Source organism: Myxococcus sp. CA051A (assembly GCF_013336705.1).
Lineage (GTDB): Bacteria > Myxococcota > Myxococcia > Myxococcales > Myxococcaceae > Myxococcus > Myxococcus llanfairpwllgwyngyllgogerychwyrndrobwllllantysiliogogogochensis.
Genome location: NZ_JABUMS010000008.1, coordinates 183,786 through 299,128, shown reverse-complemented (window position 1 = coordinate 299,128; position 115,343 = coordinate 183,786). Strand labels below are relative to the sequence as shown.

92 protein-coding genes and 1 pseudogene (2 of these 93 cut by a window edge) are annotated in these 115,343 nt (G+C 68.5%); 50 read left to right on the top strand and 43 right to left on the bottom strand.

The features are described 5' to 3' along the window. Window positions 1-125: the 5' portion of a redox-sensitive transcriptional activator SoxR gene (soxR, locus tag HUA74_RS24140; protein ID WP_141643923.1), read on the bottom strand. The gene continues 343 nt to the left of window position 1, outside the view; the window shows 125 of its 468 coding nt (coding positions 1-125); it begins with the start codon at window positions 123-125; the stop codon falls past the left edge of the window. A 157-nt stretch (window positions 126-282) separates the two neighbouring features. Here soxR and HUA74_RS24135 point away from each other — a divergent pair, with 157 nt between their 5' ends. The 5 genes from HUA74_RS24135 to HUA74_RS24115 all read left to right on the top strand — a co-directional run bounded on the left by HUA74_RS24135 (window position 283) and on the right by HUA74_RS24115 (window position 6,444). Beyond that, complete coding sequence (locus tag HUA74_RS24135; protein ID WP_174456434.1) at window positions 283-1,254, top strand: zinc-binding dehydrogenase; 972 nt, start codon at window positions 283-285, stop codon at window positions 1,252-1,254. A gap of 584 nt (window positions 1,255-1,838) precedes the next feature. Continuing rightward, window positions 1,839-3,269: a PLP-dependent aminotransferase family protein gene (locus tag HUA74_RS24130; RefSeq protein ID WP_174456433.1), complete on the top strand. Its 1,431-nt coding sequence runs from the start codon at window positions 1,839-1,841 to the stop codon at window positions 3,267-3,269. A gap of 194 nt (window positions 3,270-3,463) precedes the next feature. After that, window positions 3,464-3,883 (top strand): type II secretion system major pseudopilin GspG, encoded by a 420-nt coding sequence (gene gspG / locus HUA74_RS24125; RefSeq protein WP_174456432.1) that lies wholly within the window; start codon window positions 3,464-3,466, stop codon window positions 3,881-3,883. Window positions 3,884-4,189: 306 nt separating this feature from the next. Further along, the gene (locus HUA74_RS24120) at window positions 4,190-4,519 is read left to right on the top strand and encodes a hypothetical protein (protein ID WP_141643927.1); all 330 of its coding nucleotides are present in this window, start codon (window positions 4,190-4,192) and stop codon (window positions 4,517-4,519) included. Window positions 4,520-4,791: 272 nt separating this feature from the next. Then, window positions 4,792-6,444, top strand: coding sequence for an alpha/beta hydrolase-fold protein (locus tag HUA74_RS24115; RefSeq protein WP_174456431.1), 1,653 nt, complete (start codon window positions 4,792-4,794; stop codon window positions 6,442-6,444). Between the two features lie 118 nt (window positions 6,445-6,562). On the opposite strand, the gene HUA74_RS24110 is transcribed toward HUA74_RS24115, so the two are convergent. Next, window positions 6,563-7,420: a hypothetical protein gene (locus tag HUA74_RS24110; RefSeq protein WP_141643929.1), complete on the bottom strand. Its 858-nt coding sequence runs from the start codon at window positions 7,418-7,420 to the stop codon at window positions 6,563-6,565. Window positions 7,421-7,559: 139 nt separating this feature from the next. After that, the gene (locus HUA74_RS24105; protein WP_174456430.1) at window positions 7,560-8,336 is read right to left on the bottom strand and encodes a class I SAM-dependent methyltransferase; all 777 of its coding nucleotides are present in this window, start codon (window positions 8,334-8,336) and stop codon (window positions 7,560-7,562) included. A 207-nt stretch (window positions 8,337-8,543) separates the two neighbouring features. Here HUA74_RS24105 and HUA74_RS24100 point away from each other — a divergent pair, with 207 nt between their 5' ends. After that, window positions 8,544-9,740, top strand: coding sequence for a serine hydrolase (locus tag HUA74_RS24100; RefSeq protein ID WP_174456429.1), 1,197 nt, complete (start codon window positions 8,544-8,546; stop codon window positions 9,738-9,740). A 36-nt stretch (window positions 9,741-9,776) separates the two neighbouring features. Here the strand turns inward: HUA74_RS24100 and HUA74_RS24095 are convergent, their stop codons facing one another. Continuing rightward, window positions 9,777-11,480 (bottom strand): serine hydrolase, encoded by a 1,704-nt coding sequence (locus tag HUA74_RS24095; protein ID WP_174456428.1) that lies wholly within the window; start codon window positions 11,478-11,480, stop codon window positions 9,777-9,779. A gap of 321 nt (window positions 11,481-11,801) precedes the next feature. On the opposite strand from HUA74_RS24095, the gene HUA74_RS24090 reads away from it, so the two are divergent. Next, entirely contained in the window at window positions 11,802-12,338 is a 537-nt protein-coding gene (locus HUA74_RS24090) for a GNAT family N-acetyltransferase (protein WP_174456427.1), read from the top strand. A 65-nt stretch (window positions 12,339-12,403) separates the two neighbouring features. Here the strand turns inward: HUA74_RS24090 and HUA74_RS24085 are convergent, their stop codons facing one another. Genes HUA74_RS24085 through HUA74_RS24075 form a run of 3 tightly spaced genes read right to left on the bottom strand, consistent with a single transcriptional unit; the run spans window position 12,404 to window position 14,985 of the window. Beyond that, the gene (locus tag HUA74_RS24085; RefSeq protein ID WP_174456426.1) at window positions 12,404-13,957 is read right to left on the bottom strand and encodes a hypothetical protein; all 1,554 of its coding nucleotides are present in this window, start codon (window positions 13,955-13,957) and stop codon (window positions 12,404-12,406) included. Window positions 13,958-13,967: 10 nt separating this feature from the next. Next, a complete protein-coding gene (locus HUA74_RS24080; RefSeq protein WP_174456425.1) occupies window positions 13,968-14,300 on the bottom strand; it encodes a hypothetical protein in 333 nt (110 codons plus the stop codon). Then, window positions 14,290-14,985 (bottom strand): thioredoxin family protein, encoded by a 696-nt coding sequence (locus HUA74_RS24075; RefSeq protein ID WP_174456424.1) that lies wholly within the window; start codon window positions 14,983-14,985, stop codon window positions 14,290-14,292. The genes HUA74_RS24080 and HUA74_RS24075 overlap by 11 nt, the downstream gene beginning before the upstream one ends. Before the next feature lie 126 nt (window positions 14,986-15,111). Between HUA74_RS24075 and HUA74_RS24070 the strand changes: the two genes are divergently transcribed. Both HUA74_RS24070 and HUA74_RS24065 read left to right on the top strand, forming a co-directional pair. Continuing rightward, a complete protein-coding gene (locus tag HUA74_RS24070; protein WP_174456423.1) occupies window positions 15,112-16,332 on the top strand; it encodes an HTH domain-containing protein in 1,221 nt (406 codons plus the stop codon). 33 nt (window positions 16,333-16,365) lie between these two features. Next, a complete protein-coding gene (locus tag HUA74_RS24065; RefSeq protein WP_174456422.1) occupies window positions 16,366-17,034 on the top strand; it encodes a PQQ-binding-like beta-propeller repeat protein in 669 nt (222 codons plus the stop codon). Between the two features lie 182 nt (window positions 17,035-17,216). On the opposite strand, the gene HUA74_RS24060 is transcribed toward HUA74_RS24065, so the two are convergent. Together HUA74_RS24060 and HUA74_RS24055 are read right to left on the bottom strand one after the other, a co-directional pair. Further along, window positions 17,217-18,824, bottom strand: a complete 1,608-nt coding sequence (locus HUA74_RS24060) for a hypothetical protein (protein ID WP_174456421.1) — start codon at window positions 18,822-18,824, stop codon at window positions 17,217-17,219. 243 nt (window positions 18,825-19,067) lie between these two features. Further along, window positions 19,068-20,648, bottom strand: coding sequence for a fibronectin type III domain-containing protein (locus HUA74_RS24055; protein ID WP_174456420.1), 1,581 nt, complete (start codon window positions 20,646-20,648; stop codon window positions 19,068-19,070). A gap of 233 nt (window positions 20,649-20,881) precedes the next feature. Between HUA74_RS24055 and HUA74_RS24050 the strand changes: the two genes are divergently transcribed. Further along, on the top strand, window positions 20,882-21,802 hold the full coding sequence (locus tag HUA74_RS24050) for an FAM151A/B family protein (RefSeq protein WP_174456419.1): 921 nt from the start codon (window positions 20,882-20,884) through the stop codon (window positions 21,800-21,802). A 313-nt stretch (window positions 21,803-22,115) separates the two neighbouring features. Here HUA74_RS24050 and HUA74_RS24045 read toward each other — a convergent pair whose 3' ends face one another. Together HUA74_RS24045 and HUA74_RS24040 are read right to left on the bottom strand one after the other, a co-directional pair. Beyond that, window positions 22,116-23,198 carry a hypothetical protein gene (locus tag HUA74_RS24045; protein ID WP_174456418.1) on the bottom strand — a complete coding sequence of 361 codons (1,083 nt, stop codon included), beginning with the start codon at window positions 23,196-23,198 and terminating at the stop codon, window positions 22,116-22,118. Beyond that, a complete protein-coding gene (locus tag HUA74_RS24040; RefSeq protein ID WP_246137415.1) occupies window positions 23,170-23,802 on the bottom strand; it encodes a hypothetical protein in 633 nt (210 codons plus the stop codon). Before HUA74_RS24040 ends, HUA74_RS24045 begins: the two co-directional genes overlap by 29 nt. Window positions 23,803-24,076: 274 nt before the next feature. Between HUA74_RS24040 and HUA74_RS24035 the strand changes: the two genes are divergently transcribed. Continuing rightward, window positions 24,077-24,829: a hypothetical protein gene (locus HUA74_RS24035; RefSeq protein WP_141645258.1), complete on the top strand. Its 753-nt coding sequence runs from the start codon at window positions 24,077-24,079 to the stop codon at window positions 24,827-24,829. 2 nt (window positions 24,830-24,831) lie between these two features. Beyond that, complete coding sequence (locus tag HUA74_RS24030; protein WP_174456417.1) at window positions 24,832-25,203, top strand: hypothetical protein; 372 nt, start codon at window positions 24,832-24,834, stop codon at window positions 25,201-25,203. Between the two features lie 64 nt (window positions 25,204-25,267). Here HUA74_RS24030 and HUA74_RS24025 read toward each other — a convergent pair whose 3' ends face one another. Next, a complete protein-coding gene (locus HUA74_RS24025) occupies window positions 25,268-26,380 on the bottom strand; it encodes a DNA gyrase subunit B (RefSeq protein WP_174456416.1) in 1,113 nt (370 codons plus the stop codon). A gap of 215 nt (window positions 26,381-26,595) precedes the next feature. Here HUA74_RS24025 and HUA74_RS24020 point away from each other — a divergent pair, with 215 nt between their 5' ends. From HUA74_RS24020 to HUA74_RS24010, 3 genes are all read left to right on the top strand, one after another. Further along, entirely contained in the window at window positions 26,596-27,987 is a 1,392-nt protein-coding gene (locus HUA74_RS24020; protein ID WP_174456415.1) for a glutamate decarboxylase, read from the top strand. Between the two features lie 120 nt (window positions 27,988-28,107). Then, a complete protein-coding gene (locus tag HUA74_RS24015; protein ID WP_141645254.1) occupies window positions 28,108-28,626 on the top strand; it encodes a MarR family winged helix-turn-helix transcriptional regulator in 519 nt (172 codons plus the stop codon). After that, complete coding sequence (locus HUA74_RS24010) at window positions 28,613-29,953, top strand: S41 family peptidase (protein WP_174456414.1); 1,341 nt, start codon at window positions 28,613-28,615, stop codon at window positions 29,951-29,953. Before HUA74_RS24015 ends, HUA74_RS24010 begins: the two co-directional genes overlap by 14 nt. Window positions 29,954-29,969: 16 nt before the next feature. Here the strand turns inward: HUA74_RS24010 and HUA74_RS24005 are convergent, their stop codons facing one another. Beyond that, window positions 29,970-31,442 carry an MDR family MFS transporter gene (locus tag HUA74_RS24005; RefSeq protein WP_174456413.1) on the bottom strand — a complete coding sequence of 491 codons (1,473 nt, stop codon included), beginning with the start codon at window positions 31,440-31,442 and terminating at the stop codon, window positions 29,970-29,972. A gap of 219 nt (window positions 31,443-31,661) precedes the next feature. Between HUA74_RS24005 and HUA74_RS24000 the strand changes: the two genes are divergently transcribed. The 8 genes from HUA74_RS24000 to HUA74_RS23965 all read left to right on the top strand — a co-directional run bounded on the left by HUA74_RS24000 (window position 31,662) and on the right by HUA74_RS23965 (window position 44,912). Next, entirely contained in the window at window positions 31,662-32,300 is a 639-nt protein-coding gene (locus tag HUA74_RS24000) for an SRPBCC family protein (RefSeq protein WP_174456412.1), read from the top strand. Between the two features lie 231 nt (window positions 32,301-32,531). After that, complete coding sequence (locus HUA74_RS23995; protein WP_174456411.1) at window positions 32,532-34,580, top strand: alpha-amylase family glycosyl hydrolase; 2,049 nt, start codon at window positions 32,532-32,534, stop codon at window positions 34,578-34,580. Window positions 34,581-34,758: 178 nt separating this feature from the next. Continuing rightward, window positions 34,759-37,227, top strand: coding sequence for a hypothetical protein (locus HUA74_RS23990; protein WP_174456410.1), 2,469 nt, complete (start codon window positions 34,759-34,761; stop codon window positions 37,225-37,227). A 140-nt stretch (window positions 37,228-37,367) separates the two neighbouring features. Beyond that, on the top strand, window positions 37,368-39,029 hold the full coding sequence (locus HUA74_RS23985) for a fibronectin type III domain-containing protein (protein WP_174456409.1): 1,662 nt from the start codon (window positions 37,368-37,370) through the stop codon (window positions 39,027-39,029). Between the two features lie 62 nt (window positions 39,030-39,091). Then, complete coding sequence (locus HUA74_RS23980) at window positions 39,092-39,481, top strand: BlaI/MecI/CopY family transcriptional regulator (RefSeq protein WP_141645248.1); 390 nt, start codon at window positions 39,092-39,094, stop codon at window positions 39,479-39,481. After that, window positions 39,481-41,082, top strand: coding sequence for a M56 family metallopeptidase (locus HUA74_RS23975; RefSeq protein WP_174456408.1), 1,602 nt, complete (start codon window positions 39,481-39,483; stop codon window positions 41,080-41,082). Before HUA74_RS23980 ends, HUA74_RS23975 begins: the two co-directional genes overlap by 1 nt. Before the next feature lie 306 nt (window positions 41,083-41,388). Continuing rightward, a complete protein-coding gene (locus HUA74_RS23970) occupies window positions 41,389-43,335 on the top strand; it encodes an erythromycin esterase family protein (RefSeq protein ID WP_174456407.1) in 1,947 nt (648 codons plus the stop codon). Between the two features lie 164 nt (window positions 43,336-43,499). Beyond that, window positions 43,500-44,912, top strand: a complete 1,413-nt coding sequence (locus HUA74_RS23965) for a hypothetical protein (protein ID WP_174456406.1) — start codon at window positions 43,500-43,502, stop codon at window positions 44,910-44,912. Window positions 44,913-45,004: 92 nt separating this feature from the next. Here the strand turns inward: HUA74_RS23965 and HUA74_RS23960 are convergent, their stop codons facing one another. The 7 genes from HUA74_RS23960 to HUA74_RS23930 all read right to left on the bottom strand — a co-directional run bounded on the left by HUA74_RS23960 (window position 45,005) and on the right by HUA74_RS23930 (window position 54,533). After that, window positions 45,005-46,219, bottom strand: a complete 1,215-nt coding sequence (locus tag HUA74_RS23960; RefSeq protein WP_254625214.1) for a PAS domain-containing sensor histidine kinase — start codon at window positions 46,217-46,219, stop codon at window positions 45,005-45,007. A gap of 207 nt (window positions 46,220-46,426) precedes the next feature. Continuing rightward, window positions 46,427-48,103, bottom strand: coding sequence for an isovaleryl-CoA dehydrogenase (locus HUA74_RS23955; RefSeq protein WP_174456404.1), 1,677 nt, complete (start codon window positions 48,101-48,103; stop codon window positions 46,427-46,429). 146 nt (window positions 48,104-48,249) lie between these two features. Further along, complete coding sequence (locus HUA74_RS23950) at window positions 48,250-48,714, bottom strand: spore coat U domain-containing protein (RefSeq protein ID WP_174456403.1); 465 nt, start codon at window positions 48,712-48,714, stop codon at window positions 48,250-48,252. Next, window positions 48,698-51,031: a fimbria/pilus outer membrane usher protein gene (locus HUA74_RS23945; RefSeq protein ID WP_174456402.1), complete on the bottom strand. Its 2,334-nt coding sequence runs from the start codon at window positions 51,029-51,031 to the stop codon at window positions 48,698-48,700. Before HUA74_RS23945 ends, HUA74_RS23950 begins: the two co-directional genes overlap by 17 nt. Then, window positions 51,028-51,807 carry a molecular chaperone gene (locus HUA74_RS23940; protein ID WP_174456401.1) on the bottom strand — a complete coding sequence of 260 codons (780 nt, stop codon included), beginning with the start codon at window positions 51,805-51,807 and terminating at the stop codon, window positions 51,028-51,030. Before HUA74_RS23940 ends, HUA74_RS23945 begins: the two co-directional genes overlap by 4 nt. An 18-nt stretch (window positions 51,808-51,825) precedes the next feature. Continuing rightward, the gene (gene pru / locus HUA74_RS23935; protein ID WP_174456400.1) at window positions 51,826-52,353 is read right to left on the bottom strand and encodes a fruiting body spore coat protein U; all 528 of its coding nucleotides are present in this window, start codon (window positions 52,351-52,353) and stop codon (window positions 51,826-51,828) included. Window positions 52,354-52,661: 308 nt separating this feature from the next. Further along, window positions 52,662-54,533, bottom strand: a complete 1,872-nt coding sequence (locus tag HUA74_RS23930; RefSeq protein ID WP_174456399.1) for a glycoside hydrolase family 18 protein — start codon at window positions 54,531-54,533, stop codon at window positions 52,662-52,664. 627 nt (window positions 54,534-55,160) lie between these two features. On the opposite strand from HUA74_RS23930, the gene HUA74_RS46660 reads away from it, so the two are divergent. Next, window positions 55,161-58,451: a bifunctional serine/threonine-protein kinase/formylglycine-generating enzyme family protein gene (locus tag HUA74_RS46660; protein ID WP_174456398.1), complete on the top strand. Its 3,291-nt coding sequence runs from the start codon at window positions 55,161-55,163 to the stop codon at window positions 58,449-58,451. 6 nt (window positions 58,452-58,457) lie between these two features. On the opposite strand, the gene HUA74_RS23920 is transcribed toward HUA74_RS46660, so the two are convergent. Next, the gene (locus HUA74_RS23920; RefSeq protein WP_217443553.1) at window positions 58,458-59,924 is read right to left on the bottom strand and encodes a hypothetical protein; all 1,467 of its coding nucleotides are present in this window, start codon (window positions 59,922-59,924) and stop codon (window positions 58,458-58,460) included. 303 nt (window positions 59,925-60,227) lie between these two features. Here HUA74_RS23920 and HUA74_RS23915 point away from each other — a divergent pair, with 303 nt between their 5' ends. From HUA74_RS23915 to HUA74_RS23900, 4 genes are all read left to right on the top strand, one after another. Further along, window positions 60,228-61,748, top strand: a complete 1,521-nt coding sequence (locus HUA74_RS23915; protein WP_174456397.1) for a sigma-54-dependent Fis family transcriptional regulator — start codon at window positions 60,228-60,230, stop codon at window positions 61,746-61,748. Window positions 61,749-61,779: 31 nt separating this feature from the next. After that, on the top strand, window positions 61,780-62,262 hold the full coding sequence (locus tag HUA74_RS23910) for a hypothetical protein (protein WP_174456396.1): 483 nt from the start codon (window positions 61,780-61,782) through the stop codon (window positions 62,260-62,262). 10 nt (window positions 62,263-62,272) lie between these two features. Then, window positions 62,273-63,085: a DUF4347 domain-containing protein gene (locus HUA74_RS23905; protein ID WP_174456395.1), complete on the top strand. Its 813-nt coding sequence runs from the start codon at window positions 62,273-62,275 to the stop codon at window positions 63,083-63,085. A gap of 194 nt (window positions 63,086-63,279) precedes the next feature. After that, the gene (locus tag HUA74_RS23900; protein WP_174456394.1) at window positions 63,280-64,128 is read left to right on the top strand and encodes a hypothetical protein; all 849 of its coding nucleotides are present in this window, start codon (window positions 63,280-63,282) and stop codon (window positions 64,126-64,128) included. A 35-nt stretch (window positions 64,129-64,163) separates the two neighbouring features. On the opposite strand, the gene HUA74_RS23895 is transcribed toward HUA74_RS23900, so the two are convergent. Together HUA74_RS23895 and HUA74_RS23890 are read right to left on the bottom strand one after the other, a co-directional pair. Then, the gene (locus HUA74_RS23895) at window positions 64,164-64,907 is read right to left on the bottom strand and encodes an NIPSNAP family protein (RefSeq protein WP_371817301.1); all 744 of its coding nucleotides are present in this window, start codon (window positions 64,905-64,907) and stop codon (window positions 64,164-64,166) included. A 176-nt stretch (window positions 64,908-65,083) separates the two neighbouring features. After that, on the bottom strand, window positions 65,084-65,476 hold the full coding sequence (locus HUA74_RS23890) for a RidA family protein (protein WP_174456392.1): 393 nt from the start codon (window positions 65,474-65,476) through the stop codon (window positions 65,084-65,086). 293 nt (window positions 65,477-65,769) lie between these two features. Between HUA74_RS23890 and HUA74_RS23885 the strand changes: the two genes are divergently transcribed. The 3 genes from HUA74_RS23885 to HUA74_RS23880 all read left to right on the top strand — a co-directional run bounded on the left by HUA74_RS23885 (window position 65,770) and on the right by HUA74_RS23880 (window position 74,009). Continuing rightward, window positions 65,770-71,094, top strand: a complete 5,325-nt coding sequence (locus HUA74_RS23885; protein WP_254625213.1) for an HYR domain-containing protein — start codon at window positions 65,770-65,772, stop codon at window positions 71,092-71,094. Window positions 71,095-71,141: 47 nt separating this feature from the next. Next, window positions 71,142-72,998: an OmpA family protein gene (locus tag HUA74_RS45835; protein ID WP_254625212.1), complete on the top strand. Its 1,857-nt coding sequence runs from the start codon at window positions 71,142-71,144 to the stop codon at window positions 72,996-72,998. A 99-nt stretch (window positions 72,999-73,097) separates the two neighbouring features. Then, the gene (locus HUA74_RS23880; protein ID WP_174456391.1) at window positions 73,098-74,009 is read left to right on the top strand and encodes a LysR family transcriptional regulator; all 912 of its coding nucleotides are present in this window, start codon (window positions 73,098-73,100) and stop codon (window positions 74,007-74,009) included. Between the two features lie 7 nt (window positions 74,010-74,016). Here the strand turns inward: HUA74_RS23880 and HUA74_RS23875 are convergent, their stop codons facing one another. Further along, window positions 74,017-74,604: an NADPH-dependent FMN reductase gene (locus HUA74_RS23875; protein WP_174456390.1), complete on the bottom strand. Its 588-nt coding sequence runs from the start codon at window positions 74,602-74,604 to the stop codon at window positions 74,017-74,019. Window positions 74,605-74,703: 99 nt separating this feature from the next. Between HUA74_RS23875 and HUA74_RS23870 the strand changes: the two genes are divergently transcribed. Beyond that, complete coding sequence (locus HUA74_RS23870) at window positions 74,704-75,336, top strand: TetR/AcrR family transcriptional regulator (protein ID WP_174456389.1); 633 nt, start codon at window positions 74,704-74,706, stop codon at window positions 75,334-75,336. On the opposite strand, the gene HUA74_RS23865 is transcribed toward HUA74_RS23870, so the two are convergent. Next, window positions 75,324-77,453 carry a M3 family metallopeptidase gene (locus HUA74_RS23865; RefSeq protein WP_174456388.1) on the bottom strand — a complete coding sequence of 710 codons (2,130 nt, stop codon included), beginning with the start codon at window positions 77,451-77,453 and terminating at the stop codon, window positions 75,324-75,326. The genes HUA74_RS23870 and HUA74_RS23865 overlap by 13 nt on opposite strands. Before the next feature lie 64 nt (window positions 77,454-77,517). Here HUA74_RS23865 and HUA74_RS23860 point away from each other — a divergent pair, with 64 nt between their 5' ends. After that, on the top strand, window positions 77,518-77,985 hold the full coding sequence (locus HUA74_RS23860) for an Lrp/AsnC family transcriptional regulator (protein WP_174456387.1): 468 nt from the start codon (window positions 77,518-77,520) through the stop codon (window positions 77,983-77,985). Window positions 77,986-77,995: 10 nt separating this feature from the next. Here the strand turns inward: HUA74_RS23860 and HUA74_RS23855 are convergent, their stop codons facing one another. The 3 genes from HUA74_RS23855 to HUA74_RS23845 form a co-directional block, all read right to left on the bottom strand. Next, a complete protein-coding gene (locus HUA74_RS23855) occupies window positions 77,996-79,117 on the bottom strand; it encodes a serine hydrolase (protein ID WP_174456386.1) in 1,122 nt (373 codons plus the stop codon). Between the two features lie 14 nt (window positions 79,118-79,131). Then, window positions 79,132-79,704 (bottom strand): nuclear transport factor 2 family protein, encoded by a 573-nt coding sequence (locus tag HUA74_RS23850; protein WP_254625211.1) that lies wholly within the window; start codon window positions 79,702-79,704, stop codon window positions 79,132-79,134. Between the two features lie 77 nt (window positions 79,705-79,781). Beyond that, a complete protein-coding gene (locus tag HUA74_RS23845; protein WP_174456385.1) occupies window positions 79,782-82,298 on the bottom strand; it encodes a cellulose binding domain-containing protein in 2,517 nt (838 codons plus the stop codon). 135 nt (window positions 82,299-82,433) lie between these two features. Here HUA74_RS23845 and HUA74_RS23840 point away from each other — a divergent pair, with 135 nt between their 5' ends. After that, window positions 82,434-83,210 (top strand): hypothetical protein, encoded by a 777-nt coding sequence (locus HUA74_RS23840; RefSeq protein ID WP_174456384.1) that lies wholly within the window; start codon window positions 82,434-82,436, stop codon window positions 83,208-83,210. Between the two features lie 4 nt (window positions 83,211-83,214). Here the strand turns inward: HUA74_RS23840 and HUA74_RS23835 are convergent, their stop codons facing one another. Then, entirely contained in the window at window positions 83,215-83,820 is a 606-nt protein-coding gene (locus HUA74_RS23835; protein ID WP_174456383.1) for a LysE family translocator, read from the bottom strand. Window positions 83,821-83,941: 121 nt separating this feature from the next. On the opposite strand from HUA74_RS23835, the gene gcvA reads away from it, so the two are divergent. Next, window positions 83,942-84,859, top strand: a complete 918-nt coding sequence (gene gcvA, locus HUA74_RS23830) for a transcriptional regulator GcvA (RefSeq protein ID WP_174456382.1) — start codon at window positions 83,942-83,944, stop codon at window positions 84,857-84,859. A 166-nt stretch (window positions 84,860-85,025) separates the two neighbouring features. On the opposite strand, the gene HUA74_RS23825 is transcribed toward gcvA, so the two are convergent. Next, the gene (locus tag HUA74_RS23825) at window positions 85,026-85,952 is read right to left on the bottom strand and encodes a LysR family transcriptional regulator (RefSeq protein WP_174456381.1); all 927 of its coding nucleotides are present in this window, start codon (window positions 85,950-85,952) and stop codon (window positions 85,026-85,028) included. 89 nt (window positions 85,953-86,041) lie between these two features. On the opposite strand from HUA74_RS23825, the gene HUA74_RS23820 reads away from it, so the two are divergent. Then, the gene (locus HUA74_RS23820; RefSeq protein ID WP_174456380.1) at window positions 86,042-87,097 is read left to right on the top strand and encodes an alkene reductase; all 1,056 of its coding nucleotides are present in this window, start codon (window positions 86,042-86,044) and stop codon (window positions 87,095-87,097) included. A gap of 147 nt (window positions 87,098-87,244) precedes the next feature. Continuing rightward, window positions 87,245-87,961 (top strand): hypothetical protein, encoded by a 717-nt coding sequence (locus HUA74_RS23815; RefSeq protein WP_174456379.1) that lies wholly within the window; start codon window positions 87,245-87,247, stop codon window positions 87,959-87,961. Between the two features lie 65 nt (window positions 87,962-88,026). On the opposite strand, the gene HUA74_RS23810 is transcribed toward HUA74_RS23815, so the two are convergent. Beyond that, on the bottom strand, window positions 88,027-88,488 hold the full coding sequence (locus tag HUA74_RS23810) for a carboxymuconolactone decarboxylase family protein (RefSeq protein WP_141641480.1): 462 nt from the start codon (window positions 88,486-88,488) through the stop codon (window positions 88,027-88,029). 126 nt (window positions 88,489-88,614) lie between these two features. On the opposite strand from HUA74_RS23810, the gene HUA74_RS23805 reads away from it, so the two are divergent. Further along, window positions 88,615-89,499, top strand: coding sequence for a sigma-70 family RNA polymerase sigma factor (locus HUA74_RS23805; RefSeq protein WP_174456378.1), 885 nt, complete (start codon window positions 88,615-88,617; stop codon window positions 89,497-89,499). Window positions 89,500-89,526: 27 nt separating this feature from the next. Here the strand turns inward: HUA74_RS23805 and HUA74_RS23800 are convergent, their stop codons facing one another. The 3 genes from HUA74_RS23800 to HUA74_RS23790 form a co-directional block, all read right to left on the bottom strand. Next, complete coding sequence (locus HUA74_RS23800; RefSeq protein WP_174456377.1) at window positions 89,527-90,825, bottom strand: WD40 repeat domain-containing protein; 1,299 nt, start codon at window positions 90,823-90,825, stop codon at window positions 89,527-89,529. 223 nt (window positions 90,826-91,048) lie between these two features. Continuing rightward, a complete protein-coding gene (locus tag HUA74_RS23795; protein WP_174456376.1) occupies window positions 91,049-92,461 on the bottom strand; it encodes an alpha/beta fold hydrolase in 1,413 nt (470 codons plus the stop codon). A gap of 83 nt (window positions 92,462-92,544) precedes the next feature. After that, window positions 92,545-93,390 (bottom strand): SDR family oxidoreductase, encoded by an 846-nt coding sequence (locus HUA74_RS23790; RefSeq protein ID WP_174456375.1) that lies wholly within the window; start codon window positions 93,388-93,390, stop codon window positions 92,545-92,547. Here HUA74_RS23790 and HUA74_RS23785 point away from each other — a divergent pair. After that, window positions 93,308-94,447, top strand: coding sequence for an AraC family transcriptional regulator (locus HUA74_RS23785; protein ID WP_371817300.1), 1,140 nt, complete (start codon window positions 93,308-93,310; stop codon window positions 94,445-94,447). The two genes, HUA74_RS23790 and HUA74_RS23785, sit on opposite strands and share 83 nt — an antisense overlap. Window positions 94,448-94,459: 12 nt before the next feature. Here HUA74_RS23785 and HUA74_RS23780 read toward each other — a convergent pair whose 3' ends face one another. The 5 genes and pseudogenes from HUA74_RS23780 to HUA74_RS46445 all read right to left on the bottom strand — a co-directional run. Next, complete coding sequence (locus HUA74_RS23780; RefSeq protein WP_174456373.1) at window positions 94,460-95,212, bottom strand: DUF2652 domain-containing protein; 753 nt, start codon at window positions 95,210-95,212, stop codon at window positions 94,460-94,462. Between the two features lie 65 nt (window positions 95,213-95,277). Continuing rightward, a complete protein-coding gene (locus HUA74_RS23775; RefSeq protein WP_174456372.1) occupies window positions 95,278-96,330 on the bottom strand; it encodes a fatty acid desaturase in 1,053 nt (350 codons plus the stop codon). Window positions 96,331-96,582: 252 nt separating this feature from the next. Continuing rightward, window positions 96,583-97,020 (bottom strand): hypothetical protein, encoded by a 438-nt coding sequence (locus tag HUA74_RS23770; protein WP_174456371.1) that lies wholly within the window; start codon window positions 97,018-97,020, stop codon window positions 96,583-96,585. A gap of 65 nt (window positions 97,021-97,085) precedes the next feature. Continuing rightward, the gene (locus HUA74_RS46450; RefSeq protein WP_256434703.1) at window positions 97,086-97,370 is read right to left on the bottom strand and encodes a helix-turn-helix transcriptional regulator; all 285 of its coding nucleotides are present in this window, start codon (window positions 97,368-97,370) and stop codon (window positions 97,086-97,088) included. Between the two features lie 93 nt (window positions 97,371-97,463). Continuing rightward, window positions 97,464-97,952 (bottom strand): annotated as a pseudogene (locus HUA74_RS46445) (cupin domain-containing protein); the annotation flags it as partial. A gap of 187 nt (window positions 97,953-98,139) precedes the next feature. Between HUA74_RS46445 and HUA74_RS23760 the strand changes: the two are divergent. The 5 genes from HUA74_RS23760 (at window position 98,140) to HUA74_RS23740 (ending at window position 103,391) form a co-directional block, all read left to right on the top strand. Further along, a complete protein-coding gene (locus HUA74_RS23760) occupies window positions 98,140-98,559 on the top strand; it encodes a putative quinol monooxygenase (protein WP_371817299.1) in 420 nt (139 codons plus the stop codon). Continuing rightward, window positions 98,556-99,044, top strand: coding sequence for a group II truncated hemoglobin (locus HUA74_RS23755; protein WP_174456369.1), 489 nt, complete (start codon window positions 98,556-98,558; stop codon window positions 99,042-99,044). The genes HUA74_RS23760 and HUA74_RS23755 overlap by 4 nt, the downstream gene beginning before the upstream one ends. Before the next feature lie 34 nt (window positions 99,045-99,078). Then, on the top strand, window positions 99,079-99,711 hold the full coding sequence (locus HUA74_RS23750; RefSeq protein ID WP_174456368.1) for a TetR/AcrR family transcriptional regulator: 633 nt from the start codon (window positions 99,079-99,081) through the stop codon (window positions 99,709-99,711). A 93-nt stretch (window positions 99,712-99,804) separates the two neighbouring features. Beyond that, entirely contained in the window at window positions 99,805-101,616 is a 1,812-nt protein-coding gene (locus tag HUA74_RS23745; protein WP_174456367.1) for an ABC transporter ATP-binding protein, read from the top strand. Continuing rightward, window positions 101,613-103,391, top strand: a complete 1,779-nt coding sequence (locus HUA74_RS23740; RefSeq protein ID WP_174456366.1) for an ABC transporter ATP-binding protein — start codon at window positions 101,613-101,615, stop codon at window positions 103,389-103,391. Before HUA74_RS23745 ends, HUA74_RS23740 begins: the two co-directional genes overlap by 4 nt. A 9-nt stretch (window positions 103,392-103,400) precedes the next feature. On the opposite strand, the gene HUA74_RS23735 is transcribed toward HUA74_RS23740, so the two are convergent. Beyond that, a complete protein-coding gene (locus HUA74_RS23735; RefSeq protein ID WP_174456365.1) occupies window positions 103,401-105,443 on the bottom strand; it encodes a radical SAM protein in 2,043 nt (680 codons plus the stop codon). A gap of 146 nt (window positions 105,444-105,589) precedes the next feature. Here HUA74_RS23735 and HUA74_RS23730 point away from each other — a divergent pair, with 146 nt between their 5' ends. The 3 genes from HUA74_RS23730 (at window position 105,590) to HUA74_RS23720 (ending at window position 108,985) form a co-directional block, all read left to right on the top strand. After that, window positions 105,590-106,633, top strand: coding sequence for a hypothetical protein (locus HUA74_RS23730; RefSeq protein WP_141641465.1), 1,044 nt, complete (start codon window positions 105,590-105,592; stop codon window positions 106,631-106,633). A gap of 242 nt (window positions 106,634-106,875) precedes the next feature. Continuing rightward, window positions 106,876-108,183, top strand: coding sequence for an alpha/beta hydrolase (locus HUA74_RS23725; protein WP_174456364.1), 1,308 nt, complete (start codon window positions 106,876-106,878; stop codon window positions 108,181-108,183). Window positions 108,184-108,301: 118 nt separating this feature from the next. Further along, the gene (locus tag HUA74_RS23720) at window positions 108,302-108,985 is read left to right on the top strand and encodes a macro domain-containing protein (protein WP_174456363.1); all 684 of its coding nucleotides are present in this window, start codon (window positions 108,302-108,304) and stop codon (window positions 108,983-108,985) included. A 27-nt stretch (window positions 108,986-109,012) separates the two neighbouring features. Here the strand turns inward: HUA74_RS23720 and HUA74_RS23715 are convergent, their stop codons facing one another. The 3 genes from HUA74_RS23715 to HUA74_RS23705 all read right to left on the bottom strand — a co-directional run bounded on the left by HUA74_RS23715 (window position 109,013) and on the right by HUA74_RS23705 (window position 112,061). Continuing rightward, on the bottom strand, window positions 109,013-109,756 hold the full coding sequence (locus HUA74_RS23715) for a LytTR family DNA-binding domain-containing protein (protein ID WP_141641462.1): 744 nt from the start codon (window positions 109,754-109,756) through the stop codon (window positions 109,013-109,015). Beyond that, window positions 109,722-110,840: a sensor histidine kinase gene (locus HUA74_RS23710; protein ID WP_141641461.1), complete on the bottom strand. Its 1,119-nt coding sequence runs from the start codon at window positions 110,838-110,840 to the stop codon at window positions 109,722-109,724. The genes HUA74_RS23715 and HUA74_RS23710 overlap by 35 nt, the downstream gene beginning before the upstream one ends. An 87-nt stretch (window positions 110,841-110,927) precedes the next feature. Next, window positions 110,928-112,061 (bottom strand): histidinol-phosphate transaminase, encoded by a 1,134-nt coding sequence (locus tag HUA74_RS23705; RefSeq protein ID WP_174456362.1) that lies wholly within the window; start codon window positions 112,059-112,061, stop codon window positions 110,928-110,930. Window positions 112,062-112,264: 203 nt separating this feature from the next. On the opposite strand from HUA74_RS23705, the gene HUA74_RS23700 reads away from it, so the two are divergent. The 3 genes from HUA74_RS23700 to HUA74_RS23690 all read left to right on the top strand — a co-directional run. Then, entirely contained in the window at window positions 112,265-113,179 is a 915-nt protein-coding gene (locus tag HUA74_RS23700) for an FAM151A/B family protein (RefSeq protein WP_174456361.1), read from the top strand. A gap of 202 nt (window positions 113,180-113,381) precedes the next feature. Then, the gene (locus HUA74_RS23695; RefSeq protein ID WP_174456360.1) at window positions 113,382-114,029 is read left to right on the top strand and encodes a hypothetical protein; all 648 of its coding nucleotides are present in this window, start codon (window positions 113,382-113,384) and stop codon (window positions 114,027-114,029) included. 74 nt (window positions 114,030-114,103) lie between these two features. Continuing rightward, a protein-coding gene (locus tag HUA74_RS23690) for a hypothetical protein (RefSeq protein ID WP_174456260.1) crosses the window boundary here: on the top strand, window positions 114,104-115,343 show its 5' portion. Its footprint extends 779 nt past the window's final position; the window shows 1,240 of its 2,019 coding nt (coding positions 1-1,240); the start codon lies at window positions 114,104-114,106; the stop codon falls past the right edge of the window.

Here is a 115,343-nt window from a genome sequence, read left to right as displayed (position 1 = left end):
AAGCGTCGGTGGCGCGCGGAGGTCCGCTCGGAGTGGATGAGGCCCCGCTCCTCGTAGAAGCGCAGCGCGGAGGTCGCGACGCCGGTGCGTCGGGACAGCTGTCCAATCGTGAGCGACTCGTCCATGCCTCGATATGCGCGCACTTCGCCTTGACTTCAAGTGCACTTGAAGTCGCAGATTTCCTGGCGTGCGGCGTTCGAGTCACGAGCGGGCAGGCGGGCGGGACATGGTGTCTCGCCGCCTGGCTCCGCCGTGTCCGCGCGGCCATGGAGGGTGAAACGCATGCGCGCAATCCAGGTGTCGAGGTTCGGTGGGCCGGAGGTGTTGGAACCCCATGAGGTGCCCGAGCCCAGGCCCGGGGCAGGTGAGGTCCTCGTGGAGGTCTCCTTCGCGGACATCATCTTCGTCGAGACGCAGATTCGGACTGGCTGGGGACGAGAGTTCTTCAAGATTGACCCGCCCTACGTGCCGGGCTTCGGCGTGGGTGGGACGGTGAGCGCGGTGGGCGAGGGCGTGGACCCGGGCTGGGTGGGTCGGCGGGTCATCGCCAACACGGAGGAGCGCGGGGGGTATGCGGAGCGTGCTGTCGTCTCGGTGCGGAAGATGGTCCCTGTGCCGGACGGGCTGGAGTTGCGCGACGCGACGGCGCTCCGGTCCGATGGTCCCACCGCGCTGGGACTGATGGAGAAGGCGGCGATTCGTCCGGGACAGTGGGTGCTCGTCACCGCGGCGGGGGGAGGGATGGGTGTCCTGCTGGTGCAGCTCGCGCACGCGGCAGGAGCGCGGGTCATCGGCGCGGCGCGGGGGCAGCGGAAGCTGGAACTCCTCCGTGAGCTCGGCGCCGACGTCGTGGTGGACTACTCCCGGCCGGACTGGGGCCAGCAGGTCTTGGACGCCACGGACGGGCGGGGCGCGGACGTGGTGTTCGACGGCGCTGGCAGCGAGCTGGGCCAGACGGCCTTCGGGGTGACGGCGCAAGGAGGACAGTTCTCCGCGCACGGGGCACCTGGTGGTGGGTTCGCCGAAATCGACACGGCCGAGGCGGAGCGGCGGCACATCTCGGTGCGCGGCATTCAGCAGGTCCAGTTCCCCCTGCCGGAGCGCCAGCGGTTGACGGAGCAGACATTGGCGCTGGCCGTGGCGGGACGGCTGCGGCCGGTCATCGGGCAGGCCTTCCCCCTGGAGCGGGCAGGGGACGCCCATGCGGCGCTCACGGCCCGAAGCATCACCGGCAAGGCGCTGTTGCTGATTTGAGCGGCGGGCCCTGTGGGCCGGAGCTGGCGAACGGCTGTCAATTGGCTCCTTCATTCTTCTCCGGATTGGCCCTTGAGTAGAGCCAATCCGCCCTCCACCCTGGAACACCATCAGGAGGAGTGACTCATGAGGAGAAGTCGGTGGAAGGCCGGGGGTGCGCAGGTAGCGCCGGGCCCGGTACTCATCAGCGTGACCGAATTCACCGCCGCATACATCCGAGACATACCGGCGATCTGGTGGGAGGGCTCGAAGCTGAGACAAGCCTGGCCACAGCTCGAGGGCGCGGTGGGAACGTGGTTGTGGTTTGAGGTCCTGGGCCGAAGGTCCGGGTCGGTTTCCGTATGGAAGAGCGAAGAGGACCTTCGACGCTTCGTGCGCTGGGCCCCCCACGTGCGAGTGGTTCGACGGTTCCAGGGCCGAGGGACGATGGTCTCCACCCAGTGGCGGGCGGAGGAGTTCGACCGCCGGGCAACCTGGGCACGGGCCGCACGCTGGATTCAACGGAGGACCCACGCTCCCGACGCAGTGGACCCATAGGTGTCCGCACATTGACACTTTCCAAGGGTCCAATGAGGATGGCCACGATGGACCTCCACTTGACGGTCTCCGGACGACACGGGCTTGCCACGCAGCTCTACCGCCAGTTGAGGGATGCCATTCTCGAGGGTCGCATTCGAAGTGGCGACAACCTTCCTCCCACGCGAGAGCTGGCTGACCGACTGAAGGTCTCGCGCAATACCGTCACCGCCGCCTATGAACGACTGACCTCGGAGGGCTTCCTCTCCGCTCGCGTGGGTTCGGGCACCTTCGTTCGGTCGCCGATAGCGCCAGCCGAACAGCGACGCAACGCCCTGTCCGGAACGGGGCTCCGCCCTCTGCCCGTTTGGGACCGAGTCACCGTGGGACCGGAGCGCCCGGCGCGAAAACCCGCCTTCGACTTTCGCGCCGGGATTCCGGATGCGCGACTCTTCCCGTTCGCCGCCTGGCGCAGGCTGGTGACTCGGGAGTTGCATTCAGCGGAGAACCGCAAGGCGCTCTACCAGGAGCCCTCCGGGCTGCTCCGACTGAGGCAGGCCATCGCGCGGCATGTAGGAGTCGCCCGGTCGATTCAGGCGACAGCCGAGGACATCCTCATCACCAACGGAACCCAGCAGGCGCTGGACCTCATCGGCCGCGTCCTGTGGGAGCCGGGCGCCGTGGTGGCCATGGAAGACCCTGGCTACCCCATGGCGCGACTGCTGTTTCAGTCACAGGGGGCGCGGGTTCATCCGGTGCCGCTGGATGCGGAAGGGCTGGAGGTGGACGCATTGCCGGAGAACGCGGCGGTGGTCTACACCACGCCGTCCCATCAGTTTCCACTCGGCATGCCCATGTCCCTGGCGCGGCGGATGGCGCTGCTCGCCTGGGCGGAACGTCGTCGGGCAGCCATTATCGAGGATGACTACGACAGCGAGTTCCGGTTCGACGACCGACCGTTGGAGCCACTCCAGAGCCTGGACCGAGGCGGGCGAGTCATCTACGTGGGGTCGTTCTCCAAGACCCTGCTGCCGGAACTTCGGGTGGGGTACCTGATAGCCCCGCCCTCGATTCGTCCCGCGCTGCGAGCCGCCAAGGCCCTGACGGACTGGCACAGTCCCCTCACGACTCAAGCCGCTCTGGCGCGGTTCATGGAAGAAGGGCTGCTGGCGCGGCATGTCCGCCGGGCCCGGAAGGAGTACCAGTCCCGCCGTGATCGACTGGTGAGCGCCATCGAGCGCCACCTGGGGACCTGGGCGGAGCCCGCTCCATCGGTGGCTGGGCTCCACCTGTGTGCCCTGTTCCGGGACGAGCGATTGCACGCCGACGAAGTCGCTCGCGCCGCGAACGCGGAGGGCATCGCGGTGTATCCGTTGTCTCGCTTCTCCACCGCCCCCACACCTCCCCAAGGGCTCGTCCTCGGGTACGGGAGCATTCCCGTGAACCGGATCGACGAAGGCGTACGGCGGCTGGCCGCGGTCCTCGCGGCGACGCGGTAACCACCGGGCTCGCGGCCCTGACGAACTTCATGGCGGCACGTGGCCTGCACTGGAGGTCCCCGGGCCCGACGCCGGAGGTCGGAAGAGGGCCCTTCAGGGCAGCGCCATGCGCGAAGCCAGGGTGCCGAAGGACAGGGCGACACGCGTGGCGAGGTGGGGGCCTGCCATTCCGTCACATGAGGTGAAGAACAGACATGAACCAGAACAAGTCCAGGCAGCAGCGCCGTCGCAATCGCGGCATGACGCTCATTGAAATCATGGTGGTCATCACCATCCTTGGCCTCATCGCCGCGGCCGTCGGGGTGGCTGTCATTCCGACGTTGGGCGAGGCGAGGGGAGACCGGGCCTCGTTGGATATCAAGACCATCGAAACCGCGCTCAAGCTCCACTACTCGAAGAAGGGCCGCTTCCCAGACACGCAATCCGGGCTCGGCGCGTTGGTGGAGAGTCGGACCCTGGAGCAGCTCCCCAAGGACCCGTGGCAGAACGACTACGTGTATCTCAACGAGGGAGGCCGGCCCGTCGTCATCTCCTACGGAGCGGACGGCACCGTGGGTGGCGAGGGAGAGGACGCGGACATCTCCTCCGCGCCCGCGAACTCCCAGAAGGGCTGAGTCCGCCCATCCGACGGGTGCGGGGAACATGGCGGGCCCGCTTGTTCCCTCCGGCACCGCCCGCATCGCGGTGCCGAGTCGTTGGGGCCAGACCCCGCATGCTCTCCCCGCAGCGAGCGGGGTACCTGTCTGGGTTCTCCTGGCTCATACCGCCAGAATGCTACATCCTGAATGTCTCATGTCTGTCGATTGGGTCATGGTGTTTGTGTTTTATTGTTTCGCGGTTTAGGCATCGAAGGCCGGATTTCATCCGAACCTCCGGTGGCGCCCGTGGGGCGTCCTCTCGTCCAAGAGAAAGGCCTGACCATGAAGAAGCTGTTCCTGGGAATGTTCCTGGCAATGATGCCGCTCGTCGGCTGTGGCACTGATGAGGCGAGCCCGCCGGAGACCGGCCAGGTGATGACCACCGAGGATGGCCGCGAGCTGGTCATCGAACAGCGGACGGCTGAGCCGGGCGAGCAGGCACCGGACGCCGAAGTCGCCAATATGAGCGTGGACGAGGACAATCTCGCCTGCTGGGTGGTGCTCAATTACTGCAGACATCCGAACACGGGGCGGCCGCATTGCACGGCCACCGGCTGTACCATCGCCCAGGCCATCAAGCACTGTCAGGCGCTCATCAGAAAGACCTGCTGAGCTGTCACTGCGGGCATCCCAAGGGACCTCTCGGCCGCGGCCGGGAGGTCCCGGGAGGTCGGAGCGCCATCTCGTCAAGAGAATATGTTATACCACAGCAATATGGTTGCGAAATGACCACGAATTGCCGGGGCAGACGGTGCCTTCCAGGGAACAAGAACATCAGAAATTGATTAATCTGGACAATCGAGATTAGTCAGGATTGCTTGGCCCTCCTCACCATCTCTGAATGAGGAGGCTTTGTGATTCGTTCGCGGCTTCGTGACGTATGGATGCGTGGTTTCGCCTCGCTGGGCGTGTTGCTGGTCGGATGTGGAGTTCCCGAGGACGGTGGAGCCGAGCAGGCCCTCTCCTCCACGGCCTCGCCGCTCGTGGGACAGAAGCTGGTCATCGCTCCGGCGATGGTTCAACCGGACGGTGTCCGCCCGACGCTGGGCGTCTATCAAAACCTCTACGACGAGCAGGCGCTGATAGGTGACCCGCGCGCGGGCTCGACCTTCAAGCCCGCGACGACCTGGGGCAACGTCGTCTACAACGAGACCCAGTACCCCATGGGTTTCATCATCGACCTGGGCCAGCTCCACGACGTGACGGAAGTCGGCGTGTTCGACACGTACGACCACAACGGCTCGGTCTCCTTCCGTGTGGGGGCGCCGGGTGCATGGACCTCCACCTTCACCATCAACACCACCCTGTGGGAGACGTGGCAACTGGTGTCCGTGGGCCAGCGCACGCGCTACATCCACTTCGCGCGCACCCTGTACGGAGCGTCGAACGAAATCGTCATCTATGGCGCGCCGGTGGGCCCGCCCGCCAATGTGCCTCCCACGGCCTCGGCGGGCCTGGACCAGACGGTGGTGCTGCCCACGTCGTCCGCGCAGCTCACTGGCACGGCGAGCGATTCGGACGGAACGGTGGTCTCCCGGCAGTGGACCCAGTTCTCCGGGCCGAACACCGCCACGCTGACGGGCGCGAGCACGCTGACCGCCACGGCCTCGGGCCTGGTGGCGGGGCTCTACGAGTTCGACCTGCTCGTGACGGATGACCAGGGAGCCACGGCAACCTCACGTACGAAGGTGCGGGTGGAGCCCGCCAGCACCGGGCGAGGCACGACCACCGAAATCTACAGGGACACCACGAGCACGCTTCCGGGGAACTATGGCTACGTCGTGTACCTGCCGCCGGGCTACAACGCGGCCACGAACTGGCCCATCGTCATCTTCCTGCACGGCGCGGGTGAGCGAGGCGACGGCGGCACCAACCAGCTCAAGCGCGTCCGGAACATGGGGCTCCAGTCGTACATCGACAAGAACGGGAAGGACTATCCCTTCATCCTCGTGTCGCCCCAGACGAGCACCAGCAGCTACTGGAACGACCAGGAGGCCCTGGACAGTCTGAACCCCTTCATCGAGCGAATCCTGTCGACGTACAAGGTGGACAGGAAGCGCGTGTACCTGACGGGCCTCAGCATGGGCGGCGCGGGCACGTTCTCCTATGCGCAGAGCTTCCCCGCGAAGCTGGCGGCCGCGGTTCCCGTGTGCAACGGAGGCTACGGCGCCTCCGCCGCTCGCGCGCAGGCCATGGTGGACGCCAACCTCCCGGTCTGGGGCTCACACGCCATCAACGACCCCGTCTCGTATTCGGGGACACGCGAATGGTTCACCCGGCTGGGACAGGCCATGGGGGCCACGGGAACCGTCATGGACACGTACACCTATCCGCCTCGGGCGCAGACCGCGTTCTTCCGCCCGGCACTGGGGCGGTGGGACTGGGTCGACGGCCAGACGGCCCAGGATGCGAATGGGAATCCTCCCGAGCGCCCGGTGCTCTTCACCCTCTTTCATGACGGCGGCCATGAAATCTGGGACCGCGTCTACCAGGACCCGAAGGTGTTGAGCTGGATGCTCGCGCAGCAGCGCCCCTGAGGTTCATCTCTCTCCGGACGGAGATGAGGTCCGAAGCCGCGGTGCAGGTCACACCGGCGGCCCGGCGTGGGGGTTGGATATCCTCCGCGCCGGTGCCGCCGGATGTTCTCGTTAATGACTAGCGGATGATTCCCTGGGCGTCGTAGATGGTCTTGGTGGAGGAGCTGGTGCTGATCACGACTTCGTCCCCGGCCAGGCCGTCGATGTTGGCGATCATCTGCAGGGTCCAGAATCCGGCGATGGGATAGTCCCGCGTGGCGCGGCTGGCGTCCCGGATGATCCTCACGTACGAGACGTTGTTGATGATCAGCTCGGCGCCCGGCTGTCCATTCGTGTCGGCGACGCCCATCAGCGCCCAGGTGCCGCTGGAGATGGGGTAGTCACGAGTCCCTGACGCCTGGTGGTCGATGATTCGAATGGCGGCGCCCGTGTTGATGGGCAGTTCAGTCGCTCCGTCGCCGGTCAGGTCATGAAAGCCCAGCGGCGTCCACGCGCCCCCGGAGATGGCATAGTCGCGTGTCGCCGAGAGCCGGTGGGTGATGACCCGGACGAAGCTCCCCGCGTTGACGGCCAGCTCCTGGCCCGCGAGTCCATCCATGTTGCTGAAGCCAATCGGAGCCCAGGCCCCGCCGGAGATGGGATAGTCGCGTGTCGCCGCGGTCCGGTGGGTGATGACCCGGACCAGGTTTCCCGCGTTGAAGGCCAGCTCGGCGCCCGGCGAGCCATCCATGTCCGTCGCCTGAAGGAACGTCCAGGCGCCCGTCGAGATGGGATACGTGCGATTGCCGCCATTCGTTTGTTGGACCTCGATGTAGCTCAGGTTGTTGTAGACGGACTCCAGCGTGCCATCTCCATTCAGGTCCCACGCCCCCATGAATGTTCCCGCCGCATACACGGGGCTCGCGCTCAGGGTGAGCAGCAGGAGCGTTGTTTGGACGAAGGAACTGCCTGAAACCAATGCACTCTTCCGGGACATGTGCGCCTCGCGGTCTGAGTCCAGATAGACATGGCTATCAGGACTTCTCTGGAATATCGCCAATTCACACTGGGCGTGTAAATGACCTGCCCCGTTTCCCTATCGCCAGAGGTCCGTGGCGACGTCCGTCCCTGAATCCTTACCTGTTGGAGGATGTGCTGGGCTTGTGTGCCTCGATGAGGAAGCGTGTCGTGCGGGCGACGAAGGGGCCGTCGCGCTGGATGCGCTCGTGGAGGGCCCGGAGCTGGGGGCGGTAGCGCTCGACGGTGAAGTCCGGGACCATCCAGATGACCTTGCGCAGGAAGTAGATGACCGCGCCGATGTCGAAGAACTCGGTGCGCAGGGACTCCAGCCGCAGGTCGGTGACATGGAGTCCGGCGGACTCCGCCTGGGCACGTGCGTCGTCGGGGTGGCGCCTGCGGTGGATTTCGGCGGGCAGGGGGCCGAGGAAGAACTCCACGAGCTCGAAGACGCTGGCGGGGCCGACCTGCTGGGAGAAATAGGTTCCGCCGGGTTGGAGGACGCGGGCAATCTCCGTCCACCACGTCGTCACCGGGTGGCGGCTGACGACCAGGTCGAAGGCGCTGTCGGCGAAGGGGAGGGGCGGCTCGTCGGAGTCGGCGACGACGACCACGCCGAGCGGGTGCAGCCGCTTTGTTGCCTTCGCGACATTGGGTGGCCACGACTCGGTCGCCACGGTGAGGGGAGGCCGCTTCGGCACACCCGCGAGCACCTCGCCACCGCCGGTCTGGATATCGAGCGCGGCGGAGGCTCGGGCCATTCGCTCACCCAGTTGCCGCTGATAGCCCCAGGACGGGCGTTGCTCGGTGGCGCGACCGTTCAGCCAGGAGAAGTCCCAGCCTTCCACGGAGACACTCGCGGCCTCGGCTTCCAGTTCCTCATACGTTCGCGACATGCCCTGGCTTCTATCGCGAGGCTCCGTGCGTCGTGGTGGAGACCTGTCCTTTCTTCGCGCGGGCCAGCGTGCCGAGGACATTCAGGGCGTTCGTCGGTAGGTTCTACCCTGCGTGAGTCAGGATTCTCCCGGTCCATGATTGGGTTTGTCATGTTCGACCTCAGAGAGGGGGGTGACACCTCCGCAGCCGAGCGGTGTTCCCTGTGCATGAACATCCACACCCGGAGTCTCGAAGTCCGCCACGGTGATTCACTCGAACAGGGGCCCGCGCGACGGCCGAGCTTCACCTCGCTCTCCCTCGTCCTGTTCCTCGCCCTGGCCGGAGCCGTCAGTGGTTGCGGCGACGACGAAGAAGAACCCACGACGCTGCACGCGGACCTTCAAGCCATTCTCGAGGACGCCGTCGCCAAGGGCGTGACGCCTGGGGTCTCGCTGGCCGTTGCCTCGGACAAAGGCCCGATGTGGCTGGGTGTCGCTGGCGTCGCCGACGTCGAGCGGAATCAGCCCATGTCCGCGCAGCACCGCTTCCGCGCGGGCAGCATCCTCAAGAGCCTGGTCGCCACCGCGGTGCTCCAGTCCGTCGAGCGGCGCACGCTCGCGCTGGATGACACCCTGACGGAGCGACTGCCAGCGAGCGTGACGGACCGTATCGAGAATGCGGGGGCCATCACCGTGGCGATGCTGCTCGCTCACCGCTCGGGCATTCCGGAGTGGGTCACCGACGAGACGAACATGGCCATCATGGGGGACCCGGAGCACCGCTGGACGCTCGAGGAGATTCTCGGCATCTCCGGAGCGCGGCCCTCGGCGTTCCCTCCCGGTTCCCAGTATGGCTACTCGAACACCAACTACGTGCTCCTCGGCGAAATCCTCTCGGTCGCGGAAGGCCGGAGCTGGCGCGAGATTGTCCGAGAGCGGGTCATCGAGCGAGCGGGGCTTTCCCACACACGCGTGCCCGAGCCCGGAGACCTGGACTGCCCGGCACCCTGCGCGCGTGGCTACGTCCCCTTCGAGGGCGCGCTGGCGGACCTCACCGTCGTCGACCCGTCGATGGCAGGGGCTTCTGGCGGTCACGCCCTGGTGACCACCGTCTCCGACCTTCTCACCTTCTGGAAGAAGCTGCGCGCTGGTGCGCTCTTCGAGCGCACGGAGACGCTGGAGGCCATGGTCGCGTTCCAATCGGCGCCCGACCCCGAGTCCCGACTGGTCGGCTACGGGCTCGGAGTGATGCGGCTCGAGTCCCAAGGCGTTGCCGCCGTCGGGCATCTGGGCGGCACGGCGGGCTACCAGAGCTTCATGCTCCATGTCCCCGCGACGGGCCGCTACGTCACGGGGAGCATCAATGTGATGGGAGACCTGGCCGCGGTGCTCGTGCCCATCCTGGACCGCGCGGGACGGCCCTGAGCCTCGAGCGAAGTGGGCCGGCCAGAGAGCCGCTGTTCAGGGGCCGGAAGCCTGGCGAGCCGCCCCCGTGGGTCGCGGTGCCTCCATGCGCTCCGCGCGAAACCGGCGCAGGCGTCGGCTGCTGACCAGCAATCCATCCACGCCTCCGGAGGCCGCCCGTGTGAAGGTCACCGCTCCGAGCGAGCCGATGAACCGGTCCCCACCCACGGGCTCCAGCACGACCTCGTCCCGACGGGGCCAGCGCACGGCCAGTTTTCCGTCCGCGATGCGCACCGTGTAGGTCATGGCGACCTCCTCGCCGCGATACTGGCCGACGAACGCCGCCAGGTCCGGGGGCGTGGGCATGGGCGCGCTCAGGCGGATGAAGTCCCTCGTCGTGGGCCAGGCATCCCGGATGCGCAGCTCGCGTGGGGCCTGGGGCTTTGGCGCCACGAAGCGCCAGACATGCGTCGACTCGCCCGGGCGGAACGCGCCATCGCCGATATGGACGAAGGCCTTGGGCATGCCGACCTCGCGCAGCGCTCCGTCCTTGACCTCCAGTCGCACGACTTCATCCGTCAGGGGACTCCAGTAGTTGCCGGCGAGCGCGGACAGCTCCGCCTCCGGAAATGCGACGGCGGGCGGCAGGGTGTCCTTCAGGAGGTCACCCAGATACACCTCGGCCACCTTCCACACGAGGTCCGTGACCGCAATCGAGCCGTTGTTGCACAACGCGACGATGGCCAGCCGTTGGTCGGGGAAGAGGACGGCCTCCGTGCGGAAGCCGGAACCCGTGCCGTCATGTCGCACCGTGCGCAGACCGCGATGCTCCGCCACATGCAAGCCACCGCCATAACGCGTCTCGGTGCCATTGTTCAGCTTGCCGGAGGTCTGCATCAGCGCCTTCAAGGCCGGCCCGCCGACGCGCCCATCGAGCAGGTTCTGCTCCCACTTCAGCAAATCACTGACAGTGGAGAGCAGATTGCTGGCGCCGTAGTGGTCGTTGTTGGGCATGCTGATTCCCCAGCCGCTCTCGCGGGGGAAGTAGCCCATGGCGCGCCTGGGAACGACCGCGTTGTGGTCTTCCTGGAACCCGGTGTCGGTCATTCCGAGCGGCTTGAAGAGCCGCTCGTCGGCGAATGCCCGCAGGGGCTTGCCGGAGACGCGGTGCACGATGACCGCCAGCAATGTGTACGCGGCATTGCCATACAGGATTTCCGTCCCCGGCTCGAAGTTCACACCGCGTTGCCGGGTCAGCACGTCGAGGATGTCCGCCTCGGTGTTCAGGTCGTCGCCGCGCAAGCCGGCAAGGCTCAGCAACTGACCCTGCTCGCGCAACCCGTTGGTGTGGTGCATCAGGTGCGCGATGGTGATGGTCTTGCCGTAGTCGGGTATCTCCGGCAGGTATTTGCGGATGTCGTCGTCCAGCGACAACTTGCCGTCTTGTGAGAGCAGCCCGATGGAGTACGCGGTGAACTGCTTGGTGACAGAGGCCAGATTGAAGACGGAGCGCGGCGTGATGGGGACGTCGTATTCCAGATTCGCCATGCCGTGGCCCCGCGCGTAGTCCACCACGCCGTCGCGAGAGACACCCACCGCGCAGCCGGGCGTGGCCTTGCCACTCCCTGGCGAGAAGATGGCGTCGACGCGTGAATGACGCTGGGCCCGCGAGCCCCGTGGCGTCTGGGCACTGGCGATGCTTCCAGGAAGGACCCACTGAACGACGAGGGCCAGCAGAAGAAGAGAACGGGGAAGTCGCATGCGAAGGAGGCTCCTCGAGCGGGACGTCGAGCCGCCCCGCGACGAGAGGGAGGATTCCCGAGCCCTCCGCCCCGCGCGGGGCATATCTGCGAAGCCCCGCCAGGCGTCGGTGAACCGCGCGTTTCAGGCGGTGAGCCACCGGGCACGATTTCGTTGCAGTCGGGCTCGAACTCGGGTTCCTGCCACCGGGAGCAACCGTTGTCGGGGAGTGGGACTTGAATCGGACAGCGGCCGCGCGTCATGCCCGCTTGGCCGCTCCAGGGCGCGTGGCGCGTCTATTCCCTTGAGGCAACACCACGCTCTTGGAATCGTATTCCCCCCATGTCCCTGCCGCTTCGCATCGAGTGTGGTCCCTGTGTCCTGCGCCCCTGGCGACGCGGTGACGAGGCGTCCCTGGTTCAGCACGCCAACAACCGCGAGGTGTGGCGCAACCTCCGTGACCGGTTTCCCCACCCCTACACGGCCGAGGATGCCGCGGGGTGGGTGAGCTACGCGGGAGCCGTGCTGCCGCCCACGGACTTCGCCATCGAGGTGGACGGCGCCGCGGTGGGCTCCATGGGGCTGATTCCCGGCAAGGACATCGAGTGCTATTCGGCGGAGGTGGGGTACTGGCTCGGGCAGTCGCTGTGGGGCCGGGGAATCGTCAGCAGCGCGCTCGACGCGTTCTCTTCCTGGACCTTCGCGAACAGCGACTTCCTCCGCCTGTTCGCGCTGCCCTTCGCCGACAACGTCGCGTCGTGTCGGGTGCTGGAGAAGGCGGGCTTCCAGCGCGAGGGCCTGTTGCGGCGCAGCGCCGTCAAGGACGGCACCGTGCATGACCAGGCGCTCTACGCGCGCCTGCGCCCGATGGGGCCCTGAGCCCGCCCGCGGCTCAGGGGCTTTCGCTGCTCGGCGCAGGGGGGATGGCTTGAAGGCCACGCCCCTCAATAGTTCCAGGCGGTGCAGTCGGTCGTCGTGCGGGTGACGAACTCGGCCAGCGTGCGCAGGTTCCGCACGAACGTGCTCGTGTCGAGATAGTCACCCGGCGTGGCGCCACTTCGCGGACCGCTCGGGCTGTAGGTCGTGAGCCACTTCTCGTTGTTCACCGTCGCATCCACGGCCTGGGCCGTGTCGGCGCGGAGCTGCTGGCACGAGCGCTTCATCACCGTCGTGTCGCTCGCCAGCCGGTTGTACTCCGCGCGGAGGGCGACGAGCTGGGACGGACCCTCCCACCCATAGTTCTGGTAGGTCGGCGGGGCCTGGGAGAACCGCACAGGGTAGCCGCCGGGCTTCACCGTGAAGAAGCCCGTGTTCGCCGGAGCGGTGTCATCCAGTTCGATGTAGCGGTGGATGAGTGTGTCGTTCGCATGGTCGACGGTCTCCAGGTACGCGAGCGCGGTGCCGACCGCGTCGCGGTTCGCCGGCACACTGGGGTCGAGCTGGTAGAGACGAAGCAGCGCCCACATGGCGTCCTGACTCTCCTGACCGGCGATGGCTGGAACCTCCCAGTTGCGCGCCCAGCGCGGCTGCATCTGGATGTCATATTGCTGCGCCCAGGCGGGCTGGGGCTGGGGCATCTGCGCCCGGCGAAGGAATCCCCCGAACGCGGTGCGCATGCCCTGATAGGTCGTGGCCTGCGCGGGATAGATTTCCTGGGCCCAGTTCAGCATCTCCACGAAGGCCGTCGCGAGGTTGTCGTTCAGGGTCGGGTCATCCCAGTACTCGTGGGTGTAGGTATTCGCATAACAGTTTGCGAGGCCACACGAGGTCCCGATGGAGGGCGGGTAGCTGGCCGTGAGCGCCGGCCGCGCGGCGACGGGACCGGTGAAGCCCTGGGGGAAGCCACCATTCGTCGGGAACTGCGAGGTCTCCACCCGCGTGCGGGCATAGGACGAGGCGTCGGAGATATCCGTGTGCGCGAACCCGAGGAGCTGGTCGGCGCGCATCATCGCGATGAGCGCGTTCTGGGTGGTCTGGTCGTCGTAGGTCGTCGTCGTACAGCCGCCGCAGCTACAGCTCGCCGTGGTGTGGCGGTAGCACGCCTTCAGCGTCGGCGTCGCCTTGAAGTCCGCGTAGAGCCGCCAGCCTCCCGACTTTACCTGCCCATGACGCAGCGCCATCGCCGCGTCCGTCGCGTACGTCTTGAGCGCGGGTGTGGCCGGGTCGGCGAGGGCCGCTTCGACGAACGCAATCACCACGTCCGACGTGCCGGGCGACTGAATCATGATCTGCTCTTCGTCGAGCTGGATGTCGCCCCAGCGCTCGCTCAGGTTGTTGGCATTGTGATGCCACGCATAGCCGCCCTGACGTGCCACCTGGTCATGGAAGTACTTCGCCGCGTTCCGCATCCGGCCGAGCGCCTTCGCGCGGAGCGGAGTCGTGGCCTCCCGCGCCGCCTCGCCAGTCCGAGTGCCCTCGTCATCGGGTTCGGAGGCCATGGGCGCGCAGGCGAACGTCGAGAGCAGCGGAAAGAGCACGAGCACAATGGGTCTTCGCATGCGCGCTACGCTAGCAAGCAGGTGGCGCGTGTGCAGCGTCGCCTCCAGACGCCGGGTCCTGAGTGGGGCGCGGCGGCCCGTCTCCAACAACCCCTGGAGGTGGTGGGGCACCGCGCAGGCGACGAACGAGGATGAACCCCAGCGAGAGGGCCGCCACGGTGAAGCCCACGAGTCGCAGGTGTGTCCCGATGACTCCAGCCACGCCGACCGTCACCCCGAGCAGCGACAGGTACGCGGCGATGCACAGGGGGCACTTCGGGATGAGCGCGGCCAGCAGCCCCAGGGCCAGCGACACGCCCGGCGCGCCCACCGCCGGGCGGCGTGTCAACGGGTCAGCGGCCATACTGGTCTCTCAGTCGCACCCACTGCATCGGCCAAGGCAGCCCGTCCTCGTCACGGCCCTTCGAGACGAGGTCGAGGACCTGGTAGGCGGTGTTGATGACCTCGATGCCTCGTCCGTAGGTCCCGTAGGTGTGGAAGACGTCGCCGCGTTCGTCCTTCGCGAAGGCGCTGATGCCCGGCATGTCTGAGTTGGACCCTTGCAGCAGTCCGTAGTTGTAGACGGCCTCGCCGCGCTCCAGTTCATCCGGGTGGAACGACACGTTGAAGTCGAAGTTGAAGGTGTTGGCCTGGGATGACAGCCACTTGAAGCGCCAGCCCATTCGCTGCTGGAACGCCTGCAGCTTGGGCAGCGCCGCGCGGGAGATGGCGACGAAGCTCACGTCCCTCTGGGCCAGGTGCTCGATGACTCCGTTGAAGGAGTCCGCCCAGAACGAACAGTTCTTGCAGCCCGCCTCCCACTCTGGCGCGAACATGAAGTGATAGACGACCAGCTGGCTTCGGCCCGTGAAGAGCTGCGCCAGCGTCTCCTGACCGTCGGGGCCGTCGAACACATAGGGCTCGGCCACGCGCAGCCAGGGGAGGGCGCGGCGTGTGGCGCTCAGCTCATCGTGCATGCGCATGAGGGCCTTCTCCCTCGCCAGCAGTTCCTTGCGTGCGGCGAGCCACTCGCTCTTCGATTCCGTCATGACGGGTGTCACGTGATTCCTCCACGGGGATTGGGGACTCCAGACGTAATGGGTGGCGGGCGTGGGGCGGGAGTAACAAAGGCGACGGGCTTCCCAACGCAGGTGGGGTGCTGGAGGATGCGCGGCATGGATGTGCTGGTCACCGTGGCGGCTCGGGCGCTTCGTGAGGGAGACCCACTCGGTGCGCTTCAACGCGTGGCGCTCCGAGAGGACGCTCCGGCGTTGGCCCTGAGAGGGGTCGCGATGGCGCAGCTGGGCGAGTTCCCCAGGGCCCTGCATCTGTTGAAGCGTGCCGCGCGCGCCTATGGCTCCGGGGACGTCCTTGCGCGGGCGCGCTGCGGCGTCGCGGAGGCGGAGGTGGCGCTCGCATCCCGCGACTTCGAAGGCGCGGAACTCGTGCTCGTCGAGGCGCTGCGAACCTTCGAACTCCATGGCGACTCCGAGAACGCGCGCTACACGCGCCTGTTGCAGGCACGGCATGCCCTGGTGCTGGGACGTGTCGATGCAGCCGAGCGGTTGCTGGCCGAACTCGACCCGCGCGATGCGCCCGCGATGCATTCGACGCTCGCGCGGCTGCTGTCGTTCGAGGTGGCGTTGCGCCGGGGGGAGATTCGCTCCGCCCGCACCGCTCTCGAACACGCACGCGTCGCCGCCCGGAACGCGCGCATCCCCGCGCTTGGCGCCGAGGTCGAGCATGCGGCCCGGGTCCTGAGCATCCCCGCCGCGCGAGTCGTCGTTCGGGGCGAGGCGCGGCCTGTCTTGCTCGACGAGGTCGAGTCCCTGCTCGGCTCGGAGCACCTCGTCGTTGACGCCTGTCGTCGCGCGTTCCGTTCGGGCTCGCGGGTCGTGTCGCTGTCCACGCGCCCCGTGCTGTTCGCGCTCCTGCGGGTGCTGGCCGAGGCCTGGCCGGGTGACGCCTCACGCGATGCGCTCGTCTGGCACGTGTTCGGAGCGCGGCGGGTGAATGCCTCGCATCGCGCGCGGCTGCGCGTGGAGCTGGGTCGTCTGCGCACGCAGTCGCGCGACCTGGTGGACATCCAGGCGACCCCGCGCGGCTTCGTCCTGGTTCCCCGTCGTCCGGTGGAGGTCCGGGTCCTCACGCCGCCCGTCGAGGGGGCGGACGGGGCCGTGTTGGCGCTGCTCGCGGACGGTGAGCACTGGTCGACCTCCGCGCTCGCGCTCGCGCTGGGGGCAAGTCAGCGCACGGTGCAGCGCGCGCTCGCCACGCTGGAAGAGGCCGGACAGGTCCAGGTGCTGGGGCGTGGCCGCGCGAGACGCTGGGTGGCTCCCCCGGTCAGCGGCTTCACGACGACCTTGTTACTCCCCACCTCGGGTTTCCCTGGGTAGAGCGGACCACGGGACATCGGAAGGAGCGCGGACATGGACAAGACTCGGAGCGAGGTGGAGGAGACACAGCCAGCGGAGGTCGTCCGTGAGTACGGCCCGTTCGAGGGCGCCTCGCGCGTCCACGGCGTGACGTTCGACGGCGCACAGGTCTGGTTCGCTGGCGGCGAAACGCTTCACGCGTTCGACCCGGCGAGTGGTGAACCCGTGCGCACCCTGGCCGTCGCGTGTGACGCGGGGACCGCCTTCGATGGGCGGTATCTGTTTCAGCTCGGCGGAGGGCTCATCCGGAAGATCGACCCCGAGACGGGACAGGTGTTGAAGACGCTCCCGGCTCCGGGCAATGGCAGTGACTCGGGGCTCACCTGGGCCGAGGGCTCGCTGTGGGTGGGCGAGTACCGCGGCCGGAGAATCCATCGAATCGACCCCGAGACGGGCGCCATCCTGCGCACCATTGAGTCCAACCGCTTTGTCACGGGCGTGACGTGGGCGGAAGGCGAGCTGTGGCACGGCACCCTGGAAGACGGCGCGAGTGACATCCGGCGACTCGACCCGGCTGACGGCCGCGTGCTCGTCAGGCTCACGTTGCCCGAGGGGATGAGCGTCACGGGGCTCGAGGCCGACAAGGGCGACCTCTTCTACGCGGGCGGCGGCGCGAGCGGGAAGGTGCGCGCCGTGAGGCGGCCCCGACGCTCCCGCCGCTGATGAGAGGACCCGCCGCCGCGGCGCGACGGCGGCGGGGTCCTCCATCGCAGGCAGCAGACATCAACTCCGCCGCGAACGGGGCCCTTGGGCCTCGGGGAGCTGGTAGCCCACTAGCGCATGGCCTGAACCCTCTCACGCGACAGCGACCTTGACGCTCACCGTCGCAGCCCTCTTCCCTCGCGTCAGTCCCTGCGGTCCAGGCGGCGGTACTCGACGATGCTCGGTGGGTACTCGGTCCAGAAGCGCAGCATCCCGTCGTGCCCCATCACCGTCTCCTGCTTGCCTCGTGCATCCGCGTCCGAGACCGCGAGCGAGAAGCTGGCGGCCACGAGGGGTTCGCTGACGCCGAGCTCCGCCAACGGCAGTGTGAGCGTCACCTCGTAGCCACGGGGACGCTTGCGCCAGGCGCCCTGGATGGACGGAAGCCCCGGGTGCGCATCTCTCGTCCAGTCACGCGCCTCGACCTTTCCTCCGGCCCCGAGCAGGACCCCCAGCTTGAAATCTTCAGAGCGCGGGCCAGAAGATCGCACCTGCCACACGGTGAGCTCGAGGTGGTCTGAATGCAGCCCCTCGCCACTCCCCAAGGGGGCCACCTTGTCATCATGTACCTCGACGTGGAGGGAGAGCGCTCCGCCCACGCGCGCCAGGCGCCACGCGAACGCCAGGTCCGCCGCGTCCTTCCAGCCCTCGAGCCCCCAGGAGATATGCGCCTGCGTGTAGGCCTGGACCGTGGGAGCCAATGCCAGCGCGTCCTTGGCGGACCGTGCGAACCTCACGGGGTAGGGATGGCTCCCATTGACGACCGCTCCCGCGGTGCTGGCGAACGCCATGTATCCCGGCCGTTCCCGGGAGAACGTCTCTAGCTCCACCGTCGAGCCGCGCACGCCCATGGGGCCCCAGAACAGATAGAACGTCGGCTCCACCAGGACGGAGGTCGCCCAGTCTTCGGACGCCACCAGGTGGAGCTCCTTCCCCTTGACGACGAGGACACAGAACGGCCCCTTGAGGCGGCCGTCCGACATCAAGGACGCATCCTCGGGCACGGCATCGGGAGCGGGATCGGGCTTGAACCCCGTGAGCAGCAGCAGGCACGTCCCATCCCGACAGACGTACTCCAGCGGATTGAAACGCACGCCCATGGGACACAGGGCGCGGGCCCGAGAGAGGAGTTCGTCACTCACTGCCCGAGGCTTGGGGGGCTTCGGGCTCACTGGCGCGTTCACGACCCGAGCGCTGGACTTCGTCCACTTCGGCTCCTGGCTGGGCACAGCGATGAAGCGCGCCCCATCCCGTGACACCTTCATGACCCGCCGGTACACCTGTTTCTGGGCCAGGCCGTAGTCGACGAAGGTGTAGGGCAGCCGGTTCTTGCTCGAGGTCACGACCTCGACATGCTCCGGGTCGAGGAACCTCACGGTGTTCGCTGGGGCGTGTTCGAGGCGATAGGTTGCCCCCAGGACCTCCCCCTGGAGGTCCGACAGCATCAGTGTCTCGAGCGCGCAGTACCCGCTGGAGCAGGAACCCAAGTCATCGATGAGGTGCCACAAACAAAAGGGACCTTCGCAGGCGAGGCGCTTCAGCGTGCTCCCCCTACCCCAATCCTTCAGGAGCTTCTCGTCCAGGACCGTGCCTTTCGGGAAGGGGGCCTTGTCTGGAGACGCCAGGGCCGCGGTGCTCCCGAGCCCCAGACAGAGCGCCAGGGCGAGGACGCCGCGACGACCGGCCGCGCCCTCGCCCATCGGGAAGGTTCGTGGGCCCGAAAAGAGGGGCGCGCGGCGTGGGTCATTCATCGGTTGACCTTCATGCACCGCGAGTTTGCAGACGGCATGCCATGGTTTGCCCCCATGCCGGCCCCATTCACACGGCCCCACTGCGGCGAGAACGCGGCTCCGGAACCGCGCGACGAGGGCCTCCAGCCCCACCCGGGATAAAAAGCCACATGGGTTTCGATACGGTGCCTCGCGCCGCTCGGGTCGCGCGGGGGCGCGAGCATGAACGGGTTGATGGGGATGGCCGCGCGGAGCTGTCGGGCTCTACAGCCGCGTGACGCGCTTGAGCGCCTTGGTGTTGCCCTCGCCGAGCGAGAAGAAGGCGCTGCCATCTGGAGCGAAGGTGAGTGCCTCCGAATAGCCGGGGTTCGTCACCTCGCACCGGGTCCCCAGCAGCGCCGCCGGGACGCTTTGCCCCGCCTGTCGCTTCCATAGGAAGGTGTGCGTATAGGTCTTGATGAGAATCTCCCCGCCGTCGGGGGAGATGGCGCCCCCTGTCACCACGCGGTCCTCCTCCGCCGTCGAGCCCGGCAGGAAGTCGAGCTCCGCCACCAGCTCCAGCGTCCGGGACACGCCCGGCGCGTTCAGCGGCACGGCATAGCGGTACACCTGCGAGTGTCCCGACGGCGCCTTGGTCACGATGTAGATGTCGCCCTGGGTGTCCACGAACATCGCCTCCGCGTTGGGCGCCACGCCGCCTGGATAGGTGAACGGGAAGCGCTCCACGCCACTCACGGGCACCGTCACGGGCGCCTGGGCCACGCTGACGGTCGGCTCGGGGAATCGCACGACTTCCCGCACGCTCGGCAGGCCATTGTTGTCACCGATGCGCCCCACGTAGACGTAGTCCACGCCGCTCACGGGGCCGGGGCCCATGGCCATGTCCTCCCAATCCAGGTTCGGGTTGCTCGACAGGGTGTAGGTGCCCAGGAAATGGCCGTCCACGGCGCTCAGCGCGTAGACATGCTCGACGCAGTTGCCGCCGCTGGCGCCACACCGGTCATTGTGCGTCCAGACGACCTGGGCGTTGGCCCTGCTGGCCGCGAGCCCCGAGGCATCGGTGAGGATGGCGATGTTGTGGGGCGTCAGATTGACCGGCGCGCCGAAGGTCGGGCACTGCGGCGTGCTCGCCGCTGGCGTGGCAGTGATGGGCGTCGCATAGCCCGAGGCATTGCCGGAGAGGTCCTCGGCCTTCACCATCAGCTCGTAGGTCGTGCCATTCACCAGCCCCGTGAGCGTCACCAGGGGCTGGGTGAGGCTGTAGCGGTAGCTGTAGGTCGCTGCCCCCGCGGCGCGGTACTTCACCGTGTACCGCCGGAAGTCCGGCTCGGTGTTGGCGCTCCAGGTCAGTCCGAGCACGGTGTCGCCTGGAGTCGCCACGAGTTGTCCTGGCACCACGGGAGGTGTCACGTCCGGCCCGGTGGGCGTAGGCGTGGCGTTCACCGCCGCGCAGTACGCCGAGGCATTGCCCGAGGTGTCCTGGGCCTTCACCTCGAAGGCATAGGTCACTCCATTCACCAGCCCCGGGAGCGTCAGGGGCGGCGCGCCCACTCCCCACTTGTAGGACGGCGTCGTCTGTCCCACGACGCGGTAGCGGACCGCATAGTCCTTGAGGTCCGCCGCGGGGCTCGGGTCCCACGACAGGATGACACCGCTGTTCGCCGCGAGGATGCTCAAGCCCGTGGGGACGGGCGGAGCTTCGGTGTCCGCCAGGGGACTCGACACACGGGCGGCTTCTGGCAGCGCTTCTTCCTCGCCAGGCACGGATGAGACGCCGCACCCCACGCAGAGGCTCAACAGAAGACTGCACAAGCCGGCGAAAGGCATGAGTACACGACGCGTCACGGTGACCTCCTGAAATGTCATTCCATGGATGGAAACACGCCGCAGCCTAAGGCCCCGCACCCGGGGCAACAATGAAGACAGGCTTCACGTATCCATCCAGGTCAAAGTTTGACCTTCGCAATGAAAGAGCCGCTTGAGAACAAGCGTTCTGAAGTCATCGCCCGGCTCAGTCCACGGGGCAGCTCCCGCACCCTCCTGAATCAACTCCCGAGAATTGGAATGGGAGGTCTCACATGTCATTCGGTTTCCTGAATCGCATTCGCCGCAAGGTTGTCGCACGGCCCAAGCCTCCACCGCCTCCGCCCCCACCGCCTCCCAAGACAAAGTCCGCGGGGGAGCCCACGGGATACTCCCAGGTGGACAGCTTCCATGCGCCTCGCGGCGCACGGACCGTCGAGCGGGCCTCCGCGCCGGGAAACACCTGGTCCGGGGACAGGCCACTCTCAGAGGCACGCAACGCGCATCGCACCAACACGAAGGAGGAGTTCCAGTCCGCGCTCCAGAGTGAGGCCAACTGGTTCGAGGGCGACGTCCGGAAGGAGCTCAACCACGACTCCCTGGAGATGCGTCACGACACGACGCACGAGAGCGGGGACAACCTTTCCCTCCATGAATGGCTGAGCATGGGGAAGGAGTCGGGACGTGGGCTCAAGCTCGACATCAAGGAAGGCGAGCACATGGGCGCCGTGCTCGACGAGATTGAGCGCGTGGGTGTTCCCCAGGAGCGACTGATGCTCAACCTGGGCTTCGGCGACGTGAAGACCTGGGGAGAAGAGATTCGCACGCGCTTTCCCAATGCCATCCTCGCCATCAATCCGCCGCCCGGCGACGGAACGGTGAGGGCCGCCGATGCCCGGCAGATGGTCGACGAGGCAAGAAGAGCGGGCGGAGGCCCCACCACCTTCGTGGTGCATCATGAAGCGCTGACCGACGAGGCCATCGAGGTCTTCAAGACCGCGGGGACTGTCTCGGTCTGGGGAAACGCCGAGGACCCGACGAAGGTCGCCGCGGAGATGCGGGCCCGAGGTGTCGACGGGATGGTCGACATCGGCTCCAACTACAATTGGGGCTCACTCTCGAGGGCGGACGGCGTGCGTGACGGCCTCGACGCGGGGAAGAACTGGGCCCGGACGCGATGGGACAGGCTCTTCTGAAGAGAAGAGCGGCGACAGTCGCGACCTGGCGAGCCCGGTGCATCTGGAGTCTGGTGCCGCTGGGGCGGGTTGGTGGTGGACCGCTTCCGCCTGGAGGTGGCGGCCCGTGCGCGTGGAGGCAAGTCCCAGGGAGAGGACAGTCCACCGCCTCAAGGAACGCCAGTGTTGACCGTTGGCCTTGACGCCCCGCATCCGGTGGGTGCCGCCGTTTCTCCCGCGCCACCTGGAACGAGAACGTGCCCGGGTCGAAGTCCAGCGTCACCGTGCCCGTGGGAAGCTCCTCCACCAGCGCCAGCCCGGTGGAGCGAGGTGCTCACACCTGCTTGCGCGCGACGGACCAGATGAAGCCGTCGTACCAGAAGTGCAGCAGGGACACGACGAGGGTGAGGGACCAGAGGCTCTCCAGGTCGGAGTCCATCAGCTCGGCCCACACGCCGTAGGTGAGCACCGTGCCCAGGAACAACGCGAGCGCGAGCCCGCGCCACTTCAGCCGCAGCCGCTCACGCAGCCGCTCGCCCTCCATGGCCCACACCAGCGCCAGGTACTGTATGGCGTGGAGCAGGTTCATGATGAAGAACGCTTCGCCCCAGGTGTTGAAGCCCCAGGAGTAGATGGAGCAGGCGCCTGTGGTGACCAACAGGAACACCTTGTGGAAGGAGAGATGGTGGCCCTTCCTCACCAGGTGTACCGAGGCCGCCACGTAGAAGACGAGGAACGTGCCCCCCACGGCCACGACGCCCATCGTCCAGGCGCGGTGGGTGGCCGTCATGCGCGCGGGCACGGAGGCGAGCCACGGCATTCCCACCGCTTCGAAGGACTCGAAGCTGCTGAAATGGTCCAGCATGGTGGCGCCAGCGAGGATGGGGCCGACGTACAGCAGGTGGTTCAGCCAGTAGTCGAGCCGGCGCCCCGCGGCGGGTGGGTTGCCTTGGTTGCGGTCATAGATGCGTGCCAGGCCGAACGTCTGCAGCCCCGAGTGCCACACGTCCCAGAACGTCGCGAGCACGGTGGTGGCGGCGGCCACCACCGCCGAGCCGCGAATGACCGCCCAGGCCAGCACGGGGACGAGGACGAAGCGCAGTGGATGGAGCCGGAAGATGGCGGGGTTGCCATGGCTGCGGAAGAACACCGCCACCAGGTGCGCATGGATGATGCTGCCCACCATCAGCCCGGCCCACGTCTTCTCCTGGCCGAAGAACTGGACGGGAGTGTCGCTGAAGTGCGTGCCTGAGATGGCGATGCCCAACCCGAGCGCCAGCAGCGGCGGCAGCAGGAAGAAGGCCCAGTCATAGGTGGGCCCTATGATGTACGAAGAGCGCGCCGATACAGGAGCGGCCTCTCGTACAGACTCCACCGGAGGTTGTGTCTCAGGAGGGCGCGGTTGGGCCAGGGCCATGGGCCGCCTCCTTTCGCACCGCGAACTCCACGCGCTCGCTGAGCTCCTCCACGAGCGCCGCGAGGAACAGGCTGGCCCCGACCAGCTCGAGTGCCTCCTCCACGTGGTCGATGAGCGCATACACGAGGTTGTCGTTGCCGTGTTGCTCCGTCCACCACCCCAGCGGCAGCTCCATGAGCAGCGCGCCACCCACGTACAGCACACCCGCCAGGATGAACTGTCCGCGCCGTCGCGGCGCGAGCCGCGCGAGGAAGGGCAGGAAGGCAAGTCCGCCGAGCACCACGAGGATTGCCGCGGGCACCACCCAGGTGAAGAACAGCACTCCACTCAGGGAGAGCAGGCTTCCGAGGTGCTCATGGAGACCCACGCTCTCGTCCAGGGAGATGTACGCGAACGCAAGCGCCAGGGCCCACCAGTGAATCCATCCTTGCTCCCGGGGGCGTCCCGCCACGCGGGCGATGCCCGCGAGCACGAGCGCGCAGCTCAGCAACAATGCCGAGGCGTACCAGGTGGGCAGGTTCCGCTCGTAGCTCAGGGAGAGAAATGCGACGAGGGGCTCCAGCTTCCGCGCGCCGAGCGCGGAGTAGGCGACCTCTACTCCCACTCCGATGGCAGTCAGCAGGCCCGCCAGTGAGAGGAGCCAACGGCGCAGAGAGCGGGGCGAGGGGAGGAGCATCGGAGGCGGAGGGAAAGGTTACTCGGCCGCGTGCATCCTGGAGCGGAGTGTCATGGTGCGGAAATGTTTCGTGTCCGCGGTACTGGGGTTGCTCGTGGAGCACGCGAGCAGGGACTGCAGGTGCGGGCTTCGGATGTGAGTGTGCTCGACCTCTCGGGAGAAGGGTCCGGTATAGAATGCGGCTCCGAGGGAGAACCCCACCATGTCACGGATGAATCTGGCCGGCCTGCTCGCGATGCTCCTGCTCGCTTCCGCCGGTGTGGTCGAGGCGAAGCAGTGGAGGTACGCGGGCATGCACCCCCGCACCGGGCAACCGGCGGATGGGCTGTGCCACATGGAGATGGTGCATGTGCACACCGCCGCCCCGCTGCACGCCGACACGCTCTATCGTACGCGTGAAAACGTCTATGTCTTCATTGGAGACCCGACGCCCTTTGGCTACGAGGGGCCGCGGCATGCCTATTACGGGCACCATCCCGTGGTGCTCAACGTCCTCGTCAACATCTCTGTCGACAGGGACGTGGTGGAGTACTGCTACCACGATGGGCCGCACTATCATTCCTACGAGCCTCCGCCGCGCCACGAGTTCGTGGAGAAGGAGGACGTCAGCTACTACGCGGGCGAGTATCCCCAGGAGTACAAGCAAGGGAGCCCGAGTCTGGTGCGCGTCAATACGGTGTATCGCTCCTGGAGCGCTCCGCGTCCGGTCATCACCGTGGGTCCTCCGCCCGAGTACCGCGGCCCCGTCATCCAGGTGGGCCTGAACATTCCGGTGCCCAGCGTCGAGATTCGGGTGGGAGGGCCGCCTCCGCCGCCTCCGCCACCTGAGTGGGAGGGGCGCGTCGTCCGGGAGGAGCGCGTGCATGTGCATCATGACCACTGCGACCACCACGAGCACAAGAAGCACAAGAAACACAAGAAGCACAAACACAAGAAGTACAAGGGACGGGATTGAGCGTGCCGAGAGTGGCTCTGGCGTTGATGCTGCTGTTGGTGGCGGGGTGCTCCAGCGGGGTGGATGATGTGCTTGATGCGTGGAGGGCGGCGGGAGAGTCGCCTTCGGCGTTCACCGACGTGGGCGAGAAGCTTCCAGGGGGCAAGTGCCGGGCTGGAAAGGTCAGTGGCCTGGACGCCACGGTGTGTGTGTTCGAAAGCACCGAGAAGGCACGGCAGGCCGAGGAGTCCGGCTGGACGCTCGTTGGCAATGCCGCCGGAGCCGCGACGGTCTCCGGCAAGATGGTGCTTGTCATCGCTGACCCGCGAAAGGAGGACCCGAGCGGACGGCGTATCAACGCCCTCGTGAAGGCGTTCCAGGGCGAGACTCGCTGAGAGAGCACCTGGGAGTCGCTGGAGTTGCCCTTGTCGACTCGATGGGGAAGTCAGGCCGGGTGCGTCATCGTCGTGACGCGCGCATCGAGGGCGCGCGCACGGCCGCCAGCGGCAGCAGCCGCGCCTCCAGCTCCGGACTTCGCGCGAGCGCCTCCTCCACCCATTTCGCGACGAGGCCGGCCACGGCGCGCTCGACCTCGGGGGTCTCCAACCTGTCGTGCGTGTGCCGGTGCCAGATGGGCACGGGGACGACGAGCTCCATCACCGCCGTGAGTCCCGTCGCCAGCGCGGACTTGCTGAACGGGAGCTTCACCTGTCGATAGCCGAGGGCCGCCCTCCTGGCGCTCGCGGCCTCATGCAGGCCCCGCCTCAGCCCCTCGCGGGGGATGTCGCGATGCGAGCACCGCTGGAGGTTGCCCCAACAGGCGAAGCCCTCACCGGGGCGCTCACACCACTGCATCGCGAGTCGGAACCGCGTCGTGCCCGACAAGCCCTCGAAGCTCCAGGGCTCGTGGAGCGGCCCCGAGGACGCCGTGGATTCGCGACACAGGTCCGCGAGCCCCTGCTCGCGGAGGATCCGCTCCTCGCGTCCCGATGGCGCGTCGTGGAACCGCCAGAGGACTCCCGGGACGAGCGCCGCCAGCTCCCGCATCCTCCGAATCACCTCCTCGGAGACCTCGCGCGGGGGCTCCGCGAAGAGGGACGCGTCCGGAGTGAAGACGAGGCGCAAACCCGAGTCGGAAGCGGGCACGTCGAGCACCTCGGGCCGGATGCCTCCCTGGGGAATCCCTTCACGGAAGCGCTGTCCCCAGGCCCGTCCCTGTCCCCACACGCGGACGTCGAGCGACGAGGAGAAGACGCTGACCATCGCGAGGTCGTCGTAGCACGTCGGAAGCACCAGTCCCCGTGCGACACCTTCGGGCCTGGTGCCCCTCGGGTCGTAGCTCGTGAGGGCGAGCCAGCCCTCGACCTCCTCCGGCATGGCCTCCACTCCCGCCGGGCAACTCCAGCCGTCGAAGACGGCCGTGCAGGAGCCGTCCGCCCCCATGCGCAGGGATACCTCGCGTGTCCCTCGCTCCCTGGCGGCCACGGCGCCCGACCGGAGCACCACCTCGGCGAGTGAGTGGAGGGCAAATCCGTTGGCGCCCCCGAGATACAGGCCAGGGCGACGGCGCATGAGCCCGCGCATTTCCTCCCCTGTCTCGAACATGTCCCAACCCTATCAAAAAGGGCCTCCCCGCTCGCGACGCGCCTGACAAGCCGCATCCTCCAGGTGGAGCGGGCGGTTGCCCGTCGGCCTGCCCCTCTCCCGGAGACGACGCCCTTCCGGGCGGGTGACTCCATCTCACGTCCGAGTGATGCCTTCACGGTGGACCGACGCGAGGAGAACACATGCCCCTGCATGGAAAAGATGAAGTCCGGGACCGCATCAACGATGACGTCTACGCCTCGCCGGACCTGTCCGTCCCGATGCCGAAGTATCGCATCCCCGACGAGGAGCACAGCGCCGAGCATGCCTACGCCGTCGTGCACGACGAGCTGCTGCTGGACGGCAACTCCCGGCAGAACCTGGCCACGTTCTGTCAGACGTGGTCGGAGCCGCAGGTGCACAAGCTGATGGACGAGTGCCTCGACAAGAACATGATTGATAAGGACGAGTACCCGCAGACCGCCGAAATCGAGACGCGCTGCGTGAACATGCTCGCCGACCTGTGGCACGCGCCGCACGCGGCCAACACCATGGGCTGCTCCACCACCGGCTCCAGCGAGGCGGCGATGCTGGGAGGACTCGCGCTCAAGTGGCGCTGGCGCAAGCGGCGCGAGGCGGCGGGCAAGCCCACCGACAAGCCCAACCTCATCTGCGGGCCGGTGCAGATTTGCTGGCACAAGTTCGCGCGCTACTTCGACGTGGAGCTGCGTCAGGTACCGCTGGCCGAGGGCCGCATGATGATGACGCCCGATGAGGTGCTCAAGCTGTGCGACGAGAACACCATCGGCGTCGTGCCCACGCTGGGCATCACCTTCAACCTCATCTATGAGCCGGTGCAGGAGATCGCCGCCGCGCTGGATGGGCTCCAGAAGCGCACCGGGCTGGACATCCCCATCCACGTGGACGCGGCCAGCGGCGGCTTCCTCGCGCCATTCATCCACCAGGACGTCGTCTGGGATTTCAAGCTGCCGCGCGTGAAGTCCATCAACGCCTCCGGCCACAAGTTCGGCCTCACGCCGCTGGGCTGCGGCTGGGTGGTGTGGCGCGACAAGGAGGACCTCCCCGAGGAGCTCATCTTCCGCGTGGACTACCTGGGCGGCGACATGCCGACCTTCGCGCTGAACTTCTCGCGGCCGGGCGGGCAGATTGTCATCCAGTATTACAACTTCCTCCGGCTGGGGAAGGAGGGCTACCGGCGACTGCAGCAGGCGTGTTCGGACACGGCGAATGTCATCGCGAAGGCCATCGAGCAGATTGGCCTGTTCGACATCGTCTACGACGGCCGGGGCGGCGTGCCCGGTGTGTGCTGGAAGATGAAGGACGGGGTGAATCCGGGCTTCACCCTCTACGACCTGGCGGACCGGCTGCGTGAGCGGGGCTGGCTGGTACCCGCGTACCCCATGCCCGCCAACCTCCAGGACCTGGTGGTGCAGCGCGTGCTGGTGCGCCACGGCGTCAGCCGGGATCTGGCCACGCTGCTGGTGACGGACCTCCTCGCCTGCATCGAGCACTTCAAGCGCCACCCGGTGAGCGCGCCCATGACCCGGGAAGAGGCGTCCGGCTACCACCACTGAGTGGCTGTTGCTTCACGAGACGGGGGCGTGTCCATGGGGGCGCGCCCCCGTTTCGTATTTCAGCGCCCGCCCCCCGCGACCTCCTTGCTTCGCGAAACTCCGTAAGCGATAACGGAGTTCATGGACTCCCTCAGGAAGCAGGGCACCCTGGCTTTTGGGACGCGCCTGCGGCGTCTCGTGGAGCGGATGGACCGGGACGTGCTCGCCCTCTACCGCGCCGCGGGCGAGCGGTTCGAGCCCCGCTGGTACGCGGTCTTCACGACCTTGAGGGACTCCGGTCCGCTGACGGTGGGCGAGCTGGCCGCGCGGCTCGGAATAACCCATGCGGCGGTCAGCCAGGTGCGCACCGCGCTGGAGCGGGAGGGACTCATCCTCTGCAAGCCGGACCCGGAGGATGGCCGTCGTCAGCGACTGCTGCTCAGCGCGAAGGGGCAGCGGACAGCCACGCGCCTCGCGCCGCTGTGGGCCGCCATCGCCCAGGGGGCGGACGAACTGCTGCGCGAAGGTGCTCCCTCGCTGATGGCGCAACTGGATGGACTGGACCAGGCCCTGGACCGGCGAGGGCTGCGCGCCCGGGCCGGAGAGCGGCTGGGAATCGACACCTCGAATGACACCGGAGACTCAGATGAAGACGTCTAGGCCGTGGCTCGCCGTCCTTGCCTCGCTGCTCCTTCTGGGCGGAGGCGCCCATGCCCAACCGAGGGTGGCGCCTCCCGTGACGCCCGCGCGCGGGCCGCTTACCCCGGCGGAGCTGGCCACCACCCTGGACACCATCGAGTCGGTCATCCAGCGCTCGTATGTCTTCCCGGAGAAGCGCGCGGTCATCCTCGAGCGATTGGCTCGCGGTCGGAAGTCCGGGCGGTATGCGGGCAACACGCCAGGGCAGCTCGCCGAGCACGTCACCGAGGACCTGAAGGCGGCCAGCGGAGACGGGCACCTGTACCTGATTCATGACCCCGCCTGGTTCGCCGCGCAGCAGGCGGGCCCGAAAGCCTCCGCGAGCGACAGCGCCGAGGCGTTCCACCGGAAGCAGGCCCTGCGTCAGCACCACGGCCTGACGGAGCTGAAGGTCCATCCGGGCAACGTGCGCTCGATGAAGGTCACCGGCTTCATGTGGGTCCGCGACGAGACGGGCGGCGTCTATGACGACGCGATGCGGTTCCTGCGCGACGGTGACGCCCTCATCATCGACCTGCGCGGCAACGGCGGTGGCTCGCACGCGGCGGTGCAGTACCTGGTCAGCCACTTCCTGGCGCCGGACACGCTCTTGATGACGTTCCAGAGTGGCACCCAGCCGCCGGTCCAGTCGCGCACGCTGGAGCACGTGCCCGCGGGACGGCTGATGGGCAAGCCGCTGTATGTCCTGATTGATGGCCGGGTGGGCTCCGCGGGCGAGGACTTCGCGTACGACGTGCAGCAGTTCAAGCTGGGCACCCTGGTGGGCACGCGGACGGCGGGCGCGGCGAACAACAACGCGATGCTGCCGGTGGCGCCGTGCTTCCAGTTGAGTGTGTCGGAGGGCCGCCCCGTCCACGCCGTCAGCCAGTCCAACTGGGAGGGCACGGGCGTGGCGCCGGACCGGGAGGTGCCCGCCACCGAGGCCCTGGAGGTCGCCCTGTCCATGGCGGTGGAGCGCCTGGCCCAGCGTCCGGGAGCCACGGCGCAGGAGCTGGCCGAGTATGCGTGGGCGCGCGCCGGCCTGGAGGCGAAGCGCCGGCCCGTGTCGCTCTCCTCGGCGCGACTCAAGTCGCTTGCGGGGCGCTATGGAGAAATCGACGTGAGCCTGCGTGACGGGAGCTTGTGGCTCGTGCGGCCGGGCCGTCCGCCTGGCCGGCTGATGCCCATGACGGAGGACGGCCTCTTCGCCGTCGAGGGCACGGACAGCTTGCGCGTGAGGCTGCCGGGCAAGGCCCTGGAGTTGTTCTGGGTGACGGAGCCCGCTCCCCGCGTCTTCTCGCGGGGGTGAGAGCGTCGCGCGCGCCTCAGTGCGGCGCGGCGGCGGCCTCGGTGGCGACGGGCGTGCCGGCGTTGCGCTGGACGCGGGGGAAGAACAGCCCCGCGATGAAGGCGCCCACCGCGAAGAGGCAGATGAGCCAGAAGTTGATGCTCAGCCCGGAGGTCAGCGCGCCGCTCAAGGTCCGCAGCGTCTCCTCGGGAATGGAGGCGTGGCCCCGCTCGGGACCGAGCAGCGCGTTGGCGGCCTCGACGGGAATCGTCGGGTCCGCCAAGAGCCGCGACACCATCACCCCGCCCATCAACCCCACGCCGAGCACTCCGCCGATGGTGCGGAAGAACATGTTGCTGGCGGTGGCCACGCCCCGCAGCTCCCAGCCCACGCTCGTCTGCACCGCGATGAGCAGCGCCGTGGACGCGAAGCCCAGGCCGACGCCGAACAGCGCCATCGCCACCTGGAGCGCGAAGAGGGGCGCGTCCTGCTTGAGCAGCAGGGCCATCAGCGTCGTGCCCACCACCGTCAGCCCCAGCCCTCCGACGATGAGCGGCCGGAAGCCCGTGCGCAGCAAGAGCTTCCCCGCGAACAGCGCCGCGAGCGGCCAGCCGACAATCATCGGCGTAATCATCCCGCCCGCCGTCGTGGGCGAGCCGCCCAGCACCGCCTGCACGTACAGCGGCACATAGGTGGTCGCTCCGAACATCGCCGCGGAGAAGAGCGCCCCGGCCACGGAGGAGATGGCGATGGCGGGGTGCTTGAAAATCGTCATCGGGATGACGGGCGCCGGGGCCCGGCGCTCCACCTGGACGAAGGCCACCAGCAACACCAGCGCGGCCGGCAGGGCCCACAGGTTCGTTCCCACGCCCTGCACACCGAAGAGCAGCGCCACCACGCCCGCGCACAACAACCCCGCGCCCGCGTAGTCCAGTTGCTGCGGCTTGTGCTGCACCTGCTCGTGGAAGAAGGCGACGATGAGCGCGAAGGTGAGCATCCCCACCGGCACGTTGATGAAGAAAATCCAGTGCCAGCTCAGGTACTTCACGATGAGCCCGCCCGTGACGGGGCCCACCAGTCCCGCCACGCCCCACACCGCGCTGAACGCGCCCTGCACCCGGGCCCGCTCCTCCATCGTGTACAGGTCACCAATCATGGTGAGCGCCACCGGCTGGATGGCCCCCGCGCCCAGGCCCTGAAGCGTCCGGAAGGCGATGAGCATCCCCATGGAGGACGCCAGGCCGCTGGCGATGGAGCCCGCGAGGAACAGCCCGATGCCGAACAGGATGATGGGCTTGCGACCGTACAGGTCCGCCAGCTTCCCGTAGATGGGGACGGTGATGGTGGAGGACAGCATGTACGCGGTGAAGACCCACGCGTAGCTCTGGATGCCACCCAGCTCGCCCACCACCGTGGGCATGGCGGTGGACACGACAGTCACTTCCAGGGCCGCCATGAAGAGACTCAGGGCCAGGGCCACGGTGGTGAGGGGACGGTGGGTCTTTCGCATGGTGTCGGGCGTCGAGGAGGGCGCCCACTTCTAATGGGTGCTCCCCGAGGTCGCCAGCCTCAATCTTTCCGGGCACTTGGAAAGACCGGGAAATTCGAAAACCACGTGTCGATTTGCGGGGTCCTCATTCGTCGCCGCTGAAGAGCGGCGATTGAGCGCTCGGTGCATGGCCCGGGGGGGCCCGACGTATCCATTCCTTTTGAACGCTCGGGAGTTTTCATGAAGAAGACATCAGGTGTCATCTCGACGGTCATCGTCGTGCTGCTGCTGTTCGCCATTGGCCAGCGACCCGGCACGTTCCGCGTCGAGCGGAGCGCGACCATCCACGCGCCCGCCGACGTCGTCTTCGCGCTGGTGAACGACTTCCGGTACTGGGAGCAGTGGTCGCCCTGGTGGAAGCTGGAGCCCACCCAGCAGGTTTCCCTGGCCGGAGCGGCCTCGGGCGTGGGCGCCATCTATGAGTGGCGGGGGGAGCGGACGGGCTCCGGGCGGATGGAAATCATGGAGAGCCGCCCGCCCGCGTACGTGCGAATCCGGCTCGACTTCACCGCGCCGATGCGGGCCACCAACACCACCGAGTACCTGCTCACGCCCACCGCGGACGGCGTGAAGCTGACGTGGGTGATGTCCGGGGAGAACACCTTCGCCGGCAAGGCGCTCCAGCTCTTCGCCAGCATGGACGAGATGATGGGCCGGGACTTCGAGCGGGGCCTGGCCGACATCAAGAGCGTGGCGGAGGCCTCGCGCGGCTCCTCCGCGCCCTCCGTGGGCGAGGCCGGGTTTCATGGAGACGCCCTGACTCGCGATGCCGCTCACGACGTCGTCGTCACGCGGGAGCCTCGCTTCCCGCGCGAGTAGGACCGACGCCGGGAAGGTGCGTCCCTGTGTCGTCCATTCTCAGAGGGTGTGAGTCGACCCCCGGATTCGAGGCAGCGGGCTCGGATGGGGGTGCCAGCCGTGAATAACGTGTTTTTGTTTTCAGGTTGATGCGGTTTCAGGGGCGTCAGCGGCGCCTGAAACATGGCTCAAGCAACCTTGTAGGCGTGTGCTCGATACTGATTCTGGATTTCTCCAGACAACGGCCGAGCCATGCCCACCCGGATTCCCCCACCGAGCCGTCCCGCCACCTCTTCCACGTCCCGTTCCACCGAGGCCGAGGCGAAGTCGTCGCAGCCCGCGTCCAGTCCCAAGGGCGCTGGCGCGCGCGGGCCGGCGGTGAAGGACTTCTTCGACGATGTCCGGCGGACGCGCGGCGCGGAGGCTCGGCGTGCTCCGCCGGACCACGGCCCCACGGGGCGCGAGCTTGTCCGCAAGGACGGCAGCCTGGTGGCGGAGCTGCCCCGGGCCACCGCCGTGCCCATGCCCACCCAGCCCTCCAGTCGTCCGGGCATGGGCGCCATTCCCTACGACGGCGGGAGCACCTTCCGCGTGTGGGCGCCCAACGCCCAGCGCGTGCAGGTGGCCGGTGACTTCAGCAACTGGGAGTCGGTGGAGCTCCAGCGCGAGCCGAGCGGCAACTTCTCCCTGGACGTCCCCGGCGCCAAGGCCGGTGAGCAGTACCAGTACGTCATCCAGGGCAAGCACGGCGACTGGCGCTGGAAGGGAGACCCTCGCGCCAACGACGTGACGAACTCCACGGGCAACTCCGTCATCGTCGACCACAAGTCCTACGAGTGGAAGCACGACTGGGAGTTCAAGATGCCGGCCTGGAACGAGGCGGTCATCTACGAGATGCACGTGGGCACGTTCAACGACTCACCCGGCTGGGGCCCCGGCAACTGGGAAAGCGCCATCGACAAGCTGGACCACCTGAAGGACCTGGGCATCAACGTCGTGGAGTTGATGCCCTCGGCCGAGTTCGCCGCCGACTTCAGCTGGGGCTACAACCCCGCCTTCCCCAACGCGCCGGAGAGCGCCTACGGCAGCCCCGAGGACCTCAAGCGCTTCGTCGACGAGGCGCACAAGCGCGGCATCGGCGTGGTGATGGACGTCGTCTACAACCACCTGGGGCCCAGTGACTTGCCCCACTGGGACTTCGACGGCGAGACGTACGGCAAGGGCGGTAGCTACTTCTACACGGACTGGCGCGCGAAGACGCCGTGGGGCGACACCCGGCCGGACTACGGCCGCCCCGAGGTGCGCGACTACCTGCGTGACAACGCGATGATGTGGCTGCGCGACTACCACATGGACGGCCTGCGGCTGGATGCCACCAAGGAAATCCGTCAGGCCAGCGGCGCGGACAACCCGCAGGGCTGGCAGCTGCTCCGGGACATCAACGACGCCGTCAACCGCGAGTTCCCGCAGAAAATCATCATCGCCGAGGACCTGGGCAACGAGGGCGGCCTCACGCATCCGGACGGCGCCAACTTCGACAGCCAGTGGGACTCCAACTTCGTGCACCCCGTGCGCACGGCGCTGACGGCCTTCTCCGACGCGGAGCGCGACATGAACGCCGTCGCCCGCGCGATTGGCTTCAAATACAACGGCAACGCCACCCAGCGGGTCATCTACACGGAGAGCCACGACGAGGTGGCCAATGGCAAGCAGCGGCTGCCCAGCGAGGTGGGCGGCTGGGACTCCGGTGGCTATCACGCCAAGAAGCGCTCGCTCATCGGCGCCGCGCTGACGATGACCAGCCCTGGCATTCCCATGCTCTTCCAGGGCCAGGAGTTCCTCGAGGACGGCCACTTCCAGGACGGCGACCCGCTCGACTGGCAGAAGAAGGAGTCCTTCGCCGGCATCAACCAGGCGTACACGGACCTCATCAAGCTCCGGCGCAACTGGAACGACAACACCGCGGGCCTGCGTGGGGAGAACGTCAATGTCCACCACGTGAACAACGACGACAAGGTCATCGCCTTCCACCGTTGGGACAAGGGCGGGCCGGGCGACGACACCATCGTCGTGGTCAACTTCGGCGGCAAGCAGCTCTCCAACTACGAGCTGGGCCTGCCCTCCGACGGCACGTGGAAGGTGCGTTACAACAGCGACTGGCAGGGCTACTCCGGCGACTTCGGCAATGCCCAGAGCTTCGACGTAGGCGGCAAGTGGAACGGCAAGGACGGCCTGCCCGCCAGCGGCTCCCTCAACAACCTGGGCCCGTACAGCGTCGTCATCCTGTCGCGGGACAAGTAGCCCATCACCTCCCTCGAAGCACCTGGACCCCGTCGTCTCTCAGTAAGAGGGCGGCGGGGTTCTCACGTTTCAATACCGTGGCATGTGTAGCGGTGTCGCATGAGGCCGCATAGCTGTAAAACATGAAATACTAACTGTGTCCGGATAGCATGATGGTTCCCCCAGGAGGGTTTCCATCATGATTTTCTCCCGCCGGGCCGTGCCCGGGCTTCGTGGTCTCGCGGTCGCTCTCACGTTGTTTCAGGTGTTGTTCGCGGCGCAGGCGATGGCCGCCGAGCGACGGTTCCTGATTGATTTCGGCGCGGACATCTCCACGACGCCTGGTTGGAACAACGTCACGGTGGGCCATTCGGGGACGACGCTGAACAACCTGGTGGACTCGGCGGGTGTCTCGTCCGGGTTGACGCTCCAGATTACGGACTCCTTCTGGCAGGGCTGGACGGGGGCCAACAACGGCAACGGCACCACCAGCAGCGCGCTCTATCCGGCGACGGCGACGCAGGACTCGCAGTTCATCGGCAACCACATGGGCACGCTCGATGACCTGGCGAAGGTGCGCATCTCCGGGCTCGCGGTGAACGGGACCTACTCGGTGCGCTTGTTCGCCTCGCGTGTCACCGACGACCTCACGTCGGACCGGACGACGGTGTTCGCCATCGGCGCCCAGTCGGTGGAGCTGCAGGCGCGCAACAACGTGAACAGCATCGCCGAGCTCACGGGCCTGGCCCCGTCGGCTGGCGCGCTGGAGGTCACCGTGTCGCTCAAGCCGGGCGCCATCTATGGCTACCTGGGCGTGCTCGAACTCATCGAGCACGACGGCGTGGTGGTGAACCGTCCCCCTGTTCCCAACGCCGGCGCGGACCGCACGGTGCCGCTGCCCAGCAACACCGTCGCCATTGCTCCAGCGGGCACGGACCCGGAAGGGCAGGCCATCGCCTTCCAGTGGACGCAGGTCTCCGGCCCCAACACCGCGCGCATCTACCAGAGCCCGTGGAGCCCGCTGGTCGCGAGCAACCTGGTGCAGGGCACCTACGTCTTCCGCCTCACCGCGACCGACAGCGAGGGCGCCAGCGCCGCCGATGACGTGAGTGTGTCCGTGGTGCAGAGCACCGGCGCCGGCTCGCCCTTCCAGCGCACCATCACCCAGAAGGCCGTCACGGCCAACAGCAAGGTCATCCAGTATTACGAGTCGCTGCCCCGGGGCTACAACACGGACCCCACCCGCAAGTGGCCGCTCATCGTCTACCACCACGGCCTGGGCCAGCGCGGCAGCACGCCGGAGAGCCTGCCCATCATCCTGGGCACCAGCATCCCCGTGGAGACGGGCGCGCAACTGGAGTACGTGAACAACGGCGTCACGGAGTCCTTCATCGTCCTGCAGCCGCAGCTGCACGAGTCCTATGGCGAGTGGCAGGACTTCTTCACCCAGGCCATGCTCGACACGGCCCGGACGAACCTCCGCGTCGACCCGGACCGCGTCTATCTGGTGGGCTACTCGCTGGGCGCGTTCCAGACGTGGACCTTCCCGCAGCGCTCGGACGCGAACGCGCTCCAGGTCGCCGCGATTGCGCCGGTGGCCGGTGGGCGCGTGCACACCTCGGGCGGCGTGTCGCAGCTCTGCCGGCTGGCGAACCAGGACGTCGCGGTGTGGGCGTTCCACGCGGTGGATGACCAGACGGTCGGCGTGGGGACGACGGATGGCGCGGTGAACGGGCTCAATGCCTGCTCACCGGCTCCGGACCCCGCGCCGAAGTACACGCGCTACGCGGATGGTGACCACTGGGTCATCGGCCGTGCGACGAATCCGACGGCGCCCGAGGCCTCCAACCTCTACCAGTGGCTGCTGAGGCAGCGCCGCAACGCACCGCCCGTCATCTCCACCCCCCGGACACTCACCGCGCGGTCCACCACCGTGCCCAAGCTCTACAACACGACCATCGGCTACTACGAGTCCCTGCCGCCTGGCTACAACGTGGACCCCAACCGCCAGTGGCCGCTCATCGTCTTCCTCCACGGCCTGGGCCAGCGAGGCAACGGCACGACGGAGCTGACCAAGGTGCTGGAGACGGCGCTGCCCTTGAAAATCAAGGACGGCGCGCAGCTCGAGTACGTCGTCAACGGGGTGACGGAGTCGTTCGTGGTGTTGATGCCCCAGATTTCGGCGAGCACCTCCGGGTGGCACCCGTACCACGTGGAGCGGATGCTGGACCTCGCGCTGGCCAACCACCGCATCGACCCCAAGCGCATCTACCTGACGGGCCTGTCGCTCGGCGGCTTCGGCACCACGGCCTTCCCCGAGTTCTCCCTGGCGAATGCCCAGCGGCTCGCCGCGATTGCGCCCACGGATGGCGCCCACTACGGCGATGTCGTCTGGGCGCCGGACCTGGGCAACGTCCCCACGAACACCTGTTACATCGCCCAGGCCGGTGTGAAGACCTGGATGTTCTACGGCGCGGTGGACAACGACTGGGGCTGGTCGGCCTCGCAGTTCGTGGACCGGCTCAACGCCTGCGCGCCCACGCCTTCGCTCAAGGTCTCTGTCTATGCCGGTGTCGGCCACGGGGCCTGGGGGCGCGCGTATGACACGGGGGCCGCCTGGCAGACCCCGAACCTCTACGAGTGGCTGCTGGCCCAGCGTCGTCCGTAGGACGCTGGAGGCATGGAGGCGCCCCGCGGTGTCCGTGCGGGGCGCTTCGCGTCTTCCTCTGGACCCTGTCTCTTGAGAGACAAGGGGCAGGAACCCGTGGGCAATGTCGTGCCCGCCGCGCATCCGGCACAACCGTCGGCATGGTGGGAAACACGTTGGTGGTGGTGGCGCGTCCGGAGTGGGTGTCAGGCGGCGGTCCCTGGGGGTCGACCTTCAAGGTGACGTTGCTGAACCTGTCGGACGAGGTGGTGGTCAATCCCGTCATCACCTTCAAGGTGGGGGCGAAGCAGGTCATCCAGAACAACTACGGGCTGGTCTGGACGCGCAGCGGGGAGGTGGTGTCCGGTCGGCTCGTGGCCGAACGCAACGTCATCCCTCCACGCGCTTCGACGGAGTTCCGGCTGTCGGTGCGGGGGGAGGGGCAGGACCTGGGGCCGCTCCCCCGCGACTTCACCGTCAACGGGCGCCCCGCGGACCCTCCTCGAGACAGCGAGCCTCCGACGACGCCCAAGCGGGTGCGCGCAACCCTCGTGGGCTCCGCACTCGTCACCCTGGGTTGGGACGCGTCCACGGACAATGTCGCCGTCGCGGGCTACCGCGTGACGTACTCGAAGGTGGGCGGTGGTGTGGCCCAGACGCTTTCGTCGACGCGGCCGGCTATCACCCTGATGGGCCTGTCGGCGGGGAGCGAGTACCAGGTCTCCGTGGTGGCGCTGGATGTGTCCGACAACGTGTCGGCGTCCTCGGACACGGTGAAGATTCGCACGTCGGCCGCGCCGCCGGACGCGGGGGACTGGGACGTGCCCCGGGCCCCGTTCGTGGACTACACGTCGTGGCCCACGCCGCGCGTGTCCGAGTACGGAAGAGAGGCCGGCCTGGATGGCTTCTTCCTCGGCTTCCTCGTGGCGCGACCGGACGGGGGTGCCAGGGCGGTGTCCTGGGGTGGCAACACCACCCTGGTGGACTCGGAGGATGGCCAGTCGTATTCGGGGGACGCGACGGTCTCCGACTACGGCAAGAGAGACATCGAAGCCTTCCGTCGAAGCGGCGGCACGGTGGTGCTGTCTTTTGGTGGCGCGTCGAACATGCCCCTCGAGGCCGAGGAGACCGATGTGGCGACGCTTGTCGCGACCTACGCGGCTGTCCTTCGCAACTACGGAGTCCGCCATCTCGACTTCGACTTCGAGGGCGCGTTCCTCCATGACGAGGACGCACAGGTGCGCCACCTCGCGGCCCTCTCTCAGTTGCTCGCCGTCTACCCCACGCTGAAGCTCTCCTACACGCTGCCCGCGGACGGCGCGCCGGGCTCGCTGGTGGGCTTCAACGACGGTGGGGTGCGCTTCCTCCAGAAGCTGTCCTCCGCGGGCATCGAGCCGTCGCTCATCAATGGCCTGCTGATGGAGTTCGGGCAGTCGGCACCCGTTGACGCACTGGAGTGTTGTGTCCACGCGCTCCGGGGCATGCACGCGCATGTCTCCGCGGCCTTCCCTCGGTGGGACGCGGCGAAGGTGTGGCGGCGCCTGGGGGCGTGCCCCATGTTCGGGCGTCATCCCAATGGACGGGAGTTCACCCTGGAGCACCAGCGCGGCCTGGTGGAGTTCGCGCGAGAGCACCAGCTGGGCTGCCTGTCGGGCTGGGATGCCACCCGGGACGCGAACCAGGGACGGCTGCCCGAGTGCGAGCGAGACTCCGGAGGTGACCTGTCCCGGTGCACGCTCACCCCGCAGCAGCCGTTCGACTTCGGCAGATGCATCTCTGCCCATGGCGTGAAGGGCCCCTCGCAAGAAGTCGTCGCGGAGTAACGACTCGCGGAAGTACGACGTGCATCGTTGACAACATACGACTGGCGTCGTACTTAGGTGGCATGACGACGGATGCCATTCCCACGGACGTGGAGCTCGCCATCCTGGGCGTGCTGTGGAAGCGCGGTCCCAGCACCGTGCGCGATGTTCACGAGGCGCTCGGGCGGGAGGACGGCAAGAGCGCGGGCTACACCACCACGCTGAAGCAGCTCCAGGTGATGTCCGCCAAGGGGTTGGTGAGCCGTGACGAGAGCTCGCGCAGCCACGTGTACGCCGCGAGCGTCGCGGAGGGGCGCACCAAGCGTCAGCTGGTGAAGGACCTGCTCGACCGCGTCTTCGGGGGCTCCTCGGGTGCGCTCGCCGTGCAGGCGCTGTCGCTCAAGCCCGCATCGAAGGAGGAGCTCGAGGACCTGCGCCGGTTGTTGGACGCGGACAAGAAGGGGGAGAAGTGATGAGCCCCGCCTGGCTGATGGCGGAGTGGGGGCGAGGTGTGGCCCTATGGCTGGTCCATGGCGTGTGGCAGACGAGCGTCGTGGCCCTGGTCGCGGCCGCCTCGCTGTGGTTGCTGCGGCGCCGCTCCGCGCGGGCTCGTTATGCGGTGGGGTGTCTGGCCCTGGCCGCGCTCGTGCTCGCGCCCGTGGTCACGTTGCTGCTGTCGTCCCCGAACTCCGTTCCGGCGCCGCTGGACGTTGGAGCGAGCGGGCGCGTGACGTCCATCGTCGAGGACTCCCAGGCGCTCGCGGGAGCCTCCCTCCCGAGCCCGACGTTCCAGGCGGCGACGGAGCCCGTGGCCTTCGACATCTCGTGGCCCATCGTGCTGGGCGGTCTCTGGTTCAGCGGGGCGTGTGTGGCGCTCTTGCGCCTCGCCCTGGGCTGGTGGCGGATGACGCAGCGACTGGTTCGCCTCGCGAGGCCGGCCTCCTCGTCGGTGCGCCTGACGGTGTCGCACGTCGCGGAGCGGCTGGGCCTGCGCCGCGGGGTGGAGGTGCGGGAGTCCTTTGTCGCGCCCTCTCCGTTGGTGCTGGGGCTGGTGCGGCCGGTGCTCGTGCTCCCTCGCGGCGTGGATGAGCGACTCACCCGGGAGCAGTTGGAGGCGGTGGTGGCACACGAGCTGACGCACGTGCGGCGTCATGACACCGTCGTCAACTTCGTGCAGTGCCTGGTGGAGGCGTTGTTCTTCTTCCATCCGGCGGCGCGCTGGCTGTCCGGTCAGGTGCGACTGGAGCGAGAGCACTGCTGCGACGACGCGGCGGTGGGCTTCTGTGGCGATGTCCGCGTGTATTCCGGCGCGCTGCTGGGGCTCGAGGAACTGCGGCAGGAGGGCCCGATGCTGGCGCTGGGCGCGGGTGCACGGCCGCTCGCGGCGCGGGTGCGGCGGCTGCTGGGTCAGTCGCCCGTGTTGGAGGTGCCTCGGCAGGCCCGGCTCGTGGGTTTCGTCGGGGGCGTGCTCGCGACGTTGGGGGTCTCCGGCGCGGCCTGGGCGTGGGAGGTGCCGCTGGAGATGTCCCTGCCCCCGCGGTCCTCGCAAGGGCTCGCCACGGCGGTGTGCTCGCGCGTGGTCTATCCCAAGGACTTCACCGCCGTGGCCTCCTACCGGAGCGGCGGGCGCACCTTGCGCAGCCGCATCTTCGTCTCCCGCTGTGGGCGCATCCGACTGGAGTCCGAGAATGGGTCCTCGGTCCTGGTGCTCCTCTATGACGTCAACACCCATGAGCAGGTGAATTTGGATGTCAGGGCGCGCACCTACGACGTGTTTACCGACGATGGGGACCTGGGGCTTCCGCTGCACCTTCCTGGCGGGTGCACGGAGAATCAGGCGGGCTGCGTGCTCCAGGGGGAGGACATCGTCGAGGGACGCCTCACCCGACGCTGGCACCGGAGCCACGCTCCGCATGACACGTTGACCCAGTGGGTGGATGCCGAGCTGGGCTATGCCATCCGTGAGGAGTCCGACCTCTTCGGCTCGCTCACTCTTTCGGACATCCAAGTGGTCGAACCGGTCGTCACGCGCTTCGTCATCCCGAGCGATTTCCTGGCGGACGCTTCGCCGTAGCGGTCACCGTCGGCGGTCCGCTGCGAGCGGAGAGATGAGCGGGGGAGTCCTGTTCCCCGCACCCGACTTCATCCGCGCACTCGCGCGCCGTCGCCGTTTGTCACCGGTGAGAGCCTCCTCCCAAGGAGGCCCGCGCCCTGCTGCATCCTGATGTCCATTCGCGCCGGACGTGCTGGGCCTCCTGCGCCCTTCGCGTCCCGGCCGCACTCCCGTCATCCATCCCGAGGTCACTTCACGTTGGACGTGCTGGGGCTCGTGCGCCCTTCGCGTCCTGGCCGCACCCCCGTCGTTCGTCCCGAGGTCCGCATGAAAGTCCTTCGCCTGCTGTGCCTGATGCTTTCCCTCGCGTGCGCCGGCTCCGGCACGCCACGTGTTCCGGTCCCTTCGGTCGCTCCCGCCGAGAAGGCAGCCCCCGCTGTCGCCACCGTCACGGTGGACGGCCGGGTCCGGAGCGCCACGAACACGCCCGTGGAGGGCGCCGTGGTCGCGCTCGTTCCCGCCCGTGAGGACTGGAACCCGGACCTCGCACCCCCGGCGGCTCGCATGCGCACGGGACCGGATGGCCGCTTCCACTTCGCTGACCTGCCTTCCGGCCAGTATGGCCTCACCGTCAGCGCGACCGCTTACGAGGCGGGCTTCCTCATGGACGTGAAGCTCACGGCCAGCGAGGCCCCGCGCCAGCTCGACGTGGTGCTCGCTCCGCCAACGCAGGTCCTCCGAGGGAGCGTGAAGTCGGAGTCGGGCAAGCCGCTCGCGGGCGTGTGGCTGCTCCTGGGACGCTACAGCGATTTCCTGGGCGACATGCTCTACGTCCAGACGGATGCGAGCGGCGACTACGAGGTGGCCCTGCCCGTCGGTGGGTATGGCGCCGCCGTCCACGCCGAGGGCTTCATGCCCATGGGGCGCTCGCTGGAAATCGCGGTCAACAAGTCCGTGACGGTGGCGGACTTCACCGCGCTGGCGCTCCCGGAGACCACGCCGCCATCTCCGGAGGTCGTGTCGTGGGTGAAGCAGTCCCTGGTGCCGCTCACTTCAGTGGAGGCGGGACATGGGTTCGCCGACCTGCAATCGCTGAAGCCGTGGCTCACCGAGGCCCGCATCGTGGCACTGGGTGAAGCCACACACGGCACCCGCGAGTTCTTCCAGCTCAAACACCGGATGCTGGAGTTCCTCGCCACGGAGTTGGGCTTCACCGTCTTCGCGATTGAAGCCAGCTTCGGAGAGGCGCTCGCGCTCAACGAGTACGTCCTCACCGGCAAGGGCGACCCGGCGAAGGGCCTCGCGGGCCTCTACTTCTGGACCTGGGACACCGAGGAGGTGCTCGCCCTCATCCGGTGGATGCGCGCCTACAACGCCGACCCGCGCCACGCCAGGAAGCTCAAGTTCTACGGCGTGGACATGCAGGCCACCGCCGCCTCCTCGCGGGCCGTCCTCGACTTCTTCGCCCAGGTGGACCCCGCCTTCCACCAGCGACTGACCGGGCCGATGGCGCCGTTCCTCGACACGCGGCAGGGCCCCGCGCTTCGCAAGGTGGAGACCGGCCAGGTGCTCGCGGGGCTCGTCACGGACATCGAGGCCCGCCTGCGTCAGCTCCCCCCACGCAAGGCTTCCGCGAAGGCCCAAGCGCTGGTGGCTCGCCACGCGAGGGTGCTCGGTCAGTTCGCCGAAACCGTCGTGGGCCAGCTCTCCGATGACAACCTCCGGGACCGGGCGATGGCGGAGAACGCACGCTGGATTCTCGAGCACGAGGGCCCCGAGGCCCGGATGGTGCTCTGGGCGCACAACGGTCATGTCGCCGCCACGGGCCGCAACGCGGTGACGCCCATGGGGCAGCACCTGCGCGAGGCCCTCGGTCAGCAACTGTATGTCTTTGGCTTCGCCTTCAATCAGGGCGCGTTCCAGGCCGTGCACATGCCGAGCGAGCCGAACGAGCCGCGACGGGGTCTCATCGCCCACACCCTCCCTCCCGCGGAAATCGGCTGGCTCGATGGAACGCTCGCCCAGGCTCAGGTGTCCGCGTTCGCGCTCGACCTGCGGAGCCTGCCGCGCGGCGGCGGCGCGGCGGAGTTCTTCATGCAGCCCCGGTACACTCGCAATTATGGTGCCGTCTACAGCAAGGCCATCCAGCCCCGGTCCATCCGAGCCGTGTCCGCCTATGACGGGCTGCTCTTCGTGGACCACACCCACGCGGCGGTCTCCACTCCCACGGGCAGGCGTGAACCTCCAGGACAGCAGGCGCAGGGCGCGCAGTGAGGGCACGCCCTTGTAGCGAGCCCCCGCCATGACTTTCTTTCGGCATGTCTCGCTTTTCATAAGACTTCCGTGAGGCCGTCTCGTTGATGCGTTGCATGGAGCGAGTACGGCTCCGGTCCGACGGGCAGGGGTTCGTCGGACCTCATCGACGGGGAGTACGGGTCATGCTGAAGAAGCTGGTGGTTTCGTGGATTCTCCTGGTGGGCAGCACGACGCTGTTCGCCGCGTGTGACAGCGAGCAGAAGAAGGCGGAGGTCATCGACTCGCACGGCACCGGAACGGTGGTGCTGCTCATCGAGCGCGAGACGGGCGAGGGCCCCTATGTCGAGGGGACGCAGGAGCGCTTCAAGGTCACCGCCGCCGGTGAGGTCTTCAAGGCCGTGCGCTGGAGCGCCAACGCCGGCGTCGTCGCGGCCGAAGCCGAGCGCGTCACGTGGACGCTGCCGAAGGAGGGGACGGCGTCCCTGTCCGTCTCCGTGGAGACGGAGTCGGGGAAGACGGCCGAGGGCTCGTTCAACTTCAGCGTGGTGGCCTCCGCCGTCGTCGTCCCGGTGACGGGGGTGGACGCGGGTCCGGACGTGACGGGGGTGCTCTGCGAGCTGGCCTTCGACAACGCCGGCAAGGGGCACCTCGTCTACACGAACGAGACCCACCGGGGGCTGTGGTACGCGACCTGGGACGGTACGACGTGGACGACGGAGCAGATTGATGGCCCGGGCTTCAACAACGGCGGCACCTACGTGTTGAACTGGAACATCGCCCTGACGCTGGACGTGGCGAGCGGGACGCCGCACGTCGTCTATCTCAAGGGGCCGGGCCTGCCCGGCACGACGGCGGCCAACTGGCGGATGAACTATGCCACGCGCGTCAATGGCAGCTGGGTCCGCGAGGAAGTCGAGCCCACCAACCGCACGTCCTATACGCGGGTGAGTGTCGCGCTCAATCCCAACCAGGGCCTGCAGCCCACCGTCGTCTTCAGCGATGGCTCGGCCGGGACGGGAGTCCGCGTCGCCACCCGGACGGCGCCGGGCACCTGGGGCATCGCGCAGCACAACATGTCGATCCTCATGGGCGACGTCAACTTCGACGCCTCGGGCGCGCTGTACATCCCGTCCAATGCGAACTCCAGCTCGGATACCTACGTGAGCGTGAGGCCCGGCGCGGCCACCGACCGCACCCGTCTGGACGGTGTGACGCTGGAGAACACGTTGTGGCTCTCCGCGGTCTGGGGGCCGAGCCAGCACCTGCTGCTCCTGTCCAGCGGCGGCGTCGACGGCGCGAGGAGCGCTCTGCAGGACATCACGGTGAAGTCGCCCATCACGTCCAGCACCCTGGCCACCTCGCCGGTCGACTTCGAGAACGACTCGAACGACATGACCTACGGCGGAGGCAAGGTCTTCATCGCCCAGCGCCATGGGACGAAGCTGGAGCTCATCACCCCGGATGCGCGGGGCTTCTGGACCTATACCCAGCTGGGCACGGTGCAGGAGGGCTCACGTCCGAGCGTGGCGGTCCGCCCGACGGACAGCACGCCCCACGTCTGCTACCAGCGCGACGGCAAGGTGAGCTTCCAGTAGCAGGCCCCGCCTTCATGCCCGTCTCCGGCGCCAGCCTCGACCGAGGGCTGGCGCGTCGGGGCCTTGGTGTCGCGGGAAGACGCGCTCACCACTCAGGCGCGGGTGCTCATCCCCGGGCCGCCCGTCGTCGGCAGTCTCTTCATGGGAATCCGGAGGGTGAAGGTCGAGCCGCGCCCCAGCTGACTCTCTACCTGGATGCTCCCGCCATGGGCCTCGACAATCTGGTGGGTGATGAAGAGGCCCAGTCCCATGCCGCCGTAGTTGCGCTCGGAGACGGCGCGCACGAAGCGCTCGAAGATGCGGTGCTGCTGCGTGGGGGCGATGCCAATGCCCTCGTCCTGCACGGTGAGCACCACGGTGGTGTCGTCGGCGCTCAGGCTCAGACGGATGGGCTTGCCCGCGCCGTACTTGATGGCGTTGGTGACCAGGTTCGTCACGGCCTGGTCCATCCGCCGCCGGTCCCACATCCCCTCCAGGCTGGTGGGGACGTCGAGCTCCAGGCGACACCCCGCGGCGGCGGCCTGGGCCTCGTAGCGCGTGGTGACATCCCGCACCAGGGCGGACAGGTCCATGCGCGCCGGCTCCAGCGGGAGCCTGCCCACGTTGATGCGCGACACATCCAGCAGGTCATCGATGAGGTCGGCGAGCTTGCGCACCTGACCGCTCGCCGCGGCGAGCTCCCGGGCGAGTCGTCCGTCCGCCACGAGCGCCTCGGGGTTGCTCTCGGCGGTGCGGCGCATGGCGGACAGCTTCAGCTGGAGGGGCGTGAGCGGCGTCTTCAGCTCGTGTGAGGCCACGGACAGGAACTCGTCGCGGGCGTGCAGGGCCTCGCGCAGCCGCTCCATCTCTCGCGTCTCCTCGGCGTGCTTGCGCTGGGTGAAGTCCCGCGTCACCTTGCCGAAGCCGCGCAGCTCGCCCGTCTCGTCGAAGAGGGCGGTGATGACGACGTTGGCCCAGAACCGCGTCCCGTCCTTGCGGATGCGCCAGCCCTCGTCCTCGAACCGGCCCAGCCGGATGGCGGACTCCAGCTCCCACTCGGGCTTGCCCCAGGCGACGTCCTCGGGCGGGTAGAAGCGGCTGAAGTGCTGGCCCAGGATTTCCTCGGCCAGGTAGCCCTTGATGCGCTCCGCCCCCAGGTTCCAACTCGCGATGTGGCCGCGCACGTCCAGCGTCAGGATGGCGTAGTCCGTGACGCTGGAGATGAGCAGACGGAGCTGGTCCTCCGTGTCCCGACGGGAGTGTTCACCTCTCGAGTAGGTGATGGCTCCGTTACCGGAGTTCAGAAGGTGGTCGTGGTTGTCGCCCAAGGTGCCCCGCTTCCAGCCACCTAGGAGAACACGCAATTGTCGCCATGCAAGCGGCTGTCTCACCCTTTCGTCCAGTAGACGAAGGCGCCACCTTCCCCCAGTGGCGATGGGCGGGGCGGAAGCCTCCCTGCCCGGCGGTGTGGGCCGGGACAGGGCGTACGGGCAGGCAGGGGGCCTGACTTCCAGAGGGCGCGCGCGTCGCCCAGGTCAGCTCACGGCGCCTTCGCTGAAGGCTCGCTCGATGAGGGCCTTCATCGGGGCGTGGGCGGGCAGGGTCCCGAAGCAGTTGCCGTGCGCGCCTCCGAGCCGGGACTCGCAGAAGGCATCGGCGACCTGGCTGTTGCCGGCGCGCAGCAGCAGGGAGGCCTGGAGCGCCAGGGCGAGCCGCTCCACGACGAAGCGCGAGCGCGTCTCCAGCGTGGCGGTGTCCGAGAAGTCCTTGGCGATGCGCGCCAGCTCCGCGTCGAGCGCGGGGTGGCCGCCCTGGGCCGCCATCAGCTCCTGGAACAGGGCCTCGCGGCTGGCGGGCTCTCGGGTGGCCGCGCGCAGCACGTCCAGGCACTGGATGTTGCCGCTGCCCTCCCAGATGGAGTTCAGGGGCGCCTGCCGGTACAGCCGCGCCAGGTTGGACTCCTCGACGTAGCCGGCGCCGCCCAGGCACTCCTGCGCCTCGTTGACGAAGGAGGGGGCGCGCTTGCACACCCAGTACTTGCCCACGGCGGTGGCCATGCGCGCGAAGGCGGCCTCGCGCTCGTCGCGGTGGCTTGCGTCCACGGCGCGGGACACGCGCGCCGTCAGCACGGTGTGGGCCTCCGACTCGAGCGCCAGGTCCGCGAGCACGTTCATCATCAGCGGCTGTTCGATGAGCCGCCGGCCGAACGCCTTGCGGTGCCGCGCGTGGTGGATGGCCTGCACGAGCGCCTGACGCATCAGGCTGCTGGAGCCAATCATGCAGTCCTGCCGCGTGAGGGCCACCATCTCCAGGATGGTCGCCACGCCCCGGCCTTCCTCGCCGACCATGAAGGCCACCGCGCCCTGGAACTCCACCTCCGAGCTGGCGTTGCTCCAGTCGCCCAGCTTGTCCTTGAGCCGCTGGATGCGGATGGCGTTGCGCGTGCCCTCCGGCGTGAAGCGAGGCAGCAGGAAGCACGACAGGCCGCCCTCGGCCTGGGCCAGGACGAAGAAGGCGTCGCTCATGGGCGCGGAGAAGAAGAACTTGTGCCCCACGAGCGCGTAGGGATTGCCCGGCCCCTTCGCGCCCAGTTGGTGCGCGCGCGTGCTGTTGCTGCGCACGTCGGAGCCGCCCTGCTTCTCCGTCATGCCCATGCCGATGGTGACGCCCTTCTTCTGCTCGGAGGGCTGGAAGCGCGAGTCGTACGTGGTGGACGTGACGAGCGGCAGCCACTTCTCCGCGAGCCCCGCGTGTGCCCGGAACGTGGGCACGCACGCGTACGTCATCGTCAGCGGACAGCTGGTCCCCTGGTCGGCCTGGTTGTGCAGATAGGAGAGCGCCATCCGCGCGACGTGGGCACCGACCGTCTTCTCGTGTCGCCACGCGAAGTTGGGGATGCCGTGGGCGACGGCCGCCTCCATGATGCGGTGGTAGGCCGGATGGAACTCCACCTCGTCCAGCCGGTTGCCATAGCGGTCGAAGGGCTTGAACTTCGGCTTGTTCTCGTTGGCGGTGAAGCCCAGTTGCATCAATTCGCCGCCCGCGAGCGGGCCGTACTTCGCGATGTCCGCCTCCGCCCAGCCCCCGCCCTCGCGTGCCACGGCCTCGCGCAGCGGGAGGTCTGTCTTCCAGGCGTCGTACACCAGGGGGGGCGCCTGATTGGTGACTTCATGGGTGACGAAGGTCGTCGCGATGGGGTCGGAAGAACTCATGGTGCGAGGATAGGCGAGCGGCCCAGGCTCCGCGAGCGCAACGTCCGCGCCGGAGCGCCTCCCCGGGCGCATGCCCTGCGTCCCAGCCGTTCGGGGGGAACTCACGCGCCCGCGTGAGCACGGGGCCATGGAGCGCCGCTCGCGGGTCAGAAGGTCACTGTCACCACCAGCGTGTCGGAGTAGCTGCCCGCCGGCACGCTCTGCTGGGCGGGGACGCGGCCATGGATGGGGACGGTGATGTCCTGGCCCAGCAAGGGGAGGACCGGCCCATAGCGGGACGTGCCGGACAGTCCATTGCCCCAGATGCTCAGGCGGGTGGCGTCCAGGTAGAGGTTGTAGACGAGGGTTCTGGAGGACGGGCCCTGCATGCGCCGGAACGCGTAGTTGTTGGAGCCACCCTGGCTCAGGTCGATGGTGACAGGGGTGAGCTGGATGAGGCTGCACCGGAAGGTGATGCTCCCCGTGGTGTCGAGCGGCAGCGTGGAGGTGGGGGTGTAGTTGAGGAAGCGCAGGCCCACGACGTTGCGAATCTCACACGAAGCCCGGGCGCTCGCGGAGAGCAGCCCGCACAGGCCCGCAAGCATGAGCGCCAGGTCACCGCGCATCCTCATCCACGCACCTCACCGTTCCCAGGTCGATGACCTCGCCCGCCAGGGATGGGACGTCCAGCGTCGCGGCGCAACGTCCCCCGGGGTAGATGACGGTGGCCGTGTGTTTGCCGGCGGGGAGGTCCACCAGCTCGAACTCGCCATTCCTGCCCACCGGCGAGCTGACGCGCGCACCCGCGACGTCGACTTGAAGCTCGCCATGCGCGGGTGTCCTCCGGGCCGTGTCGTCGGCGAGCACCAGCCGGCCTCGGAACGCGCGCACCCTGTCCACCTGGAAGTCGAGCACCACGCCGCCGCGCCGCCACGGCGCCACCAGCTTCTGCGTCGTCCTGAGATAGACCTCCAGCGGCAGGTCCTCGTCCGTCAGCGACAGTCGGTTGGCCCCGTAGGACTGGAGCCGCGTCACCATCAGCTCACCGCGCGAGTCCGTCCGGCCGATGAGGTGGTTGTCGAGCCTCACGCCGATGCCCTCCACGCCCTCCACGCGCACCAGCGCATACCCCTGGTCCACCGCGCGGGTGGGGCGAACGCGGCCCCCGAGCGCTACGAGTCCACCGGAGACCTCGGCCGCGGCCACCAGCACGCCCTGGCGCCACTCCAGGCCACCCGAGGCGCGGCCCACGTTCGTCTCGTAGTCGACGCGGCCGAGGGCCTGGTGGTGAAGGCCCGTCTGTCCCTGGACCTGGAAGCCCAGTCCGCCTTCCACGGGGACACCGCGCGAGACATCCACCGAGGTGATGCCGCCTCCCCGGTTCTGGGTGTGGCCCAGCGAGCCCGTCGTCCTCGGGTCGAGGATGGCGTTCAGGGACACCATGCCTTCCAGCGTGGAGGGGCCCAGGAGCAACTGGCCTCGGCTGGCGGAGAACGAAATCAGGGTCCGCTCGGTCAATTGCGCGGAGGTGGACGCGCTCAACCAGGTGGACCAGCCGCGTGTCCTCCAGCGCGTCACCAGCGCCTGTCCGCCCACGCTCACCCGACGGCCCAGCGCGACGAAGAGGTTGCCCCCCGACTCCACCAACGGGTGCGCCGCGTCCGGGGCGAGGCTGCTGTGCGCATAACGCGCGCTCATCGCCCGGCCGAAGACGGAGCCTCCCAGCCACCGCCCCTGGACGGACCAGGCCGCGCCGGCCGCCACGCCGGTGTGTCGCTCGGAGCGACTCACGGCCTGGGACACCTCCAGCTCTCCGAGCGGCAGCTGGAACCACTGCACCGCTCCGGTGCTCAAGAGGTCCGGTGACAGCTCCAGCCGCACGCCCGGCGTCAGCCAGGGCGTCACGCCCATGCGGAAGGTGCCCAGCAGCAGCGGTCGTCCGTAGTCGAAGCTGCGCGTGCCGGGCGACTCCCGCTCGACGCCCAGCGACAGGTGGTAGTCCGCCACGCCGGGCGACAGCAATTGCGCGCCCAGCGAGTACGACGCATCCACCTCGCTGACGCGTCCGAAGGCGTCGCGCACCACGTAGCGCGCGGTGCCTTCGCCCCGGGGCACGGTGAGGTTCTCCAGCCGGTAGGGGCCTGGTGGCAGCTCGGTGCGGCGCACCAGCCGGTTGTTGACGTAGACCTCCAGCGTGGAGGGCGTGGTGACGTCGCCCGCGAGGTCCTGCACGGGGTTGCGCACGAAGTAGGGGTTGAGCTCGAAGGAGCGCATGACGTGCAGGCCCGCCACCACCGCGCCTCCGCCGAGCACGCCGCCCAGGCCGGTGGCCTCACCCGCGAGGGCGCGCACCATGACCTCCGGAAAATCCACCGACAGCTGGGTCAGTCCGCGCAGCGGTGTCGTGCCAGGACTCCACCGCCCCTGGGTGGTCAACAGGCCCCGGCCCACCGACGCGCCGACCTCGCCGAACAGCGCCAGCCGCGTGTTGCGCAGGTGCGCGGCGTAGTTGATGAACCCGCTCGGGCTGCCGGTGACGGCGTAGCCTTCGGGGGGCGCGGTGCCCAGGTCGATGCGCGTCGGCACGAAGGCGGTGGAAGGCAGCTCGCAGTGCAGGGAGGTGGTGCGCTCGTCGAGTTCGAACCGGCCCCGGGGTGCCAGGGATTGCAGCGAGACATAATCCTGACCCTCGATGCGCTCGAGGCGCGCCCCCAGCCGCGTCAGGTCGACCCCGTTCGCCTCCAGTGTGGCCGCGGGCAGCAGCACGTCCGTGCCTCTCACCAGCGGGAAGACGTCACCTCGGGGGACGCCGTTCAGCGTGAACTCCACCACGATGGGAACCACGCGCTCGGGCTCGTCCGAGGACGCGCGCCAGGGCACCAGGCTGAAGGCGCACGCCAGCGCCAGGGCCAGCGCGCCCCGGGCCGCCGACTTCTGAAATCGGCTCATGGCGACGGCGTGGGTCCACAGGGCGCGGCGGCGGTGACGGGGGCGCTGTGGCGGAACACGCCCCGGTCCGTCTCCACCTCCACTTCCAGCGAGCGGATCCGCTGGCAGTGCTCGGCGGAGGTGTCGAGCGCGAACACCTGCGAGCCGCCCGGCAGCACGTACCAGCCCACCTGGTCCTTCTCCACCAGTCGCTGGCCCTGGGCATCCAGGCCGCGCACCCGCGTCTGACGGATGAAGAAGTTCACCGTGCCCGGGTTCCTCACGCGGAAGTGGAACCGGGACTGGCGCAGGTCCACGTCCTCGACGCGGCCCTGGACATCCTTGTTCCTGGGCGCGACGAACACGGGGAGGGAGACGCGGGTGAGAATCTTCAGGCCCATGGAGGGCTGCACCGGCGCGAGCGGAGGCAGCTCCTCGACGATGAGTCGGAAGGAGCGCTCCGTGTCTCGCGGCGCCGAGGAAATGCCCACCCGGATGGGGCGGGATTCCCCCGGCTCCAGCGTCAGCATCGACGGGAAGAAGAACAGCTCCCGCGTCGGCTCCAACGTCATGCGCCCTTCTTCATCCTGGACCCAGGTGTGGACCGAGGCCTGGAAGCGCGTGGTCTCCGTGCCCTGGTTTCTCACGGTGACCACCACGCCCCGGGCTCCGGTCTCCAGCTCGAGCCGGACGGGATTGACCTCGAGCGACGCGGCGTGTCCCGCCCCGGGAAGGACCCCGCTCAGGACGGCCATCAATCCCAGACATCGGGACCAGGCGGAAGGACGGAGGCGCATGAGAGGGAGGTCTTTCCGTTAGAAGGTGATGGTGGCGACGACGGTGTCGTTGTAGGTGCCGGAGGGAACGTTCTGTCCCCTGGGCACGGTGCCGAAGACCGTCACCGGCGTGGACAGCCCCGTGCCGATGTACGGCAGGCCCGTGCCGGGCGTGTTGCCCCAGACCACCAGTCGCGTCAGGTCCTGGTACAGCGAATAGGACAGGTAGTCGGTGGACGTCGTGTGCAGCATCCGGCGCAGCGGCACCGCATCCGTGGAGCCCGTGTTGGCGTGCGCGCCCTGGCCCAGCGTGACGACCGCGGTGCTCAGCAGGGTGCACTGCACCGTCAGCGTCCCGGTGCCGAGAAGGTCCACGCCCGCGCTGCCGTTGAGGAGCACCGGGTCGTAGTTGCCGAAGTTGAGCGAGCCGGAGTTGATGCTGCACGCGGAGTTCACCGTGGCCGTCACCGTCAGGTTGGCGGTGGCGGTGGCCGCGTCTGCGGGAGACGCGACGGCGAGGGAGGCCGCGACGGCGGTCGCGGCAATGGCACTCTTCAGGGTTTTCATGTGGACAGCTCCAGCTGCGAGAAGACCGGTGCATCCCGGTTGGCGTCTGGCCATTGCAGACTGGGCGCCAACCTCGTGGGCGCCAAGGCGGCCAGACTGGTGGCCCCCGCTCACCGCACGCTTGATGCGTGTGCTGGGTGGCAGACCCGGAGCCGCGCCAGCCGGGGCATCCACTGCGAGGCGCTCACCTGTCCATGGAGGGCATCCCCTCGGTCCAGCGGGCAACAGGGCCTGGGCCGAGGGGAGGTCTCCGGTGCGGGGCCGAGGAGGCTGTCGGCTACCCACTCAGGGTGGTGCGTTTCCCTGGGCTAGGGGAGGAAGGCGCCCTTCACCGCGTCGAGCGGAGGGTTGGCTCCCGTCACGGGGTTGGTGCAGCCCTGGTTGAGGGTCCAGATGATGGTGCCGCCGAAGCCGTTGGCGCGCGCATAGGCGCCCTTGGCGGCAATCGCTTGCGGCGAGTCATAGGAAATCCAGCGCACGGTGCCATCCACCACGGGCGTGGCGAAGGTGACGTAGCTGGACTGCGCCACGGAGTCCCAGTGGTACACCCCACCCGTGGCGGTCAACGCGAGGATGCGCCCGTAGGTGAAGTCATTGTCACTGCCCACGTAGTCGGACCAGTCCGTGTAGGGCTGATACGGGCCGGTGATGTTGCGCCAGGCCATTCCATAGAAGGGCAACCCCATGCCCAGCTTCGCCTTCGGGATTCCCGCGGCCACCCAGGCATTCAGGCTGGACGCCACCGAGGTGGGGTGGGTGCCCGACTCTCCCGTCAGGGCGGAGGAGTACCAGGAGGTCCACCCGCCCCACGGCCCCGTCATCTCGTAGGACATGACGTTTATCTGGTCCAGGTAGGGCACCAGGTTTAGGAACCACGGGTCGGCGTCCTCGGGGAAGTTGGAGTTGATCCAGTTGATGGGGAAGGTGAGGAGCATGCCGGGACGGGCCGTTCGCAGCTCTCGCACCAGCGCGAGCAGGAAGGGCTTGTCGGCGGCCTCCACCGGCTCCCAGTCGATATCCAGGCCGTCGTAGCCAAAGCTGTCCATGGCGGCCAGGAGGTTGCTCACGAAGCGGGCGCGGTTGGCATTGGAGGCGGCGCCCACCCAGCCGTCATGCTCGCCGGAGCCTCCCACCATGATGATGGCCTTGCGGTTGGCCGCGTGGGCCCGCGTGGAGAGGGTGCGGGCGATGGCGGGGCCGTTGTCATTGTCGAACTGGGTGTTCACCGTGCCGTCGGGATTGGGAGTGACGCGGCCGACCACGATGTGGGTCATCGCGCTGAAGTCGACCTTCTCCGGAGGATAGAGGTCCGCGTTCCAGCCGGTGTAGTAGCCCGACACCCAGAGCCCGCTGGCCGGTGCGGGGGTGACCCTGACGGGAGCCGACGCGGACTGCGTGGGGTCCGCGACGCTGGTGGCCACCACGTGGTACGTGCCTGGCGTCCTGGGCGCGGTGTAGCGGCCCGAGGTGGTGATGGAGCCGCCCGCCGCGCCCTCGAGGACGGACCAGGTCACCGCCGTGTTCGTGCTCCCCGTCACCGTGGCGATGAAGGTCCGGGAGGTTCCGGCCGTCATCGAGAGGGAGGCGGGGTTGAGGGAGACCACCACGGGGGACGGGATGCGCAGTCCCTCCGCGCGCAGCGAGTCGAAGTAGAGCGTGGGCAGCGTCACCCCGCGCCCTTCCTGGAGCACGAGTCCCTTGATTCGCGCACCCGGGGTGACGAGGGCGGAGAACGGCACGGTGCACGTCACCCAGGTGTTGGCCAGGATGCGTCCCCCGGTGCAGCGCGGCCCCAGCTCCGTGCCGGTCGTCAGCGTGTCGTCGGCGTAGGCCCTGACGCGCACCACCGCGCCCGTCCCCGCCGTGCCTCCGTGGACGCGCAGGACGAAGGTGGCTCCCGCGTCGGCGACGTGCGGCGACGTGTAGAAGTACAGGGCCTCCTCGCTGCGCATCGTCGCGGAGATGGAATACTGCCCCTCCGCGACGGGCGAGGTGGCCCTGAGTGAATGCGTCGCCCAGGAGTAGTCGAACCAGGGCGACTCCATGGCATCGCGGTAGATCCAGTTCGTGGCGAACGTGTCGGAGTTCGCGGGGGCTTGTGGCTCCTGCTCCGTCGCGCTCGCGCCCCAGGCCCACAGCAAGGCCATCCCCAAGGATACCCAACCCACCCACCTCTTCATGTGTGCTCCTCTCGAGACCGGCCGGGCACCGCGCTCGCGCAAGGCGTGGCGGAAGTCCGGGGCTCGAAGCCTGTCCGGGATGGACGGGCCACGCGGCAAGCTGGGGTGAGCAGCCCGTGTCAGCAACGCCCGCCTGTCCCCGAGGGGGCTCGCGAGGAGACACTGCGCAAGGGAATTGGAGGAAAGGACTAGTACCAATCCCTTACATGCTCAGAAGCGTCTCGGTACGAGGGCTCCGGGTACGAGGAGCCGGGGCACAAGCAGGGCGATGACGGGGCAGCCCGGCGGGCTCCGGTACCCGCGCTCCAGCTGCATGGACGGCTGGACCTGCGCGGGCGGCCCCCGCGGCTCGCGCACGTCCGCTCCGCGCGGGGGCTTCTGGAGGCGGGGTGTCAGGGCTGTCTCGGGTGTATCGAGCCCCAGGGGTTGGGCGCCCGTCGGCCACGGTCCTGGCGGACCCTGTGTCTGGGATTGAGCCGGATGGGTGCGAGGGCGTCCGGAGGGGCTGACCTGCTTCACGTGGAGCCGTGGCGCGTCCTGGTGGATTGGCCCTAACATCCCAGGCGAGTCGCGGTGGAGGCGTGCGGGCTCGGATGCGGCTGTCATGGCGGCTGGGGGTGGTTCGAGATGAGCAAGCTGGCCCCGGGCAGGCTGCTGGAGGCGGAGGAGCCGCTCGCCTCGGGCTCGCTCGTGGAAGGCTTTCGCGTGCTGAAGCTGCTCGGCGAGGGCGCTTCGGGCAGGGTGTATCTCGCGCAGGACCTGGCGCTGGGGCGACACATCGCGCTCAAGTTCCTGCGGCCGGAGCTGCTGGGGCCCCAGAGCGCGGAGCGGCTCCTGGAAGAGGCGCGCACCACGGCCCGCTTCAACCACCCCCACATCGTCACCGTGCACGCGGCGGGTGTGTATCAGGGCCAACCCTTTCTGGCCTTGGAGTACCTGGAGGGCGAGACGTTGCGCGAGCGGATGTCTCGGGAGCGGATGTCGCCGGGGGAGGTGCTGCGCGTGGGGCGCGCCATCGCGGACGCGCTCGCGGAGGCGCACCGTCATGGCATCGTCCACGCGGACCTCAAGCCGGAGAACATCCTCCTGCCGAGGGACGGGCGGCTGCGCGTGGTCGACTTCGGGCTCGCCCGTCACGCGGGCACCTCCGCGGGCGCGGCGTCCGGAACCCCCGCGTACATGTCGCCCGAGCGCTGGAGGGGAACCCCGCCCGCGCCGGCGATGGACCTCTGGTCGCTGGGAGTGATTCTCCACGAGCTGCTGGATGGCCGCCGCCCGGTGGACGACGCGAGTCTCCCCGTGTTCGCCTTCACGCCGCGCCCGCTCCCGGGCCCGACGCCGGAGCTCGCCGGAGCGGCGCTCGTGAAGGACTGTCTCTCGCTGGCGCCGGAGGCCCGGCCGACGGCGGAGTCGCTGGCGAGAGCGCTGACGGACCTGCTGGAGCCGGCCCGGAGGCAGCTGGAGGCAGACCCCGAGCGGCATCCGTTCCGGGGGCTGCGGGCCTTCACGGAGGGAGACGCGGAGGACTTCTCGGGCCGGGAGGCGGAGGTGGCGGCGCTCGTCGAGCGGCTGCGGCAGGCGGCTCCGGTGGTGCTGACGGGCCCTTCGGGTATCGGCAAGAGCTCGCTCGTGCATGCGGGCCTGGTGCCGCGACTGCGGCAGATGGCGAGCTGGGAGGTGGTCGCCTTTCGTCCTGGCCCGCGTCCCCTCCATCGGTTGACGGAGGTCCTGTCGCTGGACGCGGGAGTCGCGCGGACGCTGGTCCTGACCCCTGGGGCCATCGTGGAGTTGCTGCGGGCGCGCGCTCCGGCGCCCGCGCTGTTGTTGGTGGATGCGTTCGAGGAGGTCTTCACCCTGGGGGCGGCGGAGGAGGCGATGGCCCTGGCGCGGTGCCTGTTCGCGGTGGCGTCCGCGGGCATCGGGTGGCGCGTGCTGGTGGTGCTGCGTGATGACTACCTGGGGCAGTTCGCCCGGGTGGAACACCTGGGGGCCTTTCTCGGCAACGCGTTCGTGGTGGGGCCGTTGTCGCCCTCGGCGCTGGTGGAGGCCCTCACTGGTCCCTTGCGTCGCGCGGGCCATGCCACGGACGAGCCCGGGCTGGTCGAGCGCATCGTCGCGGATGTCCGTGCCCAGCCCGCGGGCCTGCCGCTCTTGCAGGCCACCTGTTCGGCGCTGTGGGAGCGCAGGGACAAGGAGCGGCGTCTGCTGCGCGCGGCCGTGTACGAGGAGCTGGGCGGCGTGGCGGGGGCCCTGGCGGCGCAGGGACGTCAATTGCTGGGACAGCTCCCGGCGGATGACATCCACACGGTTCGACTCCTCCTGCTTCAATTGCTCACGCCCGAGGGGACCCGACGCCCTCGGGTGCGCGAGGAGTTGTTGGAGGAGCTGGGCGTGGGCGCGGGGAGGGTGCTCGACTCGTTGCTCGCGCACCGGCTGGTGGTCGCCTCCCGCGACGTGCGCAATGACGGGGCGCTGGTGGAGCTGGCGCACGAGGCCCTGGCCACGGCGTGGCCGGAGCTGGCGCGCTGGCGGCAGGAGTCTCGTGATGAGCACCTGCTCGTCACGGAAATCGACCAGGCCGCGGAGCTGTGGCATCGGCGCGGACGCCGGGACGAGGAGACGTGGGGCGGTGATGCGCTGGGGCAGGTGCTGCGGCGGGTGGCGGACTGGAAGGTGCCGCTCGCCAGCCGCTCGCGCGCGTTCCTTGACGCAGGGCGCAAGCGGGAGCAGGGGCACGTCCAGCGGCGCCGGGTGGGGATTGCCGTGGTGGTGCTGCTGCTCGTGCTCGCCACCGGGGTGGGCACGTCGGTGGTGTTCGCGTTCCAGCAGAACCAGCAGGAGACCGCGCGCCAGCAGCGGGAGATGCGGCTCATGGCCGCGGACATGGGGGACTTCGACCTGGTGCTGGAGTTCTTCGACTTCGATGCGCGCACCCTGACGTGGACCCGTGCGCCCGTCACCGCGCCCGTGCGGTGGGCGCTGGAGCTGAGCCCGGAGGCACGGCCGGACGAGCTGCCCATGAAGGGGGCACCTCCCGAGGGACGGGTGGATGAGCAGGGAGCCTGGCGCGAGCGCGTGGAGGCGCCCTCGCGGGCCGCGTGGCTCACCGTGGAGCGAGGGGACTGTCCTCCTTCGCGGATACGCCTCCTGCGACTTCCCGGCTACGCGCAGCGGGCCCGCCGAGAGGAGCTGCGGCTGCCGGTGCCGACCTGCGCCACGTCCCGGGCCGGGCAGGTGCTCGTCCCGGCGGGCGGATACTGGAGGCCCGAGCTGTCGCTGAAGGAGGAGGCGCGCTTCGAGATAGGCGCGTTCGCGATGGACAGGACGGAGGCCACCAACGCGGAGTTTCGGCTGTTCCAGGAGCGAATCCTTCCGCTCATGGGCGGAGCGCGGGAGGCCGCCCCCGCCCATCCGGACTATGAGCCGGCGAACCTGCCGAGGATTCCCGTCACCGGAATCGACGCCGGGGTGGCGGAGGCCTATTGCCACTTCATGGGCAAGGAGTTGCCGACCTACGACGAGTGGTCGAAGGCGGGGCGGGGAGGAGAAGTCCTCGACGCGAAGGGCGAGGTGCCCAATCCCGCGCCCCGTCGTCGGACTGTCTGGGGTGACGACCGGACGGTGCCGCCCGCCAACCTGTATGGGAAGGATGCCTTCGCCACGCTCGCCCCCGTGGGCTCGTTCCCGGAGGACCGCAGCCCTTATGGAATCATGGACCTCGCGGGCAACGTGGCGGAGTGGACGGCGACCATCGCCACGGAAGGTGACTACCCGGGCTTCCGCATGGTGGTGGGTGGGCGCTGGGACGCGCCGCCCGAGACGCGGCAGCACTGGCTCTTCTGGGCCAATCACCTTCCTTCGCGTCGCTTCGAGTTCGGCATTGGCACCCGCTGCGTGGAGCGGGTGCCTGCTCCCTGACGGCTTTCACACGGCGCTGCGCTGGGGACGGTAGATGCGGTGCGGCACGGCGTTGCCCCGGTATGCGACGACCAGCGAACTCCACACCGGATTGGCGTCGTGCATCTGCTTGAGCTGGCGCAGCATGCGGGACTGGAGGGCGCTCAGGTCCGCGCCGGGCGTCAGTCCGGAGACCATGGCGGCGGCGACGAGGTGCGCTGCATAGGTGCCTTCGATCAGGTCCGTGGGAAGGCCCGGAGGTCCGTGCAGCAGTCCTCGCGCGAGTCGTTGGACACGCGCCTCGTCCGTGTCGCGCCAGTTCTGGATTTGTCCCAGGGCATGCCCCTCCAGCGCGGCGGCGCGGTGCGTGACGAGCACCTCCGCGACGGCCCCGGCGGAGTGCTTCGCGAGCTCGCGGCTCACGGAGACGCCCTCGACGACGATGCGCTGCCCATTCACATCCGCATCCACCTCCCGTTCGATGAATCCCGCCCAGTGGGCCCGGTTGGTGAACAGGAGCTTGTCGACGGTGGCCGCGGCGAGGTACCCGCGCAGCACGTCCGCGGGGTGGGAGTCGTCGGACGGGCCGTCGCGGCGCAGCACCGGGCCACCACCCCAGGCGGCGTTGAGGCCCCGGAAGTAGCCCAGCAGCCCGATGCCCGACGTGGGGCCCATGTTGAGGATGCCAAGGACGTCCGCCGCCGTCTCGTCGATGCGGTCGGCCCAGTAGGTCGCGAGCGAGGGATACGTGTCCTTGAGCTTGTCATGGACGGCGTTGGACAGCTCCGCCGACAGCCCCGAGTCGGCATCCAGGATGTCGTGCCCCGCGGCCTCGTGCGGGAGCGCGGCCCACGCCAGCAATCCCTGATGCGCATTCGCGGGCGGCAGGCTGACCACACCCGCCATCAACCCGAGCACGCTCGAGGTGGCATCCACCGGCCAGGTGTACGGACCGGAGTCAGGACTGCCCCATTTCACCAGCGGCGGCAGGATTCCCTGGTCCGGCGGGGAGACACCCCGGCGACTCTCCGCGCTGAGGAAGCCATCGAAGAGGTCGCTGACGACCTCCTGGAAGGCATCCGTGGCGAGGAACTCATAGCGCTCCGCGTTCTGGAGGACGGCGTGGGTGGCGTCGAGCAGGAGGCCCGCGACGCCCGTGCGCCTCGGGTCCTGTTGGAGCAACTGGGCGAAGCGCGTGGCCCCCATCTCACCCAGCTTGTTGAGGAGGGGTTGATAGAAGGTGTCGCGATACGCGCCGGGAAGCGTGTCGCGCGCGGTGGAGAGGCGGCTGAACAGCTCCTGGTAGTTCGACGGCTCGCGGGGGCCGGGCTCTCCCATCAGTGCCGCGTCGCGCGCGTCCTCGACGAGTGCGGGCAGGTTGTGGGGCTCCCCAGGCGAGAAGACCGCCGGACCGTCAAGTGGCCCGCCAGGGGGCTCCGCCGGCATACGACGCGGGGACAAGGACGAGACAGGGACCTTCTTGGGTCGTGACATGGGTTCCTCGGGTGAAAGGTCCCCTGCTCATGGGGACAGGTGGACTCCGAGTTCCTGTCAGAGCAATCACCATGCCTTGACGAAGGTCGGGACGATGCAGACGTATGGCCAAGGAAGGGTCGAGAGTGTTTGTCCACTGTGTTGGACAACGCGCGACCTGCTTGTCAAATCCCGTTGACGTTCGCGACACCTCTTCCGCCGCGTGTCGCTCTCACGGTGTGACTGGCGCGCCCCCTGCAATGTCTGCCGGTGCCCATGACCTCCGACTGGCCCACCAGCATTGCCGTGCATCGACTGGGTGATATGTTGACAGACATGGTCACCCTCGAGGCCCGCTTTGCCCGCGAGCGAGATCTCTATCTCGCGGTGCTCCGAGTCCTGGATGCGCCGAGTCCCCTTCAACCCCTTCAAGATGTGCTGACCTGTCTGGTCGAGCTGGCGGATGCCCAGCGCGCGGGCCTGGAGCTGTATGGAGAAAGCTCCGTGGCGCGTCGTGAGTGGTCGCTGTTCCATGGTTGCTCGGAGCTGGAGCGCGAGGAGATCCGGGCGTTGACGTCGCGCGGAATCGTCGCCTCGACGATTGCGGCCGGCAAGTCGGTGCACACGGCGCATGCGTTGCTGGATGCGCGCTTCGCCAGCTCGGCCAGCGTCAAGGCGCAGCGCCTGGAGGCGGTGCTCTGTGTACCCCTGGGTGGGCGACTGCCGGGGGTGCTCTATCTGGAGGGAAAGCGCGGCGCGGGGCCGTTCTCGGAGGGGCTGGTGCAGCTGGCGGAGTCGGTGGCCCACTTCCTGGGCACGGCGTCCGAGCGGGCGCTGCTCCAGAGAGGGGGCGACAAGGAGGACCCGACGCGCCCCTTCCGGGAGCGCTTCCAACTGGAGGACATCATCGGCAGGAGTCCGGGGCTGGCGCATGTGTTCGCCCAGCTCGCCGTCGCGGCGCCGCTGGATGTGACGGTGATGATTGGGGGGCCGTCCGGCACGGGGAAGACGCAGCTGGCGCAGGCGCTCCACGTCAACAGCAAGCGCAGGTTGGGGCCCTTCGTGGAACTCAACTGCGCGGCCGTGCCGGAGGGGCTCTTCGAGAGTGAGTTCTTCGGTGCCTTCCCAGGAGCCTTCCCGGGAGCGCGGCGGACGGTCGGCAAGGTGGAGGCGGCGGAAGGGGGGACGCTCTTCCTCGATGAAATCGCGGAGATTCCCCTGGCCGCGCAGGCCAAGCTGCTCCAGTTGTTGCAGTCGCGGCAGTACTTCCCGCTGGCCAGCCCCAAGGCGTTCAAGGCGAATGTCCGGCTGGTGGCCGCGAGCAATGCCAACCTGGAGCAGTTGGTCCGTGAGCGGCGCTTCCGCGAGGACCTGTTCTACCGCCTCAATGTCTTGTCGGTGCGCATGCCGGCGCTCGCCGAGCGGCGAGAGGACATTGTCCCGCTGGTGGAGGCGTTGGTGGAGCGGTTGGCGGAGGAGAATGGGTTGCCGCGCCTGCGACCCTCACCGGCCTGTTTCGCGGCGTGCGAGCTGGCGGAGTGGCCGGGCAATGTGAGACAGCTCCGGCATCGGCTGGAGGCCGCGCTCATTCGCGCCAGCGCGGAGGCGGCCTCGTTCCTGGAGCCACGCCACCTGTTCGAGGGCATGGAGGCGCAGGGGATGGCGCCAGTGTCCTTCCACGAGGCGACCCGCCGTTTTCAACGAGACCTGCTTCGCCGCGAACTGGATGCCACTGATTGGTGTGTGTCCGATGTGGCGCAGCGGCTCGACCTGACCCGTCAGCATATCTACAACTTGATGAAGGCATTCGGCCTGACGAGGGATTCCCAGTCGCCTGAAAGTTGAAGGTCTCACCCGCAGTCCCCTGGAGTGTCTCATGCCGAGTACGCCGTTTTTCGGGCAGTCGACCATCAAGCCGCAGACTTCCGCCGCGGACCTGGAGTTCTGGTGGATGCCGGAGGTGAACGGCATCGGCTGGGGGTATCGCGCGTACAAGGTCCAGGTGAAGAGTCTGGACCCGAGGCGCTTCACGTTCGACCTGGTGGCGATGGAGCCGGGCGTCCCCACCCTGGTGGGGTTGGAGGTCGACCTCTTCAATGCCTCGCACGTGTGGCCCGGAGCACCCTCCACCGCCGTGAATGCTCAGCCGGGTCAGTTCGGCTACCTGTTGTTGACGGAGAAATACCTGTCGAGCCAGCAGGTCAGCAGCCTCGACGCGTACTCGGATGGTCGGGGCAAATGGCCCTTCGCCGCGGATTTGTCGAAGCGGCGGCGGGAAGGGGCCTCTCGAGGCAATGAGGTGATGCGTTCTGTCTCGGCGCTTCTCCAGGTGCTGTCGAACGAGCAGGAAGAAGGGTGAGAGGCCCGTCATGCATCTGACCATCATTGCCTATGCGTCTCGGCTCGACTGGGACATCGAGCGTGCTGTCTTCCGGGTGGACGGAAGCAGCAACCCGTTGCGGAGGTTCGCGCGTTGTCAGGAGCGGAGGCAGCTCGAGTGGGTCGTGAACGAGGTGGTCAACGAGTCCAACCAGCAGGTGTCGAGACTGGACATCTTCGGCCACGGGAAGTCCGGGACGTTGACGCTGGGAGATCAGGGGCAGGAGGTGGTGACCCAGCACGAGGCGAGCTGGGACCTCTTTCCGGAGCTGGGGGCGGATGCGCTGCTCACCGACGACGCCCACGTGCGGTTGCTGGGCTGTGACACAGCGACGCTCGCGGAGGGCCGAGCGGTTCTCGAAGGGCTCGAGGCGAAGCTGTCAATGGGGGGCAAGACGCGGAAGGTCTGGGGCAGCCTCGCCTCGATTGCTCACTCGGACTTTGGCCCCGAGGGGTTCCGGGAGGCGGTGGCCGGCCAGTTCCTGAGGACCTCCAAGGATATGAGTGCATCCGAGGCAGGGGTGCGGCGCTTGGGGGTCATCACCAAGAAGGCCGCGGGGAATGTCCAGAGCGTCATGCAGCTGCTCCCTCCGGGTTACGTTCTGGATGGGCTCGAGGACATGCCCGCTGGCGTCGTCGACGAGCGATTCTCTGTCGATGACCTGGAGGGCACCCTCTGCGTGGATAGACGAGTCGTCGCCATCAAGTCGAAGTCATCGAATCGAATCGCGGTCTATCGGTGGATGGGCGAATCGCACGCTCCGAGTCGTGAGGAGCTCAAGGCTCACCTGCCTCTCCACTGAGCATCGAGTCGTCGCAGGTCTCGTGTTTCTCTTCTGAAATTCTGTCTGCAATTGTCGCGTCGGGCGAGGCCTGTCGTGAGGCGCTTCGCGCGTCCGAGAGAAGTGTGTCCCGGTCGTGGCTGATTAATTCGCGCCCGTCGAGATCCGGCGGGCGCTGCATTTCGATGAGCGCAGGGGGATATATGAGATGTGTGATGTGGTCTGGCTTGCTCCTGTGGTTCGGCCTGGCGCCGACGGTGGTCTTGGCTCAGTCCCCGGCTCCGCCGACACCCAGAAAGGAAGCCGTGCAGGCAGGACTCAACGTGGAATCCCAAGCGAAGAGCCACGCGGACTCCACGGTGACCTATGGGTGGTTGAAGCCGCTGGTATATCCCAGGAGCGCCGATGCCTATTTTGGCGAGGATACGCCGAAAGTGGCTGAGTATCTGTCTTTCACCGGGGTGTCCGAGTCAGGGTTCAGTGTCGCCGCGAAGCTGCTCAGCTTTCGAGTATTCTCCAATCTTCAGTTGAGCTTACATGCCGCGATTACCTCGACGAGAACCCCGTCCAGCAGCACCGGGCCGGACGAAGAGACCGCCAAGGAAGGTAATCTCGAGAATTTCATTCAGGCTGGAGGGAATGCGACGATGTTGGCGGAGCTGCCAATGGTGGCCTATGTTTCCGCGGTCGACGATTCCGAGGGGGTGCAGAATATCGCGGTGCTGAGCTTCATGCCGTCTATCAACATGGACATTGCTCCACTGGGGGCCCCACAGGGGAATGGAGTGAGGGTTGGCCAGCTTGGGTTTCGCCTCTTCGGACAGAAGGCAGCCATAGAGGATGCCAACATCGCCGTGTTCGCCGACATCTGGATGGGTGGCTTGAAGGGAACGCCCGAGTTTTTTGGAGCCATCGGGCAGCCTGGACGTAACTCGGCGCTCTATGGCAGGGCAATCGTGGGGGTGGTCATCCTGAAAAAGGCCCGGTTGAATTTGACCAAGGTTTTCATGGGCCCCCACGGGATGCGCACTCCCTGGATTGTCTCCGTCGCGGCTGCTCCGTAGTCGCCCACCCGCAAGTGATGAACTCGGGCGCCCCGTTACCGCAGCAGGGAGCGCGCGGTGGGCTCCAGCACCAGTGACTCGGGTGCGGCTTTCAGGTGCTTGAGCAGGGCGGGGCGCACGGTGTCGTTCCAGCGCCGTGAGTTCGCGAGTCGTTCGACATGGGCGCGGTATTTCTCCCGACTCGCGAACACAGTGAACGCGACGAGCACATGTTCGCCCTCGCGCACGGGGAGGGCCGGGAAGGTGTTCGGGGCGTACTCCGTCTGGAGCAGGGTGAGCGGCGCGCCGCCCGTTTCACTCAGGACAGGCTCGAGCTGTTGCTCGACGAAGCGCAGGAACGCGGCGTCCACGGGGGCGTCACGATGGAGAATCGTGACGACGACGACGGAGTTCGGGGTCGGGTGGTTCCCCTTGTCGGGTCTGGGGGAACCCGGCGGGGGGAACCCCCGACTTCCGGTGACGGGGCGCAACAGCAGGACGTTGCTCGAGTCCTGCATCGTCGCGTTGGCCGCCTCCCGGTGCGCCTTCCACACGGGCCCACCGTAGAACCGCTTCAAGGTCTGCTCGCGAGACACCATGTCCGGGAAGCCGCGCAGCCAGACGAAACGCTCGGGCCGCGCCGAGTCCCGGAACTGTCCGACCAGGTGCGCGCCCTGGGCTTCCTGACTCTCGACGAACTCACGCTCGAACAGGTCGATGAGCACATCGCGCTGTCCCGGGTTCAGCGTGTACTGCCGCAGCTCCAGCACGGCACAGCAATCACGAGAGGCAGGTTTCACGGCGGTGGCTCCTGACGGTGGCGTCGGTGGGAGCGCACTCGCCTTCCACGTGAGCAAGAGCAGGAGCGTGAAGAGCTGGCGTCGCATCGGGCCTCCGGTAGTGGGTATCGGAGGCACCGTACGAGCCCACTAGGACAGTTCCGGTCCTGATTCGGACCGTGACAACCCCCGTCGTCTCAAGGCACGTAGGCGATGCAGTCGATCTCCACGAGCAGCCCGGCCTCTGGGAGCGCGGCCGCTTGCACGGTGGTGCGGGCGGGGCGGTGCCCGGCGAACACGCGCTCGTAGACAGCGTTCATCCGGGAGAAGTCCTTCATGTCGACGAGGAACACGCCGCAGCGCAGGACGTGCTGGAGGCTGGAGCCACCCGCCAGCAGGATGCGCTCCAGGTTGCGGAGGACCTGCTCCGTCTGCGCCTCGATTCCCTCGGCCTGCTTCCCGGTGGCTGGGTCCGTCGCGGCCTGTCCGGAGACGAAGAGCAGCGACTCCAGCCGCATGCCCGGGGAGTAGGGACCCACGGGCTTCGGCAGTCCAGGCGCGGTGACGGGCTCGTGCTTCGTCGCGGTCATGTGTCCCTCCAGGAGGCCCAACGGGGCCCGCAGCCTGCCATCCTGCTCGGGAGGATGACCAGCCTCCGCCTCGGGCGTGTGTTTCCCCTCGCGGGAAAGCGACGCTCCTGTTGAACAACGCGTCACTTGTGCCGCCTGTGTCCCAGACCCCTGGCGTCCTTTTTTCGAGGCGTCGGTGAGGACCCGGTGGGGTGAAAGCGTGATACAGCCGGAGGCAACGCGCGCACGCTCGCCAGCCGTGGCGGCCCTCGCGCGTCAGCCCGTGCCACACGCATGGGTGTGGAGGGTGACAGATGCAGTCGAGACGCGTCTCGCGATACCTGGTCGTGGTGGTTGGTTGTGCCCTGGTCGCCGCATGCGAGCAGAAGCAGGACCTGCCGGCTTCAGCGGAAGCGCTCGCTCTGGCTCGGGCCTACTTTCCGGAGCTGACCACGGAGGAGGCGCCGTCGAAGGTCTTCTCCTCCTCGGAGGTCCCCCTCACCGTCGCGGACTCCCGAGCTCTCACGTCGCGGCTCTCCGCGAGCGGGACGCTGGAGTTGACGACGCGGGGCCTGCTCTTCCGCGTCGAGCAGGGAGCTGGCGCCGATGACGCCGGTACCCTGCTTCGCGAGCGAGCGGTGTCCTTCGCGGGCCCGCGACACTTCTGGTTCCCGGTGGGTGATTCCGCCGAGGTGAGCCAGGGGTGGCGCTCCTCGCGGTTGGAGGAGGCCTGGGTGGTGGATGGCTCCGAGCCCCTCCACCGCGCGGAGTACCACGTCACGCTGCCCCCTTCGGTGACGCGCCTGCGGGATGTGGGCGAGTACGTGGAGTTCCTCGACACCGACGGGCAGCCGGTCCTGCGCTTCCACCCGTCCGAGGTGCGCGATGCGCGGGGCGAGTCCCGGCGTGGTGACACGCGCCTGTCGGGGGTTCGCGCGTCATCGCTCGCGAACGTGTTCGAGGTGGAGGGCCCTCGCGTGAGCCTCGTCACCGAAGTGGCGCTCGCCGGACTCACCGCGCCGCTGGTGGTGGACCCGGGCTGGTCGTCGACGGCCAGCATGGCGACCCCGAGGGCGCAGCACTCCTCGCTGCTCTTGACGGATGGCACGGTCCTCGTGGCCGGCGGGGTCAACAGGCTGGGCTTCGTGACCACCGCGGAGCGGTTCGACCCGGAGCGCGGGACCTGGGCGTCCGCCGCGGGCCCCGGTATCCAGGGCAATATCGCGGTGGGCGTGATGCTGCCCACGGGACGGGCGCTGGTGATGACGGACGGCAGCCTGACGGGACGCATCTACGATGCCCAGACGAACACCTGGACCGCCACGGGCGCGATGGCCGCTTCGCGCAGCCTGCCAACGGCCACCGTCCTGAACTCGGGCAAGGTGCTCGTCGCCGGTGGCTCCAACCTGGCGACCGCGGAGCTCTATGATGCCGCGACCAATACCTTCACCCCCACGGCTCCCATGGCGGTCATCCACCGCGCCCACCTGGCCGTGCTGCTGAGGAATGGACGGGTGCTGGTGATGAGCGGCTTCAGCAACCTCATCCCGGGCGAGGTCCCTGAATCCGAGCTGTATGACCCCGTCTCCGAGACCTGGTCTCTCGCGGCGCCCGCCCTGGTCCCCCGGCACTATGCGACGGGGACGCAGCTTCCGGATGGCCGGGTGCTGCTCGCGGGCGGCTTCACGGCCGGAGGGGTCACCACCCATGCGGAGCTCTATGACCCGGCGGCCAACACCTGGACCGCCACGGGAGCTCTCACCCATCCGCGCAATGGCCACACCGCCACGCTGCTGCCCAGCGGCAAGGTGCTCGTCCAGGGGGGCGCGGACGCGGCCCGCAATACGCAGACTGTCTCGGAGCTGTATGACCCCGCGACGGGGACCTGGAGCCCGGCCGGGACGTTGGCGGTGGGGCGTGAGAACATGGTGGCGACGCTGCTGCCCACGGGGCAGGTGCTGGTCAACGGCGGCTACGCCTCCAACCCGAGCCTCACCTTCTTCGCCAACGGCGACGTCTATGACGCGTCCAGCGATGTCTGGGCTCCCGCCGGCAATCTCGCGGCGGCTCGCGGTTCCAGGGCGGCCGTGTTGTTGCCCTCGGGGCAGGTGCTGGTGGCCGGAGGACGCGGCCCGGGCGGCGTGCTGGCGACGGCGGAGCGCTACACGCGCGCGAGCAACACCTGGTCGCCCGCCGCTTCCCTGGCGACGGCGCGCGAGCGGGCCACGATGAGCCTGTTGCAATCGGGCCGGGTGCTCGTCGTCGGCGGAGCCAATGGCGCGGGAGCGCTGGCCTCCGCCGAGCAGTATGACGCCACGGCCAACGCCTGGTCGGCCGCGGGCAACATGGCGACGGCCCGCGATGGCCACACCGCGACGGTGCTCGGCTTGGGCCGGGTGTTCGTGGTGGGCGGCGCGGGAGCGGCGACGGCGGAGTTGTATGACCCGGCGACCAATACCTGGAGCGGCGCCGCATCCGCCGCCACGCCTCGCTCGCGGCACGCCGCCGTGTTGCTGAACGACGGGCGTGTCCTCGTGGCGGGTGGTCAGAACGCGGGGGCGCTGTTGGCCACGGCGGAGCTGTATGACCCGACCACCAACACCTGGGCTCCAGCGGCGAGCCTCGCGCAGGGACGCGAGTCCTTCACGCTGACGGTGTTGTCCTCGGGCCGTGTGCTGGCGTCGGCGGGCACCACGCTCGCGGCGGAGCTGGCGTCGGCGGAGCTGTATGACCCGGTCTCCAACACCTGGACTCCGGCGGGCTCGCTCGCGGAGGCGCGGGCCTTCCACTCCGCGGTGCTGCTGCCGTCGGGCCGTGTGCTCGTCGCGGGAGGCCAGGGGCCGGGAGGCGCGGTGCGCGCCACGGCGGAGCTGTACGACGGCACGACGAACACCTGGAAGCCCGCGACGAACCTCGGTGGGCCCAGGGCGCGCTTCGCCGCGGTGGTGCTGCCCACGAGCGAGGTGCTCGCGCTCGGTGGTCAGTCCGCGGCCAACGCGTGGCTGGCGAGCGCCGAGCTGTACGAAGACACGGGGGCGCAGCCCTCATGGCGTCCGGTGGTGACGGGGCCGGACGAGGTGACGCGCGCGTGCTCCGCCCGAATCACCGGCGCGCGGTTCCGAGGCATCTCCGGTGCCAGCTCGGGCGACTACAAGGATTCCTCGGCGGACTTCCCGCTGGCGCGGCTGCAAGGCGTGGAGGGAGGTCGGCTCTGGAGCCTGCCGGGGACGGACCTGTCCGCCACGGGCGCGACGGTGACCATTCCCGCCAGCGCGCCGCCTGGCACCTATGCGCTGTCCGTCTTCGCCAACGGGATTGGAAGCGGGCGACTGGTGACGGTGCGGGAGAACATCGCGCCGGTGGCGCAGGACCAGACGGTGGAAACAAGTTACGGAGTCCCGGTGAATGTGACCCTGGTGGCCACGGATACCGAGGTGGGGCCGCCGCTGACCTACGTCATCGTCACGCCTCCGGCGAACGGTACACTGAGCGGGACGCCTCCCGCCGTCACGTACACGCCGAATCCGGGCTACGTGGGGCCGGACAGCTTCACCTTCGTGGCCCGGGACTGCGGTCTGGACAGCAACGTGGCCACGGTGACGGTGGGCGTGGTGGATGAAACGCCGCCGACCATCACCTGCCCGGCGGACCAGCAGGTGGAGGCGACGAGCCCGGCGGGCGCTGTCGTGACGTATCCCCCCGCCATCGCGACCGACGTCATCACCGGGAATCCGACGGTGACGTACTCACCGCCGTCGGGCGGCACGCTGCCATTGGGGATGACGACCGTCACGGCGACGGCGGAGGACGCGGCCGGCAATCAGGCGTCGTGTACGTTCCAGGTGACGGTGCGGGACACGACGCCTCCGACAGTCACCTGTCCGGTGAACATGGTGGTGGAGGCGACGGGCCCTTCGGGTGCCCCTGTGACCTATCCGGCGGCGACGGCGTCCGATGCGGTGACGGCCACGCCCACGGTGACGTACTCACCGCCGTCGGGAAGCACCTTGCCGTTGGGGGATACGACCGTCACGGCGACGGCGGAGGACGCGGCGGGCAACCGGGCCACATGCACGTTCCTGGTGACGGTGCGAGACACGACGCCTCCGACAGTCACCTGTCCGGTGAACATGGTGGTGGAGGCGACGGACCCTTCGGGTGCCCCTGTGACCTATCCGGCGGCGACAGCGTCCGACGCGGTGACGGCCATGCCCACGGTGACGTACTCGCCGCCGTCGGGAAGCACCTTGCCGCTGGGAGATACGACCGTCACGGCGACGGCGGAGGACGCGGCGGGCAACCGGGCCACGTGTACGTTCCTGGTGACGGTGCGGGACACGACGCCTCCGACAGTCACCTGCCCCGTGAACATGGTGGTGGAGGCGGCGGACCCTTCGGGTTCCCCTGTGACCTATCCGGCGGCGACGGCGTCCGACGCGGTGACGGCCTCGCCCACGGTGACGTACTCGCCGCCGTCGGGAAGCACCTTGCCGCTGGGGGATACGACCGTCACGGCGACGGCGGAGGACGCGGCGGGCAACCGGGCCACATGCACGTTCCTGGTGACGGTGCGAGACACCCTTCCGCCCGTGCTGACGTGTCCTGGGAATCAGGTGGCGGAGGTGGGGACCGCGGTGACCTATCCGGCGGCGACGGCGTCCGACGCGGTGACGGCCTCGCCCACGGTGACGTACTCGCCTCCGTCGGGAAGCACCTTGCCGCTGGGGGACACGACGGTCACGGTGACGGCGGAAGACACGGCGGGCAACCGGGCCACGTGCACGTTCCTGGTGACGGTGCGAGACATGGTTCCGCCCGTGCTGACGTGTCCTGGGAATCAGGTGGCGGAGGCGGGGACCGCGGTGACCTATCCGCCGGCCACGGCCTCCGACGTGGGGAGCACCCCGCTGGTGACGTACTCACCGCCGTCGGGAAGCATCTTGCCGCTGGGGGACACGACGGTCACGGTGACGGCGGAAGACGCGGCGGGCAACCGGGCCACGTGTACGTTCCTGGTGACGGTGCGAGACACCCTTTCGCCCGTGCTCACCTGTCCCGCGGACCCGGTGGTGGAGGCCCAGGACGCTTCGGGCGCCGTGGTGACCTATGAACCCGCGACCGTGACGGATGGGGGGGCGGCGGACCCGGTGGTGGCCTACTCAGCGCCGTCGGGAAGCACCTTCCCGTTGGGAGTGACGACGGTCACTGTGACGGCGGACGATGCGGCGGGCAACCGGGCCACGTGTACGTTCCAGGTGACGGTGCGGGACACGACGGCCCCGACGTTGAGCTGCCCGGAAAACCTCCAGGTGGCCTCGGACGAGCCGGGGGGCGCGCAGGTGACGTACACGCTGCCCACGGCGACGGACTCCGTCTCCGGGCCGGCGACCGTCACCGCGTCGCCGGAGTCCGGCTCGCGCTTCTCTTCGGGACAGACGCGCGTCACCGTCACGGCCACGGATGCCGCGGGGAACTCGGCGCAGTGCTCGTTCGAGGTCTCCGTCCAGGCCCGGTTGATCTCGATTGCCGGAGGTGGCTGTCAGTCCACGGGCGGCGGTGGAGACGCGGTGCTGGTCGTGTTGTCGGTCCTCGCCGTCTGGGCGGGCCGTCGTCGCGGCCGGGAGCGAGTCGCCCCGTGAGCCTCTTGAATCCTCTCATTCGACTCTTCAGCTTGAAGGACCTTCCCTTGCGTGAATTGGCACGGACTGGTGTGCTCGTCGCGGCCCTGGCCGCCACGACCGCCTCGGCGCAGGCACTCTCCAGCCCCCTGGTCGCGTTCGATGCGGAGCGCTTGCGTCTGAGCGCCGCCGCCACGGACTCGTTGATGGTGGACACGGGCCGGGTGCTCTCCGAGGGAGGCTTTCGGCTCAGCCTCCTCGCCAACTACGAGCGCGGCATCCTCGTGTTGGAGGGCAGTGACGGGAGCGAGCACTCCATCATCCATTACAGGACCTCGGCCTGGCTCATGGGCGCGTGGTCTCCGGTGGACCGGTTGGAGGTCTCCGCCAGATTGCCCGTCATCATCTCGCAGGGCGGGCATGGGGCGAACAGGCTGGCGGGTGTCGCGGAGCCCTCGTCCTCGGGGCTCGGCACGCCCGAGGTGGGGGCGCGCTATTCGTTGCTGCGGCGCGAGGAAGGTGCGCCGTTGTCCCTGGCGGTGGGGCTCGACGTGGGGCTCCCGGGGGGACGGGCGAGCGCCTTCGGACGTCAGGAGCACTGGGCGGGCCTCCAGTTCTCGCCCCGGGTCTCCCTGGGGCGCGAGGTGGGCATGTTCGCGCTCGGCGCGAGCGTGGGCGCGCGGGTGAGGTCCACGGAGGTGGAGCCGGGCCGCGACGTGGGCACGGAGCTGGAGCAGTCCGTGGTGGTGGCGACCCGGGGTGACGGCCTGCGCGGCGAAATCGCCCTGCAGGTGGCGGAGTCGCTGGTGCATCCGGACGTGGCGGTGGAGCTGCTCGGAGGCGTGCGGTTGCCCATTGGCATGGGCTTCGAGCTGAACGCGCTCGCCGGGCATGGCTTCACGGATATCCCAGGGACGCCCTCGTGGCGCGTGGGCGCGGGAATCGCGTGGGCGCACAACCCGGCGGCTCGCGAGGATGTCTGCAAGGGCGGACGCAAGCACACGCCCGAGCAGTGCCCCGACTCCGATGATGACGGTGACTCCGTGCCCAACAAGTCGGACCGTTGCCCGCTGGAGGCGGGGTCGCCCGACAACGCGGGTTGCCCCGACCGCGACTCGGATGGCGATGGCGTCGTCGACCGGCTGGACAAGTGCCCGAACGAGGCTGGGAGCGCGGAGACGAGCGGCTGCCCTGACTCGGACGGCGATGGCGTGCCGGATTCCGAGGACAAGTGCCCGAACGAGAAGGGCACCGTGGAGAACCAGGGCTGCCCCGCGCCCGCGAAGGACACGGATGGCGATGGCGTGCCGGATGAGTCCGACAAGTGCCCGGAGGAGAAGGGCACCGCGGAGAACCAGGGTTGCCCCGCGCCGGTACCGGCGAAGGACTCGGACGGTGACGGCGTGCCGGATGACTCCGACAAGTGCCCGAGTGAGAAGGGCACCGTGGAGAACGAAGGCTGCCCCGCCCCGAAGGACACGGATGGGGACGGCGTGCCGGACGACTCCGACAAGTGCCCGAAGGAGAAGGGCACCGTGGAGAACGAGGGTTGCCCCGAGGCGGCGAAGGCGCCGACGGAGGAGCGGCTCTCGCTGGCGGACCGTCGCGTCACCTTCCCGGTGGGGACGTCCGAGATTCAGGGTGAGGGCGCGAAGGTGCTCGACGAGATTGCCGAGCAACTGAAGGCGCGGCCCAAAGTCGCGGTGCGCATCGAGGGGCACACGGACAACACCGGTCCCGAGGACCTCAACCGCACCTTGAGTCAGGACCGCGCGGAGGCCGTGCGCGCCTACCTCATCCGCCGAGGTGTCGACGGCTCGCGACTGGAGGCCCGGGGTTACGGTCCGACCCAGCCCATCGCGACGAACGACACGCTGGAAGGACGCAGCGAGAACCGCCGCGTGGAGTTCGTCATCAAGCGGTGAGTCTGTGTGCTCGGAGTCGCGGGGCCACGTGCCCCGCGGCCCGTTGAGGCCGAGCAGGCCAGGCACTGCTCGGCCCCAGCGGACCGTGAGGAGGCGGGGATGGACCGGTTGGACGTCATGCGGCTGTTCACGCGCATCGTGGAGCGCCGCAGCTTCACGGTGGCTGCTCAGGACCTGGAGCTTCCGCGCTCGACGGCCACGCAATCCATCAAGCAACTGGAGGCCCGGTTGGGCGTGCGACTGCTCCAGCGCACGACACGCCATGTCCGGCCCACGCTGGATGGCGAGGCCTACTACCGGCGCTGTGTCGCCATCCTGGGCGAGGTGGAGGATGCCGACTCCGCCTTCAGCGGCGCAAAGCCGAAGGGACAGCTCCGCGTCGACGTCCACGGCACCCTGGCGCGGCACTTCGTCCTGCCGGCGCTGCCCTCATTCCTGGCTGAATACCCGGACCTGAAGCTCCACCTTGGCGAAGGAGACCGGCTGGTCGACCTGGTGCGGGAAGGCATCGACTGCGTCCTGCGCGTGGGCGACCTCCAGGACAGCGCCATGGTGGGGCGGCGCGTGGCGCTGCTCAAGGAGGTCACCTGCGCGAGCCCCGCCTATCTGGCCCGCCACGGGACACCCACCCGGCTGGAGGAACTCGAGGGCCACGTGGCGGTGGGCTTCATCTCGTCGGCCACGGGGTCGATGATTCCCCTGGAGTTCAGGGTCGACGGCGCGCCGAGAAACGTCACCCTCCCAGCGACTGTCACCGTCACGGGGGCGGAGACCTACGCGTCGGCGGCGAAGCTCGGGCTCGGGTTGATTCAACTGCCGCGCTACCACGTGGAGAGCGAGCTGCTCGCGGGGACGCTCGTGGAGCTGCTGCCTGAACATCCCCCGTCGCCCACGCCCGTCTCGTTGCTCTATCCGCGGAGCCGCCAGCTGTCGCCCCGGGTGCGCGTCTTCATCGACTGGCTCACGCGGGTGTTCGCCAACGCTTCCTCGGTGGCGCTCGCCGTCGAATAGGTCTGCTTCAGCCCGGCGCGCGCAAGGTCTTCAAGGCCCGGGACCATGCGAGCACTTCGTCCAGCAGCGTGTGCAGCGCGGCCTCCTGGGCGGGCGCGGGCGACCAGTTGCCCGGGTCGGTGAAAAGCGCGACGTCGGTGTACTTCGACAACGACACCTGCGCGCGCACGGTGGCGACCTTCACCTCGGCCAGCGTCGTGCGCAGATGCTCCACCGCGCGGACGCCTCCGAGTCCCCCGTAGCTCACGAACCCCGCGGCCTTGTCGTTCCACTCGGCATAGAGGAAGTCGATGGCGTTCTTCAGCGCGGCGGGGAATGAGTGGTTGTACTCCGGCGTGACGAACACGAAGCCGTCGAACGCGCCCACCGTGGCGGCCCACTTCCGCGTGTGCGCGTGGCGGTAATCCCCGCGAATGGCGGGGACGGGCTCATCCAGCAGCGGCAGGTCGTGGTCCGCCAGGTCGATGACCTCCAGGGTCGCGTCCCCCGCCACGACGGCGGCATGCCGTTGTCCGGCGGCATGGACCCAGCGGGCGACGACCTCCGCCCTGCGTCCGGGGCGGGTGCTTCCAATGACGATGCCGAGCCGGGTCAACTTCAGCCTCCCTTGATGCGTGCGCGAGAACGAGCGCCAGGGTACAACGAACGTTGTACTGAGTAAAACGATGGTTGTACCTGTGCAAAAGGAACGAAAATGCCCCGAGCAGACCGGACGAAGCCGCGTGGAGGGCAGGGGGACAAGCGTCAGGCCCTCCTGATGGGGGCGCTGACGGTCTTCGCTCGGGACGGCTACACCCGCGCCAGCATCGACATGATTGCCGACGAGGCGGGTGTGTCCACGCGCACGCTCTACAACCACTTCCAGGACAAAGCGCGGCTGTTCCAGGCCGTCATCCAGGAGAGCGCGTCACGGGTCGCCGAGGCGCAGACGGCCCTTTTGGACAGGCACCTGCGAAAAGTCACGAACCTGGAAACGGACCTCATCGAGCTCGCCCTGGCCTGGGGGACGCCGATGCCCGACTCCGCCGAACACTTCGCCCTGGTGCGACAGGTCAACGCGGAGGCGGGCCATATCCCCGCGCCCGCAATCAAGGCGTGGCGCGAGGCCGGGCCGCTCCAGGTCCGCCGGGAGCTCGCCCGCCACCTGCGACGGTTGGCGGACGAGCGGCTGTTGCGAGTCGAGGACCCGGAGCGCGCGGCCCTCCACTTCACCCGCCTGGTCTCCGTCCCAGGCCCCCATGACGGAGGGCTCGCGCTCACCAGGAAGGAGCGCGCCGAGCACGTGGCGTCCGGTGTCCGGGTCTTCCTGTATGGCTACGGCCGCTGAGGCGCGGGGAAGCCTCGCTCCCGCATCAAGGCGTCCAGGCTCGCCTCCCGCCCCCGGAAGGCCCGGTAGCCCTCGAACGGGTCCACGGTGTTGCCCACGGACAGGATGTGCTCGCGAAGCCTCGCGGCCACCTTCGGGTCATAGGCACCGCCAGCCTCGGTGAACGCCTCGAAGGCATCCGCCGACAGCATTTCCGCCCACAGGTACATGTAGTAGCCGGCCGCGTACCCGTTGCTGGCGAAGACATGCCCGAAGTGGGGCAGCCGGCTGCGCATGCCGACCTCTTCCGGCGCGCCAATCTGGCGGAGCACGTCGCGCTCGAACGTGTCGGGGTTGATGCGGCGGGCACCCGCGAGGTGCAGCTTCATCTCGACGAGCGCGGAGGTCAGGTAGTCCACCGTGTAGAAGCCCTGATTGAACGTCGCGGCCTTCTGGATGCGGGCCACCAGGTCCGCGGGCATCGGCTTGCCCGTCACGTGGTGCACGGCGAACCGGCTGAGCACCTCCGGAGTGGACAGCCAGTGCTCGAACAGCTCGGCGGGAAACTCCCCGAAGTCGCGCACCACGCGGCCACCTCCGAGCGTCGGGTACGTCACGCTCGCGCTCAGGGAGTGCAGCGCGTGGCCGAACTCGTGGAAGAGCGTCAGCGCGTCGCGCCAGCCCAGCAGCGCGACTCCTCCGGGCCCCGGCTTCACGAAGGGCATGCTGATGGCCACCAGGCCCGTCACCTCGCTCCGGAAGCGCTCCTGCACGCGGTACGTCTCGGTCTGCCCGCCGTTGTACTTGCCCGGCCTCGCGTAGGGGTCGAAGTACAACAGCCCCAGGGGCTTGCCGCTCGTGCGCTCCTTCACCGCGAAGACGCTCACGTCCGGGTGGTAGACGGGCACGTCCGGCGCGGGAGTGAAGGTGTAGCCGAACAGCTCGCCGGCGGCCCAGAACATGCCGTCCCGCAGGGAGTCGAGTCGCAGGTACGGCTTCACCTCGGTGTCGTCGAGGTCGTACTTCGCCTTGCGCACCTTCTCCGCGTAGTAGCGGTAGTCCCAGGGGGCGATGGTCTCCGGCTGTCCGTCGCGCCGGGCAATCTCCTGCATCGCCGCGACTTCCTCGCGCACGCGGGCGACGGCGGGCGTCCACATCTGCTCCAGCAGTCGCATCGCGCGCTCGGGCGTCTTGACCATGGACGTCGCGAGCTGCCGGTGGGCGTGGGTGGGGAAGCCCAGGAGCTTCGCCTGCTCGGCGCGCGCGGCGAGTATCTGGGTGATGACGCCGTTGTTGTCGTGGGAATCTCCGTGGTCCCCCCGGCTGTCGTAGTTGCGCCACACCTTCTCGCGCAGCTCGCGGCGGTCCGAATAGGTGAGGAAGTCCGCCACCGCCGAGCGCGTGTTGGCCACGGCCCACTGGCCCTTCTTCCCGCGCGCCTCCGCCTCCGTGGCGGCGGCCTTGCGCAGCGGCTCCGGCAGGCCCGCCAGGTCGGCTTCCGTTTCCAGGAGGGTGAAGCGCTTCTCGTCGGCGAGCACGTTCTGGTTGAACGTCGTGTAGAGCGTGGCGAGCTGCTGGTTGAGCGCGGTGAAGCGCTTGCCGGCCGCCGCGCCCAGGTTCGCGCCGGAGCGGACGTAGACGTCGTGGTAGTGCGCGACGAGCCGCCGCTGCTCGGGCGTCAGCTTCGCCTTCGCGGCTGAGTCGTGGACGGCCTTGATGCGCCGGAAGAGGCGACGGTTCTGGGTGCTCTCGTCCCAGAACGCGGCCAGCCGGGGCGCCATCTCTCGCTCGATGACCTGATACTCGGGTGTGTTCACGAACGAGGACCACGCGTTGTAGACCTCGAAGACGCGAGTGAATCCCCGGCCCGTGTCCTCCAGCGCGGCGATGGTGTTCTCGAACGTGGGCGGCTCGGTCGAGTCCGCGACGCGGGCCACTTCACGCCGCTCCTGCTCCATCGCTTCCTCGAGCGCGGGACGGAACTCCTCCAGCTTCACCCGGTCGAACGGAGGCGCTCCGCCGTGAGGGCCGGACCAGGGCGCGAGCAGGGTGGCGCCCTTGCCGGGAGGGGTTTCAGGAGCGGCGACGGCCGCGCCCGCCAGCAGGACAACGAGTGCTCCGATTCGGTATCGTGTCATTGACACAGAATAAGAGGCAGCTTCGGGTCGCATCCATCGAATGAAATTCGTCCAGGAACCCCAGATGACCCCCCTCGACCGAATTGATCGCACGATTCTGGAGGCCCTCCAGAACAATGCACGGCTGTCCAACAAGGCGCTCGCCGCGCAGGTGGGGCTCGCGCCCTCTTCCTGCCTCGCGCGCGTGAAGCGGCTGGAGACGGAAGGCATCATCCAGGGCTACCGCGCGGAGCTCAACGTGCGCTCCATGGGATTGGGTCTTCAGGCGCTGATCGCCGTGCAGTTGCGCCAGCACGTGGACGAGGCCTTCGGCAACATCGGTGACCACCTGCGCTCGTTGCCGGAAACGGTGGCTGTCTATTGCCTGGGCGGGACGACGGACTTCCTGGTGCACGTGGTGTGTCGCGACACCGAGCACCTGCGGGTGCTGACCATCCAGTCCTTCACCAACCGTCCCGAGGTGAGCCGCATCGAGACGTCGCTGGTGTTCTCCTTCACGCGACTGGGCGTGCCCGTCGACAAGGGCGCCTGACAGGGCGGGATTACTCGTCCAGCTCCGCGCGCGAGCGGCTTCGGGGCTCCAGTCCCAGGGCAATCTCCTTCAGCTCGAAGGTCAGCTCCCGGATGGGAAACGGCCGCACGTTGCCGAGGACAATCACCGTCAGCTGGTCCTCGGTGTAGTGGTGGAGGTTGGAGAGGAACCCATCCATGGAGCCGCCGTGCCGCACCAGCACGCCACGCTCCTTGCTGCCGGGGCTCCGCTGGTACTGCTGAATCCGGAAGCCATAGCCGTAGTAGCCGAGCGCGCGACTCTCTCCCGTGAAGAGCCGCTTCTTGCTCGGAGCGGACACCAGCCCCGAACCGAAGAGCGCCTGGTCCCAGGCGTACAGGTCATCCACCGTCGAGTAGATGTCGCCGGAGCCCAGGGCATAGGAGACGTTGTTCTCGTCGCGCGAAACGCCCAGCAGCTCCTTCGCGTAGCCGAAGGCCCGCTTGGGCGGAACGTTCGTGCTCCGCTCGATGCCCGAGTCCGTCATCGCAAGCGGCCCGAACGTCTTCTCCTGGAGCACCTCCGCGTAGCGCTTGCCGGTGACGGCTTCGATGATGAGGGCCGCGAGGTGGTAGTTCAGGTTGGAGTACTCGTGTTTCGCTCCGGGCTTGAACGAGACGCGCGCGGTGTTGATGAGCCGCAGGATTTCCGCCGAGGAGACATCGGTCTCTGATTCACGCTCCACCAGCGAGTCCAGATGCGTGGGCAGGCCGGACTGGTGCTTGAGCAGCAGGTGGAGCGTCAGGCTCTTGCCCAGGTCCGCGCGGAGCTTCGGCAGATAGCGGGAGATGGGGACGTTCAGGTCCAGCGTGCCCGCGTCCACCAACTGCATGACCGTCACGGCGGTGAAGGACTTGGTCAGCGAGCCAATCAGGAACTGGGAGTCGACCTGGTTTGCGCGCCGGCCCTTCTCGTCCGCCAGGCCGTAGGCGGCGCGATGAAGCACCTTCCCGTCCTTCGCGACGAGCACCGCGCCGCGGAAGCCCTCCTTGTCGACATAGGACTGGAGGTGGGCGTCCAGCTTCGCGGAGACGGAGGCCTGGGGGGCGCCTGGCGCCTGGGAGGCGAAGCACACGACGGCGAGAAGCGAGAGGAGCGGGGCGTGGGAGGACATGTCGGGCGTGGGCCTTAGTTGTTGGACCAGATGACGGAGGCAATCTTCCAGCCGGCGCCCGTATTCACCAGGTGCCAGCTCTCCTGGCCGCGATTGATGACGCGCTCGCCCAGATGGAAGGTGAACTCGAAGGAGACCGAGGCGATGGTTCCGTCCGTGTCGATGCGGACGTTGGTGAACTTCTCCTCGCTACGCTCCGCGTCCGCCACGATTTCATCGATGAACGTCGTCGGGTTCTGCCGTGCATCGAGCTTGAGCCGGGTCGCCTTGGGGTTCTTCTGGAGGCGGCGCTTCAGGAACTCCTCTCCATCGACGGACTGCCACGTGGCGTCCTCGCGCAGGAACAAGCCGAGGAACTTCTTCCGGTCCTTCTGGATGATGGCCTCGCGGAAGTCGTCGACCACGGCGGTGATTTGTTGCCGGGCGACGGCGGTGTCCTTGGGCTTCTCCTCCGCGAAGGCGGGCAGGGACACAAGGCAGGTGAGCAGCAGGAGCGACAGCTTCACGAAGGACTCCGAGGCGAGGTGGCGGGGTGTGTTCGCGCGGCCGGCCAGCAACCCGGGCACTTCGCGATTATTCCGCCGCATGGCCTCATGAAGCAGGAACGGCCCGGCCTGAACGAGCACCGGGCCATCCCTGTCCACGCGTCAGCGACGCGCCCGCCTCACTCGCAGGGGTTGCCGTTCAGCGTGCAGTTGAAGGGCTGTCCGAGTCCGATGGTCGTGAAGCCGAACTCCTTGCTCGCGCCCGCCTTGATGGTGGTGTTGTGGCTGACGGGAAGGAACGTGTAGTGGTCCCCGTTGCGCGTCATCGTGGAGGAGAACGGGCTCTGCGCAATCGTCCCGGCCGGCAGGTCGAACTCCAACTGCCACCCGGTGACGTTCACCGTGCCCAGGTTCTCCACCGTGTAGCGGCCCGTGTAGCCATTGGCCCAGGAAGAGCTCACGGCGAAGTGGGCGACGAGCCCGGAGGGCGCGGGCGGAGCCGTGGTCGCGATGACCGGGGCGCTCGGCGCCGACACGTTGCCCGCTGCATCCCTCGCGGTGGCGGTGAAGGTGTACGCCGTGGCCGGGCTCAACCCCAGCAACGTCACGCCCAGGCCCGTCGTGGTGGCGGCCACGTTGCCGCCGAGCCAGACGGAGTAGCCGGAGACGCCCCGGTCGTCGGTCGCCGCGTCCCAGGCCAGGGTGACGCTCGTGGAGGTCACCGCCGTCACGCGGAGGTTGGAAGGCGCGCTCGGAGGGGTGGTGTCCGGAGGCGGCGGCGCACCGACGCTGATGAGGAACAGCGAGGGCGCGGTGTCCGTCCGCGTGGTGTCCACGCCATGGCCACCGGAGTAGTCGAGCGTCTCCGCGTGTGCCCAGTCGGCGATGGGTGTCCCGTTGATGTCCAGGTGCTTGTACGCCGCGCCCGACCAGCCGAACTGGTAGATGCGCGAGGGCTCCGAATAGAAGTCGGCGTAGGGGGACGTGTCGGTGCCCACCTGCTTGCGCAGGACGTTGTTGAAGAAGACGTTCTGCGGCCCCGTGGCGCCGGACCACTTCACGGCCTTCTTCCCGGCGCCCCACCAGATGGGATACCAGTTGGAGTCATCCGGGCCGCCGCCCCCTTCCTCTCCGCAGTGGGAGCTGCAGTTGCCGGAGCGGTGCGCGTACGGAACCGTGCTGATGTTGCGCTCGAAGAGGTTTCGTCGCTCCCAGCCGCCGTGCAGGTTGAGGTCGGAGTCGAAGTCATTGCCGATGACGACGTTGCCGGACGCGGACCACTGGAAGGTGAAGTGCCGCAGGTTGCGGGACGTGTTGCCGGCGTACAGCGAGTCCCAGACGCGGGAGCCTCGGAAGTAGCCGTTGCCGCCCTTGCCCTTGTTCCATGCGCCGTCGAGCACGTTGTCGACAATCTGGAGGTTCTTCGCCTCCTCCGTGACGATGGGATGCGAGCCCGTCATCTCCGCGCGGATGCCCCTCACCCACGAGTCCGCGACCCACTTGAAGACGATGCCGTGCATCTCGTACGCGGGCGCCAGGTTGCCGTAGTTGTGGAGCGCGGCCGAGGCGCTCACTCCCGGCACCTCCTGCGTGAAGTACAGGTTCTCGATGCCCACGCCGACGATGGGGTCGACGAGCGGGGCCGCCTTGGAGTCGTACACCGAGCCGTCGATGGCGGTGGACCCGTCCGAGGTCGACGTCACCGGGACGTCGTATTCGAGCGGCTTGTCCAGGGTGAGCGTCTTGTTGCCCGTGTCGACGGCGGCGATGCGGAAGAGCTGCTGACGCATGTGCAGGTTGGACAGCGCGTGCTGGGTGGGCAGCGCCTGCTGCTCGGCGTAGAAGGCCCGTGAGTTGGCGGCGCGGATGTTGACGAGCCTGCCCACGGCCAGCGCGGCGGAGTTCGCCGCCAGGTACACCACGGTGTCGCCCGCGCGCGCGGCGAAGCCGGTGTCACCCGGCTTCACGCGGAGCTTCACGCCGACCTTCCAGTGGACATTCACGGTGCCCTCGAAGATGTCCGCCCGGTTGGGAGGCGCCGTCTGGTAGTCGTCGTTCTCGTCCTCGTTGTACGAGGTGTGGACGCCGCGCGACTGCACGCGGAACAGGCCTCGTCCTGGCCACAGCCAGCCGCCCTTGCCCTCCCCGTGCGTCATGCCGTCCTCGTCCCAGTCGCCACCGTCCGACGTCAGGGTGTCGTAGCGGGTGTTCACATCGGGGCGGAACACCAGCTTCGTGCCCGTCACCGGCGAGGAGCCCGCGCCACGGATGATGAGGTAGCTGGCGTCCACGCCCAACTGTCGGGACACGTCGAGCTGGCCCGCGGGAAGTGAGAGCAGGGAGAGCTTCGTGTACGAGGCGCTGGGGGTGCACGCCGTGCGCAGGTGGTCGATGGCGGCCTGCAGACCCGTGGTGTCGTCCACGCCATCGTTGGGGAGCACGCCGTAGGTCGTCGCCAGCTCCGCCGGAGTCACCCGGCACGTGGCGTCCGGATTGATGTCCCCTTCACCCGGGAGGTTCTGCCCGCCCCGGTAGCCCGCCTTGGACCAGTCCGGCAGCCCGGAGATGGGCGCCCTGCGATTCGCCGGCGACAGGTCAAGCACTGTCTGCGCCCAGGTCGGCGTCGAGCCCAGGACCGCCACAGAGGAAAACGTCAACAACACCAACCGGAGCAAGCCGGTTCTTCGAGTGAGCATGAACAACTCCAGTCTTGGGTGTCCGCGTGGCAGGTGTTGCACCACTGATACGGATTTATCCAAGACTAGTCAGATATGCTCGGATAACAGCTCTAGCCCGTCCGGCGTCCGGACGGCCAGAAAGGTCCTACACCCATGAAGCCCTCCTCGCTGCGTGCCGCGCTCTGTGTGTTGTCCGCCGTCGCCGCTCCCTCCGCCTTCGCGTGGGGCAGCACCTATTCCATCCCCTTGTTCGAGTCTCGGATGACGGCGGCCCGTGCGAGTGGAAGCACGGGTGGGACGACGGTGATTCGCTCGGAAGTGAAGACCGCGCTGGAGTCGTTCCTCAGCTCCGACGACGGGCAGACGGACGCCGCCGAGTACGCCTATCTCGCGGGCAAGGTCGCCAGCCCCACGTTCCTCACGGGCATCGACACCTCGGCCCGGGACTACCTGTTCCGCTATCACGAGCTGAATGACGGGGCGGCGACCACGTCACCGCTGGACGTGGCTTCGCCTGCCCAGACGCCCGCGCAGATTTTCGGCGCGAGCGGCCGGCTGGCGAGCAACGCGTGGATTCAGGAGGGTGGAATCCCCGAGGGCGAAGGTGTGGCGAACCAGACCACGCTCCAGTGGACCTACTACGGCTACTTCGGTCCGCAGTCGTCCACCTTCGCGCCCGTCACGTACGCGGAGCTGAGCGCGAGGCTCGGCTCGACGATTTTCGGCCAGGCGCCGAGCGCGGCCGAGGTCAACGGCGCGCTCGCCTGGCTGAGCGCGCACGCGGGCTCCGGGGCCCGCTACTACGTCGCGTCGTGGCATGACTCGTACGGCCGCACGGGCCCCGGGGACATCGGCGGCTACGTGGTGGCGTCCGTCAACAACACGCGAGACTCCGTCCGCTACATCGAGGTGATGACCTGGTCGGATTAGCGACTCAGGCGACGGCCACATAGGAGGCGACGGCGACCATGCAGGCGCCGAACGTCCACCCCTGGATGCGCAGGGCGCGCTCGGAGCGGAAGCGTCCCAGGATGAGCTTCCCTCCGTAAATCCAGGGGAAGTGGCACGCCACGCAGACGAGGAGGAAGGCCGCGGTGAGCTGCGCGGCCTGCGACAGCAGGGCTCCCGCCGGGTTCAGGAACTGGGAGAACATCACCAGGACCATCGAGTGAATCTTGGGGTTGAGGGCCACCGTGAGGAGGCCGTCGACGAAGCCGAGCCGCTCCGGTTCGTCCTCCGCTCCGGAGGGCGAGCTGGAGGCACGGAAGAAGCCCCACGCGAGGTAGAGCAGGTACACGACGCCGCACCAGCGCAGCACGTGGTGCAGCGAGGGAATCCCTTGCAGCACCCGGCCCAGCCCCAGTCCGTAGAGCAGGCAGAGGGCGACATTGGCCACCTCGAAGCCCGTCCAGAACGGCAGCGAGCCGCGGATGCCGAAGCGTCCGCCCGCGGTGGCGAGCACCGTGTTGCCGGGCCCGGGGCTGAACACCATCGGCACGGTGTAGCCCAGGAACATCACCCACACTTCAGCGGGAATCATGGCGAAAGCCCCCACGCGCCCTCGTGGTGGTGATGGGGCGCGAGCAGGGACACAAACTCCATTTCGAGCCGAGCACCCAGCGAGCTATCCTCGCGCGCTCGATAAAGGGAGCTCATCGAGCATGCGCCGCATTCCACCGCTCGGCGCCCTTCGTGCCTTCGAGGCCGGGGCGCGGCACTTGAGCTTCACCCGCGCCGCCACGGAGTTGCGTGTCACCCAGGCGGCCATCAGCCACCAGGTGCGCCAACTGGAGGACTGGCTCGGCGTCTCGCTCTTCGAGCGCCGGGGACATGCGCTGACGTTGACGACGAAGGGCAAGGCGTATCTGCGCGAGCTGACGCCCGTGTTCGAGCGACTGTCGGAAGCGACCACGCGCCTGTACGAGGCGGAGCAGGGGCCCCTGCGGCTCACCGTGCTGCCCTCGTTCGCTTCGTCCTGGCTCCTGCCGCGCCTGGAGGGATTTCGCCGGCTCCATCCCGACATCGAGCTTCACCTGAGCAGCGTGTCCGAGCTGTGGGACTTCCTCGACGACCGCTTCGACGTGGGCATCCGCTCCGGGCTGGGACGGTGGACGGGACTGAAGGCGGAGCAGCTCGCGCCGGAGGTGCTCGCGCCCGTGTGCAGCCCGGCCCTCGCCAGGAAGCTGCGCGCGCCGTCGGACCTGGGGAAGGTGCGCCTCCTCCATGACACGCCGAAGGACGGGTGGCGCCGCTGGCTGGATGCCGCCGGCGTCGATGGCGTGGACACCGGGAAGGGCTTCGCGTTCAACGATGCCGGGCTGGTGCTTCAGGCCGCACGGCAGGGTGATGGCGTGGCGCTCGGGCGATTGCTGCTCGCCGCGGATGACCTGAAGGCGGGGCGGCTGGTGCGGCCCTTCGCGACGGTCCTCCCCAACGACTTCGGCTACTGGCTGGTCCACCCCCGGCCGCTGTCGAGCCGGAGGGACGTCGTCGCGTTCAGGACGTGGCTGCTCGCCGAGGCCCAGGCCACCTCGAAGGCATTGGGGCTGGTGCCCGAAGTCGCGCGGAGGCGGGAGTAGACCTCGTCGTGCTCGGTTACCCTCCCTCGGAGGAAGTGACCCTGCACTTCGAAAAGACATCTTCCGTTGTTGCTGTCATGGGGTTGCTGGTGCCCCTGGCCGTGCCTGGAGGCGTGAGGAGACTCAGCGCATCCCGGCGAGCGTGAAGTCACACGACCCCCGTGGGTCATCGCGAGGCCGGCGACCAGGGATGGGACTGGAAGTGCTCGGTGAGCAGCTCCAGCAGGGCGCGCACGGCCGGCGACACGTGACGGGCGCTCGGGTACACGGCGAAGAGGGGCACGGGAGGTGGCGCGAAGCGCTGGAGCACTTCGCGGAGTGTTCCGGCGGCCACCGCCTCGGCGGAGTGAATCTGGGAGAGTCGCGCGAGGCCCACGTCGGCTACGGCCAGGGCGACCAGCACCCGGAAGCTGTTGACCGCGACGCTCGGGACGATGGACACGGAGAGAGGCTTCTTGTCTCCCCGGAAGGTCCACGTCGTCGGCGTATTGGAGCCGGTCATCGCCAGGCAGCGGTGCTTCATGAGCTCCCGAGGCTCCTTGGGCGTGCCCGCGCGACGCAGGTATGCGGGGCTCGCGAACACCCCTATCTGCTGGGGCGCGCCCAGTCGCCGGGCGATGAGGCGTGAGTCGTCCAGGGTGCCTGCGCGGACCGCGATGTCGTAGCCCTCCTCGACCAGATTCACGCGCCGGTCGGTGAGGTCGGCCTCCAGCTTCACCTCGGGATAGCGGGAGGCGTAGACGGCGAGCAGGGTGTCGAGCACGTTCTGCCCCATCTCGAAGGGCATCGTCATTCGCAGGCGCCCGCTCGGATGGGCCTGGAGCTTGCCGACCACGGACTCTGCGTCGCGCAAGGCGGCGATGGCCGGGGCGACCTCGCGCTGGTAGCTGGCGCCAATGTCGGTGAGCGTCAGGCTGCGCGTGGTCCGCGCGAAGAGCCGCGCGCCGAGGTGTTCTTCCAACCCCGCCACCCGCTGGCTGAGCGTCGACTTGGGGATGCCCAGCTTGCGCGCGGCGCCCCGGAAGCTGCCCTGCTCGGCGACCTCCAGGAACGCGATGACGGCGTTGGGGTCCGCCTGACGGATTGTCCGCATGGCCGGACAGTACTTCCCAAATCATTCGATTGGCCACAATGCCCCACGGGAGCACATTCCCTGGCGTCACCCCGCCAAGGAGCGGACTCATGAACCTCTTTTCTTCCTACCGTCTGGGCCCCACCGAACTCGCCAACCGCGTCGTGATGGCGCCAATGACTCGCAGCCGGGCGCCGAGCGCGCTGCCCAACGCGCTGATGCGCGAGTACTACACGCAGCGTGCCTCCGCCGGGCTCATCATCACCGAGGGCATCGCGCCGTCTCCGAACGCGCTGGGCTATGCCCGCATCCCGGGCCTCTTCTCTCCGGAGCAGGTCGACGGGTGGCGCGCCATCACCCGGAGCGTCCACGAGGCGGGCGGGCGCATCTTCGCCCAGCTCATGCACGTGGGGCGCATCGCGCATCCGCACAACCTCCCGGCGAACGCCCGCATCCTCGCGCCGAGCTCCGTGCGTCCCGAGGGCACCATGTACACGGACCAGGCGGGCCTGCAGCCGTATCCGTCCCCGGAGGCGATGAGCGAGGCGGACCTCCGCGCGACTCGCGACGAGCTGGTCCAGGCGGCGCGCAATGCCATCGCGGCGGGCTTCGACGGCGTCGAGTTCCATGGCGCCAATGGCTACCTGCTGGAGCAGTTCCTCCACCCGCACACCAACCGTCGCGAGGATGCCTACGGTGGCAGCGCGGAGAACCGCGCCCGCTTCGTCGTGGAGGTGGTGCGGGCGGTGTCCGAGGCCATCGGCGCGGAGCGCGTGGCCATCCGGCTCTCGCCCTACAGCACCTACAACGACCTGCCCGCCCACGAGGGTGTCCAGGAGCAGTACACGGTGCTGGCGCGTGAGCTGCGCGGTCTGGTCTACGTTCACCTCATCGCGAGCGTGGAGAAGGGGTTCACCGCGACGGCGGACGCCATCCGACGTTCCTTCGGCGGGCCCATCATCCTCAACGGGGGCTTCACCCGTGACCGCGCGCAGGCCGCGCTCGACGCGGGACGCGCCGACTTGATTGCCTTCGGCCGGCCCTTCATCGCCAACCCTGACCTCGTCGCACGGATGAAGGGCGATGCCGAACTCGCGGCCCCTGACTTCCAGCGGCTCTACACACCGGGCGCGGAAGGCTACGTGGACTACCCCGCGCTCGGCTGATGGCGAGCCCACGGCCCGGACAAGGCCCCGCGTCATCACGGCACCGGTGACTGAATGGCACCTACATCGGAGATACCGCTTTGTATCGCTGACATTCCGTGGGCAGATGAGGGCCGTTGCTGACAGCAGCCTCGAGCGGAGGACCTCGTGTCCACGGATACGTACTATGTGCGGGTGGGGAAGACAGCGGGGCGGGAAGTCACCCTGCACTGTCTGACCGGCTTTGGTGGCGGCTTCACGGACTACGCTTCAGGCCGCGCCTTCGGCTTGATGCTGCTCCTGGACGCGAAGAGACGCGCTGACCCTACCGAGTTTCTGGTGAGGGGCTTGCCGAAGGCAGTGGCGAGGGAACGGGTCGCCCTGGCGAAGAAATCAAGCAAGGCAAAGTCGCCCCTTCATGCGGAGCTGGGCGAGCCCCCCGTCTGGGACGCCGCGTGGCACGCCGAACACACGCCGCGCTTCGTGGCGCGCTCCCACCTTCTCGCGCGGCACAACGCGGTCGGCGAAGGGCGGCTGCAGAAGATCATCGACGAGCTCTCCCCCCTCCAGCAAAAGGGGAAGGGACTCTTCCTGGATGCCGCCTGGGCGCGTCTTCATCACTTCGACCTCTCGGTGGAAGTGACGGATGAGAAGTACCTCCAGCACCTCGTGGAGGGGCACGTCTTCGGAACGACGGCCTACGACGCCTGGATCGAGAAGCAACTGCCCCCGAAGAAGAAGGTGTCGGCGAAGAAGCCGAAGCTGGCGAAGCCGAAGCTGACGAAGCCAAAGCTGACGAAGCCGAAGCTGACGAAGCCGGCGAAGCAGCCCGTGACCGCCCGGCGCAATGAAAAGAAGCGACGACCCTCCAGGGCTGGAACCTGAAGGGCTCCTCGTTCATCGGACGTTCGACCTCTCGACGTTGACGGTGTCGGCGAGCCGACGCCGCGCTACCAGCGGGCGTGGGGGTTGGCCACCTGCCGCGTCGTCGCGTTGAGCCGGTTCCAGAGGTTGACCAGGCCAATGGACATCACCAGGGTCCCCAGGGCCGTCTCGTCGTAGTGCCGGGCCGCTTCCTTCCAGACGTCGTCGGGGACGGGGTCCGAGCGGTCGCTGAGCCGGGTGACGCACTCGGTGAGTGCCAGCGCGGCGCGCTCGGCGTCGGTGAAGTAGGTCGTGTCGCGCCAGGCGGCCACCGCGAAGAGGCGGTCATCGGTTTCCCCGGCCTTCTTGGCCATGCGCGGGTGCATGTCCACGCAGACGCCGCAGCCGTTGATTTGACTGGCGCGCAGGTGGACCAGGTCGAGCGTCTTCTGCGGCACGCCGCCCTTGTGGGTGGCCGCTGCCAGGGCCTGCAGGGCGTTCATGGCCTCGGGGACGACCATCGCGGGGTTCTTCATGCGGGAGTTCATGGTGAGGACGCTCCAAGGGCCTCCAGGGCCCTGGCTGATGGGTGGACCGAACATCCGCGTGCGTGTCATTCCGGCTGCGTTACGTTCGGCGCCGCGGTGACGGACCTCAGCGAAAGAGTGTGACCGGTGGACGAAAAGAATCTGCGGGCCGAGGGCTTCGAGGCACACCGGGTCCACTTGCGAGCCGTGGCCTATCGGATGCTGGGTTCACTCAGCGACGCGGAGGACGCTGTCCAGGAGTCCTGGTTGCACTTCAGCCGGGCGGACACCCATGACGTCGCGAACCTGCGGGGCTGGCTGACCACGGTCGTCTCGCGCGTGTGCCTGGACCAGTTGCGCTCACGCGAGTCGCGCCGTGAGGAGCCCTCGGAAAGCAAGGGCGTGGAGCTGCTCGCCAGTCACGCGGCCGGCGGCAATCCCGAGCAGGAGTCGCTCATGGCGGACTCGGTGGGGTTCGCGCTGCTCGTGGTGCTCGAAGCCCTGAGTCCTCCCGAGCGCATCGCCTTCGTGCTGCACGACATGTTCTCCCTGACGTTCGACGAGATAGCGCCCATCGTCGGGCGCAATGCGACGGCGACCCGGCAGCTCGCCAGCCGCGCGCGTCGTCGCGTACACGGCGCGGCCCTGTCACCGGAGGCGGGCCTCACCGCGCAGCGAGACGTCGTCGCCGCCTTTCTCTCCGCCGCGCGCAGTGGAGACCTCGATGCGCTGCTCGCCGTGCTGGACCCCGAAATCGTCGCGCGCACGGATGCGCGGGTCCTGCCCGCGGGAGCACCGAGGGAGGCTCGCGGGGCGAGAGAGGTTGCCCGGCAGGCGCAGATCAACGCGGCCCGGGGCGGCTTCGCTCAACTGGGGCTCATCAACGGAAAGGTCGGACTCATCGTGGCTCCGGGAGGACGGCTGCGCTCCGTCCTGGTCTTCACCATCAGCGACGGGAAGGTCCTCGCCCTCGAATCCATCTTCGACCCGGAGCGTCTGGGGCGGCTGGAGCTGGCGGTGTTCCCGGCCTGAGCCGCGTCGCCTTCCGGGAGGCGCTCGTCACCAGGCCGCGCCGCTCAAGCTGCTCTCCCGGAGCAGGCCGTCGGGCAGCACCGTCAGGAAGCGGCGGGCCGCCGGGTGCCACGCCGTGGGCACCACGGTGGAGTCTTGGAGGAGCCGCTCGCCCGTCTCCACATCCCACACGGTGGTGCCCGTGTCCTTCGCGCTCACGAGCAGCAGGTTCCCGTCGCACCTGAACGCTCCGCGCGGTCCCGGGAACCATCGCACCAGCTTCCCGGTCTCGACGTCGAAGAGCATCGCGGCGTCGAGCAGGGTGTCGACATCCCCGCCGAAGCCCCAGACGGCCAGGGTGCGCGGGCCCACGAAGCACAGCGGGCCATCCCAGTGGTACGAGCACTCGCGCAGCTGCTTCAGGGAGGGGCCGTCCTCGGACTCCCAGACGTTCTCGTGGACCCAGCGCCGCAGGGAGAAGGCGGTCAGGATGCCCACCGGGTGCCAGACCCACCCGTCGTCCACGAGCCAGTTCCCATCCGGAGACACCGTCAGGCCGCAGTGGAAGTAGTCGAGCTCGTGTTGTGTCCGGGGCTCGCCGGGCTTGCCTCGCCGGGTGGACTCTCGCGGTGTCAGCAGCTCCCCGGTGGCCGGGTCCGACACGTCCAGTCGGTTCCAGGCCGTCGCGTGCGCCAGCAGCGTCCTGGTGCCGTCGCGAAAGAAGGCCACGGGAAACTCGCAGCGCTTCTCATGGTACGAGCCCCGGTCCAGCGGCATCGTCACCTTGCCGGAGGCCAGCTCCATGACGAGGCCCTTCGCGCCGCGCGCGTTCACCACCGCCACATAGCGCCCGCACGGCGAGACGTGCAGCGCCAGCTCGGCGGAGAGGTCGAGCGTCCCCGTGCCCACGACACTTGTGCGCGTGAGCGAGCCCTCTTCGAGGTCGAGGCGAAGCAGCTCGCCCTGTTCGTTCACCGCGAGCCACTGCGAGCGAGGCTCGGTGCCCAGCGCGATGAGGCCGCGAAGCGTCTGGCCCGCGAGTGCGGGGAGGGAGTGCTCCCGGTGCTCGAAGTGGAGCGCGGTAGCCCGCGTGCGCACGCCGGGGCGTCCGATGATGCCCATCAGCGCGGAGGTCCTCCCCAATCTCACGTGCTGGCAGGCCGCGCAGATGCTCCGGAACTCCTGGCCAGGCAGGGCCACCCGCGCGCAGTCCTCGCAGAGCAGGTCGTGGTGGACGCCCTGACCCGTGAAGCGGACGTGGTAGCCCGCGTCCTCGTCCTCCGCGAGGTGCGCACACCACTGTCCCGCGAGAGGTGCGGCATGGCCACATGCGAGCTGGTTCATCATCTGTCCTCCTGGTTCCACTTCAAGGTCGGCTCGGCGAAGCGCGACCCTGGGTAGGACGAGCCGCTCGCGGGCGGGTGGCTCGAGTTCCAGGCATGAAATAAAGCTTCACGAACATCCCCCTGGTGCATCTCGTCGGGCGAGAGGCTGTTCGGCAAGGTACCCGAGGCCGCTCAACTCCGCATCCGACGCGAGCGCTGGTTCGTTCGATGAAGCGTGTGACTCCTCAAGGCACGGCCGTGTTCCTCGCGAGCTCCGACGACATGAACGCGCGAATCTCGGAGACGACCGTGTCCGCGTGGTCCTCGAAGAAGAAGTGGTGTGCGTTGGCGAGCTCGATGGTGTGGTGGCTCGGAAACGTCTGTTCCCAGCGGACACGGTCCGCCTGAGGAAAGCCGGGGTCGTCGAGCGCCCAGAAGATGAGTGCCGGCTTGTGGACGAGGGCAGGCAGGCCCGCTTCGACCTCCTCGAAGAAGGTGTGCGCCTTCGTGATTTGCCCTGGATAGAAAGTGGCGATGCCACGGCGCTCGAGTGGCTGGAAGGGCCGCAGGTAGACGTCGCGCACGTCGCGAGGAAGCTCGCGGACGATGCTGTCCTTCAGCCCGAAGGAGGCGATGGCGTTGAAGTGGTGCTGCGCGAACGCGCCAATGGGGCCGCCCGCGATGACGGACCAAATCCCCCGGGGCTCGCTCGTGCTCGTCTTCCACGCCCAGGTGCTTCCCAGGATGACGCGCTGGACGAGCTCGGGGCGCCGCGCCGCGAAGTGCGTGCCGATGGGACCGCCCCAGTCCTGCATGACCAGCGTCACGTCGCGAAGGCCGAGGTGCTCCGCGAACTCCTCCAGGACGCGACTCTGCTCGCCGGGTGTGAAGCCGAAGCCGGGAGGCGCTGTCGACAGGCCGAAGCCCGGGTAGTCGAGCGCGACACAGCGGTAGGAGCCGCGCAGTCCTCGAATCAAATCCCTCCACTGGAAGGACCACGAGGGGTTGCCGTGCAGGAAGAGCAGCGTGTCGCCCGTGCCCTCGTCCACATAGTGGATGCGCGCGCCACTGGGGAGGTCGACGAACCGGTGCTCGGCGTCGAACATCGCGCGCGGAATCTCGCCGACGAGGGACTCCGGGCCGTGGGGCAGTTCGTGCTCCCCCGCGAGCGCCGTCACCACGCCCGCGCCTTCGAGCGCGCCGACGAGCACGAGGGCGACTGTCCGCACGCGTGAGCGCGAGGGCTGCTCGACCGCGCGTGGAGCGAGCCAGGCCACGGCGAGCGCCACGGTGATGAAGGCGGGGAGTGCCGCGACGGCGAGTCCGTCACGGCCCAGCACGGCCATCCCGAGGAGCCGCACCAGCGCCAGTCCCAGTGTGGCGGTCGCCAGCATCGAACGGGGCCGCGAGACTCGCCCGGTGAGCCAGCCGTGGCCGAAGGCGGCGAGCACCGCGACGAGGACACACACGGGAGCCAGGACCGCGTACCGCAGCTCCGGGAAGAAGGAGAGACCGTGTGCAAGGGGCCGTGCCTCCATGACGAGCGTCGCGAGGAGGACGGTGGGCACGGAGGCCCGCAGGCCCGACTGGAGCAGGTGGAGGACGCGGGGCCGCGTCCACGTCATGGGGGCGCTGGGACGGAGTGATTCGAGGGACATGGGGGTTCTTCCGGGAGACGAGGTGAGGGGGCTTGCTGGCGGCGATGCGCGCGGCGAGCCCGAGGAGGACCGCTGTCGCGGGGCTACCGGAACGCGGCGGCGTGTTCGTTCGCCCAGGCCGCGAAGGTGCGGGGCTTGCGTCCCAGCACCTGCTCGATGGCGGGGGACACCGTCACGGCGCCGCCGGCCTTGATGGTCGCCATCACCTCCAGCATCCCCTCGACGAGCGGCGCGGGCATGCCCGCTTGTGACATCGCGTCGCGTGCCGCCGAGGGAGGCACGTCGACGAAGCGCAGGGGCCTTCCCACCGCCGCGCCGATGAGCGCCACCTGCTCGTCGAAGCTCAGCGCCTCGGGGCCGGTCAGCTCGTAGCGCTTGCCCTCGTGCCCCGGTTGGGTGAGCGCGGAGACAGCGACGGCGGCGAGGTCCCTGGGGTCCACCACCGCCACCTTTCCTCCTCCCGTCGCGGCGAACGCGGTGCCCTGCGTCTTGAGGGTGTGCGCCCAGCCGAGCGCGTTGGTGTTGAACCCGCCCGCGAGCAGGACGGTCCACGCGAGCCCGGAGGACTCCAGCGCCGCCTCCACGTCACGATGCCAGTTGCCGATGGCCAGCGCGTCGCGGGTCGGACCAAAACCCATCGAGGAGAACTTCACGACGTGGCGCACGCCAGCGGCCCTGGCCGCGTCGAGCCCGTGCAGCTCGATTCGCGCGGGCCCCGTCGTCAGCAGGAAGAGCTTCTCGATGCCCGCGAAGGCCGCGCCGAGTGTCTCGGGCCTCGCGAGGTCTCCTTGGACGACCTCCACCGCGCCGCCGTGCTTGGACGCCTTCGCCGTGTCGCGCACCAGGATGCGCACCCGCTGCCCCGCTTCGACGAGCTGCTGGACGACCAGGCTGCCGACCGTTCCATTCGCTCCAGTGACCAGAATCATGTGGGAGCCTCTCTTTCGCGAAGTACAGTACGTCCCGAGCGGAGGACTTTCAGTGCCTGAAACTCCAGATGAAGTGTCCAATCGTCCAGACGGAGCGGCTCCATCGGGAGTCGACCCTTTCAGCGACGTGTTCACCGCGATGCGGGTCCGGAGCGCGCTGTACTGCCGGATGGAGGCGACCGCGCCCTGGGGTGTGCGTTTCCCCGGCTCACCGCACGCGAAGTTCGGACTGGTGACGCGGGGGAGCTGCTGGCTGGAGGTGACAGGGCAGCCCAAGGCCATCCCCCTGCGTGGCGGGGACTGCTACGTCGTCGCGGCCGGGCTGGGCGTCACGGTGCGCGATGCGCCGCGCACGCGTGCCCAGGATGGGGAGGCCCTCATCCGCACGAAGACGGGAGACCTCCTGCGCTTTGGCGGTGGCGGCGCGGCGACCCAGGTCATCACCGGGCTGTTCGAGTTCGACGCGTGGAGCGGCCAGTCGGTCTTCGAGCTGTTGCCGAGCGTCCTCTGTGTGCGGGGTGACGAGGCGCAGGCCAGCGCGCTGGGGGCGACGCTCAACCTCCTGGCGCTCGAAACCGCGACGTCCGCCATCGGCTCACCCGTGGTCATCAACCGGCTGGCGGAGATCCTCTTCGTGCAGATGGTTCGCGCGCACTACACGTCGGGAGGCGCGGGGGAGCTGGGGTGGCTGGCGGCGCTGGGGAACGCACCGCTCGGGGCCGCGCTGCGGGCCATGCACCACGCGCCCGCACAGCCCTGGTCTGTCGAGGCGCTCGCCCGCATCGCGGGCATGTCGCGCTCCGCCTTCGCGCTGCACTTCAAGGCGAAGGTGGGTGAGACGCCGCTGGAGTACCTGACGCGCTGGCGGATGTACAAGGCGGGCTGCCTGCTGCGGGACGGAGACTTGGGGCTCGCGGAGGTCGCTGACGCCGTCGGGTACGAGTCCGCCGGGGCCTTCAATCGGGCCTTCCAGCGCGTCCACGCGCGGACGCCGGGAGAGTTCCGGCGGTTCATCCGTCAGCAGACCCCGTCGAGTGCCACGGGCGCGCCCGCCTGAGGCGCTCCCTGTTCAGGAGCGCGGCACGTCGGAGGAGGGCGCGGCCTCCTGGGCGTCGACCACCTCGACGTTGCGGAAGTTCTGGCAGGCCTGCTGGAAGCCGAGCACGTACTTCAGCGAGCGCGCCTCCTGCGTCAGCTTATGCCACCACCTGCGGGGCAGGCTGGGGCCAATCGCCGCGGGCAGCTCCTGGGCGCTCTCGTTCAGGTCCAGGTAGTGCGTGGCCGTGCGGCCCAGGCCCTCGAACTCGTGCTCGAGCCCCCGGGTGAGCTGGCGCAGCTCCGGCTGGAGCTGCTGGTGCACCGAGTCGGTCATCAGGAAGTACTCGGACACGGGGACGTCGTTCTTCAGCATCCGGTGCACGAGGATGACGTCCACGCCCGCCAGCTCGGTGAGGTGCTTCACGCGCTGGAAGGCGACCTCTCCGGAGTGGGCCACGAACTTGAGCGTCAGGCCGCCGACCTGCATGCAGCCCTCGCACTTGCACATGCGGTCGACGATGAGCCGCTCGCGTCGGGCGAGGAAGGCGCGGCGGATGTCGGCGATTTGCCGGGCCAGGACGCTGCAGTCGTCGCCGACGGCGTAGAAGAACGCCGCGTCCCCTTCGAGCTTCGCGAGCTTGAACTTGCCGGAGGCGTCGATGACGGCTTCGAGCAGCTGCGCCACCGTGTCTTGCGCGTGCGCGAGACTGAAGCGGTGGTGTTTCATGAACCGGGTGTAGCCGCCGATATCCGCGATGAGCAGCAGCGCCTTCTCTGTCGCCATTCGCGTTTCAGCGTATCGCAGGGAGCAGGGGAGGCATAGCGGTGCCTCTCCCTGCCTCGAAGGCTCTAGCCACCCACGACGACGGCCTTGTCCTTCTGCTTCTCCGCCCAGGGCAGGTAGTGGCGCTCCATGAACTCCTGCTTGAAGTCCCGGTACGACGTGATGGCGCCCAGGTAGGACCACCCGCGGATGAAGTGCCAGGCGGGGTCGAACTGGTAGGACAGGAAGCCCGCGCGGGCTCCGTGCGGATAGAGGTGGTGGTTGTTGTGCCACTCGCCCGTGATGAGTCCCGGCCAGAGCTGGTTGATGGACTGGTCCTTCATGTTGAAGTCCACGCCGTCACGCCGACGGTCCTTCCCGCCTCCGTGCCCGTCATAGTTGAACGTCCGCACGCCCACGGCCCACACGCCGGACCAGCCGAAGAGGGCCAGCGCCAGGGCGTGTCCGCCGAGCAGGAAGAACACGCCGTACCAGACCGCCCAGTTGGCCAGGAAGTGCGCCACCGTCCAGGCGGGGTGACAGAGCGAGCCCCACTTCTGGTACTGCGCATGGCTGTTCAGGTGCACACCCGTGTGCTCCATCAGCTTGCACAGCTGCGAGTAATCCTTGGCGTTCAAGTCCCTGCGGATGCCCTGGTGATTCACGTCCGCCAGGAAGCAATAGAGCCAGCCGGCCTTCGCGTTGTAGGGGTCCCCCGGCGTCTCCACCTTGGCGTGGTGGACGTGGTGGGAAATGACATACGCCTCTTCCGAAATCGTCTTCACCACCAGGTTGCGGCAGAGCTCACGGAAGAAGGCGTTCTTGAACTGGAAGGCCCGGTGCGTCGAGTACCGGTGGAACCAGATGGTGCCGTGTGTGCCCAGGACCACCATGCTGTAGATGAAACCCACGAGCAGCAGCCACCAGCTGAAGTAGTGGGTGAAGAAGAGGGCGAGTGGGATGCCGAAGCCCAGCGTCGTGGTCCACCCGATGAGCGCCAGCCAGTTCTTCCGCGTCCGGAAGATGTTCAGCCGCGCGAAGAACTCCGAGAAGATTTCCCGGTGGGTCGGCACGTAGAGCGCGCCGTTCTTCTCGTAGCCGTAGCTCGGAGGGTCGAGGATGCGGTCCAGAAATGACATGAATTCCCTGAGCAGGCGGCTGGGCGCGTGAAGTGTCGCGGAGTTTGTCATGAAACTCCGGTGGCGGCGCGAAGTGCTACCCGACAATTTCTTCGAGGCGCGGGGGGCGAGGACTCCACGAGGGCGGAAGAATGGGCCCCCAGCGGAGGCAAACGCCTCTGGGCTCCGGGCTCATCCTGAAGGTCCGTGACGACCCCGCCCCCTGCCTGGAGCACGGGCGGAAGCCCTGGGTCGCCTGCCTGCTTGTCACAATCAGGTTGTGACGGCGCCCCAGAACAGCACCGCGAAGCCTCCGAGCTCCCCCGCGATGAGGGCGACCATGGAGGCCACCATCACTGCGGGAGGCACCACTGCACGCCCGAGCCTGTGGGGACGCTCGAATTGATTGTCCGTGTCTTTCAGGAGGCCGTGGATGACGTAGGTCGAGACGCCCACCGCGAAGAAGCCGATTTGAGCGATGACGGCGATCAGCTCGATGGTGTCATCCAAGGCGCTGAGGACGACGAAGCGTTCGACGACGAGGCACGCGAACGAATAGAGGAGCGCGGCCCGGTGGGCGATGTCGACGTAGGGCGAGGCCTGGGCCTTGGGGCTCTGGGAAATCTGGAGATATTTCCAGACGCCGAAGAGCAGGCCCGCGAGCAGGAAGCCACCGGCTGAAAAGGCCGCGATTTTCTGGGCGAGGTTCATGGCGCGAGTGTGGGACGCGCGTGTTCCCTGGCGCTTGTACGAACCGGCTACGATGGTGGGATGTTTCAGGCACGCGTCGACTTGCGGAACGCCGAGGGCGTCTGCCCGAAGCGCCGACGGAACGCGCGGTTCAGTCCGGACTGGCTCTCGAACCCGACCGCGTGGGCGATTTCGGCGATGGACTCCTCGCCATCGCGCAACCGTCGGGTGACGAGCTCCAGGCGGAGGTGGGCCAGATAGGCCACGGGAGGCTGGCCGATGCGCTCCTGGAAGAGCAGGGCGAAGCGCGTGCGGGACATTCCCACCCGCGAGGCCAGCTCCTCGACGGACCAGGGCCGCGCCGGGTCCATGTGGAGCAGGTGGAGCGCCTCCGCCAGTCGAGGCTCGCGCAGCCCCGCGAGCCACCCGGGGGGCCCCTCGTCCGATTCGAGCAGCAGCGTGCGCAGGACCTGGACGAAGAGCGCCTCGGTGATTCGCGCGGCCGCCGTGGCGGCTCCGGGGGCCGTGGAGCCCGCCTCGTGGGAGAGGGACGTCAGCAGCGCGCGGAGGGCGGGAAGCGCATGCAACTTCTCGCGTCCCAGGTGGACGAGGGGGGGAAGCCCGCGCAGCATCCGGAGCCCCTGCTCGCCCTCGGCCGCGAACTTGCCGCAGACCAGTCGGGATTGCGCACCCGGGCCCTCGACGTGATGAACCCCCGCGACGGGTGGGTGCCGCACGAGCAGTCGTGACAGGGGCGTGGCCGAGGCCGCACGCGAGGAGAGCAGTTGATGTGCCTGGCCACCGAAGAGGACCACCAGCTCGCCGGCCTCCAGGGGCAGGACGTCCTCGCCGGCGCGCAGCCAGCTGCTTCCCTGTTCCATCCAGTGAAAGGATGCGAAGGGAGCCTCCGGCAGGTCCATGCCCACGGGGCCCGCAGCTCCCAGGCCGCGTAGATGCTTCCCTTCAGGTTCATCCCACGCAGCACCGCGGACAGCGGCTCCATCCCCATCCCTCCCTTTGGAACGCGAGGCCCACGAATCGGAACGGCCGACAAAGCGGGGGTCCTCCCGTCGTCCTTACAGTGGCATGGCTGGGCGGGAATGCACCCTCGAAACCAGGTCCCCGCCCTGGAGGTCGTCCGTGTCCGGGAAGTCTCGTCGTGTCGCCTTGTTCCTCCTCGTCGCCGCCCTGGGCGTCGCGGGGATTGCCGCCGCACCCCGCCCGTCGAAGTCCTCATCGAACAAGGAGCAGTCCATGATTGTCGAATACATCCGCTATGACATCCCGGCCGAGCGCGCCGACGCGTTCCTCGAGGCCTACCGGGCCGCGGGTGAGCATCTGCGCGCCTCGCCGCACTGCCTGCGCTACGAAGTGAGCCGAGGCTCCGAGGAGCCCCACCACTTCGTCGTCCGCATCGAGTGGGACTCCCTCGAAGGACACATGAAGGGGTTCCGGGGCAGCGCGGCCTTCCAGAAGTTCTTCGTGCTCGTGCGGCCGTTCGTCTCCGACATCCAGGAGATGAAGCACTACGACGTCGACACGGCGTGGACCGGGCCGTGAGCGACGGCGGTGCAGCGTCCGCGGTGCCCACGCTCTACGCGTGGGCGGGTGGGGCGCAGGCCCTGGCGCGGCTGACAGAGTGCTTCTATGCCCGGGTGCGCACCGACGCGCTGCTCGGCCCCGTCTTCGAGCGCATGTCCGCTCAACACCCGTCCCACGTCGCCCTCTTCCTGGGTGAAGTCCTGGGCGGGCCTCGTGCCTACAGCGAGGCGCATGGCGGACATCCCGGGATGCTGCGTCACCACCTGGAGCGGCACCTGACGGAGGCGCAGCGGCGACGCTGGACGGACCTGCTGCTCGACAGCGCCAACGAGGTGGAGCTGCCCTCGGACCCCGAGTTCCGCTCGGCCTTCGTCGCCTACGTCGAGTGGGGCTCCCGGCTCGCCGTCATCAACTCTCAGCCCGGCGCGAGCGTCACGCTGGACGGGCCCATGCCCGCCTGGGGCTGGGGTGTCCCTGGCGGCCCCTATCGCCCGGAGACTTGAATGGTGAACTTGTTGGTCGTACAGTAAGTTCACGATGGTCGCCGCCGCGAAGAAGAAGCCCGTGCTGACGAGGGACCCGGAGGGGGTCCGGAAGCGGATCCTCACGGAGGGCACGCGGCTGTTCGCGGAGCGTGGCTTCGCCGGGACGTCCTTCCGGGATGTCGCCACCGCGGCGGGCGTGTCCGTGAGCCTGATTCAGCACCACTTCGGGACGAAGGAGTCGCTCTACGCCATCGTGAAGGCCCACGCGGTGGAGGACTCCGCGCGGGCCCACGCACCGGCTCCCGATGATGACGGCCTGGGGCTGCTCACCGAGGAGGGGCTCCAGCAGCTCGTCGGCTTCTTCCGGGCGAGTCCGGAGTGGTCCCGCCTGGCCGCCTGGGCCGCGCTGGAAGGGGACTTGGAGATGTGGCCGGGTGAGGACGACTTCGTCGAACGACAAGCCGCCCAGGTCCGGGCCGCGCAGCGCAACCGCGCCGTCGCGAAGGACGTGGACCCGGAGCTGCTCCTCATCGCCATGGCGGGCCTCATGAAGGCCTGGGTCAGCTACAGCGAGCGCCATGCCCACCGGCTGCGTCACCTGGGCAGCCGCGCTCAGCGGGAACGCGCGTACCTGGCGCTCTGCCTGAAGCTGCTGCGGCACGGTGTCCTGCCCTCCCGCGGGTAACGGGTGGGGACCTGCGCCCTGGTTTTTCGATGCCGCTGGTCATGTGTCGATAATGAATACTATTATCGAAATCAAGTCAATGGGAGGTCGTCCGTGAGTGTCGTCGAGGAGTCGCCGAGTCATCCGCCGCCTGGCCTGCGAGGGTTGGTGTCGCTGCTGGGTTTGCAGGGGCCGCTGGTGGGGCTCGCGGCGCTCAGCTCGACGGTGGCCGCCGCGCTGGGGTTGGTGCCGTTCTTCATCGTCGCGCGCATGGCCACGGCCATCTACGCGGAGCCGCCGAAGCTGGACGAGGTCCGCACGCTGGCGCTCGTCGCAGTGGGGGCGCTGGTGCTGCGCTACCTGTTCGTCGCGGGGGCGACGATGGCCGCGCACATCGCCGCATTCCGAATCCTCCATGCGCTGCGCCTGCGAATCGCGCGGAAGCTCGGCGCGGTGCCACTGTCGTTCTTCAGCCGTCGGTCCACGGGCTCGCTGAAGACGACGCTGATGGACGACGTGAATCAGATTGAGTCGTTCGTCGCGCACAACTTCCCGGACGCGGTGGCCGCCATGGTGGTTCCGCTCGCCACGGCTGTCGCGCTGCTGTGGGTGGACTGGCGGATGGCCCTGGCGAGCATCGCCGTCGCTCCCTTGGCCGTGGGCGCCATGGCGCTCGCGATGCGCGATGTCGGCAAGGCGCATGCGCGGTGGAACGAGATTCAGCAGCGGATGAACGCGTCGCTCCTGGAGTACTTCCGGGGCATCAAGGTCATCAAGACGTTTGGCCTCTCCGCGGCCCGCTTCGGGGACCTCTCGCGCTCCATCGAGGAGGGCCTGGCGTGGATGGAGGGCTTCATGCGCACCAACGGGCGGGGCTATGGCGCCTTCGGCGCGCTCATCGGCTCCAGCCTCGTCGTCCTCGTACCCCTGGGGGGCTGGCTGTACGTGCGAGGCGGGCTCTCGCTGGAGTCGCTGGTGTTGTTCCTGGTGCTGGGACCCCAGCTCCTCATGTCGCTGATGCGGCTGATGTTCGCGTGGGGCAACGTCGAGCGCGTCACAGCGGGCAACGAGCGCATCCACGACATCCTCCTGGCGCCCGACCTGGAAGACGTCGCGGGCACCGAGTCGCCACGACATGACGGAATCTCCTTCCGCGAGGTCGACTTCCGCTACGACAGCGCGGGGAAGGACGTGCTCCACCGCGTCACGTTCGATGCGCCGGCCGGGAAGGTGACCGCGCTCGTGGGGCCCTCGGGCGCTGGCAAGTCGACGCTCGTGAAGCTCGTGCCCAGGCTGTGGGAGGCCCACGGCGGCACGGTGGAGCTGGGAGGCGTCGACGTGCGCAAGCTGCCCCTCGACACGCTGCTCTCGCGCGTCTCCATGGTGTTCCAGGACGTGTTCCTCTTCCATGGCTCCGTCCGCGACAACCTGCGGCTGGGGCGCGCGGAGGCGACGGACGCGGAGCTGGAGGCCGCATGCCGCGCCGCGCGGGCGCACGACTTCATCCTCGGGCTGCCCCAGGGGTACGACACGATGCTGGGTGAGCGTGGCGCGCGACTGTCCGGTGGAGAGAAGCAGCGGCTGTCCATCGCGCGGGCCCTGCTCAAGGCCGCGCCCGTGCTCCTGCTCGACGAGGCGACCGCGTTCGCGGACCCGGAGAACGAGGCGCGCATCCAGGAGGCGTTGTCGGAGTTGTGCGAGGGGAGGACCGTCGTGGTCGTCGCCCACCGGCTGTCGACCATCGCCACCGCCGACCACATCGTCGTGCTCGACGGAGGGCGGGTCCGGGACCAGGGTCCGCATGAGGTGCTGCTCTCGCGCTGCGCGCTCTACCAGCGACTGTGGGCGAGTCACTCGGATGCACGGGACTGGTCGCTCGGCGGTGCCGAGGCAGAAGCCCCGCGTGGTGTGGAGGTGGCATCATGATTGGAGAGTTCTTCACGCTCGGAGAGCGGCTGGCGGGCCAGAAGGACGAGCGGCTGCGGCGCGGCTTCCTCTTCGCCTTCGGTGAGGCGGTGGCGACGGCGCTGCCCTATGCGCTGGTCCTGTTCTTCGTCCGTGCGGCGTTGGAGCGACGGCTCACCCTGGAGCTGACGGGCCAGGTGACGGGCGGCATCGTCCTCGCGGTGCTCCTGCGGATGGTGTTCACCCGGTCGGCGATGGCGAACATCTTCACCGCGGCCCATGCGCTGATGGGACAGGCCCGCATCCGCACGGCGGACCACCTGCGGCGGCTGCCCATGGGCTTCTTCACCCAGCACCGCAGCGGCGAGCTGATGGGCGTGCTCACGACGGACCTGGCGCTTGTCGAGGACATCTGGTCGCACATCATTGGCGTCTTCGCCGCCAGCTTCGCCCTGCCGATGCTGGTGGGCCTCGGGCTGTGCTTCCTCGACTGGCGGCTGGGGCTCGCCGTCCTCGCGATGTTGCCTGTCGCGCTCGCCGTCCTGGCGGCCACGACGCCCCTCTTCGTGCGGGAAATCACCTCCGTGCTCGAGGCGACGGCGGACGTGAACGCGCGCATCGTCGAGTACGTGCAGGGCATCGCCGTGCTCCGCGCCTTCGGTCGACACGGTGAGGTGTACCAGCGCTTCGTGAAGGCGATGGAGCGGCTGCGTGACGCGCTCATCCGCGCGGAGGTGGCGCCGTCGCCGCTCCTGTCCGTCTTCGGCTTCCTGGTCGAGGCGAGCTTCGTCGTCGTGGCGTTCGTGGGCAGCACGCTGGCCTTCCAGGGGACGCTGGCTCCGGGGACGCTCCTGGTGTTCCTCGTGGTGAGCGTGGGCGTGACGCGACAGGTGGCCGAGCTGGGCGTGGCGCTCCTCATGCTCCGAGGCTCCCAGCGCGCGTTGGAGCGCGTGGACCGGCTCATGGCCGAGAAGCCGCTGAGCGAGCCTTCCTCGCCGGCGGCGCCTGTCACCCGCTTCAACGTGGAGGTGGAGGCCGTCTCCTTCGCGTACGAAGGCGAGCACGTGCTGAAGGACGTCTCCGTCGAGTTCCGCGAGCAGTCGCTCACGGCGATTGTCGGTGCCTCGGGCTCGGGCAAGTCGACACTGGTGCATCTGGTCGCGCGGCTGTGGGACGTGCCGCGAGGGCAGGGGGCCATTCGCATCGGCGGAGTCGACATCCGGGATTTGCCGTTCGAGGAGCTGCACCGGCACATCGCGATGGTGTTCCAGGACGTGGTGCTGTTCTCCGGGACGGTGCTCGACAACCTGCGCGTGGGCCGCGCGGATGCGTCCCGGGAGGACGTCGAGCGCGCCGCCAGGGCCGCGAGGGCGCACGACTTCATCCAGGCGCTCCCCCAGGGCTACGACACCGTGCTCACCGAGGATGGAGGCTCACTCTCGGGAGGCGAGCGGCAGCGGCTGTCCATCGCGCGGGCCATCCTCAAGGACGCGCCCATCGTCCTGCTCGACGAGGCCACGGCTTCGGTCGATGCGTCCGCGGAGGCGGAGATTCAGCGGGCGATTGACGAGCTGGTCCGGCACAAGACGGTGGTCGTGATTGCGCACCGGCTGCGGACGGTGCGTCGCGCGCACCGCATCGTGGTGTTGGAGCGCGGAAGGGTGGCGGAGAGCGGGACTCACGACGAGCTGGTGCGTCGCGAGGGGCCCTATGCGGCGCTCTGGCGTGAGCAGGAGCGGGCCAAGGGATGGCATCTGGGCCCGCGGCGAGAAGCCCCCCGGGCAGAGCAGGGGTAGAGGCCGTCGCTACCGTCGACGGAGCTCTTCGTTCACGTCCTCGCGGAGGCGGTGCAGTGCCTCCGCGAGCGGGTCGTCGGAGTACACCCGAACCCAGGCGTGCAGGCCCAGCACGGCCTCCAGCTCGACGAGCGCCTTCAGCACGCGTCCGGGCCCCATCGTGTTGACCCGGACCGAGAGGCTGTCGTTCCCGGGTGCCGATTCCACGTGGTCGTCCGGTGTCAGGTACGGACGAAGGTGCGGGACGACGTCGGGTGGGCCGCGCTTCGGCTGCGAGAAGGAGCCCCTCACGATGACGCGCTGACTGGTGAGCATGAGCGCGGTGCCACCCTGGCGCTGGGCGAGGTAACCCAGGCGGGGGCCAAAGTGGTTTTCCTCCAGCAGGACGTGCGGGCCCGCCACCGTGACGTCGCCGGTCAGGTCCTTCGCATAGCGGCTCGCCACCTCCGCGGACTGGAACAGGACCCACAGGCGCAGCCGCCCCGCGTGAGGGCCGCGCGAGGCGAGGCGCTGTTCGAGGCGCAGGTCCTTGGGGACCTCCACCAGCTCCGCCGCGACGACCGCGCCGTTCTCCTGGGCGAGTGTCTTCAGCCTCGCCACCACGGTGTCGAGGGACTCCTTGCCACCAGGGGCGCCCCAGTAGCCCACGAGCCCGTGGAGCTGGTTCGCATGGCGGATGAAAGAGCCGTGCACTTCCTCTTCCAGCACGCGCTCCAGTGCGCCCAGGGTCGCCGTGTCCCGCACTCCAAACGCGGTCGCCAGCTCGAATCTACCGTGCCCGTGAATCTCCGAGTGGACCATGCGCCCCTTGCGCTTCCACAAGAGGGTCCGCAGCGAGGGGAAGTCGTCATCCAGCGTCATCTCGGTGTGCAGCATCACCACCCGGCCCAGCGAGGCCATCACATCGGGGACGCGCTCCTCCGCGCCCACCGGGATGCCCTCCGCCGCGAGCAGCTCCTTCCATCGCTCCGGGTAGGCGCGTCCCGACTTCCAGTCTGGCAGGAGCGTGTCGAGGTAGGCCGTGGCCTCTTCAGCCGTCTCGAAGCGACCCACGAGCACGCAGTCTCCGCTGTTGTTTCCGGAGAACCCGCGCCACACGCGAACGCCGTCGGTCAGCGCCTCTCCCAAATGCGCCCCCGCGCGCGCACAGCCCGCCAGGGGCGACGGCGCGGACAGCACGTCTCGCCGCCCGTTCCATCCCGCGAGCACATCCTCCGCCGAGGTGATGGGAAGTCCCCCGCCCTGAAACGAGCACGCCTTCAGCCGTCGGTCCGACGTCAGGGTGACGAAGTCGAGCCCCGCGCCGCAGTCGCCACCGAAGAGGCGGGGGACCTCCGTCAGCGTGTCTCCGAAGCAGACCGACAGGCGCGTGCGCAGCGGGCTGTCCGCGAGCACCTCCGTGAGGCGTGCCTCGTCCGAAGGACTCAGTCGGAGCTTCGCGTCGTCGCCGACGTAGCGCAGGAGCGCGGCATCGCGACAGCCCAGCGCGTGAAGCGTCCGGAGCTGTGCGGGCAGCGTGGGCAGTCGCTCCGGGGTCGCGAGGATGTTCACGCCGAACGTCTGTCCGGCGCGGGCGAGCCGCTCGACACACGCCTCCCAGTCGTTGTCGTCGTAGAGCGACACGCGGACCTCTCCGAGGTGGGGCGCGAGTCGTGCGAGTCGCTCGTCGGAGAGCAGCATCCCGTTGGTGGTGAAGTGGATGGCGAGCGGCGTCTCGTTCGACAGCCGCCGCACCAGCTCATCGAAGCCACGAAAGGCGAGGGGCTCGCCGCCACCGAACGCGACCTCCAGCGTGCCCGCGCGGGCCAGGCCCGCCAGCACGTCGAAGGCGGAGTCCACCGTCCACTCGCTCTTCGCTTCCCGCTCTCGCGAACAGAAGGTGCATGCGAGGTTGCACGCGTTGGTGATGCCGAAGAGGACCAGCCGCGGCGCCCTTCGCCGCAGGTGGCGCGTCCGGGGTCCATCCACGCGGAGGTTCGTGCCGGTGATCCGGTGGAACCAGAGGAGGGCGCCATCGAGCGCGTGGGGGCGCCAGTCGGAGTGTGGCTGCATGAAGGTCCTCGCAACCCCCTGGATTCAGGGGCAATCCAAGGGTGGGGCGTGGTTCTCAGCCTACAAGAAACAATCGACGTTCCAGGGCCGATAACTCCAGAGTCAGCCGAAGTCTGGCCGCCCACACCCCCCGAGGTCCCACCCACATGGGTTTCAAGATCCCCAGCTTCAACGACGTTCGGAAGACGGTGACGAACACCGTCAACGACGTGAAGGACACGGTCGTCGACAAGGCGACGGACGTGAAGAAGGCGGTCGTCGACACGACCAACGACGTGAAGAAGGCCGTCGTCGACACGACCAAGGACGTGTTCGAGGACGTGAAGCACAACCCCGTCACGGACGCGTTCAAGAAGGCCATCACCGACCCGAAGGACCTGGCCCGCGACGTGTTCCAGACGGGGCTGCGCACCGCGTACCACGGCGTCACGAAGGTGCTGCCGGACGGCGCCGCCGACCAGTTGGTGAAGGCGGCCGAGGGCGGCATGGATGCCCTGGCCAAGACGTCGGAGCTGCTCGTCGGCAAGGACTCCTCCATCACCCAGAGCCTGAAGACGCTGGGCAAGGTGGACCTGGAGGGCATCACCCGGACGACGGACCCGGTGACGGGGCAGAAGCTGCAGGGTGACTGGCCCAAGCTGTGGGGCACCTGGCTGCTCGAGGAGAAGCCCAAGGACCTGGGCACCTGGGACAAGACGGACAACGGCACCGAGCGCGTCACCGTGCGCGACAACGCGTACACCGAAGACCTGGCGGGCCGCCCCCACCAGCAGCAGGTCACCGAAGAGTTCTTCAAGATGTACCCGAACCCGAAGCCCGGCGACGTGTTCCCTCCCGCCGAGGCCACCGACGCGCAGAAGGACAAGGCCCTGTACCGCTTCACGGGCCCGGGCACCGACGAGAAGAGCAAGGAGAAGTACACCTCGCTGGAGTGGTTCATCGGCTCCTACCGCACGCAGGTGACGTGCACCGGCATCGACGAGAAGACCGGCAAGCCCAACCTCCAGTACGAGGTCGTCAACAACTCGCACCTCGAGTCCGGCACCCGCGTGCCCGCGTCCTTCCAGGACAAGGGCCTGCCCCCCGCGCTCGTCCAGGACCGCCAGCGCGAGACGGGCCTGGGCGTCGGTGGTGACTGGATTCAGCGCTACGTGTGGACCAACAACGGCGTGGACAACCCCACGAAGTAATCCCGCCCCCAGTCGTTGACGAAGGCCCGGTGGTCGCGAACAGCGGCCCCGGGCCTTCTGCTTTCTGGCGTCCGGGTTCGCGCGATACCTGCGCCAACGTGACTCGGAGCGCCGTGGGTCGCAGCCGAAAGGTGTGACGTCCTGCGTCACATCACGCCCCTCGGTTTTTCCTAGGCGTCAGGAAACATTTTCGGCTGATTCGCGAAGATGTAGGTATCCCCCCTTCAACACGAGGCGCTGTCATGGCCGGTATCTCCTCTGTGAACAGCAGCGCAGCCGAGTCCGCCCGTCGCCGAGCGGAGGCCGCGCGCGTCGCGGCCGAGCAGCAGACGGCGGCCAAGCCCAAGGCGAAGCCCGTGGAGAAGGTGGAGACGGCCTCCACGTTCGAGGGGCCTCGCAAGACGGGGGCGGAGAAGCTCACCGGGGAGAATGCGCCGCTCGCCGCCAAGGGGCCGCTGGACAGCGCGCCCGCGGACCCGAAGGCCCGCGCGGGTTGGTGGAAGCAGCTGTCGCCCACGGAGCAGTCGCAGGTGGTCAGCTCGGACCCCAAGAAGCTCGGCTCCATGGATGGCCTGCCGGCCTCCGTGCGTGACACCGCGAACCGCACGCAGCTGAAGAATGAAATCGCCCAGCTCAGCGCGGAGAAGTCACCCTCCAAGGACCAACAGCGCCAGCTGGAGAACGCGCGGGCGGTGCAGACGCAGCTGGACCGGGTGGCGAAGGAGGCGGGCTCCGCGCAGCTGCTCGTCTATGACTCGACCTTCGTCAATGGCGAGGGCCGTGCGGCCATCGTCGCCGGCAACCTGGACACCGCGAAGCATGTGTCGGTGAGCGTGCCGGGCCTGAACTCGGACGTGCGCGGCTACATGGACAACATCACCAGCGACGCGCTCAAGCTCCACAAGGCCTCGGGCACGCAGCAGGGTGAGGTCGCGACGGTGGCCTGGATGGGCTACGACGCGCCGGGCTTCCAGAACGTGGCGTCCGACAACGCCGCGGAGAATGGCGCCAAGCTGCTGGCCGCCGACGTGGCCGGCATCCGCGCCGCGCGCGACGGAAACCAGCCACACCTGACTGTCATTGGCCACAGCTATGGCAGCACCACCGCCTCCATCGCCGCCGACAAGAACGGCCTCCAGGCGGATGACCTGGTGCTCATCGGCAGCCCCGGTGCGGGCAGCGCCAAGTCGGTGAAGGACTACGACGGCGCGCTCGCCAACGGCCACGTGTGGTCCGGCTCGGCCAGCCGGGACGTGGTGTCCTGGCTCAATGGCAGCAACCTGCCCGGGGACCCGCTGGGACAGGACCCGTCCGAGAACAAGTTCGGCGCCAACCGGTTCACCGCGGAGGCGAAGGACCGCGGGGACAAGAGCAACATGGGCGACCATTCCAAGTACTACAAAGAGGGCTCCGAGTCCCTGGCCAACCTGGCGGACATCGTCACCGGGAACTACGGCGGAGTGGACCGGGCCCAGCAGCGCTACGGCGAGCATGACTGGTGGAAGGGCAACCGCGTCATCGACCCCGAGGCGAAGCGCGCCGTGGAGTGAGCCGGATGTAGAGCGGGCCCAAGGTCCGCTCCACCGGAATCCCTTACAATTTTTTCGCGGGACCGGCCGGTGCTCTGGCGGGTCCCGCTTGTCTTGAGTGGACCTGGGAAGGTCGTGCATGCGCTTGTCGAACGTGGTGTTGAAGAGCCCTGACGTGGGCTCACGGCTGTCGTCTGTCGAAGTGGTGCAAGGCAGTCTGGTGAGCGGACGCGAGCGGGTGCTCGTCAATGCATCCAACACGAATGGCCAGCTCGGCTCGGGTGTCTCCGGCGCCATCCGCCGGGCATGCGGCGAAGGCTTCCAGGAGCACATCCTCGCGGCGCTGAATGCGCGCTTCGGTGGACCCATGGCGCCGGGAGAGGTGCTGGTGACGGAGGCGGGCGCGCACCCCACGGCGAAGTGGGTGGCCCACGTCGCGGTGATGGACTATCGCGAGGGCATTCACGGGGGCTCGTTCCCGGACTCGCAGCGCATCCGCGCGGCCTGCGTGAAGCTGTGGGAGACGCTGGAGCAGTTGGACGAAGTGGACCTCTCCGTGGCCATGGTCGCCCTGGGGGCTGGCACCGGAGGGCTCTCGCTGCGTGAGTCGGTGGACCTGGCGTGCTCCACGCTGAGCGAGCACCTGAGCGCCAGAGAGGGTTCGCGGCTCGGGCGTCTGGTCTTCTACGGCTACAACCTGCCGGAGTACATCGCCACCGTGGATATCGTCTCGCGCTACTTCGCGCTGCCGGAGGGCTCCGTGTCGCGCGAGGTGCTGGACTTCGTGGAGCGCTGTCGCGAGCAGGAGCAGCGCGGCAGGTAGTCGCCGCGCGCTCACGGGCGCAGCCGGTCAGCCGAACCGCTCGCGCAGCGCCGACGCATGGCTCCGGCTGAGCGGCAGAGGCGCTTCCAGCCCGCGCAGGTAGACGTCACCCCCGCCACTCAAGCCCCGGTCCACGCGCTCGACGTAGGTCAGGTTGACCAGCGCGGAGCGGTGGATGCGCGCGAAGGTCCGCTCCGGCAGGCGCAGCTCCCACTCCTTCAAGGGGCGCGGCGACAGCGTGCACTGGCCGTCCGCCGTGACGAGCTCCACGTAGTCGCCCGCGCCGCGAAGGCAGACGAGCTGCTCCACCCGCACGAAGCGCGACTTCGCGCCGTTCTCCAGGAACAACACGTCCGCCTCGGTGAGCTTCTGGCGGGTGGGGCCCTGCGCGGGCGCCGGTTTACCCTGCTCCCGTTCCACCAGTCGCTCCACGGCCCGCGCCAGCCGGTCCGGATGCACGGGCTTGAGCAGGTAGTCCAGCGCGTTGACCTCGAACGCCCGCAGCGCGTGCGTGTCGTGGGCCGTGACGAAAATCACCTGGAATGGCCGCTCGGGCAGGCGGGCGAGCAGCTCGAAGCCACCCTCTCCGGGCATCTGCACGTCCAGGAAGAGCAGCTCCGGCCGCAGCTCCTCGATTCGCTCCAGCGCGGACTTCACGCTGTCCGCCTCGCCCACGACCTTCACATGGGGAGACGATGACAGCATCTCGCGCAGCTCGACTCGGGCGAGCCGCTCGTCATCCACGAGCAACGCGCGCAGGGGCAGCGTCATGCGATTCCTCCGCGAGTATCGGGGTCCATTCCATGGCGGGGAGCTCGACGACGATGTGGACCCATCCCTCCGTCTCCGACGTCTCCAGCTTCGCGCGGTCCGCGTAGAGGTGGGCCAGTCGCTCGCGCACGTTGCGCAGACCGGTGCCCGTGCCCTGGGGGCCCAGCTCGCGCGCCGCGGGCGCCCACGTGCCGGTGTTGTCCACCTGGATGCGCAGCACGTCCCGCACCCGCGTCACCCGCACACGTACGCGCACTGGCAGCACGCCGGACGCGAGGCCGTGCTTCACCGCGTTGTCCACCAGCGGCTGGATGAGGAACGCCGGCACGGTGAGCTGCTCGGTGCCGGGCTCCACGGAGAGGCTCGCGTCCAGCTTCTCCTCGAAGCGCACCGACTCGATGCTCAGGTAGCTGCGCACCATGGACAGCTCCTCCTCCAGCGGGACATGCGGGTAGTCCCCCTTCTGGAGCGAGAAGCGCAGGAAGTCCGCCATCTCCGTCACCATGCGCCGCGCACGGGCGGGGTCCTCCCCGATGAGGGCGCGCACGGAGGTGAGCGCGTTGAACAGGAAGTGCGGGTGCATCTGGTGACGCAGGGACGCGAGCCGCGCCTCCTGCGCCAGGGTGTCCGCTCGCAGGGCGCGCTCGCGCTCCTCCTGCCAGGCTCGGGCGTGTTTGATTCCGAAGTAGAGCCCGCTCCAGCCCAGCAGCGTGACGCCGTATTCCAGCGAGAGCCGGGGAAGCGACATCTGGTGTCGATGCCAGTCGTACGTGGGATAGAGCCAGATGGCCCACAGCTCACCCAGCACCGTCCAGAGGACTCCGAACGCCGCGCTGGTGACCATGGCCCAGAGCGTCTGCCGCCGGAAGGTGCCCGGAAAGAGGCGCCGGTAGGCCAGCCTCATCACGCTGGTGAGCGCCAGTCCGTACAGCGCGCGGTGTGCCTTGGCCACCACCAGGTGCAGCGCGCCGCCATCCGCGTTGATGGCCGGATAGAAGGTGATGATGAGCAGGATGGCGTAGAGCCCCCAGCCCCCGAGCTGCAGGGTCCAGAACGCTGGAGCGGGGGCCAGGCGGTGTTTCATGCGCGGGAACCTATCAGAGTGAATCCAGCCCGACGACGCGCGAGCGCCTCGGGCTCTCGGGGGATGCGTGCGCCTGTCTGGCTGCTCTCAGGTCTTCAGCAAGGAGCGCAGGAGGGTGCCGAACGCGCGCATCTCCTCCACCGTGCCCAGCGTCAGGCGCAAGGCGGAGTCGTCCGCGGCGATGGGGACGTTCGGGTTCGTCATCAGGTGGAAGCCATGGGGGGCGAAGCGCACGGGCAGGTCCAGTTGCTGCCGGGTCAGCGGAATCCAGAGGAAGTTGCCGTGGCCCGCGACGTACTTCATCCCCAGTTCGTCCAGGACGCGGGTGGTGACCTCGCGAGACTCGGCGGTGAGCTTGCGCATCCGCGCGAGGAAGGGCTTGTCCTGGAGGCTCGCCGTCGCGGCCATGATGGACGTGGAGTTGGGGAGGGACATCCGCAGCTCGGACAGCCGCTGGACGACCTGGGGCTGGGCCAGGGCGTAGCCCACGCGCATGCCGGCCAGCCCATAAATCTTGGAGAAGGAGCGGGCGATGATGACGCTGCTTCCCGCGCGCACCTGGTCCACCATGGACTGGCCCGGCGCGGGCTCCAGGTAGTTCAGATACACCTCGTCCACCAGCACGGTGGCGCGGGGAGACACCGCCTCGCAGAAGGCGCGCAAGCGGGCCGGGTCGACGATGGTGCCCGTGGGGTTGTTGGGATTGCACACCGAGACGAGCTTCGTGCCCGCGCCCACGCGGGCCTCCATGGCCGCAAGGTCATGCGTCAGCGTGGCGTCGAGCGGAACGCGCTGCACCTTCCCTCCGACGCGCTCGGCGTAGTTGGCGAGGACGGGAAAGGTCAGGTCCGCGCACACGACGCCGCCCCCACCGGAGGCGTACTCCGCCGCGATGATCGTCAGCGCCTCGAAGGAGCCCGCGGTGAGCAGGACGTGCTCGGGCGTCAGGCCCTCCTGCTCGGCGATGAGGCGCTTGAGGGCATTGACGCTGTCGGTCGTGGCGTAGCGGCTGCTGAGGTGGAGGGACTCGCGGATGGCTCGCTTCGCGCCTTCAGAAGGGCCGTAGCGGTTCTCGTTGGAGAAGAGGCGGACGGGGTCCTCGCCCGGCGCACGCCTGGGCGCGGGGGCGGCCCATGCGAGTTCGGGCCGGAGCGCCAGTCCGGTGGTGGTCGCCGCGGCGCCGGCGAGGAGGGCCCTGCGGGTGGGAAGGAAGTGGGACACGTCGATTCTCCCGGCGCTGAATGGGGTGGACGTCTCAGCGCGAGGAGAAGGTTAGGGGCGTGGCGGGGCGCAATCGCGGCCGCATCTGTGAAGGCCCGCGCGCAGCCGGCGAGCGGTGTCCTTCACCTGTGAGCGGCGGGGGCGGCGCATCCCAAGCACCTTTTCGTGCCATTCCCCGACAATTGAGAATCGGAGGATGCACCATGCCTTTTGAGCACGGCGGTCGGATTGGTCCCAGGGTCGTCCCGCTCCCCAAGCCGTCTCCTCCGCCCCCGGCGCCCGAAGCGAAGGCCGTCGCTCCGGCGACTGTCGCCAAGGGCCACTCCCAGGTGGACAGCTTCCAGGCCACCACCGCCAGCGCGAAGTCCGCCGAGTCCCCCGCTCCAGTGGACAACACCTGGTCTGGGACCCAGCCGCTCTCCGAGGCGCGCAACGCGCATCGCACCAACACGAAGGAGCAGTTCGAGGACGCGCTGAACAGCGGCGCGAACTGGTTCGAGGGTGACGTCCGGAAGGAGATCAACAAGGACTCTCCGGAGATGCGCCACGACAAGAACCACGAGGATGGGGACAACCTCACGCTCAACGAGTGGCTGACGATGGGGAAGGAGTCCGGGCGCGGACTCAAGCTCGACATCAAGGAGGCCGACCAGATGCCGGCCGTCCTCGACGAGCTGGAGAAGGTGGGCATTTCCGAGGACCGGTTGATGCTCAACCTGGGCTTCGAGGACATGCAGGAGTGGGGGCCGAAGATTCGTGAGCGCTTCCCCAATGCCATCCTGGCCATCAACCCGCCCACCGGGGGAGACGTGAAGGGGACGGATGCACAGAAGATGGTCGACCTGGCGAAAGAGCTGGGCGGGCCCGCCACCTTCGTGGTGCGTCACGACAAGCTGACCGACGAGGCCATCAAGACCTTCCTGCCCGCTGGGAGCCCCGCCGCCGGCACCATCTCGGTGTGGGGCGATTCGAAGGACCCCGTGAAGGCCGCCGAGGACCTGAAGGCCCGAGGCGTCAACGGGATGATCGACATCGCTGGGCCCCATGGGAACAGCTGGGGCGACAGGGCCGACGCCGTGAAGAACTGGTTCAAGACCGGCTGGGACAAGTTTCTCTAGCAGCATTGCTGGGAACGCGTGAGCGGCAGCCGGTGTCAAAGCCGCCCGCGTTTCCGTGGCGTCGGGGATGTGCCGCGCGTGTGTCGCTTTGCGGCGCCGCCGCGCGACGTGCCACGCTCCGGACATGGCCTTCGAGTGCAAGGGATTCGGCGCGAGCCTGAGAGGATTCATTTCTCGGTGGGCTCTTGCCATGGGATTGGGGTTGAGTCTCCGCTCGCATGCCCAGGTGGAGACTCCCCGCGAGGAGCGGGCGCGGCTCGCGGAGCGCTTCGTGCTCGCCGCGCGAGAGGTGTTGGGCGTGCCCTATGTGTTGGGTGGGCGCCTGCGGGAAGGCGGCGCGGGGCTCGATTGCCAGGGCGTGTTGTTCTACGCCGCCGAGCGGGTGGGGCGCTGTGGCTGGAAGTCCTTCTCCGTGCTGCCCACCGTGTCGGTGCCCGCCGAGGAGCTGGGGGCCTCGGTGTCGGGCCTGTCCCCCGTGGCGTCCTCTTCGCTCGAGGTGTCCCGGCTCCTGCCCGGTGACGTGCTGTGGCTGGTGGGGTTCGACGCCAATCCCGCGGAGGGTGCCGTGGGCGAGCTGTCGGGCCGCCCTGTCTGGGTCTGGCATACCGGGCTCTACAGCGGGAACGGGAAGTGGATTGTCGGTGACCACTTCGCTGGCGAGGTGGTGGAGGTGGACCTGGTGACCTACTTGAAGGAGCACGCGGACACCTACTCGGGTCTGGTGGTGACGCGGATGGAGCAGGGTCCTCGGCCTGGCCGCTGTCGTCAGCATGCGCCCATGCCGAAGCCTCGTGCGACGCGCACGGCACCTCCCGGGCCTTCACTCCCTCGCCGCGATGGCGGCACGTGAGTGGCTTTGGATGGACGGTGACAGTTGCCATCGGGTAATCCGTGCGGCTGCGTTTCACTTCGGGGAGCGTGAGCGTGAACATCAAGGGACTGACAGGGCTGGCGGTCCGCATCGAATTCAAGAACGCGCCGAGGAAGGAAGCGGCCTGGCTGCGAAGCCGGCTGGAGGGTCAGAAGCGCTCCGTCGCCCAGCGCCTCGAAGCGCTGCGTCAGCGTCCGCTGGTCGACCTGGGATGGCTCTCCAGCCCCATCGAGCTCTGCTATGCCGTGGCCGACGCGGAGGCTTCGGCGGAGCGCGTGTTCCTGGAGGCGCTCCTCGACCTGGCCGTGCGGAAGGGGGGACGTGGCGAGCTGGCGGTCTTCGCGCTCGACGGTGACGTGCGGTGCTTCCTCTGGGAAGGCACGAAGCGCGCGCTGTCCGTGCGTCACTCCGACCCGCGTGTGAAGACCGACTTCGTCACCTTGCGGAAGCACCGCCGGGAAGCGGCGCTGCGGTACGTTCCTCCCCGGACAGACGCCCTGCGCTGCGCGTGTGGTGTGCCCGTCGCACCAGAGGCCGTGGCCTGCGCGAGTTGCGAGCGTGACTTCACCGCGCCCATCGGCATCGAGTCTCGGCCCGAGGACCTGGAGCGCTTGCGGCCCATGCGCGACCGGCTGATGGAGCTGAGGATTCCGCTGCCCGAAGGGGACGTCTTCCTGGCGAACGTGTTCCGACCGCGCAACGCGTTCGAGGCGGTGACGCACGAGGAGCTGCTCCCCTTGGCGGGCGTCAAGCTGCTGAGCCGCCGCGAGATGAAGCGCCGTGTCGAGCTGCTGTCCGAGCTCGAGACCTGGCCGAAGCGCTACGCCCTCCCGGGGATGTCGGGCGAGTGGAGCTTCTCGCAGTGGTGCGTGGGCCTGGTGCGCCAGCTTCGCCCTTCGGCACGCAAGGTCCTGGAGCGACTGGCCAGGGAGCAGGGGGACCTGTTCGAGGAGGTCAAGGCCGTCGTCCGCGATGAGCCGGGCTGGATGGCGGCGGGAGAAGTCAGTGGAAGCTCGCTGCCCGCCTCCTTCCAGCAAGAAGCCATCGCCCATGCCCTGGACTTCATCCGGCGCTTCGGTGGCGACCGGGTGGAGCTGCCCGACGAGTATCTGCCGTCCCTCCAGCACGTCGCTCCGGACCTGCTCACCGCGAAGGAGCTGAAGCGCGGCGAGCAGTACCTGGATGAGCGCGCGATTCGTTCGGGCGTTGGTTTCGGGGACTACTTGAAGCGTCGGGGCACGAAGGCAAAGTCGAACACCCATGCGCTCGCGGCGGCGCTCAAGCAGGCGGGAG

Coding starts and splice junctions, on each gene's coding strand:
- HUA74_RS23790 (WP_174456375.1), bottom strand. CDS start 93,390: ATGATTCTGGTCACTGGAGCGAATGGAACGGTCGGCAGCCTGGTCGTC.
- HUA74_RS23950 (WP_174456403.1), bottom strand. CDS start 48,714: ATGAGGATGCGCGGTGACCTGGCGCTCATGCTTGCGGGCCTGTGCGGG.
- HUA74_RS23865 (WP_174456388.1), bottom strand. CDS start 77,453: ATGACACGATACCGAATCGGAGCACTCGTTGTCCTGCTGGCGGGCGCG.
- HUA74_RS24070 (WP_174456423.1), top strand. CDS start 15,112: ATGGATGTGCTGGTCACCGTGGCGGCTCGGGCGCTTCGTGAGGGAGAC.
- HUA74_RS24105 (WP_174456430.1), bottom strand. CDS start 8,336: ATGTCGCGAACGTATGAGGAACTGGAAGCCGAGGCCGCGAGTGTCTCC.
- HUA74_RS23845 (WP_174456385.1), bottom strand. CDS start 82,298: ATGCTCACTCGAAGAACCGGCTTGCTCCGGTTGGTGTTGTTGACGTTT.
- HUA74_RS24000 (WP_174456412.1), top strand. CDS start 31,662: ATGAAGAAGACATCAGGTGTCATCTCGACGGTCATCGTCGTGCTGCTG.
- HUA74_RS23945 (WP_174456402.1), bottom strand. CDS start 51,031: ATGAGCCGATTTCAGAAGTCGGCGGCCCGGGGCGCGCTGGCCCTGGCG.
- HUA74_RS23785 (WP_371817300.1), top strand. CDS start 93,308: ATGCGCACCCGCTGCCCCGCTTCGACGAGCTGCTGGACGACCAGGCTG.
- HUA74_RS23940 (WP_174456401.1), bottom strand. CDS start 51,807: ATGCGCCTCCGTCCTTCCGCCTGGTCCCGATGTCTGGGATTGATGGCC.
- HUA74_RS24095 (WP_174456428.1), bottom strand. CDS start 11,480: ATGCGACTTCCCCGTTCTCTTCTTCTGCTGGCCCTCGTCGTTCAGTGG.
- HUA74_RS23740 (WP_174456366.1), top strand. CDS start 101,613: ATGATTGGAGAGTTCTTCACGCTCGGAGAGCGGCTGGCGGGCCAGAAG.
- HUA74_RS23880 (WP_174456391.1), top strand. CDS start 73,098: ATGGACCGGTTGGACGTCATGCGGCTGTTCACGCGCATCGTGGAGCGC.
- HUA74_RS23700 (WP_174456361.1), top strand. CDS start 112,265: ATGCCTTTTGAGCACGGCGGTCGGATTGGTCCCAGGGTCGTCCCGCTC.
- HUA74_RS23980 (WP_141645248.1), top strand. CDS start 39,092: ATGACGACGGATGCCATTCCCACGGACGTGGAGCTCGCCATCCTGGGC.
- HUA74_RS23910 (WP_174456396.1), top strand. CDS start 61,780: ATGCCGAGTACGCCGTTTTTCGGGCAGTCGACCATCAAGCCGCAGACT.
- pru (WP_174456400.1), bottom strand. CDS start 52,353: ATGAAAACCCTGAAGAGTGCCATTGCCGCGACCGCCGTCGCGGCCTCC.
- HUA74_RS24100 (WP_174456429.1), top strand. CDS start 8,544: ATGAACATCCACACCCGGAGTCTCGAAGTCCGCCACGGTGATTCACTC.
- HUA74_RS24130 (WP_174456433.1), top strand. CDS start 1,839: ATGGACCTCCACTTGACGGTCTCCGGACGACACGGGCTTGCCACGCAG.
- HUA74_RS23750 (WP_174456368.1), top strand. CDS start 99,079: ATGGTCGCCGCCGCGAAGAAGAAGCCCGTGCTGACGAGGGACCCGGAG.
- HUA74_RS23770 (WP_174456371.1), bottom strand. CDS start 97,020: ATGAACCTCGCCCAGAAAATCGCGGCCTTTTCAGCCGGTGGCTTCCTG.
- HUA74_RS23715 (WP_141641462.1), bottom strand. CDS start 109,756: ATGACGCTGCCCCTGCGCGCGTTGCTCGTGGATGACGAGCGGCTCGCC.
- HUA74_RS23860 (WP_174456387.1), top strand. CDS start 77,518: ATGACCCCCCTCGACCGAATTGATCGCACGATTCTGGAGGCCCTCCAG.
- HUA74_RS24045 (WP_174456418.1), bottom strand. CDS start 23,198: ATGGCCCTGGCCCAACCGCGCCCTCCTGAGACACAACCTCCGGTGGAG.
- HUA74_RS24010 (WP_174456414.1), top strand. CDS start 28,613: ATGAAGACGTCTAGGCCGTGGCTCGCCGTCCTTGCCTCGCTGCTCCTT.
- HUA74_RS46450 (WP_256434703.1), bottom strand. CDS start 97,370: ATGGACCCGGCGCGGCCCTGGTCCGTCGAGGAGCTGGCCTCGCGGGTG.
- HUA74_RS23840 (WP_174456384.1), top strand. CDS start 82,434: ATGAAGCCCTCCTCGCTGCGTGCCGCGCTCTGTGTGTTGTCCGCCGTC.
- HUA74_RS24035 (WP_141645258.1), top strand. CDS start 24,077: ATGTCACGGATGAATCTGGCCGGCCTGCTCGCGATGCTCCTGCTCGCT.
- HUA74_RS24110 (WP_141643929.1), bottom strand. CDS start 7,420: ATGTCCCGGAAGAGTGCATTGGTTTCAGGCAGTTCCTTCGTCCAAACA.
- HUA74_RS23970 (WP_174456407.1), top strand. CDS start 41,389: ATGAAAGTCCTTCGCCTGCTGTGCCTGATGCTTTCCCTCGCGTGCGCC.
- HUA74_RS23820 (WP_174456380.1), top strand. CDS start 86,042: ATGAACCTCTTTTCTTCCTACCGTCTGGGCCCCACCGAACTCGCCAAC.
- HUA74_RS23920 (WP_217443553.1), bottom strand. CDS start 59,924: ATGTCACGACCCAAGAAGGTCCCTGTCTCGTCCTTGTCCCCGCGTCGT.
- HUA74_RS23795 (WP_174456376.1), bottom strand. CDS start 92,461: ATGTCCCTCGAATCACTCCGTCCCAGCGCCCCCATGACGTGGACGCGG.
- HUA74_RS23710 (WP_141641461.1), bottom strand. CDS start 110,840: ATGAAACACCGCCTGGCCCCCGCTCCAGCGTTCTGGACCCTGCAGCTC.
- HUA74_RS23810 (WP_141641480.1), bottom strand. CDS start 88,488: ATGAACTCCCGCATGAAGAACCCCGCGATGGTCGTCCCCGAGGCCATG.
- gspG (WP_174456432.1), top strand. CDS start 3,464: ATGAACCAGAACAAGTCCAGGCAGCAGCGCCGTCGCAATCGCGGCATG.
- HUA74_RS23725 (WP_174456364.1), top strand. CDS start 106,876: ATGGCCGGTATCTCCTCTGTGAACAGCAGCGCAGCCGAGTCCGCCCGT.
- HUA74_RS23720 (WP_174456363.1), top strand. CDS start 108,302: ATGCGCTTGTCGAACGTGGTGTTGAAGAGCCCTGACGTGGGCTCACGG.
- HUA74_RS23900 (WP_174456394.1), top strand. CDS start 63,280: ATGTGGTCTGGCTTGCTCCTGTGGTTCGGCCTGGCGCCGACGGTGGTC.
- HUA74_RS23835 (WP_174456383.1), bottom strand. CDS start 83,820: ATGATTCCCGCTGAAGTGTGGGTGATGTTCCTGGGCTACACCGTGCCG.
- HUA74_RS24085 (WP_174456426.1), bottom strand. CDS start 13,957: ATGCGAAGACCCATTGTGCTCGTGCTCTTTCCGCTGCTCTCGACGTTC.
- HUA74_RS23885 (WP_254625213.1), top strand. CDS start 65,770: ATGCAGTCGAGACGCGTCTCGCGATACCTGGTCGTGGTGGTTGGTTGT.
- HUA74_RS23995 (WP_174456411.1), top strand. CDS start 32,532: ATGCCCACCCGGATTCCCCCACCGAGCCGTCCCGCCACCTCTTCCACG.
- HUA74_RS24090 (WP_174456427.1), top strand. CDS start 11,802: ATGTCCCTGCCGCTTCGCATCGAGTGTGGTCCCTGTGTCCTGCGCCCC.
- HUA74_RS24050 (WP_174456419.1), top strand. CDS start 20,882: ATGTCATTCGGTTTCCTGAATCGCATTCGCCGCAAGGTTGTCGCACGG.
- HUA74_RS23890 (WP_174456392.1), bottom strand. CDS start 65,476: ATGACCGCGACGAAGCACGAGCCCGTCACCGCGCCTGGACTGCCGAAG.
- HUA74_RS23930 (WP_174456399.1), bottom strand. CDS start 54,533: ATGAAGAGGTGGGTGGGTTGGGTATCCTTGGGGATGGCCTTGCTGTGG.
- HUA74_RS23735 (WP_174456365.1), bottom strand. CDS start 105,443: ATGCAGCCACACTCCGACTGGCGCCCCCACGCGCTCGATGGCGCCCTC.
- gcvA (WP_174456382.1), top strand. CDS start 83,942: ATGCGCCGCATTCCACCGCTCGGCGCCCTTCGTGCCTTCGAGGCCGGG.
- HUA74_RS23965 (WP_174456406.1), top strand. CDS start 43,500: ATGCTGAAGAAGCTGGTGGTTTCGTGGATTCTCCTGGTGGGCAGCACG.
- HUA74_RS23775 (WP_174456372.1), bottom strand. CDS start 96,330: ATGTCATTTCTGGACCGCATCCTCGACCCTCCGAGCTACGGCTACGAG.
- HUA74_RS23730 (WP_141641465.1), top strand. CDS start 105,590: ATGGGTTTCAAGATCCCCAGCTTCAACGACGTTCGGAAGACGGTGACG.
- HUA74_RS23975 (WP_174456408.1), top strand. CDS start 39,481: ATGAGCCCCGCCTGGCTGATGGCGGAGTGGGGGCGAGGTGTGGCCCTA.
- HUA74_RS23990 (WP_174456410.1), top strand. CDS start 34,759: ATGATTTTCTCCCGCCGGGCCGTGCCCGGGCTTCGTGGTCTCGCGGTC.
- HUA74_RS24080 (WP_174456425.1), bottom strand. CDS start 14,300: ATGGCCGCTGACCCGTTGACACGCCGCCCGGCGGTGGGCGCGCCGGGC.
- HUA74_RS24135 (WP_174456434.1), top strand. CDS start 283: ATGCGCGCAATCCAGGTGTCGAGGTTCGGTGGGCCGGAGGTGTTGGAA.
- HUA74_RS23825 (WP_174456381.1), bottom strand. CDS start 85,952: ATGCGGACAATCCGTCAGGCGGACCCCAACGCCGTCATCGCGTTCCTG.
- HUA74_RS24020 (WP_174456415.1), top strand. CDS start 26,596: ATGCCCCTGCATGGAAAAGATGAAGTCCGGGACCGCATCAACGATGAC.
- HUA74_RS24060 (WP_174456421.1), bottom strand. CDS start 18,824: ATGAATGACCCACGCCGCGCGCCCCTCTTTTCGGGCCCACGAACCTTC.
- HUA74_RS24065 (WP_174456422.1), top strand. CDS start 16,366: ATGGACAAGACTCGGAGCGAGGTGGAGGAGACACAGCCAGCGGAGGTC.
- HUA74_RS24115 (WP_174456431.1), top strand. CDS start 4,792: ATGCGTGGTTTCGCCTCGCTGGGCGTGTTGCTGGTCGGATGTGGAGTT.
- HUA74_RS23800 (WP_174456377.1), bottom strand. CDS start 90,825: ATGATGAACCAGCTCGCATGTGGCCATGCCGCACCTCTCGCGGGACAG.
- HUA74_RS23870 (WP_174456389.1), top strand. CDS start 74,704: ATGCCCCGAGCAGACCGGACGAAGCCGCGTGGAGGGCAGGGGGACAAG.
- HUA74_RS24120 (WP_141643927.1), top strand. CDS start 4,190: ATGAAGAAGCTGTTCCTGGGAATGTTCCTGGCAATGATGCCGCTCGTC.
- HUA74_RS23955 (WP_174456404.1), bottom strand. CDS start 48,103: ATGAGTTCTTCCGACCCCATCGCGACGACCTTCGTCACCCATGAAGTC.
- HUA74_RS24005 (WP_174456413.1), bottom strand. CDS start 31,442: ATGCGAAAGACCCACCGTCCCCTCACCACCGTGGCCCTGGCCCTGAGT.
- HUA74_RS23855 (WP_174456386.1), bottom strand. CDS start 79,117: ATGTCCTCCCACGCCCCGCTCCTCTCGCTTCTCGCCGTCGTGTGCTTC.
- HUA74_RS23915 (WP_174456397.1), top strand. CDS start 60,228: ATGTTGACAGACATGGTCACCCTCGAGGCCCGCTTTGCCCGCGAGCGA.
- HUA74_RS23850 (WP_254625211.1), bottom strand. CDS start 79,704: ATGCGGCGGAATAATCGCGAAGTGCCCGGGTTGCTGGCCGGCCGCGCG.
- HUA74_RS23985 (WP_174456409.1), top strand. CDS start 37,368: ATGGTGGGAAACACGTTGGTGGTGGTGGCGCGTCCGGAGTGGGTGTCA.
- HUA74_RS24015 (WP_141645254.1), top strand. CDS start 28,108: ATGGACTCCCTCAGGAAGCAGGGCACCCTGGCTTTTGGGACGCGCCTG.
- HUA74_RS46660 (WP_174456398.1), top strand. CDS start 55,161: ATGAGCAAGCTGGCCCCGGGCAGGCTGCTGGAGGCGGAGGAGCCGCTC.
- HUA74_RS24025 (WP_174456416.1), bottom strand. CDS start 26,380: ATGCGCCGTCGCCCTGGCCTGTATCTCGGGGGCGCCAACGGATTTGCC.
- HUA74_RS23905 (WP_174456395.1), top strand. CDS start 62,273: ATGCATCTGACCATCATTGCCTATGCGTCTCGGCTCGACTGGGACATC.
- HUA74_RS24075 (WP_174456424.1), bottom strand. CDS start 14,985: ATGACGGAATCGAAGAGCGAGTGGCTCGCCGCACGCAAGGAACTGCTG.
- HUA74_RS23780 (WP_174456373.1), bottom strand. CDS start 95,212: ATGGCGACAGAGAAGGCGCTGCTGCTCATCGCGGATATCGGCGGCTAC.